Annotated in this window: 87 protein-coding genes and 5 pseudogenes (2 of these 92 only partly in view); 45 read left to right on the top strand and 47 right to left on the bottom strand. The window is 71.2% G+C overall.

Annotated elements, in window-relative coordinates; all coding sequences use genetic code 11:
* From ACK1X7_RS38050 to ACK1X7_RS38030, 5 genes are all read left to right on the top strand, one after another.
* Positions 1–195, top strand: partial view of an aldehyde dehydrogenase family protein gene (locus tag ACK1X7_RS38050; RefSeq protein WP_413116340.1) — the end only. It extends 1,275 nt beyond the left edge of the window; 195 of the gene's 1,470 nt are visible here — the last part of the coding sequence; the start codon falls outside the window, past its left edge; the stop codon is at positions 193–195.
* Positions 192–1,742, top strand: coding sequence for an APC family permease (locus ACK1X7_RS38045; RefSeq protein ID WP_385140529.1), 1,551 nt, complete (start codon positions 192–194; stop codon positions 1,740–1,742). Before ACK1X7_RS38050 ends, ACK1X7_RS38045 begins: the two co-directional genes overlap by 4 nt.
* Before the next feature lie 29 nt (positions 1,743–1,771).
* A complete protein-coding gene (locus ACK1X7_RS38040; RefSeq protein ID WP_413116339.1) occupies positions 1,772–3,316 on the top strand; it encodes a GMC family oxidoreductase in 1,545 nt (514 codons plus the stop codon).
* A gap of 184 nt (positions 3,317–3,500) precedes the next feature.
* Positions 3,501–7,190: a S8 family serine peptidase gene (locus ACK1X7_RS38035; RefSeq protein ID WP_413116338.1), complete on the top strand. Its 3,690-nt coding sequence runs from the start codon at positions 3,501–3,503 to the stop codon at positions 7,188–7,190.
* Between the two features lie 86 nt (positions 7,191–7,276).
* A complete protein-coding gene (locus tag ACK1X7_RS38030) occupies positions 7,277–8,296 on the top strand; it encodes a helix-turn-helix transcriptional regulator (protein ID WP_385140539.1) in 1,020 nt (339 codons plus the stop codon).
* A 58-nt stretch (positions 8,297–8,354) separates the two neighbouring features.
* Here the strand turns inward: ACK1X7_RS38030 and ACK1X7_RS38025 are convergent, their stop codons facing one another.
* Positions 8,355–9,149 carry an IclR family transcriptional regulator gene (locus ACK1X7_RS38025; protein ID WP_390794477.1) on the bottom strand — a complete coding sequence of 265 codons (795 nt, stop codon included), beginning with the start codon at positions 9,147–9,149 and terminating at the stop codon, positions 8,355–8,357.
* Positions 9,150–9,318: 169 nt separating this feature from the next.
* On the opposite strand from ACK1X7_RS38025, the gene ACK1X7_RS38020 reads away from it, so the two are divergent.
* The 3 genes from ACK1X7_RS38020 to ACK1X7_RS38010 all read left to right on the top strand — a co-directional run bounded on the left by ACK1X7_RS38020 (position 9,319) and on the right by ACK1X7_RS38010 (position 12,761).
* Positions 9,319–11,244 carry a GDSL-type esterase/lipase family protein gene (locus ACK1X7_RS38020; RefSeq protein ID WP_413116337.1) on the top strand — a complete coding sequence of 642 codons (1,926 nt, stop codon included), beginning with the start codon at positions 9,319–9,321 and terminating at the stop codon, positions 11,242–11,244.
* The gene (locus ACK1X7_RS38015) at positions 11,241–11,699 is read left to right on the top strand and encodes a cytidine deaminase family protein (protein ID WP_385140547.1); all 459 of its coding nucleotides are present in this window, start codon (positions 11,241–11,243) and stop codon (positions 11,697–11,699) included. Before ACK1X7_RS38020 ends, ACK1X7_RS38015 begins: the two co-directional genes overlap by 4 nt.
* Positions 11,700–11,795: 96 nt before the next feature.
* Positions 11,796–12,761 (top strand): LLM class F420-dependent oxidoreductase, encoded by a 966-nt coding sequence (locus ACK1X7_RS38010; protein ID WP_385140550.1) that lies wholly within the window; start codon positions 11,796–11,798, stop codon positions 12,759–12,761.
* Here ACK1X7_RS38010 and ACK1X7_RS38005 read toward each other — a convergent pair.
* Positions 12,748–13,662, bottom strand: coding sequence for a LysR family transcriptional regulator (locus ACK1X7_RS38005; protein ID WP_385140553.1), 915 nt, complete (start codon positions 13,660–13,662; stop codon positions 12,748–12,750). The genes ACK1X7_RS38010 and ACK1X7_RS38005 overlap by 14 nt on opposite strands.
* Before the next feature lie 520 nt (positions 13,663–14,182).
* Here ACK1X7_RS38005 and sfnG point away from each other — a divergent pair.
* The 4 genes from sfnG to ACK1X7_RS37985 all read left to right on the top strand — a co-directional run bounded on the left by sfnG (position 14,183) and on the right by ACK1X7_RS37985 (position 18,331).
* The gene (sfnG, locus tag ACK1X7_RS38000; protein WP_413116336.1) at positions 14,183–15,292 is read left to right on the top strand and encodes a dimethylsulfone monooxygenase SfnG; all 1,110 of its coding nucleotides are present in this window, start codon (positions 14,183–14,185) and stop codon (positions 15,290–15,292) included.
* 91 nt (positions 15,293–15,383) lie between these two features.
* Positions 15,384–15,938, top strand: coding sequence for an NADPH-dependent FMN reductase (ssuE, locus tag ACK1X7_RS37995; protein WP_059144288.1), 555 nt, complete (start codon positions 15,384–15,386; stop codon positions 15,936–15,938).
* A 2-nt stretch (positions 15,939–15,940) separates the two neighbouring features.
* Complete coding sequence (locus ACK1X7_RS37990) at positions 15,941–17,140, top strand: SfnB family sulfur acquisition oxidoreductase (RefSeq protein ID WP_385140559.1); 1,200 nt, start codon at positions 15,941–15,943, stop codon at positions 17,138–17,140.
* Between the two features lie 30 nt (positions 17,141–17,170).
* The gene (locus ACK1X7_RS37985; protein ID WP_413116335.1) at positions 17,171–18,331 is read left to right on the top strand and encodes an LLM class flavin-dependent oxidoreductase; all 1,161 of its coding nucleotides are present in this window, start codon (positions 17,171–17,173) and stop codon (positions 18,329–18,331) included.
* 18 nt (positions 18,332–18,349) lie between these two features.
* Here ACK1X7_RS37985 and ACK1X7_RS37980 read toward each other — a convergent pair whose 3' ends face one another.
* Positions 18,350–19,279 carry an NmrA family NAD(P)-binding protein gene (locus tag ACK1X7_RS37980; protein ID WP_413116334.1) on the bottom strand — a complete coding sequence of 310 codons (930 nt, stop codon included), beginning with the start codon at positions 19,277–19,279 and terminating at the stop codon, positions 18,350–18,352.
* 87 nt (positions 19,280–19,366) lie between these two features.
* Between ACK1X7_RS37980 and ACK1X7_RS37975 the strand changes: the two genes are divergently transcribed.
* On the top strand, positions 19,367–19,720 hold the full coding sequence (locus ACK1X7_RS37975) for a winged helix-turn-helix transcriptional regulator (protein ID WP_385140565.1): 354 nt from the start codon (positions 19,367–19,369) through the stop codon (positions 19,718–19,720).
* 44 nt (positions 19,721–19,764) lie between these two features.
* On the opposite strand, the gene ACK1X7_RS37970 is transcribed toward ACK1X7_RS37975, so the two are convergent.
* Positions 19,765–21,264, bottom strand: a complete 1,500-nt coding sequence (locus ACK1X7_RS37970; RefSeq protein WP_385140568.1) for a sensor histidine kinase — start codon at positions 21,262–21,264, stop codon at positions 19,765–19,767.
* Positions 21,251–21,931 carry a response regulator transcription factor gene (locus ACK1X7_RS37965; RefSeq protein WP_390794480.1) on the bottom strand — a complete coding sequence of 227 codons (681 nt, stop codon included), beginning with the start codon at positions 21,929–21,931 and terminating at the stop codon, positions 21,251–21,253. The genes ACK1X7_RS37970 and ACK1X7_RS37965 overlap by 14 nt, the downstream gene beginning before the upstream one ends.
* A 236-nt stretch (positions 21,932–22,167) precedes the next feature.
* Here ACK1X7_RS37965 and ACK1X7_RS37960 point away from each other — a divergent pair, with 236 nt between their 5' ends.
* The gene (locus tag ACK1X7_RS37960; protein ID WP_385140574.1) at positions 22,168–23,559 is read left to right on the top strand and encodes a hypothetical protein; all 1,392 of its coding nucleotides are present in this window, start codon (positions 22,168–22,170) and stop codon (positions 23,557–23,559) included.
* A 15-nt stretch (positions 23,560–23,574) separates the two neighbouring features.
* Here the strand turns inward: ACK1X7_RS37960 and ACK1X7_RS37955 are convergent, their stop codons facing one another.
* Together ACK1X7_RS37955 and ACK1X7_RS37950 are read right to left on the bottom strand one after the other, a co-directional pair.
* The gene (locus ACK1X7_RS37955; protein WP_385140577.1) at positions 23,575–24,129 is read right to left on the bottom strand and encodes a hypothetical protein; all 555 of its coding nucleotides are present in this window, start codon (positions 24,127–24,129) and stop codon (positions 23,575–23,577) included.
* Positions 24,126–25,319 (bottom strand): helix-turn-helix domain-containing protein, encoded by a 1,194-nt coding sequence (locus tag ACK1X7_RS37950; RefSeq protein ID WP_398158675.1) that lies wholly within the window; start codon positions 25,317–25,319, stop codon positions 24,126–24,128. Before ACK1X7_RS37950 ends, ACK1X7_RS37955 begins: the two co-directional genes overlap by 4 nt.
* A 295-nt stretch (positions 25,320–25,614) precedes the next feature.
* Here ACK1X7_RS37950 and ACK1X7_RS37945 point away from each other — a divergent pair, with 295 nt between their 5' ends.
* Entirely contained in the window at positions 25,615–26,001 is a 387-nt protein-coding gene (locus tag ACK1X7_RS37945; protein ID WP_385140583.1) for a DUF6234 family protein, read from the top strand.
* Between the two features lie 163 nt (positions 26,002–26,164).
* On the opposite strand, the gene ACK1X7_RS37940 is transcribed toward ACK1X7_RS37945, so the two are convergent.
* The 7 genes from ACK1X7_RS37940 to ACK1X7_RS37910 form a co-directional block, all read right to left on the bottom strand.
* Complete coding sequence (locus ACK1X7_RS37940; protein WP_413116333.1) at positions 26,165–28,489, bottom strand: glycosyl hydrolase family 95 catalytic domain-containing protein; 2,325 nt, start codon at positions 28,487–28,489, stop codon at positions 26,165–26,167.
* A 183-nt stretch (positions 28,490–28,672) separates the two neighbouring features.
* Positions 28,673–29,530, bottom strand: a complete 858-nt coding sequence (locus ACK1X7_RS37935) for an ABC transporter ATP-binding protein (protein WP_390794484.1) — start codon at positions 29,528–29,530, stop codon at positions 28,673–28,675.
* On the bottom strand, positions 29,527–30,558 hold the full coding sequence (locus tag ACK1X7_RS37930; RefSeq protein ID WP_413116332.1) for an ABC transporter ATP-binding protein: 1,032 nt from the start codon (positions 30,556–30,558) through the stop codon (positions 29,527–29,529). Before ACK1X7_RS37930 ends, ACK1X7_RS37935 begins: the two co-directional genes overlap by 4 nt.
* A 6-nt stretch (positions 30,559–30,564) precedes the next feature.
* Positions 30,565–31,416, bottom strand: a complete 852-nt coding sequence (locus ACK1X7_RS37925) for an ABC transporter permease (RefSeq protein ID WP_385140594.1) — start codon at positions 31,414–31,416, stop codon at positions 30,565–30,567.
* A complete protein-coding gene (locus tag ACK1X7_RS37920; protein WP_413116331.1) occupies positions 31,413–32,387 on the bottom strand; it encodes an ABC transporter permease in 975 nt (324 codons plus the stop codon). The genes ACK1X7_RS37925 and ACK1X7_RS37920 overlap by 4 nt, the downstream gene beginning before the upstream one ends.
* Before the next feature lie 4 nt (positions 32,388–32,391).
* Positions 32,392–34,041: an ABC transporter substrate-binding protein gene (locus ACK1X7_RS37915; protein WP_413116330.1), complete on the bottom strand. Its 1,650-nt coding sequence runs from the start codon at positions 34,039–34,041 to the stop codon at positions 32,392–32,394.
* A 35-nt stretch (positions 34,042–34,076) separates the two neighbouring features.
* Positions 34,077–35,249 carry a C45 family autoproteolytic acyltransferase/hydolase gene (locus tag ACK1X7_RS37910; RefSeq protein ID WP_385140600.1) on the bottom strand — a complete coding sequence of 391 codons (1,173 nt, stop codon included), beginning with the start codon at positions 35,247–35,249 and terminating at the stop codon, positions 34,077–34,079.
* 121 nt (positions 35,250–35,370) lie between these two features.
* On the opposite strand from ACK1X7_RS37910, the gene ACK1X7_RS37905 reads away from it, so the two are divergent.
* From ACK1X7_RS37905 to ACK1X7_RS37860, 10 genes are all read left to right on the top strand, one after another.
* Positions 35,371–36,276: a MurR/RpiR family transcriptional regulator gene (locus ACK1X7_RS37905; protein ID WP_385140603.1), complete on the top strand. Its 906-nt coding sequence runs from the start codon at positions 35,371–35,373 to the stop codon at positions 36,274–36,276.
* Positions 36,277–36,651: 375 nt separating this feature from the next.
* Positions 36,652–37,065, top strand: a complete 414-nt coding sequence (locus ACK1X7_RS37900; protein ID WP_385140606.1) for an SAV_915 family protein — start codon at positions 36,652–36,654, stop codon at positions 37,063–37,065.
* A gap of 11 nt (positions 37,066–37,076) precedes the next feature.
* A complete protein-coding gene (gene lysA / locus ACK1X7_RS37895) occupies positions 37,077–38,435 on the top strand; it encodes a diaminopimelate decarboxylase (RefSeq protein WP_413116329.1) in 1,359 nt (452 codons plus the stop codon).
* Between the two features lie 529 nt (positions 38,436–38,964).
* Positions 38,965–39,111, top strand: coding sequence for a hypothetical protein (locus ACK1X7_RS37890; protein ID WP_385149051.1), 147 nt, complete (start codon positions 38,965–38,967; stop codon positions 39,109–39,111).
* Positions 39,108–39,197 carry a K(+)-transporting ATPase subunit F gene (gene kdpF / locus ACK1X7_RS37885; RefSeq protein ID WP_385149054.1) on the top strand — a complete coding sequence of 30 codons (90 nt, stop codon included), beginning with the start codon at positions 39,108–39,110 and terminating at the stop codon, positions 39,195–39,197. The genes ACK1X7_RS37890 and kdpF overlap by 4 nt, the downstream gene beginning before the upstream one ends.
* On the top strand, positions 39,197–40,861 hold the full coding sequence (kdpA, locus tag ACK1X7_RS37880; RefSeq protein ID WP_385149057.1) for a potassium-transporting ATPase subunit KdpA: 1,665 nt from the start codon (positions 39,197–39,199) through the stop codon (positions 40,859–40,861). Before kdpF ends, kdpA begins: the two co-directional genes overlap by 1 nt.
* Positions 40,861–42,930: a potassium-transporting ATPase subunit KdpB gene (gene kdpB / locus ACK1X7_RS37875; RefSeq protein WP_413116328.1), complete on the top strand. Its 2,070-nt coding sequence runs from the start codon at positions 40,861–40,863 to the stop codon at positions 42,928–42,930. The genes kdpA and kdpB overlap by 1 nt, the downstream gene beginning before the upstream one ends.
* A 65-nt stretch (positions 42,931–42,995) precedes the next feature.
* Positions 42,996–43,625 (top strand): potassium-transporting ATPase subunit KdpC, encoded by a 630-nt coding sequence (kdpC, locus tag ACK1X7_RS37870; protein WP_390794488.1) that lies wholly within the window; start codon positions 42,996–42,998, stop codon positions 43,623–43,625.
* A gap of 70 nt (positions 43,626–43,695) precedes the next feature.
* The gene (locus ACK1X7_RS37865) at positions 43,696–44,295 is read left to right on the top strand and encodes a TetR/AcrR family transcriptional regulator (protein ID WP_385149066.1); all 600 of its coding nucleotides are present in this window, start codon (positions 43,696–43,698) and stop codon (positions 44,293–44,295) included.
* Between the two features lie 192 nt (positions 44,296–44,487).
* Positions 44,488–45,252 carry an SDR family NAD(P)-dependent oxidoreductase gene (locus tag ACK1X7_RS37860; RefSeq protein ID WP_385149069.1) on the top strand — a complete coding sequence of 255 codons (765 nt, stop codon included), beginning with the start codon at positions 44,488–44,490 and terminating at the stop codon, positions 45,250–45,252.
* Between the two features lie 138 nt (positions 45,253–45,390).
* Here the strand turns inward: ACK1X7_RS37860 and ACK1X7_RS37855 are convergent, their stop codons facing one another.
* The 7 genes from ACK1X7_RS37855 to ACK1X7_RS37825 form a co-directional block, all read right to left on the bottom strand.
* Complete coding sequence (locus ACK1X7_RS37855; RefSeq protein WP_390794490.1) at positions 45,391–46,191, bottom strand: HD domain-containing protein; 801 nt, start codon at positions 46,189–46,191, stop codon at positions 45,391–45,393.
* A gap of 56 nt (positions 46,192–46,247) precedes the next feature.
* The gene (locus tag ACK1X7_RS37850) at positions 46,248–47,198 is read right to left on the bottom strand and encodes a DNA-3-methyladenine glycosylase I (RefSeq protein ID WP_413116327.1); all 951 of its coding nucleotides are present in this window, start codon (positions 47,196–47,198) and stop codon (positions 46,248–46,250) included.
* Positions 47,195–48,655, bottom strand: a complete 1,461-nt coding sequence (gene zwf, locus ACK1X7_RS37845) for a glucose-6-phosphate dehydrogenase (protein WP_390794492.1) — start codon at positions 48,653–48,655, stop codon at positions 47,195–47,197. The genes ACK1X7_RS37850 and zwf overlap by 4 nt, the downstream gene beginning before the upstream one ends.
* Positions 48,652–49,686: a phosphogluconate dehydrogenase (NAD(+)-dependent, decarboxylating) gene (gene gnd / locus ACK1X7_RS37840; RefSeq protein ID WP_385149083.1), complete on the bottom strand. Its 1,035-nt coding sequence runs from the start codon at positions 49,684–49,686 to the stop codon at positions 48,652–48,654. Before gnd ends, zwf begins: the two co-directional genes overlap by 4 nt.
* A gap of 27 nt (positions 49,687–49,713) precedes the next feature.
* Positions 49,714–51,762: a transketolase gene (gene tkt, locus ACK1X7_RS37835; RefSeq protein ID WP_398158666.1), complete on the bottom strand. Its 2,049-nt coding sequence runs from the start codon at positions 51,760–51,762 to the stop codon at positions 49,714–49,716.
* Positions 51,763–51,992: 230 nt separating this feature from the next.
* Complete coding sequence (locus ACK1X7_RS37830) at positions 51,993–52,754, bottom strand: FAD-dependent oxidoreductase (RefSeq protein ID WP_385149089.1); 762 nt, start codon at positions 52,752–52,754, stop codon at positions 51,993–51,995.
* Between the two features lie 184 nt (positions 52,755–52,938).
* Positions 52,939–53,184 (bottom strand): FAD-dependent oxidoreductase, encoded by a 246-nt coding sequence (locus tag ACK1X7_RS37825; protein ID WP_413116326.1) that lies wholly within the window; start codon positions 53,182–53,184, stop codon positions 52,939–52,941.
* A gap of 92 nt (positions 53,185–53,276) precedes the next feature.
* Here ACK1X7_RS37825 and ACK1X7_RS37820 point away from each other — a divergent pair, with 92 nt between their 5' ends.
* A complete protein-coding gene (locus tag ACK1X7_RS37820; RefSeq protein ID WP_385149092.1) occupies positions 53,277–53,951 on the top strand; it encodes an HAD family hydrolase in 675 nt (224 codons plus the stop codon).
* 54 nt (positions 53,952–54,005) lie between these two features.
* Here ACK1X7_RS37820 and ACK1X7_RS37815 read toward each other — a convergent pair whose 3' ends face one another.
* Entirely contained in the window at positions 54,006–54,416 is a 411-nt protein-coding gene (locus tag ACK1X7_RS37815) for a winged helix-turn-helix transcriptional regulator (RefSeq protein ID WP_385149095.1), read from the bottom strand.
* A gap of 183 nt (positions 54,417–54,599) precedes the next feature.
* Between ACK1X7_RS37815 and ACK1X7_RS37810 the strand changes: the two genes are divergently transcribed.
* Together ACK1X7_RS37810 and ACK1X7_RS37805 are read left to right on the top strand one after the other, a co-directional pair.
* On the top strand, positions 54,600–55,460 hold the full coding sequence (locus ACK1X7_RS37810; RefSeq protein WP_390794495.1) for an SDR family oxidoreductase: 861 nt from the start codon (positions 54,600–54,602) through the stop codon (positions 55,458–55,460).
* 389 nt (positions 55,461–55,849) lie between these two features.
* Positions 55,850–57,352 (top strand): sensor histidine kinase, encoded by a 1,503-nt coding sequence (locus tag ACK1X7_RS37805; RefSeq protein ID WP_413116325.1) that lies wholly within the window; start codon positions 55,850–55,852, stop codon positions 57,350–57,352.
* A 42-nt stretch (positions 57,353–57,394) separates the two neighbouring features.
* Here the strand turns inward: ACK1X7_RS37805 and ACK1X7_RS37800 are convergent, their stop codons facing one another.
* Together ACK1X7_RS37800 and ACK1X7_RS37795 are read right to left on the bottom strand one after the other, a co-directional pair.
* Positions 57,395–58,162, bottom strand: coding sequence for an alpha/beta fold hydrolase (locus ACK1X7_RS37800; protein ID WP_385149103.1), 768 nt, complete (start codon positions 58,160–58,162; stop codon positions 57,395–57,397).
* A gap of 59 nt (positions 58,163–58,221) precedes the next feature.
* Positions 58,222–59,103 carry a helix-turn-helix domain-containing protein gene (locus ACK1X7_RS37795; RefSeq protein WP_413116324.1) on the bottom strand — a complete coding sequence of 294 codons (882 nt, stop codon included), beginning with the start codon at positions 59,101–59,103 and terminating at the stop codon, positions 58,222–58,224.
* Between the two features lie 38 nt (positions 59,104–59,141).
* On the opposite strand from ACK1X7_RS37795, the gene ACK1X7_RS37790 reads away from it, so the two are divergent.
* Positions 59,142–60,227 (top strand): LacI family DNA-binding transcriptional regulator, encoded by a 1,086-nt coding sequence (locus ACK1X7_RS37790; protein ID WP_398158663.1) that lies wholly within the window; start codon positions 59,142–59,144, stop codon positions 60,225–60,227.
* A 22-nt stretch (positions 60,228–60,249) separates the two neighbouring features.
* On the opposite strand, the gene ACK1X7_RS37785 is transcribed toward ACK1X7_RS37790, so the two are convergent.
* The gene (locus ACK1X7_RS37785) at positions 60,250–61,131 is read right to left on the bottom strand and encodes a LysR family transcriptional regulator (RefSeq protein WP_413116323.1); all 882 of its coding nucleotides are present in this window, start codon (positions 61,129–61,131) and stop codon (positions 60,250–60,252) included.
* Between the two features lie 191 nt (positions 61,132–61,322).
* Between ACK1X7_RS37785 and ACK1X7_RS37780 the strand changes: the two genes are divergently transcribed.
* Together ACK1X7_RS37780 and ACK1X7_RS37775 are read left to right on the top strand one after the other, a co-directional pair.
* A complete protein-coding gene (locus ACK1X7_RS37780) occupies positions 61,323–62,180 on the top strand; it encodes an EamA family transporter (RefSeq protein ID WP_385149118.1) in 858 nt (285 codons plus the stop codon).
* Entirely contained in the window at positions 62,177–62,809 is a 633-nt protein-coding gene (locus tag ACK1X7_RS37775; protein ID WP_413116322.1) for an NAD(P)-dependent oxidoreductase, read from the top strand. The genes ACK1X7_RS37780 and ACK1X7_RS37775 overlap by 4 nt, the downstream gene beginning before the upstream one ends.
* A gap of 208 nt (positions 62,810–63,017) precedes the next feature.
* On the opposite strand, the gene ACK1X7_RS37770 is transcribed toward ACK1X7_RS37775, so the two are convergent.
* Positions 63,018–64,910 carry an amidohydrolase gene (locus ACK1X7_RS37770; protein ID WP_413116321.1) on the bottom strand — a complete coding sequence of 631 codons (1,893 nt, stop codon included), beginning with the start codon at positions 64,908–64,910 and terminating at the stop codon, positions 63,018–63,020.
* 158 nt (positions 64,911–65,068) lie between these two features.
* Positions 65,069–65,767 carry an SDR family NAD(P)-dependent oxidoreductase gene (locus tag ACK1X7_RS37765; RefSeq protein WP_385144675.1) on the bottom strand — a complete coding sequence of 233 codons (699 nt, stop codon included), beginning with the start codon at positions 65,765–65,767 and terminating at the stop codon, positions 65,069–65,071.
* A 114-nt stretch (positions 65,768–65,881) separates the two neighbouring features.
* Here ACK1X7_RS37765 and ACK1X7_RS37760 point away from each other — a divergent pair, with 114 nt between their 5' ends.
* Complete coding sequence (locus ACK1X7_RS37760; RefSeq protein ID WP_385144673.1) at positions 65,882–66,748, top strand: helix-turn-helix transcriptional regulator; 867 nt, start codon at positions 65,882–65,884, stop codon at positions 66,746–66,748.
* A 37-nt stretch (positions 66,749–66,785) separates the two neighbouring features.
* Here the strand turns inward: ACK1X7_RS37760 and ACK1X7_RS37755 are convergent, their stop codons facing one another.
* From ACK1X7_RS37755 to ACK1X7_RS37740, 4 genes are all read right to left on the bottom strand, one after another.
* The gene (locus tag ACK1X7_RS37755) at positions 66,786–67,346 is read right to left on the bottom strand and encodes a GNAT family N-acetyltransferase (RefSeq protein ID WP_385111856.1); all 561 of its coding nucleotides are present in this window, start codon (positions 67,344–67,346) and stop codon (positions 66,786–66,788) included.
* Between the two features lie 13 nt (positions 67,347–67,359).
* Positions 67,360–68,196, bottom strand: coding sequence for a MerR family transcriptional regulator (locus tag ACK1X7_RS37750; protein ID WP_385144671.1), 837 nt, complete (start codon positions 68,194–68,196; stop codon positions 67,360–67,362).
* Between the two features lie 32 nt (positions 68,197–68,228).
* Positions 68,229–69,035 (bottom strand): alpha/beta fold hydrolase, encoded by an 807-nt coding sequence (locus ACK1X7_RS37745; protein ID WP_390794502.1) that lies wholly within the window; start codon positions 69,033–69,035, stop codon positions 68,229–68,231.
* A gap of 66 nt (positions 69,036–69,101) precedes the next feature.
* Positions 69,102–71,354, bottom strand: coding sequence for a protein kinase domain-containing protein (locus ACK1X7_RS37740; protein ID WP_413116320.1), 2,253 nt, complete (start codon positions 71,352–71,354; stop codon positions 69,102–69,104).
* 220 nt (positions 71,355–71,574) lie between these two features.
* On the opposite strand from ACK1X7_RS37740, the gene ACK1X7_RS37735 reads away from it, so the two are divergent.
* Positions 71,575–72,597: a Ppx/GppA phosphatase family protein gene (locus ACK1X7_RS37735; RefSeq protein ID WP_413116319.1), complete on the top strand. Its 1,023-nt coding sequence runs from the start codon at positions 71,575–71,577 to the stop codon at positions 72,595–72,597.
* A gap of 169 nt (positions 72,598–72,766) precedes the next feature.
* Positions 72,767–73,690, top strand: coding sequence for a DMT family transporter (locus ACK1X7_RS37730; protein WP_390794504.1), 924 nt, complete (start codon positions 72,767–72,769; stop codon positions 73,688–73,690).
* Between the two features lie 135 nt (positions 73,691–73,825).
* Here ACK1X7_RS37730 and ACK1X7_RS37725 read toward each other — a convergent pair.
* Positions 73,826–74,554, bottom strand: a pseudogene (locus ACK1X7_RS37725) (ATP-binding protein); the annotation flags it as partial.
* Positions 74,491–74,658 (bottom strand): annotated as a pseudogene (locus ACK1X7_RS37720) (hypothetical protein); the annotation flags it as partial. The pseudogenes ACK1X7_RS37720 and ACK1X7_RS37725, both read right to left, overlap by 64 nt.
* On the opposite strand from ACK1X7_RS37720, the pseudogene ACK1X7_RS37715 reads away from it, so the two are divergent.
* Positions 74,588–74,746 (top strand): annotated as a pseudogene (locus tag ACK1X7_RS37715) (response regulator transcription factor); the annotation flags it as partial. The pseudogenes ACK1X7_RS37720 and ACK1X7_RS37715 sit on opposite strands and share 71 nt — an antisense overlap.
* A 63-nt stretch (positions 74,747–74,809) precedes the next feature.
* Here ACK1X7_RS37715 and ACK1X7_RS37710 read toward each other — a convergent pair.
* The 3 genes from ACK1X7_RS37710 to ACK1X7_RS37700 form a co-directional block, all read right to left on the bottom strand.
* A complete protein-coding gene (locus ACK1X7_RS37710; protein WP_413116318.1) occupies positions 74,810–75,439 on the bottom strand; it encodes a protein kinase domain-containing protein in 630 nt (209 codons plus the stop codon).
* 140 nt (positions 75,440–75,579) lie between these two features.
* Positions 75,580–75,786 (bottom strand): hypothetical protein, encoded by a 207-nt coding sequence (locus tag ACK1X7_RS37705; protein ID WP_385144659.1) that lies wholly within the window; start codon positions 75,784–75,786, stop codon positions 75,580–75,582.
* 150 nt (positions 75,787–75,936) lie between these two features.
* Positions 75,937–76,347: a hypothetical protein gene (locus ACK1X7_RS37700; protein ID WP_390794506.1), complete on the bottom strand. Its 411-nt coding sequence runs from the start codon at positions 76,345–76,347 to the stop codon at positions 75,937–75,939.
* A 588-nt stretch (positions 76,348–76,935) separates the two neighbouring features.
* Between ACK1X7_RS37700 and ACK1X7_RS37695 the strand changes: the two genes are divergently transcribed.
* From ACK1X7_RS37695 to ACK1X7_RS37680, 4 genes and pseudogenes are all read left to right on the top strand, one after another.
* Complete coding sequence (locus tag ACK1X7_RS37695) at positions 76,936–78,276, top strand: tetratricopeptide repeat protein (protein ID WP_398158657.1); 1,341 nt, start codon at positions 76,936–76,938, stop codon at positions 78,274–78,276.
* A 152-nt stretch (positions 78,277–78,428) separates the two neighbouring features.
* Positions 78,429–78,947 carry a glycoside hydrolase family 97 N-terminal domain-containing protein gene (locus ACK1X7_RS37690; RefSeq protein ID WP_413116317.1) on the top strand — a complete coding sequence of 173 codons (519 nt, stop codon included), beginning with the start codon at positions 78,429–78,431 and terminating at the stop codon, positions 78,945–78,947.
* Between the two features lie 21 nt (positions 78,948–78,968).
* Positions 78,969–79,139, top strand: a pseudogene (locus ACK1X7_RS37685) (glycoside hydrolase family 97 catalytic domain-containing protein); the annotation flags it as partial.
* Positions 79,140–79,158: 19 nt separating this feature from the next.
* Positions 79,159–79,551 (top strand): glycoside hydrolase family 97 C-terminal domain-containing protein, encoded by a 393-nt coding sequence (locus tag ACK1X7_RS37680; RefSeq protein WP_390794509.1) that lies wholly within the window; start codon positions 79,159–79,161, stop codon positions 79,549–79,551.
* A gap of 50 nt (positions 79,552–79,601) precedes the next feature.
* On the opposite strand, the gene ACK1X7_RS37675 is transcribed toward ACK1X7_RS37680, so the two are convergent.
* Complete coding sequence (locus ACK1X7_RS37675) at positions 79,602–80,537, bottom strand: alpha/beta fold hydrolase (protein ID WP_385144649.1); 936 nt, start codon at positions 80,535–80,537, stop codon at positions 79,602–79,604.
* Between the two features lie 107 nt (positions 80,538–80,644).
* On the opposite strand from ACK1X7_RS37675, the gene ACK1X7_RS37670 reads away from it, so the two are divergent.
* Positions 80,645–81,247: a TetR/AcrR family transcriptional regulator gene (locus ACK1X7_RS37670; RefSeq protein ID WP_385144647.1), complete on the top strand. Its 603-nt coding sequence runs from the start codon at positions 80,645–80,647 to the stop codon at positions 81,245–81,247.
* A gap of 249 nt (positions 81,248–81,496) precedes the next feature.
* On the opposite strand, the gene ACK1X7_RS37665 is transcribed toward ACK1X7_RS37670, so the two are convergent.
* From ACK1X7_RS37665 to gcvPA, 5 genes are all read right to left on the bottom strand, one after another.
* Entirely contained in the window at positions 81,497–82,138 is a 642-nt protein-coding gene (locus ACK1X7_RS37665) for a GntR family transcriptional regulator (protein WP_385144645.1), read from the bottom strand.
* Between the two features lie 49 nt (positions 82,139–82,187).
* Positions 82,188–82,934, bottom strand: a complete 747-nt coding sequence (locus tag ACK1X7_RS37660) for an SDR family NAD(P)-dependent oxidoreductase (protein ID WP_361500852.1) — start codon at positions 82,932–82,934, stop codon at positions 82,188–82,190.
* 91 nt (positions 82,935–83,025) lie between these two features.
* Positions 83,026–84,216, bottom strand: coding sequence for an ATP-NAD kinase family protein (locus tag ACK1X7_RS37655; RefSeq protein ID WP_385144643.1), 1,191 nt, complete (start codon positions 84,214–84,216; stop codon positions 83,026–83,028).
* On the bottom strand, positions 84,213–85,805 hold the full coding sequence (gene gcvPB, locus ACK1X7_RS37650; RefSeq protein WP_398158654.1) for an aminomethyl-transferring glycine dehydrogenase subunit GcvPB: 1,593 nt from the start codon (positions 85,803–85,805) through the stop codon (positions 84,213–84,215). Before gcvPB ends, ACK1X7_RS37655 begins: the two co-directional genes overlap by 4 nt.
* Positions 85,802–87,181: an aminomethyl-transferring glycine dehydrogenase subunit GcvPA gene (gene gcvPA, locus ACK1X7_RS37645; RefSeq protein ID WP_413116316.1), complete on the bottom strand. Its 1,380-nt coding sequence runs from the start codon at positions 87,179–87,181 to the stop codon at positions 85,802–85,804. Before gcvPA ends, gcvPB begins: the two co-directional genes overlap by 4 nt.
* Positions 87,182–87,326: 145 nt before the next feature.
* Here gcvPA and ACK1X7_RS37640 point away from each other — a divergent pair, with 145 nt between their 5' ends.
* The 5 genes from ACK1X7_RS37640 to ACK1X7_RS37620 are packed head-to-tail and all read left to right on the top strand — an operon-like array spanning position 87,327 to position 94,749.
* On the top strand, positions 87,327–88,673 hold the full coding sequence (locus ACK1X7_RS37640) for an ABC transporter substrate-binding protein (RefSeq protein WP_385144637.1): 1,347 nt from the start codon (positions 87,327–87,329) through the stop codon (positions 88,671–88,673).
* A gap of 4 nt (positions 88,674–88,677) precedes the next feature.
* Positions 88,678–89,628: a carbohydrate ABC transporter permease gene (locus ACK1X7_RS37635; RefSeq protein ID WP_413116315.1), complete on the top strand. Its 951-nt coding sequence runs from the start codon at positions 88,678–88,680 to the stop codon at positions 89,626–89,628.
* Positions 89,625–90,482 (top strand): carbohydrate ABC transporter permease, encoded by an 858-nt coding sequence (locus ACK1X7_RS37630; RefSeq protein ID WP_385144632.1) that lies wholly within the window; start codon positions 89,625–89,627, stop codon positions 90,480–90,482. Before ACK1X7_RS37635 ends, ACK1X7_RS37630 begins: the two co-directional genes overlap by 4 nt.
* Positions 90,479–92,542, top strand: a complete 2,064-nt coding sequence (locus ACK1X7_RS37625; protein ID WP_413116314.1) for a beta-galactosidase — start codon at positions 90,479–90,481, stop codon at positions 92,540–92,542. The genes ACK1X7_RS37630 and ACK1X7_RS37625 overlap by 4 nt, the downstream gene beginning before the upstream one ends.
* Positions 92,539–94,749, top strand: coding sequence for an MGH1-like glycoside hydrolase domain-containing protein (locus ACK1X7_RS37620; RefSeq protein WP_385144628.1), 2,211 nt, complete (start codon positions 92,539–92,541; stop codon positions 94,747–94,749). The genes ACK1X7_RS37625 and ACK1X7_RS37620 overlap by 4 nt, the downstream gene beginning before the upstream one ends.
* Before the next feature lie 95 nt (positions 94,750–94,844).
* Here ACK1X7_RS37620 and ACK1X7_RS37615 read toward each other — a convergent pair whose 3' ends face one another.
* From ACK1X7_RS37615 to ACK1X7_RS37595, 5 genes and pseudogenes are all read right to left on the bottom strand, one after another.
* Positions 94,845–95,381, bottom strand: a complete 537-nt coding sequence (locus ACK1X7_RS37615) for a carbonic anhydrase (protein WP_385144626.1) — start codon at positions 95,379–95,381, stop codon at positions 94,845–94,847.
* 185 nt (positions 95,382–95,566) lie between these two features.
* Entirely contained in the window at positions 95,567–100,858 is a 5,292-nt protein-coding gene (locus ACK1X7_RS37610; protein ID WP_413116313.1) for a type I polyketide synthase, read from the bottom strand.
* Positions 100,858–106,191 (bottom strand): annotated as a pseudogene (locus ACK1X7_RS37605) (SDR family NAD(P)-dependent oxidoreductase); the annotation flags it as partial. The pseudogene ACK1X7_RS37605 and the gene ACK1X7_RS37610, both read right to left, overlap by 1 nt.
* A gap of 69 nt (positions 106,192–106,260) precedes the next feature.
* Positions 106,261–112,767, bottom strand: a complete 6,507-nt coding sequence (locus ACK1X7_RS37600) for an SDR family NAD(P)-dependent oxidoreductase (RefSeq protein ID WP_413116312.1) — start codon at positions 112,765–112,767, stop codon at positions 106,261–106,263.
* Positions 112,764–115,343, bottom strand: the end of a protein-coding gene (locus ACK1X7_RS37595) for a type I polyketide synthase (protein WP_413116942.1). It continues 14,304 nt past the right edge of the window; the window shows 2,580 of its 16,884 coding nt (coding positions 14,305–16,884); its start codon lies off the right edge, out of view; the stop codon is at positions 112,764–112,766. The genes ACK1X7_RS37600 and ACK1X7_RS37595 overlap by 4 nt, the downstream gene beginning before the upstream one ends.

Below are 115,343 nucleotides of genomic sequence, written 5' to 3'. Positions count from 1 at the left end.
CGGGTGGCGTCCCGGCTGCGGGCCGGGACCGTATGGATCAACGACTTCCATCCGTATGTCCCGCAGGCCGAGTGGGGCGGGATGAAGCAGTCGGGTATCGGCCGTGAGCTGGGCCCGTCGGGGCTGCATGAGTACCAGGAGCTCAAGCACATCTGGCGCAACACCGCGCCCCGTCCGCAGCGGTGGTTCGAATGACGGCGAGCGAGTCCGCCGAACCACCGCCGAAGCCCCGGCCGGAGGACGGTTCGCATGACGACGACTCGCTCGCCGAACTCGGCTACCGCCCGGAACTCAAGCGCACCCTGGGCAACTTCCACACCTTCGCCGCCGGGATCAGCTACATCTCCATCCTGACCGGCACCTTCCAGCTCTTCTACTTCGGTGTCGCGCACGGCGGCCCGGCGTACTGGTGGTCGTGGCCGATGGTGTTCTGCGGGCAGTTGATGGTGGCGCTGAGCTTCGCCGAGCTGGCCGGCCGCTATCCGGTGGCCGGTTCGGTCTACAACTGGTCCAAGCTGCTGGGCGGTCCGCATGTGGGCTGGCTGGGCGGCTGGATGATGATGACGGCCTCGATGGTGTCGCTGGCGGCCGTGGCGCTCGCGTACCAGGTGACGCTGCCGCAGATCTCCTCGTTGTTCCAGTTCATCGGCGACGGCTCGACGGGGACCGAGCGCGCGGCCAACGCGGTGCTGCTCGGCAGTGTGCTGATCCTGTTCACCATGATGGTCAACGGCTTCGGGGTGAAGCTGATGGCCAGGATCAACTCCGCGGGCGTGGCCATCGAGCTGATCGCCACGGTGGTGCTGATCCTGCTGCTGGCCGCGAACGTCGCCCGCGGCCCGTCCGTGGTGGTGGACACCTTCGACCATGGCCAGGGTCAATCGCTGGGCTATCTGGGCGCGTTCCTCACCGCCTCGCTGGCCTCGGCGTATGTGATGTACGGCTTCGACACGGCGTCCTCGCTGGGCGAGGAGTCCGTGGACCCGGGCCGTAACGCGCCGCGGGCCATTCTGCGGGCGCTGGTGGCGTCGTTCGCCCTCGGCGGGCTCATTCTGCTCTTCGCGCTCATGGCGGTGCCCGACCTCCACGACAAGCGGCTGGCGGTGAACGGCCTTCAGTTCGTGGTGCTCTCCACGCTCGGCCACGGTGTGGGGCTGCTGGTGCTGTGGTGCGTGGTCATCGCGATCACCGTATGCGCGCTGGCCGTGCACACCGCCGCCATCCGGCTGATGTTCGCCATGGCCCGGGACAACAATCTGCCCGGCGGCTCCCGGCTGGCCCGGGTCCATCCGCGGTTCCAGACCCCGCTGCTGCCTGCGGTTCTGATCGGGCTGGTGGCCATCGCGATCCTGGTGCTCAACATCAACCAGCCGCAGATCTTCTCCGTGGTCACCAGCATCGCGATCATCATGATCTATTTCGCGTATCTGATGGTCACCCTGCCCATGCTGGTACGGCGGCTGAGGGGCCGATGGCGCCCGGCCGAGGGCCGCTTCTCGCTGGGGAAACTGGGGCTGCCGGTCAATGTGCTGGCCGTGCTGTGGGGCACCGCGATGACCGTCAACCTCGCCTGGCCCCGGGCCCAGGTGTACAACGCCACCGGACCACAGCACTGGTATCTGCGCTGGGGGGCGGTCCTGTTCGTCGGCGTGGTCGCACTGGGCGGCTTCACCTACTACTGGTTCGTCCAGCGGACCCGTACGGGTGTGCTCGCCGAACACGCGGCCGCCACCACCCCGTGACGACGTGAGGACGTGAGGAGGAGAGGCCCGTGGACCAGTTCGACTACGTGGTGGTGGGCGGCGGTACGGCCGGATCGGTCGTCGCGGCGCGGCTGTCCGAGGACCCCTCGGTGCACGTCTGCCTGCTGGAGGCGGGCCCGTCCGACGTCGGGGACGACAACATCCTGCGGCTGAACCGCTGGATGGGGCTGCTGGGCTCCGGCTACGACTGGGACTACCCGGTCGAACCGCAGGAGAAGGGCAACAGCTTTCTGCGCCACGCCCGCGCCAAGGTGCTCGGCGGCTGCTCCTCGCACAACTCCTGCATCGCCTTCTGGGCCCCCGCCGAGGACCTCGACGAATGGGCCGCCATGGGCCTGGACGGCTGGTCGGCCGCCGACTGCTTCCCGCTCTACCGGCGCCTGGAGGACAACGACGCGCCCGGCGACCACCACGGCCGCGGCGGCCCGGTCCGGATCCGCACCGTACCGCCCGAGGACCCGTGCGGCCGGGCGGTGCTGGCGGCCTGCGAGGAGGTGGGAATCCCGATCACCCCGTTCAACACCGGGACGACGGTGACGCGCGGCGCCAACTGGTTCCAGATCAACGCCCGCGAGGACGGCACCCGCTGCTCCGCCTCGGTCGCCTACCTCCACCCCGTCATGGACTCCCGGCCCAATCTGGAGGTCCGCACCGGGTTGCAGGCCAAACGGCTGGTCCTCGACGAGAACGTGCGCTGCACCGGCGTCGAGTACCTCTCCCCCGATCTGATCCACACCCTGCGGGTGCACGCCCGCCGCGAGGTCATCGTCTCCTGCGGCGCCATCGACACCCCGAAGCTGCTGATGCTCTCCGGTATCGGCCCGGCCGGACATCTGCGGGAGACGGGGGTGGAGGTGCTCGTGGACTCCCCCGGGGTCGGTGGCAACCTCCAGGACCACCCCGAGGGCGTCATCATGTGGAACGCCGAGCAACCCATGATCAACACCTCCACCCAGTGGTGGGAGATCGGCATCTTCGCCGCCACCGAGCCTGACCTGGACCGCCCGGACCTGATGTTCCACTACGGCGCGATGCCCTTCGATATGAACACCTACCGCCGTGGCTACCCCACCTCGGAGAACGCCTTCTGCCTCACCCCGAACGTCACCCGGGCCCGCTCCCGGGGCACCGTACGGCTGGCCACCCGCGACTTCCGCGACAAGGCGCGCGTGGACCCCCGCTACTTCACCGACCCCTACGACATCGGCATCATGACCCGCGGTCTGCTGCTCGCCCGCAAGATCGCCGCCCGGCCCGCGCTGGCCCTGTGGGCGGGCGCCGAGCTGACCCCCGGGCCCGATGCGCACGGCGAGGACGAGCTTGCCGCCTACATCCGCGAAACCCACAACACCGTCTACCACCCGGCGTGCACGGTGCGGATGGGCGCGCCCGACGACGCGGACGCCCCGCTCGATGCGCGGCTGAGGGTCAAGGGCGTGACGGGGCTGCGGGTCGCGGACGGCTCGGCGATGCCGTATCTCATCGCCGTCAATCCGTGCATCACGACGATGATGATCGGCGAGAAGTGCGCGGACATGATCAAGCAGACGTAACCGAACGGCAGCGCCACCCCCTGACCCCAGCGGACACTCCCCCAGCCCTCCGTCACCCCATGGCCGATCGGAGCATTGGCACTACCCGGCCACGGCATTCCCTTGAGCACGCCGGCCCACGGCGACCACTCTGATCGCACTTCCGGCACAACGGTCGGAATGCGATGAGGGAGGAAGCCAACCGATGCGAAGATCGCGCCGCCTTTTGGCCGCGGTGGGCGTCGCCGGTGTGCTCGGCGGCCTGGCCACCCCGGTGGCGAGCGGGCAGCCGTCCCAGCGGGGGGCCACGGGAACACCGGCCGCACCGGTCCGTACGCAACAGCACACGGTCACCCTGATCACCGGTGACACGGTCACCGTCACCACCGGCGCCGACGGCAGGTCCGCCGTGGACGTCGAACGAGGCCACGGCCGCGAGTCCGTGGACTTCGTGACGAACGAGAGCGACAAGGAGATCAGCGTCGTCCCGGTCGACGCGCTGAAGCTGCTCTCCGCGAACAAGCTCGACGCGGACCTGTTCAACATCACACAGCTCGTCAAACAGGGCTACGACGACAAGAAGACCGGCTCGCTCCCGGTCATCGCCACCTATCGCACCAAGGCCGCGCACCCGGCCCCCGAGGGCGCGCGCAAGACCTTCAGCCTGCCCAGCGTGGACGGCGCGGCGTTCAGCGCCAGGAAGGCCGACGCGGCGGGCTTCTGGGCCGGCATCAGCCATGACAAGGGGTTACGGAAGCTCTGGCTGGACCGGAAGGTCAAGGCGTCGCTCGACGTCAGCGTCCCGCAGATCGGCGCCCCGGAGATGTGGAAGGCCGGATACGACGGCAAGGGCGTGAAGGTCGCCGTGCTGGACACCGGCATCGACACCACGCATCCGGACGTCAAGGACGCCGTCGAGGACTCCAAGAGCTTCGTCCCGGACCAGACCGTGAAGGACGGCCACGGCCACGGCACCCATGTGGCCGACACCATCGCGGGCAGCGGCGCCGGATCCTCCGGGAAGTACAAGGGCGTGGCACCGGGCGCGAAGCTGCTGGTCGGCAAGGTGATGAACGACGCGGGCGAGGGCTACTCGTCGTGGATCATCGAGGGCATGGAGTGGGCCGCCGCCTCCGGTGCCAAGGTCGTCTCCATGTCGCTCGGCGGACCGGCGTCCGGCCCCTCTGACCCGCTGAGCGAGGCGGTCGACCAGTTGTCGGCGTCCTCCGGGGCGCTGTTCGTGATCGCGGCGGGCAACTCCGGACCGTTCGAAGGGACCCTGGAGACTCCCGGCATCGCCGACTCGGCCCTCACCGTCGGCGCCGTCGACAAGTCCGACAAGTGGGCCACCTTCTCCAGCCGTGGGCCGCGCTCCGGCGACTACGCGGTCAAGCCCGAGATCACCGCGCCGGGAGTGGGCATCACGGCGGCCCGCGCGGCCGGTACGTCCATGGGCACGCCGGTCGACGACCTCTACACCACGGCGAGCGGAACCTCGATGGCCACCCCGCATGTCGCGGGCGCGGCGGCGATCGTCGCGCAGGCCCACCCCGACTGGACCGGCTCGCAGCTCAAGGAGGCACTGGCCAGCACCGCCAGGACCAGTGCGGCGGACGGCCCCTTCACCCAGGGCGACGGCCGGGTCGACGTGCCGCGCGCGGCCACCCAGGGCGTCTTCGGGACCCCGACCCTCAGCTACGGCCAGTACGCGTACGACGCCGACAAGCCCGACCCCAGGATCATCAGATACACCAACGCCACCGCGAAGCCGGTGACGCTGAAGCTGGCGTCCTCGGTCGACGGCGACTCCCTCTCGCTCGGCTCCGACACCGTGACCGTGCCCGCGAACGGCGCGGTCAAGGTCCCGGTCACCGTCGACCCGGCCAAGGCGGGCAAGGGCCGCCATGCCGGGTTCATCACGGCGACCGGCGACGACGGCGCGGTCAAGGTGACCACGGCCGTCGCCTACGAGAAGGCGGAGAAGCTCTACGACCTCAAGGTCAAGCTGCTGGACCGGGAGGGCAACCAGGCGCCGAGCGGGCTCTACACCCTCCAGGAGCTCGGCGACGCGAGCCAGAACCAGTTCGGCTACCTGCTCGGCTCCGACTCCTTCCAGCTCCCGGCCGGCACGTACTCCCTCGCCACCTGGATCCCGGTGCTCGACAGCGGCAGGCACGAGGTCGCGACGAGCGTCGTGGGCGATCCGCAGATCGAGCTGACGGGCGACACCTCCCTCACCCTCGACGCCCGCAAGGCCGTCGAGATCAAGCCACGGACCAAGGAGAAGGACGTCGAATCCCAGGGCGTCACGACCTCCTGGCACCGGGAGCGCGAAGGCGGCAGTTCCTTCGGCCTGACGTACATCATGGGCAAGTGGAGGAAGCACATCTACGCGGCGCCGACCGAGAAGGTCACCGGCGGCCTCTTCGAGTTCTACAGCAGATGGCGGCTGGCGAAGACCCAGTTGACCGCGAGCGTCACCAGCCCCGAGCAGGTGACGCTGAACCCGGAATACGCGACTACGTACACCGGCTGGCCCGTCAAGATCGACGGTAAGCACAAGGTGCGGCTGGTGTCGGCCGGGGCCGGTACGCCCGAGGACTTCGAGGGCCTGGATGTGAAGGGCAAGGCCGTGCTGATGGGCCTGGCGCCCGACGGATGGCCGCAGGACGCCGTCGCCAACGCCACCAAGGCGGGCGCCGCGTACGCCATCGTGTACCGCAGGACGACGGCCGGCCAGTGGATCACCGCGGTCGACAGCGCGACGATCCCCGTCATGTCCGTGCCCGGCGAGGAGGGCGACCGGCTGCTCTCCCTGCTCACCGCGGACGGCGGCAAGGGCAAGGTGACCGTCGAACTCGGCGGCACCGCGGTCAGCCCGTTCGTGTACGACGTGCTGCTGCCGGAAACCGGCGCCATCGGCGAGGACCTCACGTACCCCGTCGACAGCCGCAACACCACCAAGGTCACGGCCCGCTACCACAGCGGGGTGAAGGGTGGGATCGGCGCCGAGGCCACCCACACCTACCGCCCCTACCAGCTCTTCTCGGTGGAGTCGGCGTACGACGTGCCGCTGGGAACGGAGCGCACCGAGTACTACACCGCCGACCCCGACACCCGCGTCTGGCGCACCGTCAAGCAGGACTTCGACAGCGGCGGCGGACGGCAGTGGTCGCCACTGGTGACATATCGGCCCGGGACCAAGCAGACGGTGAACTGGCTGGCGCCCGTGATCCGTCCGACGACCGCCGCCGAGTTCGGTGTCTCGGAGCGCGAGGGCGATGAACTCACCCTCGCCATCCCGGAGTTCGCCGACTCCGGCCCCGGCCACTACGGCTCCTCGGGCGGGGTCGCCCAGGGGTTCGACACGGTGCGGACGAACCTGTACGCGGACGGCAAGCCGGTCGGCGAGGCCCCGTACGGCTCCGGCACCTTCCAGGTGCCCGCCGGAAAGGCCGCGTACCGGCTGACGATCGACGCCCAGCGAAAGGCCGCCTGGTCGGCATACTCGACCAGGACCAGCACGCGATGGGACTTCGCCTCCGCGCACACCGCCCAGGCGACGGCCCTCCCCCTGCTCTCCATCGACTACGACCTCGGCGTGGACCTGCTCGGCCAGGCCAAGGCGGGGCGGAAGTTCGGCTTCGGCGTGACCCCTCGCCACCAGGAGGGCGCCGACGCGAAGTTCACCGGCGCGAAGGCATGGGTGTCCTACGACGACGGCACGACCTGGAAGAAGGTCGAGCTCACCCGCTCCGGCACGGGCTACCGGGCCACGGTCGGCCATCCCCCGCTCGGCGCCACCAACGGCTTCGTCAGCCTGCGCGTCCAGGCCGCCGACGCCGACGGCAATCGAATCGATCAAACGGTCATTCGCGCATATGGCCTGAAGTAGGCCGAAAGCCTTCCTTCGGCGGTAACAAACAACGTCTAGCGTGCCGTTGATCGAATCGTTTCATCGACGCGCTGGAGCCGCCGCCAGTGGACAGCAGAGCATCCGTATCCGCATCCGACGAGACCCCTGCCACGAGCCCGAGCCCCTGGGCCGCGGCAGGGGTCTCCGACTTCGACGAAGCGCTGTACCACGCGATCCTCCACCAGCCCGAGGCGGGCATCGCCGTCTGGTCACGGCTGATCGGCGCGTCCCCGGCCCGCGTCCGCCGCGCCTGCGCCCGACTGCTCCGCCTCGGCCTGATCCAGGCCCCCGACTCCACCGGGGGACTGCGGCCCGTGGACCCCCGTATCGCCGTACGGGCCCTCATCCGCAAGCGCGAGAGCGAATCCGACCTGCTCGCCGCCACCGCCGACGACATGGCCAAGATCTACGCCGCCGGGCTGCTGCGCGTCGAACCCTCCTCGCTCATCGAGGTGGTCTGCGGGGAAAGCGCCAACGCCGCACGGCTGGAGGAGCTGTACGCCCGCGCCGAACACGAGGTCTGCCTCTTCGACTCCCCGCCCTACCTCGCCCCGCTCACCCCGCAACTGGATCTCCAGAGCGAGGTGCTGCGCCGTGGGGTCGCCTACCGCACCCTGTACTCCATCACCTCGCTGGAATCCCCCGACCTGCTGGCCTACGCGGAGGGCATGGTCGCGCTCGGCGAACAGGCCCGTGTGCTGCCGACCGTCCCCATGAAGCTGCTGGTGGTCGACGGTCGCACCGCGATGCTGCCGCTGACCAGCTCGGACGTCGGTCTGGCCTACTCCGCGGTGATCGTGCGGCACTCCGCCCTCACCGACGCCCTCCAGACGCTCTTCGAGACCTTCTGGCAGCAGGGGACTCCGCTGAGCGGTACGCCGGACGACGGTGACGAGGAGCTGAGCGCGGTGGACCGCCGACTGGTCGGCCTGCTCGCGGCGGGCATGAAGGACGAGGCCATCGCCCGCCATCTCGGGGTGAGTCTGCGCACCCTGCGCCGCCGGGTCAGCGACCTCCAGCTCCGGCTGGCCGCCACCGGCCGTTTCCAGGCCGGAGTGCGCGCGGCCCACCGGGGCTGGGCCTGAAAGCCCACCGGGGCGGCTGGGCTTGAAAGCCCACCGGGGCTGGGCCTGAACGAGCCGTCTACGGGCGCCACTGCGGACTCGCGCCGGTCCCTCTCGGCACGACCGCCTCGATCTTCGCCCGGATCTCCCGCATCACCCCGACGATCCGCTCCTCCCGCCCCTCCGTCAGCCGGGCCGTCGGCACGGAGCAACTGATCGCGTCCACCGCCGGGACGTCGTACCGCAGGGCGAACCCGAAGCCCACGATGCCCACGACCCCCTCCTCCCGGTCGACCGCGTGGCCCCGCTCCCGCACCCGCGCCAGATCGGCGAGGAGCGCGGCGCGGGTGCGGTGGGTGTTGGGCGTCATCGGCGTCAACTCCTCACCGTTCAGCGGGAGTTCGCCGTCGATCCGCTCGGCGAGCAGCGCCTTCCCCAGGGCCCCCACATGGGCCGGAAGCCGCCGCCCGACCCGGCTGAACGGGCGGAGGTACTCATGCGACTCACGGGTGGCCAGATAGACGACATCGCCGCCGTCCAGCCGGGCGAGATGAATGGTCTCGCCCAGCGCGTCGGACGCCTCGTCCAGATACGGCCGCGCCGCCCGCACCCGTGGGTCGCTGTCCAGATAGCTGGTGCCGGTGAGCAGCGCGCGGATGCCGATCCCGTACAGCGAGCCGGTGACGTCGGTACGCACCCAGCCGCGGTCGATCAGGGTCTTGAGCAGGGCGTACATACTGCTGCGCGGGACCCCCAGCTCCTCGGCCAGCTCGCGCAGCCGGGCGGGCTGGTCGCCGCGCGCGGCAAGCAACTCCAGCAGTTCCACGGTGCGGCCCGCGGACTTCACCTCGCGCACCCCACCGGTTTCCGCCATGGCGCACATCGTAACCGTGGCCGCACACCTTGACGTTGAACCGATTCATCGCTTCCATCGTGAGGCGACCAAGCCTGGGAGCGCTCCCAGGCCCACTCCCGCACCCTCCCCCGAGAGGACCCCCATGCCATCGATTCCGCCCGTCTTACGCAGACTGCTTCTCCTTGTCATGACCGCGTCGCTTTGTGTGCTGGGGCTGAGCATCGGCACCACCGCACGGGCAGCGGCCCTGGGAAACGGCTCGGTGACCGACCCCAACATCGCCTACACCGGCCGCTGGGACCTCGGCTCCGCCACCGCCGCCGTCCCCAACTGGACCGGCGGCTACCTCCGGACGGCGTTCACCGGCACCACGGTGAAGATCAAGGCCCGAGATGCGGTGAACTTCTACGCCAGCGTCGACGGCGGCACCGATGTCTTCTACGCGGGTGTCAGGGGCACCGTGAACCTCACCCCGACGCCACTCCCTCAGGGCAACCACACCCTCCGCGTCTCCTACCGCTCCGGTGACACCGTCTTCCAGGGCCTGGTCCTCGACTCGGGCGCGGGCACGGTGGCCCCCCGCGTCCCGTCCGGGCTCATCGAGTTCGTGGGCGACTCCATCACCGCCGGTGCCCTCACGGACCGGCTCGCGCTGGACTCGTACGGCTGGAAGACCGGCGAACAGCTCGGCATGCGGCACACCCAGATCGCCCGCTCGGGCTACTGCCTGGTCGGCAAGGGCGGCTGTGTGGGCCTCGCCGCCCAGTTCTTCAAGACGGCTTCCACCGGCGACCAGAACTGGGACTTCTCCCGCTACCAGGCGAGCGCGGTGGTCATCAATCTCGGCACCAACGACATCGGGCACGGCGTCACGGGCACCGAGTTCCAGTCGGCGTACACCGCCCTCCTGCGCGACATCCGCGCGAAGTACCCGAACGCGGCCCTCTTCGCCGTCCAGACCCTCAAGAAGCGCTATCCGGCGGAGACCAGGGCGGCGGTGAGCGCGCGCAACGGCGCGGGGGACGCGAAGGTGTACTACGTCGACACCAGCGGCTGGCTCACCGACGGCACGGACTACGAGGATGGCAACGGCCACCCCAACGAGGCGGGCCACACCAAGTTCGCCAACCGTCTGGCCCCGGTCATCGCCGCGAAACTCGGCTCCGCACCCCTCAAGGCCGCCGCACCCGGGCGGCCGGGCGACCCCAACATCAGGTTCAGCGGCCGCTGGGACACCAAGAGCTCCACCACCGCCTACACCCCCTACTGGGCGGGCGCGTACTTCCGCACCGGCTTCACCGGCCGCACCGTCAAGCTCGAGCAGCGGGGTGCGATCGACCTGTGGGCCAGCATCGACGGCGGCCCGGCGACGTTCTACGACGAGGCCAAGGGCACGGTGAACCTCACCCCCACCCCGCTCGCCGCCGGAAACCACACCCTTCAGGTCAACTATCAGGTGATCGCGGGCAGTTATCACGGGGACGCGGTCTTCCAGGGCCTGACCCTCGACAGCGGCGCCACCACCTTCACCCCGTCCACCCCGAAGAAGCTGATCGAATTCGTCGGCGACTCCATCACCGTCGGCACCACCACCTCGCAGAACGCCCGCACCGCCTACGGCTGGCTCATCGGCGAACGGCTCGGCGCCGACCACACCCAGATCGCCCAGGGCGGCGCCGCGCTCGTCGACACCGCCGACGACCGGATGAGCCTGGAGCAGCAGTTCACCAAGCTGAACCCCAACGCCGCCACGCCCGACTGGGACTTCTCCCGCTACCAGGCGAGCGCCGTCGTCATCAACCTGGGCACCAATGACGTGGGGCGCGGGGTGAGCTCGGCGCGGTTCCAGACGTCGTACACCAGCCTGCTCCGTAAGGTCCGCACCGCCTACCCGAACGCCTGGATCTTCGCCCTGCGCACCTTCAGCGGCCGCTTCGGCACCGAGACCAAGGCCGCCGTCACCGCCTTCGGCGACGCGAAGTCGTCCTACGTCGACACCACCGGCTGGCTCGCCTCCGACGACCTCTCGGACTCGGTCCACCCCAACGACAAGGGCCACCGCACCATCACCGACCGCCTGGCCCCGGTCATCTCTGCCAAGCTCCAGGCATGACCACGCCTCATTCCGTCGACCATGACCTCATCCGGGCCGCGGCCCAGGTGGCGGCCGCGCGCGGCCGCGGCGACAACCACACCGTGGCGGCCGCGGCCCGCGACCGGGACGGGCGGATCATCACCGCGATGAACGCCTACCACTTCACCGGCGGCCCCTGCGCCGAGCTCGTCGTCATCGGCGCGGCGGCCGCCCAGGGCGCGTACGACCTGGTGACCATGGTGGCCGTGGGCGACCGCGACCGCGGGGTGATCCCTCCCTGCGGCCGCTGCCGCCAGGTGATGCTCGACTACTTCCCGGACCTGCGCGTCATCGTCGGCGCGGGCGGGCGCCCGCGCGCCGTGCCCGTCGCCGAGCTGCTCCCCGAGAGCTACCGCTGGCAGGACCACCAGGAGCACGACGACCAGCAGGGGCGCGACGACCGCCAGGAGCACGACGACCGGCCCGCGCCGTGACCGCGTCCCGCGTCTACCGCAGGTGAGCCGCCACGACCCACGGTGACCAGCCCGTTCGTCTCGTTTGGACGCCGGAGGGGGCGGTACTCGGGAGCCATGGTTCGATGGGGATACACGATGATGACCGAGCAGGCCGGACCACGTCAGCTCGTCGGCGACGTGGTCCGGGCCGAGCAGGTCGGGTTCGACTTCTCGGTGACCTCCGACCACTACTTCCCGTGGCTGGACTCACAGGGGCACGCCCCGTATGCCTGGAGCGTGCTGGGCGCCGCCGCGCAGGCCACGTCCTCGATCCCGCTGACGACGTATGTCACCTGCCCTACCGTGCGCTATCACCCGGCGGTGGTCGCGCAGAAGGCGGCGACGCTCCAGCTACTGTCCGAGGGGCGGTTCCGGCTGGGGCTCGGATCCGGTGAGAACCTGAACGAGCATGTGATCGGGCAGGGCTGGCCGTCGGCCGATGTGCGCCACGAGATGCTGGAAGAGGCGATCGAGATCATCCGGGCGCTGTTCGGCGGTGGCTATGTCACCCACCACGGCACCCACTACGACGTCGACTCGGCGAAGCTGTGGGATCTGCCGGACCAGCCGCCGCCCATCGGCGTGGCCGTCTCCGGGCCGCAGTCGTGCCGGCTGGCCGGGCGGCTGGCCGACATCCTGATCGCCACGGAGCCCAAGTCCGAGCTGGTGGGGGACTTCGAGCGCAACGGCGGTGGTGAGAAGCCCCGGATCGGCCAGATCCCGGTCTGCTACGACCCCGACCGGGACGCGGCGATCGCCCGCGCGCATGACCAGTTCCGCTGGTTCGGGAGCGGCTGGAAGGTCAACTCGGAGCTGCCGGGGCCCGCCTCCTTCGCGGGCGCCACCCAGTTCGTCCGGCCCGACGACGTGGCCGCGTCCATTCCGTGCGGCGATGACGTCGAGGAGTTCACGGAGCTGATCCGGCCCTTCGTCGACGCGGGCTTCACGGACGTCGCCCTCGTCCAGATCGGCGGTGACCATCAGCGGCCGTTCCTGGACTGGGCCGAGAAGCGGCTGCTGCCCGCGCTCAGGGAGCTGTAGGGGTCCCCGCGCGCCGTACGAAGAGCTGGTGCAGATCGCGTACGGCGCGCGGGACGGAGCCCGAGCGGCGGCGCTGGATCACCAGCAGCACCTCGGTGTCCTCGCCGTCCGCTAGCGGCCGGTGGGTGATCGTGCCACCGCGCTCCAGGGGGTCGCCGATGACGCTGAAGTCGGGGAGCACGGTGACGCCGAGCCCCTCGGCCACCATCAGCTTGCCCATCTCGGCGCCGTCGGTGGAGTACGAGAAGGACGGGGTGCGCCCGGCCAGCAGCCGGTGGATGAAGCGGTGCATGAGATAGCCGGAGCGCATCACGATCAGCGGTTCGCGCCCGTCCACCAGGTCCGCCGCGCTCACCGCCGGACGGGCGGCCAGCGGGCTGTCGGGGCGCAGACAGACCACCGGGCGGCCGCGCAGCAGCTCGGTGGTCTCGAGGTCGGGCGGGACGTCGTCCCCCCGGAGGTAGTTGACCAGGCCCAGGTCGACGCCGCCCTCCAGCAGCGCCCGGTGGATCTCGGTCTGCTGCGCGCCCACCACCTCGACCTGGGTCACCGGGTGGGTCGCGCGGAACTCCCGGACGGCCGGGATCAGCAGCGGGACCGTCGCGGTGTTGACCGTGCCCAGCCGGATCATCCGGCTGACCCGGTGCTGGTCACCGGCGGCGCCGCGCAGCCGGTCGACGGCCTCGATGACGGTGGCGATATGCGGCAGCAACTCCCGCCCCTCCGCGCTGATCGTGGCGCCGGAGCGCTTGCGCTCCAGCAGATCCACACCGAGTTCGCGTTCGAGATTGCGTACGGTCTCGCTGAGCGCCGGCTGGGACAGATGCAGTTCCTCGGCGGCGCGGCGGAGCGATCCGAGGCGGGTGACCGCGGCGATGTATTCGAGCTGTTCAATGCGCACACGGCGCACCCTGCCCGCCAGGTGCGCCCGCTTCAAGGGGATCCCTATCACGGTCTCATGAATACCGACTCACTCCCCGGCCCGCGTCCCGGGTAATCTCGAAGCGGGCGCCGCGGAATTCCGCGGCCCGGCCCATGCGTCCGGGATATGGAATGGCGCCCGGGCCTTCTTGACCGGCAGGACTTCTCCCTGGTTGGATCGGTGACATGAAGCGACAGGACCTCACGCGGCGACGCCATGTCGACCTCGCGCGTGTCTCCAGCGCGTCCTGTTGCTGTCCGGCTTGACCTGACGCCGGGTCCGAGCGAGCCCTGAGGGATCGCCTCCGCTTCGCTCCCCGCCGCCTCCCATGATCGGGAAAGGCTTTTAGCCGCCGCCACCGAGTTAAATGTGGCCGCGCTGCCCCGCCTTTGCGCTCATTCGCGCTGCCCGGTCTTTCCGCGCCCCGCCCCGGATGAATTCCGCTCGACGCCGGGGCGCCGATTCGTCATGCCCGTATTCGCTCCACCGGGAGTTCCCCATGCCCGCAGAACCCCTCCGTTTCGCCTATTGGGTGCCCAATGTCAGCGGCGGACTGGTCACCAGCACCATCGAGCAGCGCACCGACTGGGGCTACGACTACAACCGCGATCTGGCCGTGCTCGCCGAGAACAACGGCTTCGACTACGCCCTCAGCCAGGTCCGCTACATGGCCAGCTATGGCGCCGAGTACCAGCATGAGTCGACCAGTTTCAGCCTCGCGCTGCTGCTGGCCACCCAGCGGCTGAAGGTCATCGCCGCCGTCCACCCCGGGCTGTGGCATCCCGGCGTCCTGGCCAAGCTGGGCGCCACCGCCGATCATCTGTCCGACGGGCGGTTCGCGGTGAACGTCGTCAGCGGCTGGTTCAAGGGCGAGTTCACCGCGCTGGGCGAGCCCTGGCTGGAGCATGACGAGCGCTACCGCCGCTCCGAGGAGTTCATCCGGGCGCTGCGCGCGATCTGGACCGAGGACCACGCCGAACTGGCCGGGGACTTCTACCGGATCCGGGACTTCTCCCTCAAGCCCAAGCCGCTGAGCAGCCCGGGGCGCCCGCATCCGGAGATCTTCCAGGGTGGCAACTCCACCGCCGCCCGCGCCATGGCGGGCCGGGTCTCGGACTGGTACTTCAGCAACGGCAAGGACTTCGACGGCGTCACCGAGCAGATCGGCGACGTCCGCGCCGCCGCCGCCACCGTCGGCCGCCCCGCGCCCGGTTTCGGCCTCAACGCCTTCCTCATCGCCCGCGACACCGAGGCCGAGGCCCGCAAGACCCTCCGCGAGATCGTCGCCAAGGCCGACACCGAGGCCGTGGACGGCTTCCGCGGCGCCGTCCAGCAGGCGGGCCGGTCCACCGCCGACGGCAAGGGCATGTGGCAGGACTCATCCTTCGAGGACCTGGTCCAGTACAACGACGGCTTCCGTACGGGGCTGATCGGCACCCCCGAGCAGATCGCCGAGCGCATCGTCGCCTACAAGCGGCTCGGCGTGGACCTCTTCCTGCTGGGCTTCCTGCACTACCTGGAGGAGGTCGAGTACTTCGGCAAGCGGGTGCTGCCGCTGGTCCGCGAGCTGGAGGCGGAGCTGCCGGAGCCGGTGCCCGCGCTGTCCTGACCCCGCCGCCGTTCCCGCCGCCGATCCCACCGGCTCCCGATCCCACCGGCTCCCGATCCCACCGCCCCGACCGCATCACGAAGGGTTGCTCATGGCCACCGTCCTGTCCCTCTCCGGCTCCCCCTCCGCCACCTCCCGCACCGCCCGGCTGCTGCGCCACCTGGACGCCCGGCTGACCGCCCAGGGCCATCAGGTGGTGCCGCTCGACGTGCGCACCCTGCCCGCCGCCGCGCTGCTCGGCGCGGACTTCTCGCATCCGGCCATCGTCCGGGCCAAGGCGCTGGTCGAGCAGGCGGACGGGCTCGTCGTGGGCACACCGGTCTACAAGGCCGCCTACTCCGGGCTGCTGAAGTCCCTGCTGGATCTGCTGCCGCAGTACGCGCTCGCGGGCAAGACCGTGCTGCCGCTGGCCACCGGTGGCACCACCGCCCATGTGCTGGCCATCGACTACGCGCTGCGGCCGGTGCTCTCCTCCATGGGCGCGGCCCATATCGTCCAGGGCTGGTTCACCCTGGACAAGGACATCACGGTGGAGCCGGACGGCGGGGTGAGCGTGGCGGCCGGGGCCGCCGAGGCGCTGGAGCAGGTCGTCGACCAGTTCTCGGCGGCGCTCGGCCACACCACCGTCCTGGCCGCGGCGAGCTGACCGTGTCGTCCCTGCCCGAGCCCGCCCATGTCATCGCCGATGACACCGAGGCGCTGAAGGTGGCCGCGGCGCTGGCCGAGGAGTTCCGTACCGGCGCCGCCGAGCGCGACGCACGGCGCAGGCTGCCACGTGCCGAACTGGACCGGCTGTCCGCGTCCGGGCTGCCGGCGATCACCGTCCCGGCGGAGTACGGCGGCGCGGATGTGTCGGCCGTGACCCTCGCCGAGGTGTTCCGGCTGCTCGCCGCCGCCGACGCCAGCCTCGCCCAGATCCCGCAGAGCCACTTCTCGTATATCAATGTGCTGCGCCGTCAGGGCACCAAGGCACAACAGGCGTTCTTCTTCGGCGAGGTGCTGGCGGGGAAGCGGTTCGGCAACGCCCAGTCGGAGGCGGGCACCCGGCACCTCCAGGACATCCGCACCCGCCTCGCCCCGGCCGCCGACGGCTCGTACACCCTGACCGGTGTCAAGCACTACTCCACCGGTGCGCTGTTCGCCGACTGGATCCCGGTGCTGGCCCGGGCGGCGGACGACGAACTGCATGTGGCCTATGTGCCACGGGACGCGCCCGGTCTGACCGTCGTGGACGACTGGGACGGCATGGGCCAGCGGACGACCGCGAGCGGCACCGTCCGGCTGGCGGCCGTGCCCGTCCCGGCAGACCGGGTCGTACCGCACCATCTCACCTTTCGCGGTCCCCAACTGCACGGCGCCAGCGCGCAGTTGCTGCACGCGGCCATCGACGCGGGGATCGCCTCGGGGGCGCTGGCGGAGGCGGTGACCTTCGTCCGTACCAAGAGCCGTCCCTGGTTCGAGAGCGGCTTCGAGACCGCCGCCGAGGATCCGCTGCTCATTCAGCGCTTCGGTGAGCTGGCCCTCCAGGTCCGGGGCGCCGAGGCCCTGCTGTCCGCCGCCGCCCGGGCGGTGGACGCCGCCCGTGGCCACCTCGACGAGGACACCGCGGCCGAGGCGTCGATCGCGGTGGCCGCGGCGAAGGTGGCGGCGGCCAACGCGGCCGTGGAGACCGGCAGTTCGCTGTTCGAGGTGTCCGGCACCCGCTCGGCCCTGGACGCCCTGGGCCTGCACCGCCACTGGCGGGACGCCCGTACGCACACCCTGCACGACCCGGCCCGCTGGAAGGTCCAGCACATCGGCCGCTATGTGCTGAACGGCACGAAGCCACCCCGCCACGGCCTCCTGTAGCACCTGCTCACCCTTGATCGGAGTCGCGCCATGTCCCTCACCTTCCACTGGTTCCTGCCCACCAACGGCGACAGCCGCCATGTCGTCGGCGGTGGCCATGGCACCCCCGTCACCTCGGCCGGAGGGGACCGCCCGCCGTCCGTCGGCTATCTCACCCAGATCGCCCGCGCCGCCGAACACCTCGGCTTCGAAGGCGCTCTCACCCCGACCGGCGCCTGGTGCGAGGACGCCTGGCTGACCACCGCGATGGTCAGCCAGCACACCGAGCGGCTGAAGTTCCTGGTGGCCTTCCGGCCCGGCTTCCTCTCGCCCACCTTCGCCGCCCAGATGGCCTCCACCTACCAGCGGCAGACCGGCGGCCGGTTGATGCTCAACGTGGTCACCGGCGGCGAGAGCCATGAGCAGCGCGCCTACGGCGACTTCCTCGACAAGGACGCCCGCTACGCCCGCACCGGCGAGTTCCTGGGCATCGTCCGCGACCTGTGGGACGGCAAGACCGTCGATGCCACCGGTGAACACCTCCAGGTCGAGGGCGCCAAGCTGGCCCGGCTCCCCGATCCGCTCCCGCAGGTGTACTTCGGCGGCTCCTCCCCCGCCGCGGGCCAGGTCGCCGCCCGCCATTCGGATGTCTACCTCACCTGGGGCGAACCCCCCGCCGAGGTCGCCAAGAAGATCGCCTGGATCCGCTCCCTCGCCGCCGAACAGGGCCGTACGATCCGCTTCGGCATCCGGCTGCATGTCATCACCCGCGACACCGCCGAGCAGGCATGGGCCGAGGCCGGCCGACTGCTCGACGGGTTCGACCCGGAGACCGTGCGCTCCATCCAGGCCGGGCTCGGCCGCAGCGAGTCCGAGGGCCAGCAGCGCATGCTCGCCCTGCACGGCGGCAGTCTGGACAACCTCGAGATCTACCCCAACCTCTGGGCCGGGGTGGGCCTGGTCCGCGGTGGCGCGGGCACGGCTCTGGTGGGCAGCCACGCCGAGGTCGCCGAGCGGATCGCCGAATACCACCGCCTCGGGATCGACGAGTTCATCCTGTCCGGCTATCCGCATCTGGAGGAGGCGTACTGGTTCGGCGAGGGCGTCCTGCCCCTGCTGCGGCGGCAGGGCCTGTGGTCCCACCCCTTCCACTCCCCCGCCACCGCCGAACAGCCCACCGCCCAGGTCCCGTTCGCGGCGGCGGGGAGCTGACGGCGTAAGGCTCGGTGGTCAGGCTCCCATCCACCCGGTGCGGCGCAGCCAGTCCTCGAAGGTCATCAAGTCGGGGTGCAGGCGGCGCAGCAGGGTGATGTCCCGGTCGCGGGTGTAAAGGTCTCGGTCGGCGAAGAACTGGAACATCGCCACGTAGTCGTGTCCGAAGTCAGGGACGGCAGCGCGCAGGTCGTCGTGCGGCATCGGGACGTACGTGCTGGGGACGCCTGTCACCTGTGCGAAGGTGGCGGCGATCTCGTCGCCGGTGAGGCTGTCGCCGATCACCGCCAGGTCGCGGGCGCCCCAGCCCTGCCAGTTGTCGAACATGTGGCCGACGAACCAGCCGATGTCGTCGAGGGCGATGAGCGGGTAGCCGGCAGCGCCGAGGGGGAGCCTGAAGACCAGGCCACCCCGACCATCCGGTCGGGGAGTGAGGCGGTAACGCAGATTCTCGAAGTACGGCGCCGTGGTGAGCACCGACACGTGGTTCGTGTACCAGCCATCGGCCTCCTGGCGGAGCATCTCCTCCGACCGCATCAGGCCGATGTGGGCAGCCACGGCGGCCTTGCTGTCGAAGTGCGGGACGGGATTGCCGGTCAGGGTCACCGCGCTGTCCAACGAGGACCAGATGAACCGCTCCACGCCCGCTCGCGCCGCGGCGGCCAGCAGATCCAGCCCTTGCCGGTACTCGCCCACGGCGCTGCCCGTCGCGAAGAAGTCGGTGTTGGCGAACACGCGATCGGCGTTCCCGACCAGAGTGTCGACGGCCGCCGGGTCGAAGCGGACCAGTTCCACGCGGCCGGGCGCGGAAGCGGCGAGTTCGACGGCGTGGGCGGACTCCGGGTCGCGGGTGGGGACGGTGATGGCAGCGTCCGTGGTGCTGAGCAGCCGTTGGATCACATGTCGGCCCATGGCCCCGGTGCCGCCGACGACGAGGATGTGGGTCATGGCTTCCTTCCCTCGGTAGTTCCTGCCGGGGACGCTAGTAAGGCGCCAGGTACCTCCTGGTTCCTGGTGGCGGGCTATCGTCGGGGCGTGTATGAGTACCCCGGCAGCGACTTCCTCGCCGACTGCCCGGCCCGGTTGGCGATCGAGATCATCGCCGACAAGTGGGCCGTGGTCGTGCTGTTCGCGTTGAGCCGGCAACCCTGCCGGCATGGCGAACTGGTCGACCTGATCGGCGGGATCTCGCGGAAGGTGCTGACCCAGACGCTGCGGCGGTTGCAGGGGTACGGACTGGTCGACCGCCACGCCGGGGACGGGAAGGTCGTATACGTGCTGACCGACCTCGGCCGGACGCTGGTGAAGCCGATCGCCGTGTTGACCGAGTGGGCCCACGTACACGGCGGGGGCGTGGTGGAGTTCCAGGAGTCCCAGTCGGACTGCTGACTTCGGCGATCGTCTGGTCCGAAGGGCTACCGCGGTGAGGCGCGTCATTTCTCGGCTGGGGCGAGGGCTCGGGGAAGGCGTAGCTGGAAGCATGCTCCGAGGGTTCGGGGGGTGAGGGTGAGGGTGCCTCGATGGCGGTGGGCCAGGTCGCGGGCGATGGCGAGGCCCAGGCCGGTGCCGCCGTGGTCGCGGGAGCGGGCGTCGTCGAGCCGGACGAAGCGTTCGAAGATGCGTTCGGCGTCCTCGGTGGGCACGCCCGGTCCGTCGTCGTGCACCGTGAGGACGACCCAGGCGTCCTGGTTTCGGATGGTGATCTGGATGCGGTGTGCCGCGTGGCGGGCCGCGTTGTCGATGAGATTGCGCAGCAGCCGTTCGTATTCGCCGAGGTTTCCGTGGGCGTGTGCGGGGGCGGTGCTGTCGCAGGTGAGGGTCAACGGTCGTTCGGTGAGGGGGTATTGCTCGGTCATCCGGGAGGCGAGGGCTGTCAGGTCGACGGTTTCGGGGCCGGCTGTGGGGGTGCGGGTGTCGAGGCGGGCGAGGAGCAGCAGGTCTTCGGCGAGGGCCTGGAGGCGGCGGGTCTGCCGTGCGGCGGTGGTGGCCGCGGCGGGCCAGTCGGTGCGTTCCGGGTAGGCGAGCGCGACTTCCAGGCTGGCCAGCAGTGTGGTGAGGGGGCTGCGCAGTTCGTGGGCGGCGTCCGCGACGAAGCGGCGTTGCTGGGCGGCGGCGTTGTCGAGGCGCTGGAGGGTGGTGTTGATGGTGGTGGCCAGGGCGGTGATCTCGTGTCCCGTGGCGGGGACGGTGACGCGTTCGCGGGGGTCGTTCGCGGTGACCGAGGCGGTGAGGACGCGGATGGCCTCGACCGGCCGCAGCGCGATGCGGACGGTGAAGTAGGCGATGGCGGCGATCAGCACAAGGCCGACGAGCCCGGCCCGCAGCAGCAGGTCGTCGGTGGTCCTGGTGATCGCCTCGGCTGTGTCCGGAAGTACCACCACATAGGCCCGCAGCGTGGCGTCGGCGGTGACGCCCAGAGCGGCGGCCTTGTCGCTTCCCAGCTCACCGGCCCAGATGTCGTGGTACAAGACCAAGTAGGTCTTGCCGGCCAAGTCGTACCCGTGCACGGGGTTGTAGTCGCGGCGCTCCGGTATGCGCAGGGGCCACCTCGTATAGCCCCCGAGGTCACTGTCATCCTTTGGTGTCGGGGCGGAGAGCGCGGGTGGAGCGGGCAGCACATGGCGGCCGCGGGGATCGAAGTCCTGCATGGCTCCGCCGGAGGCGACAGCGGTGCGCCGGCCGGTCGCGACGACCTCGTACGGCGCGGCGCTTGCGGGACCGGGAACCGAACCATCCCTCAGCCGATCCACGAGAGCGGCGAGATTCCGCTCGGCACGGTTTTCGGCGATGGTCATGCTCTCGCGGTAGACCTCCTGGTGCACCCACCAGCCGGTGCCGACCAGGATGACGGCGGCGGCCGTTGCGGCGGCCAGGGCCGCGCGGGCTCGTACCGAACGCGGCCACCAGCGGCGTCGCGGCTCAGTCGCGTTCACGGTCGTCCACCAGCCGGTAGCCGGTGCCCCGTACGGTCTGGAGGGACTGCCGGTGGAACGCGGCGTCCACCTTCTTGCGGAGGGCGCTGACGCGCGCCTCCACCAGGTTGGGATCCTCGGCTTCGTCGGGCCACGCGTGATAGAGCAGATCCGATTTGGACACCGCCTGGCCCGCCCGGCGGGCCAGCAGCTCCAGCACGGCGAACTCCCTGGGCGTGAGTTCCACCCGGGCCCCGGCCCGGTGGCAGACCCGGCCGGCGACATCCAACGAGAGGTCGCCCACGGCAAGGACGGGCGGGGCGACTGTGGCGGCTCGTCTGACCAGGGCCCGCAGCCGGGCGACGAGCACGACGTAGGAGAAGGGTTTGGCCAGGTAGTCATCGGCCCCCGTGTCCAGGGCCTCTGCCTGATCCCACTCCCCGTCCTTGGCGGTGAGTACCAGGATGGGGGTCGCGTTGCCCTCCCGGCGCAACTGGGCGCAGACCTTGTAGCCGTTGAGACCGGGCAGCATCAAGTCCAGTACGACAAGGGCGTATTCGCCGGTCCGGGCCATCCACAGTCCGTGTCGGCCATCATGGGCGAGGTCGACGCTGTAGCCCTCGGCAGTGAGACCGGTGTGCAGGGTGTGGGCAAGGTCCACCTCGTCTTCGACCACCAGGATGCGCATGTGGCGCAGCCTTGCACAGTGCCGGCCCGCCTTCCTGATCGGCCGGTCAGGTTGGATCAGCATCCGGTCAACGGGGTCCGGGCACGCTGGCGGAGCTTCTTCGCCACTGCCGAAAGGCCCTGCTGCTGATGTCCCTTGATGAACGTGCCCCCGCCGTGGCCAGGACGGTTTCCCCTCCCGTACCCGCCCGTCGACCATCACCGGGCCCGGCCAAAGCCGTTGTCATCATCGCGCCCTTGTCGCTGACCATCGCTCTAGGGCTCTGGGGTATCCGCAGGAAGAACACCATGTGGGGGGACGAGTCCGTCACCTATCAGCTCGCGCACCGCGATTTATCGCAGATATGGCTCACCGCCCAGCAGATCGATCTGGTCCATGCCCTCCACTACGCCGTGATGCATGAGATCTTCGGCCTCTTCGGCAGAGGGCTGCTGACGTTGCGGCTGCCGTCTGTGCTGGCAATGTCCGTGGCGGCGAGTTTAGTCGGGCTTCTGGGGCTACGCCTGGCGGGACCCCGTGCCGGGCTGCTGGCCGGGCTGGTGTTTCCGCTTCTTCCGCAGGTACAGAAGTACGCGCAGGAAGGCCGCTCGTATGCCATGGTCTGTGCCCTGGTCACCTGGGCCACCTATGCGCTCGTGGTCAGCGTCCCGCATCGCGCCCGGTGGCGGTGGGCGGTCTATGGCTCCACCATGCTGCTGGCCTGTCTGCTCCATGAGTTCGCGGTTCTCGCCCTGGTCGCACACGGCGTCACACTGGTCGTCTCCCGTGTTCCAGGACCGGCGCTGAGGGCGTGGTGTGTGACCGCCGCGGGCGTTGTGGCCGGGCTGTTGCCGCTGGCGATCTGTAGTGCGGGGCAGTCGGGGCAGGTGTCCTGGATCGGCGGACCGGTGCGGCTTCGCTATCTCCTGGTTGTGGCGGTCGTGGGCGTGGCGTGTGCCCGGGTGCCCCTGGGGGTGAGGGGGCCCGTGCGGCTTTCCGTGCTGGCTTTGCCGATTCTTGTGCTCCCGGGCCTTCTGCTGCTGATCGTCTCACTGGTCAAGCCCCTTTTCGTCGACCGGTATGTGCTCTACAGCAATATCGGAATCGCGTTGCTGCTGGGCGCCTGGATGGATTACTTCCACCGGCGGCAGCGGTCTTCCCGCAACGCGTGGGTCGCGGCGGTTGCCGTACTGGCCGCGCTCGTCCCGCCGAGCCTTTCGCTGAGGACGCCCCAGAGCCGGAGCAATGACGTCACCGCCATCGGCGCCGCCGTACGCAAGGAAGGCCGTCCCGGCGACGGACTGCTCTATCTCTCCGGCCAGCACCGGCTCTTGACCGCGGCCAACCCCGAGGACACCCGTTTCCTGACGGATCTCGCCCTGGCACAGGACGCCGTTTCGTCGAACACACTTGCAGGTGTGGAGCTTCCCGCCCAGGACATCGCGGCACGCATGCTGGAATTCGACCGGATCGTCGCGGTCCGCGGCCCGGCGGGTGCGCACTCGCCCACCAACCCTCAGGAGGAAGCGAAAACAAGCACCCTGCGGCGCTACTTCCACAAGTACGGAACAACCCATGTCAACGGGGCGCGAGTCACCGTCTATGTCCGAGACCACGACCCAGCTCGCCCGGAGCGAGCGGTGGGGTGATGAGGCGGCTGCCGGTCAGTGCCGCAGGTCCTCGGGGTACGGGGGGATGCCTCGCAGATAACGGCCCTGCTCCGTCATGGCGTGTAAAAGGCGGTGCCCTTCGTGCGCCACGACCAGTTCCTCGGCCACGGCCACCCGGACGATGTCCACGGTGTCCAGAACCGTGATCCCCTTGCGGCGGGCGAAGCGGCCGGCCTCGCCGTCGTCGGTGATCCAGACCGAGCCGGTGTATTCCGGCCGGTTCTGGATCAGCGTCAGGGTCTCGGCCTCGCCGAGGTGCTGGAGGGGGCGCGCCGGGTCACCGGCGAAGACCAACCGCCGTAAGCGGTCGACGAGTTGGGTCTCGTGCGGGTCGTCGATCTCGATCGGCCTGCCGAGCCAGCCGTCGGCGGCGACCGTGCGCAGCCGGGGCAGGTAGCGCGCCGAGCGGGTGGCCTCGTAGGCGACGGCCTGGGTCCAGCGGCCCCGGCTGTCGAGGACCTTTTCCAGCAGGCTCAGCCGGTCGACGGCCGCGAAGTTGCACAGAACCGTGTTGTCGGGGAACCACCAGGTGCGATGCGTGGCCGTCATGGCTGGAAGATCAGGTCGCCCTTCTCGGCGTCCGCGGCGGGAACGGTGGCCGCGGGCTGCTCGGGGTCCAGGGCGTCATGCAGGGCGTTCGGGTCCATGCCGAAGTAGGCCGCGAGCGGGCGCAGCGTGGTGTCACCCGCCAGATAGCCCTCGTAGAGGCCACGGGCGGGGGCCAGCGGGAGGCGTCTGGCCCGGGCCGCGGCGACGCGGTTCTCGTGGAGATCGGCTCGTTGGGCCAACAGATGGCAGACCTCGGTGGTCACACCGCGCAGCCGGTTCCGGTCATGGAAGGTGACCAGGCCGAGCTGGTGCAGGCGGGCGGCGAGCGCGCTCGGGGAGACCTTGAAACGGACGACCAGAGCGCGGAAGGCGTCATCGGACACCCCGGTGCCGGCCGACTCGGTGCCCACTTCGGCATGGATCTCCGCCTGCGGCATCAGGAAGTTCGCCGCGAAGACATTGGCACGGATCTCCGTGTGGTCCTTCTGCCTGCCGGGCGCCAGATGGGTCTCGGTGCGCATCTCCTGTGCGTCACGGGCCAGGATGTGGCCGAGTTCATGGGCCAGCGTGAAGCGCTGCCGGGTCCACACCCCGGTGCGCGCCAGCAGCACCAGCCGGAAGTGATCCGTCTGCCAGGCCGCCCCGTCGAGGCCCCGTGGGAGATCCGTCTGTGCCACGTCGATCCCGAAGTGCTCTTCGAGGGCGTGGGCGAGGTCGGAGGTCTCGCATGCGGCCACCGACGTCACTCCGCGAGCGGAGAGTGCCGTCAAGGCGTCCAGGGCCAGCGCTTCCCCCTGGTCGACATACTGCTCCAGGTCCGCCTTGGGACGGGGCAGGGAAGGCAGCGAGCGGGATCGGCCCATCAGGTCGAGCACGTCGTACGCGGTGGTGAACCGGTGGACCAGCTCCTTCAGGGCGAGACCGGAGTCGGGGTCGGAGTCGGCGAACGGACTGCTGGCGCGTGCCGCGAAGGCGGGACGCTGCGGCTCGCGACCGGTGAGCAGCCAGTCCACCGTGGTCTGGCCCAGCTCCGCGATGCGGGCCAGGTCGAGCGAGGTGAAACGACGCCTGCCGCTCAGCGACTTGGACAGCTTGTCGGGGGTGAGCCCGACGCCCTCCGCGAACGCGGCCTGCTGGAGGGAGACCGCGCTCATGACCTCGCGCACACGGTCGGTCACAGTCTCGTCCATAAGGGCAGGCTAACCCCGTCTTGCGAAAATCGCAACCAACGAGCCCACGGCGCACCCCTGCTCTTGTAAAGCGAAGGTCGTCGGCTCGAACCCGACCGTCGGCTCTCTACCTGAGCAGGGAAGAAGCCTCGGACGGTCTGCCGTCCGGGGCTTTCGACATCCAGAGGTGACACCAATGCCACCGGGGAAGCGTCGGAGCCCAGTTCGAGGGCATCTTTCGCGCCATCTGTGGCGAGAAAGGTCCTGAGTACAGGTACTCATGTGCCTCCCGTGCGGGTCGTGATGGGCTGGGCAGGTGGCTGAGCGAATCCCAAGCGGGTGCAGCGGGTGTGTCCTGGTCGGCGCTGAGCTGACGGCCCTGGTGTTGATCTTTCTCGCCTGGGGCGCTTCCTACTTCTCTTGGGATCCGCTGGACGTCGGAGACCCGATCAGTCCATACATCGCGAAGGCGGCTGTTGTGGCCGTGATCGCCGCCGTTGCGGCGATCGTGGCCGCTGTGCGCGGTGCATCGGGGGTGGCCTGGGGGCAGGGGGCAGTCGTGTGCCTCACCATCGTGGTCATGCTCGGGGCGAACTTGGTGGGCAGGAGAGTGGAGGAAGAGCACCGGCGCAGCGCGTGTTACGCGGGCTTAGCCGCGTCCTGGTGCGAGGACTACACCGTAAACGGCGCAGCCGCCCCCTGAGAGGCGTTGAAGAGCCCGCCATCGTCGATGGCGGGCTCTTGTGGTCGCTGGAAGCGGTCATCTGCGGTGGAGCCGCCGTAGCAAGGCGACGACCCAGGTCAGGGACGAGCTCAACAAGCACACGGCAGGGGTGCGCTCATGCCCTTGTGCGGGCCGGTGCGGCTCAGTCCGGCAGTCCCCACGGCTTGGCGTCGCCGACGGCCGGGACGTCCCGCGGGGCCGGGTCCGGGCGGTGGCCCCGGGGGGTGATGAGGGCCGTCGCGTCGCGGGCGAGGGGGATCTCGACGCGGCCGGGGCCGGTCGTGCGGTAGTGGAGGGGGCGGCCGCGGGAGTCGCGGACGTCGATCGGGCCGGGGATGCCGTGGTGCAGGACGAGCGGGGCACCGGCCTCGCTGTGGACGCGTATCCAGCGGGTGCGCCCGGCCGAGCGGTCGGCGTCCACGAGGAAGGCGCCCTGGGTGCGCAGGGACTGGACCGAGAGGTCGGGCCAGCGGCGGGAGACGGAGGGGAAGACCCGCAGGACGCCGTTGTGGCTCTGGACGGCCATCTCGAGGATCGACTGGGCCGCCGTCAGGGGGCTTTCGGTGGCGAGGTTGCCGCCCTCGACGTACATGGTGTTCGGAGTGATCCAGGCGTTCTTGATCAGGTTGCCGTCCGTGAGGAAGGTGAGGAAGTCCAGGGCCTCCTCGGGCCGTTCCATGCGCGAGGCCATGGAGGAGGCGACGGCGTAGCTGTAACCGGCCCACAGGCTGCGGTCCTTGACCCAGTGGTCGAAGGTGGTGCGCATGATGTCCCGGTCGGCCGGGCGGTCCCAGTCCAGCTCGTGCAGCGGGTAGAGCCAGAGCATATGGGAGAAGTGGCGGTGGGACTCGGTGAGCGGCTTGTCGGCGCCGATCATGATGCCGGTGGCATCGCGGGGGTAGGCCACGAGCCGGTCGAGGATCTCGTGCCAGCGCCGGGCGCGGGGGTGGTCGGTGCGGAGGATGCGCAGGCAGTCCAGGAGGGTGGCGCAGCCCCAGCGGAGCAGGGAGAGGTCGTAGGTGCAGTCCTCGGCGTCGGCCCACTCCGGTGAGCGGGTCAGCGGCAGATGCAGTTTGCCGTCGCCGCCCTCGTGGAGGAAGTGGTCGTAGAAGTTCACCGCCTTGACCAGGATCGGGAAGAGGACGTCGCGCACGATGCGGATGTCCATGGTGTGGCGGTAGCTGAGCCAGATGTTGTGCATGGCCCAGATGAGATTGCCGTTGTTGTCGGTCTTGGTGGCGGTGCCGGGGATGCCGACGGTCTTGTCGCCGGGGCGCAGCAGCCAGTCGGAGGGGTGGGCCAGCGCGTAGGTGTCGCCGTCCCGGTACTCCGGCGGGACGGACAGCGGCAGGTTCTTCTCGAACTCCTCGAAGGTGGAGGTGACGGAGTCGAGTTCGAGGTGGTTGGAGCCCTGGACCAGCCAGGTGGCGATCTGGACGTTGAGGTTCCACCAGACCGCGGTCCAACTGCCGCCGGTCTCCGGGTACCACGGCCCCCATTCGGACATCGAGGGCCCGTCGGCGCGGGTGGCGCAGGCGACCTTGTAGAGCTGGATCCAGTAGAAGCTCTGTAGCCGCTTGTCGGGTACGGAGACCAGGCTGTGCTGGTAGAAGCGGTGCCACCAGGCGCGGTGGGAGCGCACCAGCTCGTCGGGGTCGGTGGCCAGCGTCCGGGCCACCTCGGCGACGGCCAGTCGGGTGGTGTGCGACAGGTCCTCGGGGTGGCGGTAGACGATATGGGCGGCCAGCAGCCTGCCGGTGCCCACGCGCCGTTCCCGCCAGGCGGTGGTCCAGCCGCCGCCCGCGATCAGCGGCTGCTCGACGTAGTGGGTGGCGCCCGTGGAGCCGGTGCGGGGGTCGGGGTTGCCGGTGTAGTCGGCGGGCTTGTCCTTGGTGCGGGGCGAGGCCGCGGGCAGCCAGGTGAACGACCAGGCCGCGGCCTCCTCACCGGCGCTGGGCCGGGTGGAGATCAGCAGCGCGCCACGGGTGTTGTGCACCAGCATCGTGAAGCGGACGCTGCCCCGGGTGGTGGTGATGGTGCCGCGCAGCTCGGCGTCCCAGAGGTCGAGCGTCCAGTCGACACCGGTCACCTCTCCGGCGAGGGTGAGGTCGAAGTGGCCGATGGGCAGGCGGGAGAAGCCGTAGGGGGCGCGCCACTGGGGGCGCTGGTCCTGTACCTGGGTGTGGCTGAGCATGACCTTCACGGAGTTGGGGGTCTCGCCCTTGTACACCACCGCGCCGAGCAGGCCGTTGGCCAGGAAGGGGCCGTCCTTCCAGTCGCCCGGCATCCGCCGCCACCGCGGGGCGGCGGCCCTGGCCATGCGTTCGGGCAGGGCCGCCGCTCCGCCGGACACCTGGGGAGCGGCCCAGGCGGTGCCCGATCCGGCCAGCCAGCCTCCGGCGCCGACCGCGGCGGCCGTGCCGATCACACCTCTGCGAGAGATCCCGTCCCCTGTTGGCGCGGTCACGTATGTGCCTCCCATATCCGGTGATGAACTACCGGAATGGTGCAGTGCACTTGGGCACCTGGGAATACCTCCGACGTATAGAAATTCAACGTGCTACGTATTCGCAGGTGAGACGGGCCCAGCTCTCCACATTGGGGCACCGAGGGCCGGAGTGAGCCGATGTCTCGCCATCGGCGGTCGCGGTCATAGCTCGGCGAGTTCCGCCCGCAGCCGTACCGTCTCCGCCGGATCCCAGCCGTCATGCGGCACCGACGACAGCAGCAGCCGGGTGTACGGGTCCGCCGGGGTGTCCAGCACCCGGGCCGTCGGACCCGTCTCGACCGCGCGGCCGCGCCGCATCACCAGCGTGTCGTCCGTGATGTGCCGTACGACGGCCAGGTCATGGCTGACGAACACCAGGGCCACGCCGGTCTCCCGGCGGATGTCGGCGAGCAGCCGGAGGATCTGCGCCTGGATGGACACGTCCAGCGCCGCCACCGATTCGTCCAGGACCAGCACCTCCGGTTCCACGGCGAGCGCGCGGGCGATGGCCAGCCGCTGGCGCTGTCCGCCCGACAGGCCCCGCGGTCGGGCGTCGCCCTCCCGCTTGCCCAGGCCCACCTGGTCGAGCAGCTCGGTGATCCGGTCGGTGGCGGCCTGCCCCTCGTACCGGCCGTGCAGCCGCAGCGCGGTACGCAGGCACTGACGCGCGGTCAGCCGTGGGTCGAGCGATACATACGGGTCCTGGAAGACGATCTGGATCTCGCGGGCGCGGCCCAGCCGGGCCGCCCTGCGCGCGCCCGGTCCGAGCGGCATCGCGCCGCCTCGCCGCCCGGGCGTGCGCTCCCGTCCGTTCACCGTGATCGTCCCCGCGTCGGGGCGCACCAGGTCCACCAGGATCCGGGCCACCGTGGTCTTGCCGGAGCCGGACTCCCCGACGATGCCCAGCGAGCCGCCGGCCGGTACGGAGAACGAGACATCGTCCACGGCCGTCGTCCGGCCACCGCCCGGGAGCGCATAGCTCTTGCGCAGCCCCTCTACGACGAGTGCGGGCTCGGTCATGCGCTGCTCCTCGATACGAGTTCCAGTCGGCGACAGGCGGCGGAGCCACCGTCCGCGAAGCCGCCCTCCTCCGGTCCGTCGCCACCGCCGTCGCCGCCGCCGAACGGGACCGCCACCGGCGCCCAGCTCTCGCACTCCGCCTCGGCCCGTGCGCAGCGCGGGAGGAAGGGGCAGCCGGTGAAGGCGTCGGACAGGGACGGCGGGCGGCCGGGGATGGGGCGCGGTTCGCGGTCGTCCTCCAGGGTGGGCGAGCACTCCAGCAGGCCGCGGGTGTAGGGATGCCTGGGGTCGGCGAACAGCCCGTGGGCGGGCTGGTGTTCCACCACGCGACCCGCGTACATCACATACACGCGGTCGCAGTAGGCCGCCGCGAGCGGCAGATCGTGGGTGATCAAGAGCGTGCCGAGGCCGCTGCCGTCCTGCCGCCGCTCCTCCTGGATGCCCCGCAGCAGGGCCAGGACCTCCGCCTGGGTGGTCGCGTCCAGCGCGCTGGTCGCCTCGTCGGCGAGGAGGAGGTCGGGGCCGGTGGACAGGGCGGCGGCGATCACGACCCGTTGCAGCATGCCGCCGGACAGCTCATGCGGGCGCTGCCGCATCCGGCGCTCGGGGTCGGGCAGGCCCACCGAGGCCAGCAGCTCGATCGCCTTCGTCACCGCCGCGCGGCGGGACAGGCCCAGGACCCGGGTGAGCGGGTCGGTGAGGAAGTCCCCGATCCGGCGGACCGGGTTCATCGCCGAGCGCGGGTCCTGGAAGATCATGGAGACGGTGCGGGAGCGGTGCCGGCGCAGTTGGGCCGGGTCCATGGCAAGGACGTCCTCGCCGTCGACCCGTACGGAGCCGGAGGTCCGCGCCCCGTCGGGGAGCATGCGCAGCACCGCCCGGGCCGTCGTGGACTTGCCGGAGCCGGACTCGCCGACCAGGCCGACCACTTCGCCCCTGCCGACCCTCAGCGACACCTCGGCGAGCAGGGGCCGGGCGGCGGCGCCTTCGGGCAGCCGGATGGTGAGATCCTCGATGTCCAGCAGCATGGCCGCCTACCTCCCCTTGCCCAGCCGGTCCGAGACCCGGACCCCGACGATGTTGAAGGCCACCACGACGGCGGCGATGGCCGCGCCGGGTACGAGGGCCGGCAGCAGCGCCTCCTGCACCACGGCGTCCTGCCCCTCCTGCACCATCAGCCCCCAGTCGATCGAGGGCGATCCGGCGCCGAAGCCCAGATAGCTGAGGGTGGCCAGGCTCATCAGCCCCTCGCCGAAGAGCACCACGAGATAGCCGACGAGCGCACCGGCCAGATTGGGCACGAGATGGCGTACGCAGATCCGGGTCCCGCTCATGCCCTGGACCCGGTAGGCGTCGATATACGGCTGGGACCGCTCGGCGAGGGCGAGACTGCGGGTGTAGCGCGCGATGGTGGGCGCGTAGGCGAGTCCCAGGGCGACGATCGACGTGGTGAGGCCGTCGCCGAAGACCGCGATCACCAGGACGACGAAGAGCAGGCCCGGGAAGGCGTACATCACATCGGTCACCCGCGAGAGCAGGGTGTCCACCCAGCCGCCGCGCCACGCCGCGACCGTGCCGATGGTGACGCCGAGCAGCGCGGCCAGCGCGAGCAGGGCCAGGGGTGCCAGCAGGCTGGACCGGGCGCCGTACAGGACGCGGGAGAGCAGGTCCTGTCCGGAGGCGTCGGTGCCCAGCGGATGGTCGGAGGTGGTCCCCGCGAGCGAGGCGGACAGGTCGACCGCGTCGGGCGCGTGCGGGGCGATCAGGGGAGCGCACACCGCCGCCACCACGACCAGGGCGAGGAAACCGCCCGCGATCATCACTTGTATCGGCCGTCGGGTCCGTACCCGCACCGGGATCAGGGCCCCGGCGGTCACCGTCGTCATGCGGTCTTTCCTTCCGGTTTGCGTCCCGGCGTCCCGCCCGGCGCGACCCGGGGGTCGATCAGCGGATGGACCAGGTCGACCATGGTGGTCACCACGACATAGCCGATGACCATCAGCAGCAGCACCGCCTGGGTGACCGGGAAGTCGTGGGTGGTGATGGCGCTCACCAGCAGTGAGCCGACGCCGCTGAGGCCGAAGGCGGTCTCGACCACCACCGTTCCGGCGAGCATGCCCGCCATGACGAGCCCGCACATGGTGACGATCGGGCCGAGCGCGTTGCGCAGCACATGGCGGACGACGATCTGGCGCTCCGTCTGCCCGGAGGCGCGGGCGGCCTCCACATGGTCGGAGGCGTACGCCTCGGCCATCGCCTGCCGGGTGACCCGGCTGATCACGGCGAGTGCGCTGAGGGCCAGCGCGAAGGCGGGCAGCGTCAGATGGTGCAGCCGGCCGGTGAGCCCCTCGCCCTGGCCGGTCACCGGGAACCAGCCGAGCCGTACCCCGAACAGGGAGACCAGCGCGATGGCCGCGACGAAGGCGGGGACGGAGGCGGCGAGCGTGGTGCCGCCGACGACCGCCGAGTCCACCCAGCCGCGGCGCAGCGCCGCCAGCACCCCGGAGCCGACGCCCAGCACCACGAAGAACACCGTGGCGTAGGCGACGAGTTCCAGGGTGGTCGGCAGCCGGGCGCCGATCAGGTCGGCCACATGGTCCCGGTACTGGAACGACCGGCCCAGGTCGCCCTGGAGGCCGTCCCACAGCCACCGGCCGTACTGGACGACGAGGGGATCGTCGAGGTGGTGCTCCGCGCGGACCGCCGCGAGCTTCTCCGGGGTGAGTTCCTGTCTGCTGCCGGAGAGTAGGACGGCGGGGTCCCCGGGGGCCGCGTAGACGGCGGCGAAGATGACGAACGAGGCGGCGAGCAGCGTGGCGAGCAGGCCGGCGATCCGCCGCGGCAGTCCGCGGATCATGGTGTCAGCCCTTCTTCGTGCCGAGGTCGGCGGCCCACGGGTAGTACATCGACACCATGGAGGCCGGCGGGCCGGTGTACTTGTCGCCGAGCACCATCACCGAGGGCACCTGCACCAGCGGGATCCACACCGCGTCGTCGGTGAACTTCCTCTGCGCGTCGATGACGAGCTTCGCGCGCTCGCCGTCGTCGATGGTCTGCTGGGCCTTGCCGACGAGGGCGTCATAGCCCTTGTCCGAGTAGCCGAGCCAGTTGTTGGCGTTGCCGGTGATGCCGTTGTCGTAGAAGCCCGCCGGGTCGGCCTTGGAGATGTACCAGTCGACCGGGATCAGGTCGAAGCCGTCGCGGGACTTCGGGTCGGAGAAGAACTCGTCGTAGCGGCTCGAGGCGATCGTCTTGACGGTCACCTTCAGCCCGATCTTCTGGGCCGCGCCGCGCACCGCGTTGGTGATGACGGTCTGGCTCTCGCTGCCGTCGCTGGAGACGATGATCGGCTCGCCGGGCGCCCCGGCCTGCTCGACCAGCTTCTTGGCCCGCGCGATGTCGTCCGGCGAGGGCGAGGCGGTGTAGGCGCCGTCGTGCTCCAGCTCCTTCTGCGCCTTCTGGAAGGCGGCCTTCTCATAGCCCCACGCCCCGGGGCCCACGGGGGTGGCCCAGGGCTCGGCGAGGCCGTTGAAGCCGGACTTGGCGATGCCCTTGCGGTCCATGGCCAGCGACAGCGCCTTGCGCAGCTTGGCGTCCTTCAGCGCACCGCTCTTGGTGGGGCTGAGCGACCAGGCGGTGGTGCTCTGGCCGTAGTAGGCGCGGATGCCCTTCTTCTTGGACAGGACGGCGGCGGGGCCGGTGGCCGTGAGATAGGCGCCGTCGGCGGCGCCCGTGGAGATCGAGTTGACCAGTGCGCTGCCGGAGGCCCAGCGGAAGACGACCTCCTTCGTCAACGGGCGGATGCCCTTGTCCCAGTAGTGCGCGTAGCGCTCGATGGTGAGGGCGGAGCCGGAGTTCCAGCTCTTCAGCCGGTACGGTCCGGTGCAGGCGTCGGGGTGGCCGGGGGTGCCGAAGTCGTCGCCCTGCTTCTCGACCGCCTCGCGTTCCATGATGATCCCGGCGTCACCGGCCAGGGCCTTGGTGAACAGGGCGCTCGGCTTCTTGAAGGTGATGGTGACCTCGGACGGGCCGGTCTTGGTGATCGTGTCGACGTCCTCGTACTCGTCCGACTCGTTCATCTCCGGCCGGGCGTGCCGCTTGAGGCTCCACACCACGTCGTCGGCGGTCATCTTGGCGCCGTCGTGGAAGGTGACGTCGTCGCGGAGGGTGAGGACGAGCTTCTTGTCGCCGGTGTACTCGGCCTTCTTCGCCAGCCGTGGTGTGGTGGTCATGTCGGGGCGGAGCAGGAGCAGCCGCTCGCAGATGTTGGCCATCACGGTGCGGGTGCTGCTGCCGCCCTGGGCGTCCATGTCCAGGGAGGCGGGCTCCTGTTCCACGAGCCAGTTCACCGTGGTGGCCGCGCCGGTGGCCTTGGTCGTGGTGTCGGTGAGCTTGAGCTTGGCGGGATCCACGGTCGCGCCGCCGGACCCGGAGGTGGCGCCGGAGCACCCGGCGGTGAACAGCAGGGCTCCCGCGAGGCCGACTGCGGTGGTACAGAGCTTGGTTCTCATGGCAGGCTCTCTGGTCGTTCGGACGTGAAGACGCGTCAGTTGGGGGCGTGCGGACCGTCGTAGAGGTTCCAGGGCAGATGCTGGTACTCGTGATCGCAGGGGGTGCCCGGGGTCACGTGGTAGTCGCCGGTGGTCAGGTCCACGCAGGAGGACAGCAGCGTCGTCCACCACTTGACCTCGGGCTGCCGGGTGTCGGGGTGGGTGCAGAGCCCCTCGGGGTGGCCGAGGTGGTCGGACATGGCCTGGCGGATCAGCTTGCGGGACTCGTCCGGCGCGGTGGCCTCGCGGAGCCGGCGCAGACCGGCCTCGGCCCGGGGCACCCGGATCAGCGAATCGGAGGACTCGGGGCGGTAGCGGGCGGCGAGCTGGACGGGGACGGTGGTCTGGTAGTGGTTGCCGTGGACGAGCAGTCCCTCGGTGGGATACATCCAGCCGTGTGCGCCCGGCGTGGTCTCCAGGTCGAGGGCGAAGCCTTCGCGGCAGGTCAGCAGGGCGTTGCTGGCGATGTGGCCGCGGGTGCGGCACAGCACGTCGACCGCCTCGCTGATGGACTCGCTGTCCAGGACCCGGCGGCGGATCACGGTCTGGGGCAGCCCGATGGCGTCGTCGAAGCGGCCACCGAGACCGTTGGCGTTGAGGGCGACGCCCGCGGAGTTGGCGCCCTGGCGGCCGATCTGCCCGGCCTCCACCTGCATGATCACGGTGGGGTGCGGGGGCTGGACGATCCGGAGCATCATGACGGTGTCCGCGACACCCGCCCGCCAGTCCCAGTTCTGGCCGCAGTAGACGTGGCCGTCGCCGCTCGCCTCCCCCAGTACGGCGAAGGAGGTGCAGCCGTCGGTCACCTCCCGGTCCTCGGTGACATCCGCCGGGGCGTCCGCCCGGGCGCGCATCCGGGCGAAGGTCTGGTCGTAGATGATCTCGCCGCGGGCGTTCAGCGCCAGCACGTCCAGGAGCCCGACCCCCGCCCCGTCGGCGATCCCGCTCATCTCCTCGACGAGTTCGGGGGCGTATGCGCGCACCGGCTCCAGCCAGCGCTCGGCGCGCGCGGTGACCTGGTCCCAGGTCAGCCCCGACGATTCGCCGAACGCCTGCTCGTAGTAGGCGAGCGCCGCGCCGATTCTTCCGCGCGCCGCCTCGCCGTACTGGCGGCCGCGCTCGGCCGGCGGGCCGGAGATCTCGACGATGGGGAGGGGGGCGGCTGTCATGGCACTCCTGTGTTCTGAGGCCCGGACCCACGAGGGGCTGTAATGTTTGTTTCAGAAATCAGCGTTCTTGGAACGATGAGCCCAGATAGTAATGTCCGTCACAGGGAAGTCAATAGCTGTAATGAGCGAACCGAAAGATCCAACCGGGGCGACACGGCTGGCCGCCGCGGTCCGGGATATGTGGGGTGAGCTGTCCGCTTCCGAGCGGGTGGTGGCCCAGTACCTGGTGAGCGCCCCACCGGAGAATCTGCTCTTCGCGAGCGCACAGGAGCTGGGCGCGGCCAGCGGCACCAGCAACGCCACCGTCGTCCGCGCCCTTCAGCGCCTGGGCTATGCCGGCCTGCCCGCGCTCAAGCGGGAGCTGGCCGCCGGTTTCACCTCCGCGACCGCCCCCGAGGAGCGACTCAAGCAGCGCATCGCCCGCGTCGGCCGCCATGACCTGGACCAGGTCAAGGACCGGGTCTTCGACGAGGCCGCGGAGCGTCTGGACCAGTGCCGCCGCCTGCTGGAGACGGATGTGCTCAAGCAAGCGGTGCAAATGCTCGCGGACGCGCGCGAGGTGGTCGCCTACGGTGTCGGCGCCTCGGAACTCGCCGCCCGGCATCTGGTGCTGAAGCTGCGCCGGGCCGGCCGCCGGGCACGCTTCGTCGGCGCCACCGGCTTCACCATGGCCGACGAACTGCTGGGCCTCGGCCGCGGGGACGCGGTGGTGATCCTGCATCCCGGCCGTCGGCTGCGGGAGTTCACCGTGCTCACCGACCGGGCGCGGGCCGTCGGCGCGGGCGTCGTACTGGTCACCGACGTCCCCACCGGCCCCCTGGCCACCCACGCCGATGTGGTGATCAGCGCCCCGCACACACCCACCGGCATCACCGCCGAATCGCTGGCGGGCATCGTCGTCATGGACACCCTCGTACTGGCCCTCGCCTCGCTGGACGAACCCCGGGCCGTCGAAGCCTCCCATCAACTCACCGTGTTGCGCGGCCAGTTGATCGACGGAGCCGAGCCCAGGCCACGCAAGAGCTGACCGCCCGGGCCGGACCCCGCGGCCCTCGAGGACCGAAAGGACGCCATGCACCGCGAACCGCCGTCCGGCCGGCCGGGCGGGGCCCGCTGCGCCGTCATGCCCAGCTTCGACGTGGACGGCCCCACCCTGTGGCTCGACGACCGCGCCACCGGGGCCATGACGAGGCGGAGGGGCGGGGCCACGGCCGCGTGCACGGGAGGCACGGCCGCGTGCACGGGGGGGGCCGCCGACAGCGTCGCGTCAAGACTTCCCGTCCTCGCGTCAGCGTCGCGTCAGGGACCGCCTCCCTCCACAAGGCGCGGGACTTACCGTCCTGTCCGGGCCCCGGTCCGCCGTCCGGTCCAGGGCCTTCCCCGCTCCCCCTGGAGGCACGTCATGACCAACCATCTGTACGGAGACGACCCCGAGCCCGACGAACCCGTCCCGGCCGGACGCCTGCTGTACGTCCCCGTCCGGCCGGGGCCCGCCGGCTGCGCAGTGCGCATCTTCCGTACCGCCCATGGCGGCCGTACCGCCGTTGGCTTCTCCACCCGACAGCGGCTGACCGCCGTCCTCGGCACCCGGCAGCCGTGGATCCGGCTCGGCGAACCGGCGCTGCGCGCCCTCACCGAGCCGCTCGGCGCCACCTCGCTCACCGTGGACCCGCGGCTCGCGGTCCGCGAGGTCGCGCGGCCGGTGCCGGAGCGCCGCGACGACACCACGCCCGCCCGGCGCCCGCGGACGCTCGGTGCCCTGCGGGTGGCGGGGGCCGCGGCCCTCGTCGGGTTCCTCGGCGTATGGCTCGGTTGAGGGAGGACGCCATGGTCACGCCACTGATCGCCGGCACCGGGCCCCGTCCGCCCCACACCCCGCCGCCCCTCGACGGCGCGCTGTCCGTCTGGCCCGCCTCGACCACCCCGCTCGCCCACGGGGACCTGGCCGTCGGCGGAGTGCCGCTCACCGAGGTCGCGGACCGCTTCGGCACCCCCGTGTACCTCCTCGACGAGGGCGAGGTCCGGGCCCGCTGCCGCGCCTACCACGACGCCTTCCCCGAGGCCGCCGTCCTCTACGCCGCCAAGGCGTTCCTGTGCCGCGCCATGGCGCACTGGGTGGAGGAGGAGGGCATGGGTCTGGACGTGTGCTCGGCCGGCGAGCTGGAGCTCGCGGTCACCACCGGTTTCCCGGCCGAGCACATCGTGCTGCACGGCAACGCCAAGAGCCCGTACGACCTCCAGGCCGCCCTGCGCTTCGGGGTCGGGCGCATCGTCATCGACAGCCCCTCGGAGATCGCCCGGCTGGCCGTCGCGGTGCCCGAGGGCAGCCGCCAGAAGGTGATGGTCCGGGTCGCCCCGGGCATCGCCGCGGGCGGCCACGCCAAGATCCGTACCGGCACCGACGACCAGAAGTTCGGCCTGTCGCTGGCCGATGGCTCGGCACACCACGCCATCGCCCGGATCCTGGACCAGCCACATCTGGAACTGGCCGGCCTCCACTGCCATCTGGGCTCCCAGATCACCTCCGCCAAGCCCTATCTGGCGGCCGTACGGCGCATGGTCGGCCTGCTGGCCCGGGTCCGCGACCAGCACGGGATCACCCTCCCCGAGCTGGATCTGGGCGGCGGCTACGGCATCGCCTACCGCCCCGGCGAGCCCGCCCTGGACATCGCCGCGCTCGGGCCCCGGGTGCGCGCCGAACTGGCCGACAGTTGCGCCGCGGCCGGACTGCCCGTGCCCCGGCTGATCATCGAACCCGGCCGCGCGGTCGTAGGACCGGCCGGGATCGCGCTGTACCGGGTCCTGGCCGTCAAGCGCACCGGGCACCGCACCTTCGTCGCGGTGGACGGCGGGATGAGCGACAACCCCCGCCCGGCGCTGTACGGGGTGCGCTACGCGCCCCGGCTCGTGGGCCGCACCAGCACGGCGCCGCTCGCCACCGCCACCGTGGCCGGACGCCACTGCGAGGCCGGGGACGTACTGGCGGGCGAGGCGGAGCTGCCCGGCGACATCCGCCCCGGCGACCTGCTCGCGGTGCCGGTGGCGGGCGCGTACCACCTGTCCATGGCCTCCGGCTACAACCTGGTCGGCCGCCCGCCGGTGGTCGCCGTGGCCGACGGGAGGGCGCGGCTGCTGGTACGCCGCGAGTCGCTGGACGACATCCGCGGCCGCGACGTCGGGCTGTAGTCACAGGGGGGCGGTGACCGCGCGGAGCGGCCACCGCCCACACACACCAAGGCCCCGCGGGGGCGGTGGCGGATTCCAGGGATCGCCGCCCCGCGGGGCCTTGGCATGCGGCGGAGAGAGCGGGGAGGGCGGAAGGCGGTGCCTCCCACGGGAACCGTCGCGCACTCAGGTAACGGTGCCGTGCACCGTGTACGCGCCGGCCCGCGGTGTCAGCGGCGACGGTGCTGGTCATCGCGCTGATACCCATACACCGCTGAGCGGCCGTTCCGCGGCTCTCTCCGCCGCCGGACCTCAACCTCGCACGGCGCGGAGGGGCGATTCATGGGCCTTGTCGCCACCCTGACGCCATGCCCTCGGGGATTGACGCGGCCCTGATGGCCCCGCGCGGCCGACGGCGGGAGAACGTCGGGACGGCGGCGCCCGACGACCGGGTTCCGATACCGCCGTTCACTCCATCGGCCCGATTTGCGCCAAAACACCGTCGACATCGTCGGGCGGGGCGTCGGGGTCGCGCTAACAAGGGGCGTCGGTGGCCGAGGTGATACGCGGTCACGGCGGCCCTTACGACCCGACCCACCGGGGAGTTGTCCGCATGTCAGATGTGGTGTTCATCGTCCTGACCATCGCCGTGTTCGCCGTCATCGGCGCGGTCGCGAAGGGGGCGGGCCGGCTGTGAGCGCCGACAACCTCGTGGGGCTGATCGTGGCCGGGGCCCTGCTCGGCTATCTGGTGCTGGCCCTGATCTTCCCGGAGAGGTTCTAGTGAGCGGCACCCTCGCGGGCTGGCTCCAGGTGCTGGCACTGGTGGCGGCCCTGGCCCTCTCCTACCGGCCGCTGGGCGACTACATCGCCCGCGTCCTCACCGCGCCCCGGCATCTGCGCGCCGAGCGGCTGGTCCACCGGCTGGCGGGGGTGGACGGGGACGCCGATCAGGGGTGGAGCGCCTATCTGCGCGGGGTGCTCGCGTTCTCCGCGGTCTCGGTGCTCTTCCTGTACGGATTCCTGCGGCTCCAGAACCATCTGCTGCTGTCGCTCGGCAGACCGCCGATGCCTCCGGCCCAGTCCTTCAACACCGCCGCCTCCTTCGTCACCAACACCAACTGGCAGTCGTACTCCGGCGAGGCGGCCCTGGGGCATCTGGTGCAGATGGCCGGGCTCGCGGTGCAGAACTTCGTCTCGGCGGCGGTGGGCATCGCCGTCGTCGCCGCCCTGATCCGCGGCTTCACCCGTAAGGAGACCGACCGGGTCGGCAACTTCTGGGTGGATCTGACGCGGATCGTGCTGCGGGTCCTGCTCCCCCTCGCGTTCGTCTTCGCGATCGTGCTGGCGGCGGGCGGTGTGATCCAGAACTTCCACGGCGCCGAATCCATCCCGGCCATCGCCGGGGGCCACCAGAGCGTCACCGGGGGCCCGGTGGCCTCGCAGGAGGTCATCAAGGAGCTGGGCACCAACGGCGGCGGCTTCTACAACGCCAACTCCGCCCACCCCTTCGAGAACCCCAACGCCTTCACCAACTGGCTGGAGATCTACCTCCTGCTGGTGATCTCCGCCGCGCTGCCGCGCACCTTCGGCCGGATGACCGGGGACAACCGCCAGGGCTACGCGATCGTGGCGGTCATGGCGCTGATCTGGGCCGTCTCGGTCGCCGTCGTCACCGTCACCGAGCTGCACAGCGTCAGCAGCCAGGCGGGCCACGCCGCGGGCGGTATGACGGAGGGCAAGGAACAGCGATTCGGCATCTGGGCCTCGGCCCTCTTCGCCGCCTCCACCACCCTCACCTCCACCGGCGCGGTCGACTCCGCCCACGACTCGTACGCGCCGTTCGGCGGCGGGATGACGATCTTCAACATGATGCTGGGCGAGATCGCGCCCGGCGGCACCGGATCCGGCCTCTACGGCATCCTCGTCCTGGCGGTCATCGCGGTGTTCGTGGCCGGGCTCATGGTGGGACGTACGCCCGAGTATCTGGGCAAGAAGCTGCGCGGGCGGGAGATGAAGTTCGCCTCCCTCTACATCCTGACCACCCCCGCGGTCGTGCTGGTCGGTGCGGGCCTGGCGATGGCGCTGCCCGGTGAGCGCGCGGGGATGCTCAACCCCGGGCCGCACGGCTTCTCCGAGGTGCTGTACGCCTTCACCTCGGCCGCCAACAACAACGGCTCCGCCTTCGCCGGACTCGGCGTCGACACCGTCTGGTACAACACCGCACTCGGCCTCGTCGTGCTCTTCGGCCGCTTCCTGCCGATGGTGTTCGTGCTGGCGCTGGCCGGGTCGCTCGCCGGGCAGGCCCCGGTGCCGGTCACGGCCGGGACGCTGCCCACCCACCGGCCGCAGTTCGTCGGTCTGCTGACCGCCGTGGTCCTCATCGTCGTCGGCCTCACCTACTTCCCCGCTCTCTCGCTGGGACCGCTCGCGGAAGGGCTCCAGTAGTGTCCTCACCGTCCCGCCCCGTCTCCGGCGGTCTGCTCGACCCGAAACAGCTCCTCGCCTCCCTCCCCGACGCCGCCAGGAAGCTGGACCCGCGGGGCATGGTCAGAAGCCCGGTGATGTTCGTGGTGGAGGTCGGCGCGCTGCTCACCACCGCGCTGGCCTGCCGGAGTCCCAGCGTGTTCGCCTGGGTCATCACCGTATGGCTCTGGCTGACCGTCCTCTTCGCCACGCTGTCGGAGGCCGTCGCCGAGGGGCGGGGCAAGGCCCAGGCGGAGACGCTGCGGCGGACGAAGACCGCCACGGTCGCCCGCCGGCTCGTGGACTGGCGGCCGGGGGCGACGGATGCGGCGGAGGAGGAGGCACCGGCCGCGGAACTGCGGCTGGGCGACCATGTGCTGGTCGAGGCGGGGCAGCTCATCCCCGGGGACGGGGACGTGGTCGAGGGCGTCGCCTCGGTCGACGAGTCGGCGATCACCGGCGAGTCGGCGCCGGTCATCCGCGAGTCCGGCGGCGACCGTTCGGCGGTCACCGGCGGTACGAAGGTGCTGTCGGACCGGATCGTCGTGAAGATCACCTCCAAGCCCGGCGAGACCTTCATCGACCGGATGATCGCGCTGGTGGAGGGCGCGGCGCGGCAGAAGACGCCGAACGAGATCGCGCTGAACATCCTGCTCGCCTCGCTCACCATCATCTTCCTGCTCGCCGTGGTCACCCTTCAGCCGTTCGCGATCTACGCCCGGGCCGAGCAGTCCATCGTGGTCCTGGTCGCGCTGGTGGTCGCGCTCATCCCCACCACCATCGGCGCGCTGCTGTCCGCGATCGGCATCGCCGGTATGGACCGCCTCGTCCAGCGCAATGTCCTCGCCCTGTCCGGCCGCGCCGTCGAGGCCGCGGGGGACGTCAACAGCCTGCTGCTGGACAAGACCGGCACCGTCACGTTCGGCAACCGGCAGGCCGCCGAGTTCCTGCCGGTGGGCGGGACGGCGGTCGAAGAGCTGGCGGACGCCGCCCAGTTGTCGTCGCTGGCCGATGAGACGCCGGAGGGCCGTTCGGTCGTGGTCCTGGCGAAGGAGACGTCCGGGCTGCGGGCGCGGGACGAGGGTGAGCTGGGCGAGGCCCGGTTCGTGCCCTTCACCGCCCAGACCCGGATGAGCGGGGTGGACATCGGCGGCCGTCAGGTGCGCAAGGGCGCCGCCTCGGCCGTCGCCGGCTGGGTGGCCGGGCACGGTGGCCGGTCCGGCGCCGATGTCCAGGCGGTCGTGGACCGGATCTCGCAGGAGGGCGGCACCCCGCTGGTGGTGGCCGAACGTGCCGACGGCGCGGCCGCCCGGGTGCTCGGCGTCATCCACCTCAAGGACGTGGTGAAGCACGGGATGCGGGAGCGGTTCGATGAGCTGCGGCGGATGGGCATCCGCACGATCATGATCACCGGCGACAATCCGCTGACCGCGCGGGCCATCGCGGAGGAGGCCGGGGTGGACGACTTCCTGGCGGAGGCCGCGCCCGAGGACAAGATGGCGCTCATCCGGCGGGAGCAGGCGGGCGGCAAGCTGGTGGCGATGACCGGCGACGGCACCAACGACGCCCCGGCGCTGGCGCAGGCGGACGTCGGGGTGGCCATGAACACCGGTACGTCGGCCGCCAAGGAGGCCGGGAACATGGTCGACCTGGACTCCGACCCCACCAAGCTCATCGAGATCGTGGAGATCGGCAAGCAACTGCTCATCACACGTGGCGCGTTGACCACCTTCTCCATCGCCAACGACGTGGCGAAGTACTTCGCCATCATCCCCGCGATGTTCACCGTGGTCTATCCGGGCCTGGAGAAGCTCAACGTCATGCGGCTGCACAGCCCGACGTCGGCCATCGCCTCCGCGATCATCTTCAACGCGCTGATCATCGTCGCGCTGATCCCGCTCGCCCTGCGCGGTGTCCGCTACCGGCCCTCCTCGGCGGCGGACCTGCTCGGCCGCAACATCGGGGTCTACGGCCTCGGTGGGCTCGTGCTGCCCTTCCTCGGCATCAAACTCATCGACCTGGTCATCCAGTTCATCCCCGGACTCCGCTGACCGACTGCCCGCCAGGACGACCCGTCAGGACAACCAGTCAGGACGACCCGGAAGAAGGCACCGCCATGACCCGCTCGCTTCCCACCGCGGTCCGTACCCACCTGTCCGCCCTGCGGATCCTGCTCGTGCTCACCGTCGTCACCGGCGTCCTCTACCCGCTCGCCGTCACCGGAGTGGCCCAGGGCGCCTTCCCGCACGAGGCCAACGGCTCACGGATCACCCGGCACGGCACGGTCATGGGCTCCAGCCTGATCGGCCAGAACTTCGCCCTCCCCAAGGCACACCCGGGGAATCCCAAGGAGACGCTCAGGCCCGATCCCGCCTGGTTCCAGCCCCGCCCGTCCGCCGGCGGCTACGACCCCCTGGCCACCGGCGCCTCCAACCTCGGCCCCAACAACCCGGTCCTGGTGCGGTCGGTCGAGGCGCGGCGGGCCGCGATCGCGAGGTTCGACGGTGTCGCCCCCAGGGACGTCCCGGCCGACGCGGTCACCGCCTCCGGCTCCGGCCTCGATCCGCATATCTCCCCGGCGTACGCCTATGAACAGGTGAACCGGGTCGCCAAGACCCGCGGTCTGCGACCGTCGACCGTGCACGCGCTGGTCACCGCCCACGTCGAGGACCGCGTACTCGGCTTCCTGGGCGAGCGGCGGGTGAACGTCGTCCAGCTCAATGCCGCGCTGGCCGACCACGGATGAGGCGCCCGGCCCCTGACCAGGAACCTCGCTCAGTAGACTGGACCAGTCAGTCCAGTCGAGAGGGGACGTCATGCGCAAGGAGCTGACGGCAAAGGGGAAGGCCACCCGGAACCGGATCATCGAGGGCGCGGCCGCGGTGCTGCGCGAGAAGGACGTGTCGATCGCCACCCTCGATGACGTCATGGCTCGCACCCACACCAGCAAGAGCCAGTTGTTCCACTACTTCCCCACCGGGAAGGACGAGCTGCTGCTGGCGGTCGCGTACCACGAGGCCGACCAGGTCCTCGCGGACCAGCAGCCCTATCTCGGGTGCCTGGACTCCTGGGAGGCGTGGCAGCGGTGGCGCGATGTGGTGGTCGAGCGCTACGAGGAGCAGGGCGAGGAGTGTCCGCTGGGCTCGCTGGTCCTGCATCTCGGCCGCTCCACCCCGGGCGCCCGGGATGTGGTGGTGGCATTGATGCGCCAGTGGCAGGGGAGCCTGGCCACCGGTATCCGGGCCCTCCAGACGGCCGGACACCTGCCCGCCGATCTGGACGTCGAGCACCGCGCGGCCGCCCTGCTGGCGGGCATCCAGGGCGGCGTGGCGATTCTCCAGTCGACCGGCCGGGCCGAGCATCTGCGGGCCGCGCTCGATCAGGGCATCGGGGATCTGCGGCGCGCCGCGGCCTGACCGGGGTGGCGGCGGGCGGGCGGGTCGCCCCGGCCCGCGACGAATGGACTTGCAAGTCCATTTTTTTCTTCGCACAGTGGCATGGCCCCCGGGCGGATCCGGGCGGTGCCCGCGCGTACGACCCGACCGAGATCGAGGTCGTGTCCCGCGGGACATCGATGGTGCGGGTAACGAGCGTGGCAGGAGCGCGTGATGAGTGGACGGCTGAAGGACAAGAGGGCGCTGGTAACCGGTGCGACCAGCAACATCGGACGGGCGATCGCGGAGCTGTTCGCCGCCGAGGGCGCACACGTGATCGTGTCCGGGCGCAGCGCCGAGCGGGGCGCGGAGGTCGTCGGCGCCATTCGCGCGCGGGGCGGCCGGGCCGACTTCGTACAGGCGGATCTGGACGGAAGCGCGGAGGCGTCCCGCGCCCTGGCCGAGGCGGCGACGTCCGCCTTGGGCGGGGGCATCGACGTCCTGGTCAACAACGCCGGTGTCTACCCCGGTGACAGCACCGCGGACACCGATGAGCAGACCTTCGACCGCGTCTACGCGGTGAATGTGAAGGCGCCGTTCCTCCTGACCGCCGCGGTCGCCCCGGCCATGGCCGAGGCCGGTGGCGGGGCGATCATCAATCTGGGGTCCTGGGTCGCCCGGCTGGGCATCCCCGTCGGCGCGCTCTACAGCTCCTCCAAGGGCGCGATGGAGACCCTGACGCGCGCCTGGGCCGCCGAGTTCGGCCCGCGCGGGGTGCGGGTGAACGCGATCTCTCCCGGAGTGGTCCACACCCCCGTACCCGGCGAGGTGCACCCGGGCGACGTCATGATGAACGGCACCCCGGCCGGGGGCATCGGAAGTCCGCAGGCCATCGCGCACGCCGCGGTCTATCTCGCCGGTGACGAGGCCGCGTTCGTCCACGGCATCGTGCTGGACGTCGACGGCGGTCGCACCACGGCGGCCGTCATCGCGGCGTAGCGGCCGAACGGTCGCGGCACGGCGTACGCCTACGACCCGACCCTCATCCGGCCGGTGGACCGGACCCATGGGGCGCCGCGCCAACCTCGCGCGGCGCCCTCGCCCGCCGTCCGGTGGCGCCGTACCGGGACGGCTCCATCACTCCGTGAAGGGCGCGGCGAGCACCAGATCCTCCACGGTGGGCACCGCGAAATCGGGGATATGACGGCGGCCGACCTCGGCGAAGGGGTGCATCAGCTCCGCCATGGGCTTGGTGCGGCACAGCGAGATCATCTTGTCGACCGCGTCCTTCTTGAAGCCCTTCCTGGGGAAGGTGGTGAGCACGTCCTGAAGAGCGTCGGACGGGATCTGCTTCAGGTCGTTTCCGGCGAAATCCATACCGGAGCCCACGGAGATCATGGCGATCTCCGGCCTCTTCCGCGTCGCGATGCCGACGCTGGTGTGCAGGGCGATCGCGTCCCAGACCACTTCCGCTCGTTCGGCGGGCATATACCGTTGCGTCAGGAACTTCCGCGCGGCATCGGCGCCGTCGACCTCGAAGCGCTCGGTCGGGGTCTGGAACGCCTCCATCAGTCCGAGGTCATGCAAAACCGCGGCGAGGAATACGAGTTCCCGGTCATAGGCGACGCCGCGCCGGTCGAATATCAGAGAGGCGAAGAGATACGTCCGCAGGGAATGATTGAAGATTGTCTCGGAGCACACGCCTTGTGCGTAGGTCGCGGCTTCCCGGGCGAGTCTGCTATCGGGGATGCGGACTCCGGCCACGGTCGAGGGCAGGGTGCCCGCTGCCGACTTCGCCCCCGTGGTGCGTGCGGCGGCAGGCGTGGCGGATGCCGCGGTGGTGAGCGCGGATATCGCTCCCACCGCGGCGATACCGGCGCCGTGTTGCAGCACCGTGCGCCGGGCGAAATTCTTTGTGCTCTTGTTCCCGTCGGTCATGTGAGGAGCTTTCTCGTCAGCGGTTGATGCCAAGAGCCTATGAATGCCCCGACGAGTCAAACAGCGGCGAGAATGCCAAACAGCTCCCGATTCTCGCCACCCGAGACACGCCTCGGCGAGGTGGGTCCCGGTCCTCCGGAGACAACCGTCGAACCAGCGGGCGCGGCGATCGCCTGGAGCGGCACATCGGACAGCGGGAAACCGGGCGTCCCGAACACAAAGCTGCCGAAGAAGGTCAGGTAGACGCCGCTGGACATCTGAAGCAGCGGGTTGAAGTCCCTGATCGGGTCGAGCCCGCCAGGCAGGCGCGGCCGCCTCGGCGCAGCATGGCCAGGGGGTAGCTCCGTATAGACGAGGCTGTCCGGTCCACCGAACTTCTCGATCACGATGCGAGACCCCCATTTCACCGTAGCCCCGCGGATGGCCGCTCGCGATCGGACGGGCCTCCAGCCCGACTTCGCGGGACAGCCGTCGACATGGTCGTCGACGACCCCCACCGCCTGGAGATAGGCGTAGACGATCGTGGTGCCGACGAAGGTGAACCCGCGGCGCTTGAGGTCCTTGGCGATGCGGTCGGAGAGGTCTGTGCTGCTCGGAAGCGGATCGCCGGGCGACGGGTGGTTCACGATGGGGGTGCCCTTCACCCAGTCCCACAGGTAGGTGTCGAAAGAGCCGAAGGCTTCCTGGATGCCGAGGAAGGCGCGGGCGTTCTTCACTGTCGAGGCGATCTTCAGCCGGTTGCGGATGATGCCGTCGTTCGCGAGCAGCTCGTCCAGCCGTGACCGGCCGTAGGAGGCGATGATCTCGGGGTCGAATCCGTCGAGGGCGCGGCGGTAGTTCTCGCGCTTGTTGAGCACGGTCGACCAGGACAGCCCCGCCTGGGCCCCTTCCAGGAGGAGCATTTCGAACAAGTGCCGATCGTCGTGGGCGGGGCGGCCCCACTCCGCGTCGTGGTAGGCCGCCATCGCGTCAGAGCTCAGCGCCCATGCGCAGCGTCGGTCGGTCATGTGCCGGTTCCGGTTCCGGGGAACATCTGGACGGCTTCCGGCAGATGCCACGGGTGTGGTGCGATCAGGTCGGTGATGGCCGGTTCCGGGCCCCATGAGCCGGGGGCGTACGGCTGGACCGGCGGTGGGTTCTCGAGGAGGGGCGTGGACGCCCGCCAGATGTGTTCGATGCCGTCGGACCGGGTGAACAGCGACTGGTCGCCCAGCATGGCGTCCAGGATCAGGCGTTCATAGCCTTCGAGTCCGTTCTCCTCGCAGAAGGAGCCGGCGTAGCCGAAGGACATCGTCGCCGGTTCGAGCCGCATGGCGGGGCCGGGCTCCTTGGCGAGGAAGGCGGCGGCGATCCACCCGGGGTCCCCGAAGTCGATCACGATCTTGTTGCCGCGGTCCTGCCGCTGAGCGGCGAGGTCGGTGGCGAACATCCGCAGTGGCGGTTCGCGCAGTCCGAGGGTGATCACCTGGCGGCGCTGGGCGAGGTTCTTGCCGGAGCGCAGATGGAACGGGACTCCGGCCCACCGCCAGTTGTCCACCTCCATTCGCAGCGCGGTAAAGGTCTCGGTCGACGAGTCGGGGGCGACCCCCGGTTCGTCGCGGTAGCCCTCGTACTGGCCGCGCACGGCATGCGCGGGTTCGATGGGGCGCAGCGCCTCGAAGACCTTGTCCTTCTCGTCGCGCAACGGCTGGGCGGCGAGCGAGACCGGTGGGTCCATCGCCACGATGCCGAGCACCTGGATCAGATGCGTGACGATCATGTCGCGGAAGGCCCCGGTGCCTTCGTAGAAGTGGGCACGGCCTTCGAGGCCGAGCGTCTCGGGCACATCGATCTGCACATAGCTGATGTGGTCCCGGTTCCAGATGGGTTCGAACATCCCGTTGGCGAAGCGGAGGGCGAGGATGTTGTCCACCGACTCCTTGCCGAGGAAGTGATCGATGCGGAAGACCCGGGTTTCGTCGAACACGGTGTGGATCGTCTCGTTGAGCGCCTGTGCCGACGCGAGATCGGTGCCGAAGGGCTTCTCCACGATCACCTTCGCGTCCTTTGCCAGGTCCGTGTCGCCGAGCAGGCCGATGATGGACGCGAACGCCGAGGGCGGAATGGCCAGGTGGAACAGTCGGCGTGACGGCCCGCCGAGGGAGTCCTCCGCGGCCCGTACGGCGGCGAGCAGCGGGCCCGGGTCCTGCGGGTCGGCGGCGCCGAAGGACAGCGACTCCTCGAAGGTCTTCCACACCGGCCCGGTCGGCTTGGACCGTCCGAAGGTGGCGACCGCGTCATGTGCCAGGGTGCGGAACGCGTCGTCGCTCATGGCGGAACGGGCCGGTGTCGAGCCCACGATGCGGTAGTTGTCGGGCAGGAGGCCCGCCGTGGCGAGGTGGAACAGCCCGGGCAGGAGTTTGCGCTTGGCGAGGTCCCCCGTGGCGCCGAAGAGCACGATCACATGGTCGTCCGGGCCGCTCATCGCCCACTCCGCTTCTCGGCGTGTCCGCCGAACTCGCTGCGCATGGCGGACAGCACCCGGTCGGCGAACTCGCCGAGACCCCGGGACGCGAACCGGTCGGTGAGCGCCGTGGTGATCACGGCGGCGGGTACGCCCTCGTCGACCGCGGCCCGTACCGTCCATCGCCCTTCACCGGAGTCCGAGACGCGCCCGGTGAACTCGTCCAGCTTCGGTGACCGGGCCAGCGCGTCCGCGGTGAGGTCGACAAGCCAGGAGCCCACGACCGAGCCGCGCCGCCACACCTCGGCGACCTCGCCGACGTCGATCTCGTACTGGTACGCCTCCGGCTCGCGCAGCGGGGTGGTCTCCGCGTCCGCGGAGCGCTTGCGCAGCCCGGCGTCCGCGTGCTCGATGATGCTGAGCCCCTCGGCGATCGCGGCCATCATTCCGTACTCGACCCCGTTGTGGACCATCTTCACGAAGTGGCCGGCCCCGCTCGGACCGCAGTGCAGATAGCCTTCCGGCGCCGACCCGTTGGCGTGTCTGCTCGGTGTCGGCTCGGCGGTGCCGGTGCCGGGCGCGATGGTCCGGAAGATGGGGTCGAGCCGGGTCACGGGCTCCTGCTCGCCGCCGATCATGAGGCAGTAGCCGCGCTCAAGTCCCCATACACCGCCCGATGTTCCGCAGTCCAGATAGTGCAGCCGGTGCGGCGCGAGCTGGGCCGCGCGGGTGATGTCGTCGCGGTAGTAGGAGTTGCCACCGTCGATGACCGCGTCGTCCGGGTCGAGGAGGTCGGTGAGCTGATCGAGGGTGGACTGTACGACGGCGGCGGGCAGCATCAGCCAGACGGCCCGTGGCCGCTCCAGCTTCGCCACCAGATCGCCGAGTGAGCGGGCGGCGACGGCGCCCTCGCCCTCCAGCTCCCTGACCGCGCTCTCGTTGACGTCATAGACCACACAGTGGTGGCCGTCGCGCGTCAGCCGGCGTACGAGGTTCGCACCCATCCGGCCGAGCCCGATCATGCCGAGCTGCATGGGGGTGTCGGTAGCCATGTGCTCTCCTGTCACGTCATGGCCCGCTCAGCCCGGAGCCACCAGCTCGCGCGCCACCTGCGCGACGCGCTCCGGGGTGAATCCGAACTTCGTGAGCAGTTGTTTGAGGGGTGCGGAGGCGCCGAAGGTGTGCATTCCGACGATGGCCCCGCCGGGGCCGACATACCGGTCCCAGCCGAAGGTGGAGCCCTCTTCCACCGCGACCCTCCGGGTCACCGCGGGTGGCAGCACCCGGTCGCGGTACTCCCTCGGCTGACGGTCGAACAGCTCCCAGCACGGCATGCTCACCACTCGGGAGGCGATGCCCTCGGCGGTGAGCTCCTCGTGCGCGGCCAGGGCGAGCGCCACCTCGGAGCCGGTGGCGAGCAGGATCACCTCGGGCTCGCCCCGGTCCGTGTCCGCCAGCACATAGGCACCCCACGCGACACCACTGGCCGCCGCGAGCCGATCGCGGTCCAGGGTGGGCAGGGGCTGGCGGGAGAGGACCAGCGCGGCCGGCTCCCGGCGGAGGGCGGCGACCACCCGCCAGGTCTCGACGACCTCGTTCGCGTCGGCCGGGCGGAAGACCAGCAGCCCGGGCGTGGCGCGCAGCCCCGCGAGCTGCTCGACGGGCTGGTGGGTGGGGCCGTCCTCGCCGACCCCGATGGAGTCGTGGGTGAAGATGTGCACGGTGGGGATCTCCATCAGCGCGGAGAGGCGGATGGCCGCCTTGGCGTAGTCGGAGAAGATCAGGAATCCGGACCAGTACGGGCGGAGCTTGGTCAGCGCCATTCCGTTGGCGACGGCGGCGGACGCGTGTTCCCGGACACCGAAGTGCAGATTGCGCCCGGACCGGACCCCGGGCTGGAAGTCGCCCGTTCCCCCGAAGGTCAGCCGGGTCTTGGTCGACGGCGTCAGGTCGGCGGACCCGCCGAGGACCCAGGGCACCGCCTTGGCCACCGCGTTCAGCACCTGACCCGAAGAATCGCGGCTGGCCAGGCCCTTCGGATCGGCCGGGAAGGTGGGCAGCGCGGTGTCCCAGCCGTCCGGGAGCTCACGGCGCTGGATGCGCTCCAGCTCGTCGGCGAAATCGGGGTACGCACCGCGATAGGCGTCGAACATCTTCTCCCAGTCGGTGCGCAGTTCGGCGCCGCGGGCGCCGATGCCCCGGGCGAACCAGTCGGGCACACCGTCGGGTACGTGGAAGTCGGCGTCCGGCGGAAGGCCGAGGACGCGCTTGGTGGCTCTGACCCCCTCCGGCCCGAACGGCGCTCCATGTGCCTTCGGTGAGTCCTCGACCGGTGAGCCGTAGCCGATGTGGCTGTGGACGAGGATCAGGGTCGGGCGGGCTGCCTCGGCATGGAAGGTGTGGAAGGCGCGGCTGATCCGGTCGAGGTCGTTGGCGTCGGCGACGGTGGTCACGTTCCAGCCGTAGGCCAGGAAGCGGGCGGCGACGTCCTCGGTGAAGGTGATGTCGGTGTGGCCCTCGATGGTGACCCGGTTGGAGTCGTAGATCCAGCACAGGTTGGACAGCCGCAGGTGTCCGGCCAGCGACGCCGCCTCGGAGGAGACGCCCTCCATCATGCAGCCGTCCCCGGCGAGCGCGTACACATCGAAGCCGAAGAGCGGGAAGTCCGGGCGGTTGAACCGCGCCGCCAGCCAGCGGCCGGCGATCGCCATGCCCACGGAGGTGGCGACTCCCTGACCGAGCGGGCCGGTGGTGGTCTCGACGCCGCTCGTCCACCGGTACTCGGGGTGGCCGGGGCAGCGCGAGTCGAGCTGCCGGAAGGACTTGAGATCGTCGAGGGTCACCGCCGGACGGCCCAGTACCTCGTACTCGGGGTCGACCGTGCGCACGCCGGTCAGATGGAGGAGCGACCAGAGCAGGGCGGAGGCGTGGCCCTCGGAGAGCACGAAACGGTCACGGTTCGGCCAGATCGGATCGGCGGGGTCGAAGCGAAGGAACCGCTGCCACAGGGTGTACGCGAGGGGCGCCATCCCCATCGGCGTGCCGGGGTGCCCCGAATTCGCCTTCTGCACCGCGTCCATGCACAGTCCGCGGATCGTGTTCACCGACAGCGTGTCCAGGTCGGTCATGGCCGCCCTCCGTGCGCTCGATGGATGTCTGCGCGCTCGATGGCTGTCTGCGCTTGTGCACTGCGTCCACGGGCCTGGCCATAAGGGCCGGAGCCGAGCGGCGGCCGTGCGATGGGGCGGGTCCGGTTGGGGAGGGACCGCCGTGCCAGACACGATGGTGGGGCGTTCGGCCGAGTGTGGGCCATCTCGTGTGCCCACTGCCACCAGCCTAGGCTCGCCCGTATCCACCCTCAACTTCGGCCGCCGGGGCTCGCGGGTGTCCGCAGGCGGGTCCGGAGACGTGTCGCGAGGACGTCGTTGAAGGCTTCGGTGGAGCTGGGGTGGGTGTAGACGGCGTTGCGGAGCTCATGCGCCCTGATGCCGTGCCGCATGGCGAGCGCGACGGTGTTGATCATCTCCTGCGCGTCCACGCTGAGCAGGGCGGCGCCCAGGATCTCGTCGGTCTCGGCGTCGAGCACGAACTTCATCATCCCGCGGGTGTCCTCGACGATGTACGCACGCGGCATCGCCGCGATCTCGGCGACCGGCCGGCTCGCGATCCTCACCTGGTGCCCCGCGGCCCGGGCCTGTTTCTCGGTGAGCCCGACGGAGGCCAGCGGCGGGGTGATGAAGACGGTGTGCGGGATGGCGACCCGGTCGTCGGTGGAGCGCTTGCCCTCGCCGAGAAGCTGGTCGAGGACGATACGGCTGTCGTCGAGGGAGACATAGGTGAACTCCGGCCCGCCGTTGACGTCTCCGAGGGCGAAGATATGCGGCCTGCTGGTGCGCAGATGCTCATCGACCTCGACCGCCCCGCGCTCGGTGACGCGCACACCGGCGGCCTCCAGCGCCAGATCGCCGATGACCGGTGCGCGGCCGGTGGCGGCCAGGACCGCGTCGGCCTCCACCGTGTGCGGTCGGCCGTCCTTTTCGTAGACGACGGTCGCCGAGCTTTCGCCGTCCCGGACTTCCGTGGTGTGCGCACCGGTGACGATCTCGATGCCCTCGTCCAATCAGGATCGTCTCGGCGATGATCGTCAGGGGTCCGTCGGCGCATTCGACCCGCACGGTGTGCGGATCGGTGAACGCCGCGGCTCCGGTGAGCACCGTGACGGTGTCCAGGCCGTCCAACGCGTCGTAGTTCTCGCCGCGGAACAACTTGGTCAGCGCCTGTACCTCGGTGACGGAGCGCTCGTATCACTCCTGTGGCACGTCCTGCGGGCGGCGTTTGTGGGAGTGGTGGACCAGTGCCTTGCTCGGCACACAGCCGACGTTCGGGCAGGTGCCGCCGTACATCTTCGCCGACCGCTCGACCATCACCACGCGCCGGCCGAGCTTGCCCAGCGTCGCGGCCACCGTCTTGCCGCCCTTGCCAAAACCATCTCCAGGCGGAATCTCCTCGCCATGGAGCTGGAATCGGTTCGGGGGCGCTAGCTCCGTCATGTCAACCGCACCACCAACGCCGCGGCGACGCAACTGGCCGCCCCCGGCGCCATCACGCACCCTGGAGACAGGCGGAGCCGGAGGAGAATGCCATGGCCGGACCGATAGCAGCGCTCTTCGACATCGACGAAACGCTGGTGCACACCGGAGGCTCGGGAAAACGGAGTTGGGCCTGGGCGTTCGACCGGCTGCACGGTGTGGCCGCCGATATCGGGGACCACACCTCGGCCGGGGAGACCGATCCACAGGTCGGCCGGAAAACCTTCCGGGCCGTGCTCGGCCGCGAGCCCAGTCACGATGAGATGGCCCGCCTCTACGCCGCGTATCTCTGGCATCTGTCGGAGGACATCCGGGTGTCGGAGGGGTATCGCGTCCTGGACGGCGTCGAGGACACCCTGCGGCGGATCACGGACGCGGGGATCATCCTCGGGCTGATCTCCGGCGCGATGGAGGGCGCGGCCAGGATCAAGATGGAACCGGGCCGACTGGGCCGCTATTTCGTCTTCGGCGCCTACGGTTCGGACTCCCCGGACCGGGCGGAGATCACCCGGCTGGCGATGGCCAAGGCCGCCCGGCTGCACGGACACGATCTGGCCCGCTCCGACGTCTACGTGATCGGGGACACCCCTCGCGACATCGAGGCCGCGCGCGCGGCGAACGCGACCGCGGTCGGGGTCGCCAGCGGCCACTACACCGCCGAGGAGCTACGGGCCGCCGAGGCCGACCACGTACTCACCTCGCTGACCGAACCGTTCCCCCACATCTGAGCCGGGAACGAGCGGGCCGACCGCCGGCCCTCGCCCCGGCTCAGCCGCCCCGGCTCAGCCGCCTCGGCCTTCCGACTCGGGCGAGGCTTCTTTGCCCTGGTCGTAGGCGGCCCGCGCCTCCAGGACCTCGTTCATGTGAAGCATCGACCAGTCCGTCAGCGCCAGCAGCGGCCCGCGCAGGGTCACGCCCAGTTCGGTGAGCTCGTACTCGACCCGGGGCGGGATCTCGGGATGGACGGTCCGGCGGACCAGACCGTCCCGCTCCAGGGCGCGCAGCGTCTGCGTGAGCATCTTCTCGCTCACCCCGTCCAGCCTTCTGCGCAGCGCCGTGTACCGCTTGGCGCCGGAATTCGCCAGTTCGCCGAGGACGAGCACGGTCCACTTGTCGCCGATGCGGTCGAGGACGTCACGGGACGGACAGCCTCCGGCGTACGGATCCCAGTCGGTGCGCGGTGCATTCGCCATGCCCGTGTTCTCCTCAGCCTCGTTCACCGGCCTCGTCCGGCTTCTCCGACACGCCAGCCTACTCGATGCTCTCTTTTGGAGAGTTACCCAACCAAAAAGTGGTCACTTCCCAATGGGGAGTCTCTCGGATGTACTTCCGAGGGGCGTTCAAGCCCCTCGGAACTACGTACCAGGAGTAGAGACATGTCCATCGCCGTTACCGGAGCCACCGGCCAGCTCGGCCGACTCGTCGTGGCGGACCTGCTGCGCCGCGGAGTGGCGCCGCACGACATCATCGCCACCGGGCGGAACACCGACCGGCTGGCCGATCTGGCCGAGCGGGGCGTCCAGGTGCGGCAGGCCGACTTCGCCGACTCCGCGGGCCTCGCCGAGGCGTTCAAGGGTGCGCGGAAGGTCCTGCTGGTGTCGACGACGACCGTCGGCGAGCGGTTCGACAACCACACCCGTGCCATCGACGCGGCCAAGCGGGCCGGTGCCGGACTGATCGCCTACACCAGCACGCTCAACGCACACTCCGCGAACATGATCCTGGCCGACGCCCATGCGAAGACGGAGCGGTATCTGCGCGACAGCGGCGTGGCCTGGGTCGTGCTGCGCAACGGCTGGTACCTGGACAACTACACGTCCCAGATCCCGGTCTATCTGGAGACCGGAGCCGTGCCCGGCAGTGCCGGTACCGGCCGGGTCAGCGCCGCCGCGCGACGCGACTACGCGGAAGCCGCGGCCACCGTCCTGACCTCCGAGGGCCACGCCGGCTCCGTGTACGAACTGGGCGGGGACACCGCCTTCACCCTCGCGGAGCTGGCCGCCGCGCTGTCCACCGCCTCGGGCCAGAGGGTCGTCTACAACGACCTCCCCGCCGAGCGGTACCGCGGTGCGCTGCTCGACGCCGGGCTGCCCGCCGAACTGGCCGAGGTCCTCGCCGACTCGGACCTCGGGCTGGGGCGCGGCGAGCTCTTCACCGTCTCCTCGGATCTGCGCCGGCTGATCGGCCGGCCCACCACCACCCTGGCCGACGCGCTCACCGAGGCTCTCGGCTCCTGACGTCCCGGCTCCGGTACGACGCCTGGCCACACGTCGTACCGGACCACGCAAGGGACACGAGGCGCTGGTGCTGCGTCTGCTGCCCGAGCACGGCCCGCTGACACGCGGTCAGTTGGGGACGCCGTGCGGGCTGTCCCGCACCACCGTGTACGACGTCGCCGGAGCGCTCATGGTCTCCGGCCCCGTCGTCCGGCGGTCCGCTCGGTATGGAGACACGGGTCATGACGATGATTTGATCGGTCTCCTCGGACGGACTCGTTCGGACGCCGCGAGACAGGGGTGAGCATGGCGGGCAGGGACGGGCGAGTGCCCAGGGTGGACGACGACGCGGCGGTACGGCGGTGGCCGCGGCACACGGACGGCGAGCGTCTGCCTGCCGGGGAGGCACCGTGAAGCTGTCCACCCGTATCGCCCTCGCGGTCGGCCTGAGCGTGCCCCTGCTGGTGCTGGCCTCCGGCTGGCTGCTGCTGCATCTGGTCACCGATGATCTGCGGGCGCGCCAGGACTCCCAGTTGCGCGCCCGCGCGACGGTCCTGGCCAAGAACGCCAAGGCGTACCTGGAGGTGGCCGGGGCCGACCGCCCGGTCATGGAGCAGGCGCGGCAGCGGCGGCTGGTCAACTCCGCGCGGGACGTGGGCGTCCGGCTGACCGCGCCCGGGGCCCCCGGGGGCACGGTCACGGCCGGTCCGCAGCCCGATCCGTTCCCCTCGCTGCCCCGCAGCGCGCCGAAGCCGGTCACCGTGGCCTCGGGCGACACGGACTGGCTGGCCCTGTCACTGCGGGTCGGTGCCGCGAAGAAGGGCAACGCGCCGCCGAATCTGTGGCTGTTCTCGCCGGACACCGCCGAGGAGGAGCTGGCGCTGGTGCGCCGGCGGGTGGTGCTCGGGGCGCTGCTGGCCGCGCCGCTGGCCGGGGCCACCACCTGGGCCATCGCCACCCGGGCGGTCCTGCCGCTGCGGCGGTTGCAGCGGCGTACCAGCGGCCTGGACCCCAGGACCAGCGCCACGCGCCTGGAGCACGCCCCGACCCGGATCGCCGAGGTCGACGACCTCGCGTACACCGTGCAGACGGTGCTCGCCCGCTACGACGAGCAGGTCCAACGCACCGGGGAGGCGCTGGCCACCGCCCGCGCGTTCGCCGCGAACGCGTCCCATGAGCTGCGCACCCCGCTGATGAGCATGCGCACCAACATCGACATCCTCACCGACCACCCCGGCCTGGATCCCGGCGACCGGGCGGAGGTGCTGGAGGACCTGGGGCGCGAGCACGCCCGGCTGCTCGGGCTGCTGGTGATGCTCAGGGCACTCGCGCAGGGCGATCTGGTCGAGGCGGACGCGTTCGCGTCGCTGGACCTGGCGGAGCTGGTGGACGCGTCGGTCTCCGATCTGCGGCGCACCCACGCGGGCGCCGAGGTGTCCGTAGACAGCACCACGGGGCTGCTGGTGCACGGCTGGGAGGAGGGGCTGCGCTCGGCGGTGGACAATCTGCTGACCAACGCCTGGACCCATGGCCGCGCCGCCGACGGTACGGCCCGTATCGAGGTCACCCTGCGCGCGTCCCGCGACCCGCGTGAGCCGGTCGCGGTGCTCACGGTGGACGACCACGGCCCCGGCATCCCTCCCGAGCGCCGCGAGGAGGTCTTCCAGCGGTTCCGGCGGGGCCCGGACAGCCCCGGCTCGGGCCTCGGCCTGACCCTGGTCGCCCAGCAGATCGACCTGCACCGGGGACGGATCGCCGTACTGGACCGGCCCGACGGGCGGCCCGGCACCCGCTTCGAGGTACGGCTGCCGGCCACCGATGTCCGGGACGTGGAGAGCACTCTGCTGCTCCTGCGCCGCGACTGGCTGACCGGCCGCCATCAGCTCGCACCCACCTCCGAAACCCAGATGTGAGCCGCCGGGACACCGGGCGCGGTCCCGGTCGGGGCCGCGGGGCTACTCACCCTTCATGACGTTCACGACCAGGTCGCAGAAGGCCGCGGGCTGTTCCAGCGGTGCGAGATGTCCCGCGCCCGGAATGACCACCACGCCATCCGCGCCCAGCTCATGCGCCAGGCTCTCGCCGCCCTCGAAGAAGTCGGGCATGTCGCGCTCGCCGACGCCCACCACGGCCGGGACGCCGAGGGTGCGCAGCGCGGCCGGGTCCTCGTCCAGCGGGTCCGCCACCTGGGCCGCTTCGCCATGGGTGAGCTGGGACCGCAACTGGTCGCGCAGCATGCGGGTCGCGTGCGCCCGCGCTTCGCGGGGTGCGTCCGCCGCCGTCCAGGCGTCGACCCCGGCCCGTACGGCGGCGTCGATGTCACCGGCGTCCAGTGCCGCTCTCTCGCTGTCCCAGGCCCGCCGCAGACGAGGGGAAGCTGGTTGGTCATGGGGGCGGTAGCCCACCAGGACCAGGCCCGCCACCCGGCCGGGTGCCGTGACAGCCACCTGGAGCGCCACCAGCGCGCCGAGCGAGTTCCCGGCCAGTACGAAGCGGTCGACCCCGAGGTGGTCGAGCGTGGCGAGGACGTCCGCCCAGGGTGCGACCACGCGCCCGTCGGGCACGAGCGCCGCACCGTGGCCGGGCAGGTCCAGGGCGATGGCCCGCACGCCGGCCTCGGCGAGCAGCGGAAGGTGCGCCCGCCACATGGTGCGGTCCGTGGGCCGGGCATGGAGCAGGACGACGGCGTGCCCGTGGCCCGCCTCGTCGAAGGGCAGCAGCATGGATCGGTCTTTCGTCGGTGAAGGTGCTCAAGGGGAGGTGGACTTGGCGGGCGTGGCCGTCATCCGGCGTCGGTGAGTTCGGTGCTCTGCCCGGCGGAGGTGGCGCTCTGCTCGGCGGAGGCGGCGCTCTGCTCGGCGAGCCGGCCCAGCAGGATCAGGCCATCGCCGCTGGTGCTGCCGGGCTCCGCGCTGTAGACGGACAGATGCTGGCCCGGGGCGCTGGTGACGGCCAGCGCTTCGAAGTGCAGATGGAGTTCACCGACCCGCGGGTGCCGGAAGTGCTTGTCCTCGTGGGTGCGCGGGCGGACCTCGTAGCGCGCCCACAAGGTGGCGAACGCGGGGCTGCGCACGCTCAGTTCGCCGACGACGCGTTCGATGCGCTCATCGCCCGGGAACCGCGACGAGGACGCCCGCAGATTGCTCACCGCGGTCCGTGCCGCCTTCTCCCAGTCGCCGTAGAACTCCTGGGCGAAGGGATCGAGGAAGATCATCCGCAGCAGGTTGTCGTAGCGGGCGAAACCGCGGTACAGCTCCCGCGCCATCGCGTTCGCGGCGAGGACGTCCTGGGCCGCGCCGACGACGAAGGCGGGCACGTCGTGCATGCCGTCCATCAGCCGCCGCAGCTCGGGACTGACGGTCGCCGTCGATGACCCGGACGGCCCGAGGACGGGCAGGCCGAGCCGGAACAGATGCGCCGCCGCCGCGTCGTCGAGCCTCAGCGCCCGCGCGATGGCCTGGAGCACCTGCTCGGACGGGTGCCGCTCACGGCCCTGCTCGAGCCTGATGTAGTAGTCCGTGCTCACCCCGGCGAGCAGCGCCACCTCATCGCGCCGCAGACCGGGAACCCGGCGGGAGGGGTCGTCGGGGAATCCCACGTCGGGCGGCGCGGTCATGGCACGGCGGGCGCGCAGATAGTCACCGAGTTTGTTCTCGCTCTCCACGACGGCCAGGCTAATCAGGACCAGGGAGCCGCGGGTGGGTGCGCCGCACCCACCCGGAGGTCGGCGGCTGCCTGCGCCGGGGGCGGTCGGGGGTGGCGCGGGAGCGTATTCTGCCGGGCGTGTCCAAGGTGACGATCGCGGAGGTGGCACGGGCGGCGGAGGTGTCGACCGCGACGGTGTCCAACGTGCTCAACGGCACGGGCCGGGTCTCGGAGCCGACGCGGGCCCGGGTGAAGGCGGTGGCCGGTGCGCTCGGCTACGGCCCGGCGGGCGGCGGCGGGCGCACCCTGGGGCTCGCGGTGACCGCTCATGGTGAGAGTGCGTGGGACTTCGCGAGCGTGCCGTACTTCGCCCGGGCCATCAGCGCGGCCACCATCGCCGCCCATCGGCATGGCTACGCGCTGATGGCGATGCCCTCGGGGCCCGCCGAGCACATGTGGCGCACCCTGCCGGCCGCCGGGGTGGTACTGGTGGACAGTCCGCCCAGCGACCCCGTGGTGCGGCTGCTGCGCGCCCGCGGCCTGCCGTTGGTGTTCGACGGCCGTCCCGGCGAGCTGCGGGCGCGGGAGACCTGGGTCGACACCGACCACGAGGCCATGACCCGCCGTGTCCTGGAACATCTGGCCGGGCAGGGCGCGGAGCGGATCGCGCTGATCGCCGGGCCCACCCAGGAGTACTACACCCGCGCGAGCGTGACGGCCTACCGGCGGTGGTGCTCGGGCACCGGGATGCGGCCGTGCGTGGTCCCGTTCGCCGAGGACGGCTCCGAGGAACCGCTGCTGGACGCCCTGCTGACCGGGGACGGCGGGCGGAGCAGGCCGGACGCGGTGTTCGCCCTGTACGACCCCTGTGGCCGCCAGGTCCTGGAGGCGGCCACGCGGTGCGGTCTCGCGGTGCCGGACGACCTGATGGTGGTGTGCAGCAGCGAGGACCCGGCCTACGGGCGCACCGACCCGCCCGTGTCCACGGTGTCGCTGGCCCCGGAGCAGGCCGGTGCGGCGGCCGTCGACGCGCTGGTGAGCCTGGTGGAGAACCCGCCGCACACCCCGCCGCCCGTGGTGATCGAGACCCGTCTGGAGGTCCGGTCCTCCTCGATGCGCCGGTCCCGCCGGGACGCGTCATGACCGATGCGCCGCGCCACGCGGGTCAGCCGTGCGCTGCCGGGATGTCGAGCGCGGCGAGGAAGGCGGTCGCCGCCGGGGTGCGGCTGAACCGGCTCCAGACGACGTACTCGACACGGGCCGGGGCGTCGGCCACCTCGATGGTGACGACACCGGCGAGATGGGGCACGTAGGCGGCGGGCACCATGGCCACGCCGAGGCCCGGCCGGACGAGCCGGGCGATGAAGTCCGCGCTGGTCACTTCGAAGCCGACGACACGGCCCAGCCCGGCGGCCTCGAAGGCCAGGTCGGACTGGGCGCGTCCGGCCGTCCCGGCCGGAAGGTCCACGAACACCTCGGAGGAGAGCCGGCGCAGGTCGACCTCCGATTCCCCGGCGATCGGATGGTCCGGCGCGACCACGGCGACGAGCCGGTCCCGCGCGAGTTCATGGGTGGCGACGCCTTGGGGGCGCGCCGTAGTGGGCAGCCCGAGGAACGCCACGTCGATGGCGCCTTCCTTGACCTGCTCGACGAGGTCGTCGCTCGCGGCCACCCGCAGCCTGATGCGCACCTGCGGGTACCGCTCGCGGAAGTCACGCAGCGCGCCGGGGATATCGACCGCGGTGACGGTGGAGATCACGCCCACGGCCAGCCGTCCGCGCACCTCTCCGACGGCCGCGGCGACCTCGGCGGCCGCGCGCTCTGCGGCGTCCAGACACTGCCTGGCGGCCGGGAGGAACGCCTCACCGGCCGGTGTCAGCCGCACCCGGCGGCTGGTGCGCTCGAAGAGTCTGGCGCCCAGTTCCCGCTCCAGGCGGGCGACTTGATGGCTGAGGGCGGACTGGACGACCAGACATCGTTCGGCGGCCCGGGTGAAGCTGTTGGTCTCGGCGACGGCGACGACGTAACGCATCTGCTGAAGCTCCATGGATCCATCGTGAATGAAGATGGATGGGGTGAAAAACATGTATTGGACTCATTGATTGCCGCTCGATGAGACTGCGGGACATGACACGTCACACCACACGGGCGGTCTCCGGCGGAGCCGGCGGAATCCGCCACGGAAATCTCCGCCACGGAAATCTGCCACGCACCGCCCTGACCGCGCTCGCTCCCTCGGTGTGGGGCACGACCTATGTCGTCACCACCGAGCTTCTCCCCCACGGCCACCCACTGTTCGCGGGACTCCTGCGCGCGTTGCCCGCCGGGCTGATCGCGCTCGCGGTCACCCGCACCCTGCCGCGCGGAGCCTGGTGGGGGAAGGCCGCGGCGCTCGGCGTGCTGAACATCGGGCTGTTCCTGCCGCTGCTGTTCATCGCGGCCCAGCGCCTGCCGGGAGGCGTCGCCGCGACCCTGGCGGCGGCCCAGCCGCTCGTCGTCGCCGTCCTGGCCGTCACCGTGCTCCATGAGCGGCTGTCCGCCCGGCGGCTGGTGTGGGCCGTGGCGGGCGTCGTCGGCGTCGGCCTGGTGGTGATCGGGCCGGACGCGGCACTCGACACCGCCGGAATCGTGGCGGGCCTGGCCGGCGCGGCCACGATGGCACTCGGCGTGACGCTCACCAAGCGCTGGGGGCGCCCCGCCGACGTCGGTCCCGCCACTTTCGCCGGCTGGCAACTCACCGCGGGAGGGCTGTTTCTGCTGCCGCTCGCCTTCCTCGTCGAGGGATCGCCGCCCGCGATCGACCCGGCCGCCGCCCTCGGCTACCTGTGGCTGGGGCTGGTCGGCGGTCTGATCACCTACGCCCTGTGGTTCCAGGGCATCACCGCCCTGCCCGTCTCCTCGGTCGCGGTTCTCGCCCTGCTCTCGCCGCTGGTCGCCGCCGTTCTCGGCGCCGTCCTGCTCGGCCAGACACTCGGCCCGATCCAACTCGTGGGCTTCGCGCTCTCACTGGCCGCGATCGTCGCGGGACAGCTTCCGCCGCGCACCCGCTCGCACGACTCCGTTTCCACCCCCACCCCGGAAGGGACACCTCGATGAAGATCGCCGTCGTCGGAGCCGCGGGCATGGTCGGCTCACGCGTCGTCACCGAAGCCACGAGCCGGGGCCATGACCTCGTCGCGGTGTTCCGCGACAAGCCGCCCACCACCCTGCCGCCCGGGGCGACCGCCGCCGAGGGCGACGCGAACGACCCCGGCCGGATGAACCGGGTGTTCGCCGGAACCGACGCGATCGTGGCCGCCACCCGCCCCGCCCCCGGCCATGAACACACCGCCGTCACGACCACGACGGCGCTGCTCACCGCGGCCGCGACAGCCGGGACGCGCATACTCGTCGTCGGCGGCGCGGCACCCCTGCGGATCCCGGGACGCCCCGACCGGCTGGTGATCGACAGTCCGGAGTATGTGCCACCGGAGTTCCGCGCCATCGCCGCCGCCAGCGCCGCCCAACTGGACGCCTGCCGGGCGCATCCGGCCGACTGGGTCTATCTCAGCCCGCCCGCCGTCCTCGAACCCGGAGAGCGCACCGGAACCTACCGACGCGGCACCACGACCCTCATCACCGGCGCCGACGGCGCGTCCCTCATCTCGGCCGAGGATCTCGCCGTGGCCGTCCTCGACGAGCTCGAGAGCCCGAGCGAGGACGAACACTTCACCGTCGGCTACTAAGGGGGCCCGGCCCCGGGCCCCCACCGGGGCTCCGCCCCGGACCCAGCTCCTCAAACGCCGGAGGGGCTGGATTGCGTCCCCCGGGGTCCGGGGCGGAGCCCCAGTTGAGGGAAGGGGCGGGGAGGGGAATAGCCCGCCGCAGGCATCACGATCCGCCGGACACCCCCTGGGCCCGGCGAGGCAGGCGGTATGCCAGGTGGCCAGGCCGTCAGCTCTGGCAGCCGCAGGCGGCATGGCGGCCGTGCACGGAGGCGAGGGAGGCGGGCCGGGCCCCGAACGAGGTGGCGGAGGTCCGCGCGTCCGGCTGATCCGCGTCCCAGATCCGCCTGCCGCCCGCCAGTGTCAGCCGCACCTTCGTACCGGTGATGTCCTTGACCGGCACCCGGGTCACATCCCGGTCCAGCACGATCACATCGGCGGCCCGGCCCGGGGTGAGCACACCGGTCTCACCGTCGATGCGGAGCTGATGGGCCGAGCCCGCCGTGTGCATGCGCAGGCTGGTGGTCCGGCTGATGCTCTCCCGCTCCGGGTACAGCGCCCCGTCGTCGCCCTTCCGGTCGATGGCGGTGCGGATCTGGTTGAAGGAGTCGAGCGGGTCCACCGGCCAGTCCGATCCCCCGGACAGCGCCGCGCCGTGCCGCTCCAGGCTGCGTGCCGGATACATCAGCCGGTGGCGCTCCGGGCCGATGTAGGGCAGGAGGGAATCCACCGTCCACACATCGCGAATCGCCCACTGCAACTGCATGCAGGCGACCACGCCCAGCGGCGCGAAGCGCCGGAAGTCGTCCGGGTGCACGATCTGGAGATGGGCGATGGTGTGCCGGTTGCCACGGCGGCCGTTGGCCCGTATCGCCGCCTCGTAGCCGTCCAGCGCGGTGCGCACCGCGCGGTCACCGATGGCGTGCGCGTGCATCTGCCAGCCGGCCCGGTCCAGTACGGCCGACAGGCGCCCGTACTCGGTGGAGCTGACGTACAGGTCGCCGCGGTTGTCGGTGGGCTTGCCGTGGCCGTCGAGGTACGGCTCCAGCAGTGCGGCGGACTGCGCGGGGTACTCGATCACTCCGTCGAGGAAGACCTTCGCGGTCCCGAAGCACAGGCCCGGCACCTCCGCGTACTTCTTTCGCTGCTCCTCGACGTAGGCCAGCGCGGCCTTCGGGTCACGGATGAGGTCGAGGTCCAGGCGCAGCGCCGGGATGACCCGCTGGAGCAGCCGGCCCGAGTCGGCCAGGCCCGCATAGGTGCCGAGTCCTTCGGCCTCGGTGGCCGCGTCCATGTACGTGGTGATGCCGCTGGACGCCGCGTGGCGGAGGGCCTTCGCCTCGGCGGCGAGCAGCTTGTCCTTGTCCGGCGGCGGAATCACCCCCTCGGCGATGTCCTGCGCGGTGTCCTTCAGCAGTCCGGACGGCGCTCCGGCCGAGTCGTGGACGATGCGGCCACCGGCCGGGTCCGGGGTACTCGACGTGATCTTCGCCAGCTCCAGGGCGCGCTTGTTGACCCAGGTGTTGTGGGCGTCCGAGCCCCTGAGCGCGATCGGCCGGTGGGTCGGCAGCGCGTCCAGGATGCGGTGGTGGGTCTCGGTCCCGGCGGGCAGGCCGACCGGGTTCCAGTCCTCCACCACCAGCCAGCCGTCCGGCTCCTGGTCCTTGCTCGCGTTCAGGAACTCGGTGAGCTTCGCCTGGAGTGCGGCAACGGTGTACGTCTCATCGCCGAGCGAGGGGTTGAGGGAGCGCGACCCGGCGTCCAGGCAGTGTGCGTGCGCATCGATGATCCCCGCCATGACGGTGCCACCGCGGGCGTCGACGAAGTCCGTGTCCCTGCCGGCCAGCCGCCGCACCAGGGCCGCCGGGCCGACCGCGAGGATCTTCCCGTCCCTCCCCACGGCGATGGCCTCCTGCTGCGGCACATGCGGCAGACCGGTCAGCACCCGCCCACCGTGGATGATCGTCGCGGCCGAACGACGGGATCCCGACGAGCCACGGGATCCGGACGAGCCACGGCCGGAGGCCGCGAACGCCTCGGAGCCGCCCAGCCCGAGGGCACCCGCGACACCCGCCGCGCCCGCGGCCGACAGAAAACGACGGCGGGCCAGGTCAAAGCCCATGCTCACTCCCTGAGTGTGATGAGGTAATGACGCGCCAGCCTCGGTGATTAAACACGTAAGCACCAGCCGCCCGACACTGCGGATATGGCCTGTGAGCGGGGGCATCAACAACGAATTCCGTCGTCGCCCGGCCGGTCGGGCACACGGTTACGGCTGTTTCAGGACCAGGCGATCTCGCCGTGGCGGGAGACGAGGCGGCCGGTGCCGGCGCCGGGCCCCTCGGTGGCCAGGGCGACGATCGCGTCCGTGCCCTCGGTGACGGTCTGGGGCCCGCTGTGACCGTTGAGGTCGGTCGCGGTGTATCCGGGGTCGGCGGCGTTGACCCGGATGCCCGTGAGCCCCTTGGCGTACTGCGTGGTCAGCATCGTCAGCGCCGCCTTGGATGAGGCGTACAGCGGCACGACGACGCGCGACTCGGCCCGGGCGGGGTCATGGGTGAGGGCGAGGGAGCCCATACCGCTGCTGACGTTGACGATCGCAGGATCGTCCGAGCGGCGCAGCAGCGGCAGGAACGCGGTGGTGGTGCGGATGACGCCGATGACGTTGACGTCGAGGACGGCGAGGGCGTCGGCGGCGGTGAGATCGCCGGGGTCGCCGGCCGGGCCGTGCACACCGGCGTTGTTGATCAGAACGTCGATCCTTCCCTCGTGGGCGGCGACGTTCGCGGCCGCGGCGGCCACGGACGCGTCGTCGGTCACGTCGATGGGGACGTGGCGTGCGCCGAGCGCGGCGGCGGCCTCCTCGCCCCGCTCCCGGTCGCGGGCTCCGACCAGCACGGTGTGGCCACACTCGATCAGACGGCGGGCGGTCTCACGGCCGAGACCCTTGTTGGCTCCGGTGATGAAGGTGATCGTCATGCGTTCGATGCTGGTCCCGGCGAAGGCGGCGGACCAGGGAGACTTCGACGGTAGGAAGACCGGTACCACCCTCGCACCGACCCGTACGGCCGGGGATGGAGGAGGATGGCGAGCATGCCGACGACTCCCGGAACCGGACTGGGCGCGATGATCCGCACCTGGCGGGACCGGCTGCCTCCGTCGGCCGCCGGGCTGCCGGTGGCCCGCGGGCGCCGGGCGGCCGGGCTGCGGCGCGAGGAACTGGCCGAGCTGGCCGGGGTGTCGGTCGACTACGTCGTACGCCTGGAGCAGGGGCGGGCCATGACACCCTCGGCGTCGGTGGTGGCGTCCTTGGCGCGCGCCCTTCAGTTGTCCACCGCCGAGCGGGATCACCTGTACCGGCTGGCCCGGCTCGTCCCGCCGGTGGTCGGCGCGATCTCCGACCATCTTCCGCCCGGTGTGCAACGGGTGCTCGTCCGGCTCGGGGACGTGGCGGTCGCCGTGTTCGCGGCGGACTGGCAACTGGTGTGGTGGAACCATGGGTGGGCCGCCCTCCTGGGCGACCCCTCCGCCTCGCCGCCACGGCTGCGCAACTTCGCTCGCGACAGATTCCCGGTGGCCACCGGTCCCGCCCACCTCGCGCGGTGGCCGGTGACCGAGGCGGACCCCGCCGCCACCGACGCCGCCGTTGTCTCCGACCTGCGCCGCGCCACCGGCCGCTTCCCCCAGGACAGCCGCTTGGCCGCGCTGATCCGCGAACTGAACGCGGGCAACCGGAGGTTCGCCGAGCTATGGGCGGCCGGAGAGGTGGCCGCGCATCTCGAGGACCACAAGACGATCGACCACCCGTCGGTGGGCCCGGTCACGGTGGACTGCGACACCCTGACCGACGGCGACTCCGAACTCAAGATCGTCATCATGACCGCCGTGCCCGGCAGCGAGGACGAGACCAAGCTCCGGCTCACCACCGTCGCCGGCCCACCGGCCACCACGCACGGCTGATCCGGCCTACGCGTCGATCGGCCGACCGCGGGTGCGGCTATCGGCGTTGCTCCCAGGCGGCCCGGGTGAGTTCGTACTCGACTTCGCCGTGCTCGGATCCCTCGATCGCGTCCGGCCAGTCCCCGGTGAAGTTCCGGAGGAACGACAGGCCCGCCTTCTCCATCACCCGCCGCGAGCGGGTGTTCACCGCCATGGTGTCCGCGGTGACCCGCTCCACCCCGAGGTCCGTAAAGCCCTTGTCGATCAGGGCCCGCGCTCCTTCCGAGGCGTAACCCTTGCCCCAGGCGGCCTTGTTCAGCCGGTAGCCGAGTTCCACCACGGCGGGGCTGTGGTCGTCCAGGGGGCGGAACTCGAACCAGCCCAGGAAGGTGCCGGTGGCCTTCTCCTCGGCGGCCCAGTAGCCGCGGGTGCCGAAGCAGGGGTGGTCGTGGAGAAGGCGCGGCAGGATCCGGGCGTGGAGCGTCTCGCGGCTCGTCGGCTTGCCGCCGGTGAGGAAGCGCATGACGTCGGGGTCGTTGTCCAGCGCGAAGAGGTGGTCGGCGTCGGCCTCGGTGAGCGGGCGCAGCACGAGCCGTTCGGTCTCCAGGAAGACATGCATCCCGCGATCCTCATCATCGGCGCCCGAGCCCGCCACCGGATATTCGTGGCGGGCCGCCTGCTGCCCCACCGCGGTCGCGGGTCACGGCCACGCGCTCGAGCTTGGTCCAGCCGGTCCAGCCCCGCTGCTTCAGCAGCTCGATCAGCCGACGGGCCGATGGCATGGTGTCGAAGGCGAGGGTGTCCATCACCTTGGCGAGCGGTGGGGCGATGTCGGCATCGTCGATGTAGTCCTCGCCCCGTTCTTCGGCCATCTGCGTGAGGTAGGCGGCCAGTTGGTCGGCCAGTTCGACCAGCCGTGGGTCGTCGTCCGTGCGGTCGAGTGCCTGGCCCAGGGTGAGGTAGAAGGCGATGAACCGCGGGTCGGCGATCTGCTCCCGCTTGCGTGCCATCCACTCCGGGACCCGCTCGGGGGCGTGCGCGGCCAGCGGGATCCAGCCGTCGCGTTCGACCTGGACGATCCGCTCGTCGACCCCGAGGGCCCGCAGCCGGTCGAGGAACTCGACCACCTCCGGGGGCAGCGCCAGGCTGTCCCCGGAGGTGAGGCGGGCGACGCGCTCGCGGTGCCGCTGCCGCTCCCGGATCTCCGCCCGTAGCCGCTTGTCGATGTCCGCGACCGCCGCGGCGAACTCCTCCTCGTCGGCCCGTAGCAAGTCCCGTACGCGCGCCAGCGGTACGCCGGCCTCGGCGAGGATCCGGATCCTGATCAGCTCGACGACGGCGTCGGCGCCGTACCTCCGATAGCCGGAGTGGTCCCGCTCCGGCTCCGGCAGCAGCCCCTTGGCGTGGTAATGCCGCACCGCGCGCACCGTCACTCCGGCGTACGACGCCAGCTCGCCGATGGTCAGCATCGGTCCCAGTCTCCTCGGAGTCGCTCGCGAAGTCAGCCTGTCGGACGAGGGGGTGTGCTTCGGATGATCTCCGCGATCTCGGGGGTGTTGGTGAAGACCAGCCGGTGGTCGGCGTCGAGCCAGGACGTGGAGATATGCGAACGCTCGCGGACCAGGCGATCGATACCGGCACGCCAGAGCCGGTTGTGCCGCGGCGCACGCCCTTCCGTGCTGTCGCCGGCGATCGACGTCGACATGATCATGCGGATGGGGCAGTCGATCTTCCGGTACCGGTCGAGGATTCCGGACCGCACCACATCCATCTCGAGCTGGAGGTCGAGGACGTCCTGGGCGGTGAGCAACACCTGCCGCGCGCTGCCCTTGGCCCGCTCGATCTCCCGCCGGGTCGCCGGATCCTCCGCCATGGCTCGGAAGTCCACGAGATCGGCCTCGGTGATGAACGGTTCGGGCAGCGGGTTCGCCCCGTCGATGAGGACGAGCCCGGCCACGGCGTCAGGACACTCGGCCGTGTAGTACACGGCCAGGTCCGCGCCCAGCGAGTAGCCCACGAGCACGGGCGGCGAGGGCAGGTCGAGGCGTTCCAGTTCCGCCAGCACGGCGAAGAGATCGCTCAGGAACGCGTCGAAGGAATACCGGTCGGCGGCCGAGGCGAGGCCATGGCCCCTGAGGTCGAAGGTCACCACGTCGTGGTCGCGTCGGAGGAGTTCGGTCAGCTCGTGCAGATCGGCCTGGGTGGAGTTGAGGCCGGGGCACAGGACAAGTGGCTGTCCCCGGCCACCGCGGGACACCGGGATGGTGACGCCGTCGTGGTGGACTGTGAAGTGGCGCGTCGTCGTCATACCGCCCATGCTGCGAGGTTGCCCCTGCGTCAGGGTCAACCGCCGCGGCGACTCTCACCGCGCGCTCTATTCGGGGTTCTTCCACAGGTACACCTTGTGGTGCTTGGTGTCGTTGCCCGCGATGAGGCGGCCGTCCGGGCTGAAGGCCACGTCCCGGACCGTGCTCTCCGGCCCCTGCGCGCCGGTCAGCAGGATGGCGCGTGGTTTGCGGGTGGCCACGTTCCACAGCAACAGCCCTTGTCCGGCGGGGGCGGCGAGCGTCTTGCCGTCCGGGCTGAACGCCAGGTGGTCGACCTTCGTCTGGTAGGAGTCGCCGAGGGTGGCGCGCTGACGGCCGGTCTTCGCATCCCACAGCCGCACCTTGTCGTCGTAGCTGCCGGTGGCGATCGTCTTGCCGTCCGGACTGAACGCCAGGCTCAGGACTCCTTGCGCGGGGGAGATGGTGAGCCGTGGATCGTCCTGGCCGTAGGGTTCCGGATCGCGATGTGCCACGTCCCACAGCCGCACCGAGTGTTTCGGGGTGAGGTTGCTGTCGGAGTCGTCGCTCGCGGAGGCCAACGTCCGGCCGTCCGGGCTGAAGGCCACGCCCGTGACTTTGGCCTCCTGGTCGTAGTAGGCGAGTTTGTCGTCCTTGTGGTCGTTGGTGTCGAACAGGAACACCGAACCGGTCTGACTGCCGGTGGCGAACAGCTTGCCGTCCGGGCTGAAGGCCACCTTTTCGCCGCCATCGGCTGTGGTGCCGAGGAAGCGAACCTGCCGGTGCTTGGCCACGTCCCACATGGTCACCCAACCGGTCATATTGGTGGCCGCGAGGAGCTTGCCGTCGGGGCCGAACGTCACACTGCGGCCCCCGAACCCGTCATTCCCCACGCTGTCGCGTTGGATGAAGGTGGCGCGTGGCTTGCGGTCGGCGACATTCCACAGTCGCACCTTGCCGTCGTCGCTGTTCGTGGCGAGCGTCTTGCCATCCGGGCTGAACGCCATGCCTTCGGTGTCCCTGGACTGCCCGGTGGGCCCTATAGCGGCCGTCGGCTCGAACGAGCGATAGGGGTAGCTGGGGCCCCGGTCGGGGGAAGAGCCGGGGAGGTAGACGGCGATCAGGACGACGGCGAGGATGAGGATCCCGACTCCGCCGAGCAGCACGGGCAGCCCCGGCGCGGGCGTGGTGAGCGGGTCCGGGACCGGCGGGTTCGGCGAGGTGTCCGCGCTCGGTGGGGTCGCGGGACCGCCGAGGGCGGCGCCCCGTGCCGGGTCGTGCGCGGCCGGGGCGGACGGCGGCGGTACGGGGGCGGCGGGCCCGGACCCGCGCGGCGACGGTGAGGTGCGTGTCTCGGCGTCGGGCAGGCCGGGGGCGCCCGGCGGGCCGGGTGTCCGGCGCTCGGGCCCTGCCGGGGACACCACGGTGGGTGGGTGGGCGTCGGCGATGCCCGTCGTCTCACCCGGGAGGCACCGCTCGATGACCTCGGCGAGGGTCGGCCGCCGCTCCGGGTCCTTCTCCAGGCATCCGGCGGCGATGGCCCGGAGGGGCTCGGGGCAGCCGTCGAGGTCGGGAGCCTGTTCCAGGATGCGGTAGACCACGCCGTGGTCGGTGCCGCCGCCGAAGGCGAGCCGTCCGGTGGCGGCGAAGTGGGCGACGACTCCGAGGGCGAACACATCACCGGCTTCGGTGACGCTCTGCCCCCTGATGTATTCGGGCGCCATGTAGGCGGGCGTTCCGGTGCGCATTCCGGTGGCGGTCACCGTGGTGACGTCCGCGGCCCGGGCGATACCGAAGTCGATGACCTTGGGACCCTCGGCGGTGAGGATGATGTTGGAGGGTTTCAGGTCACGGTGGATCACATCGGCGGCGTGGATGGACTGAAGGGCCTCCGCCACCCTGGCGATCAGCCCCAGCGCCGCATCGGCCGCCAACGGCCCGCTCTCGGCGACCGCGTATTGGAGGGACGGCCCGGGCACGTAGGCCGTGGCCAGCCAGGGCTCATCGGCCCGCAGATCCGCGTCCACGACCGGCACGGTGTACAGCCCCTGGACCCGCCGGGCCGCCGCCACCTCCTGCTCGAAGCGCTTACGGAACGTCGCGTCGCCCGCGTATTCGCGGTGTACGACCTTGACCGCCACCGCGCTGCCGGCCGGCGTACGCCCCAGGTAGACGCGGCCCATCCCGCCCGCGCCCAAAATCGCCTCGAGCCGGTACGGACCGGCCTGGGCAGGATCAGCCTGCCCCAGTGGGCTGTGGGGTGGCGGAGCTGTCGGCCACCCCGGTTGTCCCCCCGGGTCAACGGGCGGTATCGCCGGTCGACCGTGCTCCGATCGGGACATGCTCCCCGTCACCCCGTCTCTCACCGTTCGAGCGAGCGACAGCGTAAACGACCCCACCACCCCGTAACAGCTCTCCCCCTCTTGAGCACGCACACCGCGGCCCGGTGCGGGTACTCGCCGCTGATGGTGTTCCGGACACCGCCGGGCCGTCCAGGTGTTCTCCAGGTGAAGTGCGATCAACGGAGGTCTGAACCTGCGGTGAGTGGGGCACTCAGGGCATATGCGCTGTGGAGTGATCGACATCGGATCCCGTACGGTCCACCTCATGATCGCCGACCTGGGTCCGGGCAGGCCCCCGGAGCCGGTGACATCGTGGAAACAGCCGGTCCGCGTGGCCGAGGCGACCGACCGCCAGGGGGTGATCCGGCCTGACACGATCCGGTCCCTGGTCCGCGCCGTCACGGCGAGTGCCGCGGCCGCTCTCGCCCACCATGTCGACCGGCTGATCCCCTTCGTCACATCGGCGGTGCGGGACGCGACCAACCGGGACGCCGTGCTCGGCGAGATCGAGGCCGCCACCGGGATCCGCGTGGGGTTCATGACCGGCGAGGAGGAGGCACGGCTGACGTTCAGGGCGGCGCGCGGCTGGCTCGGCTGGTCGGCGGGGCGGATCCTGCTCCTCGACATCGGCGGTGGCTCGCTGGAAATCGCCTGTGGCAGCGGCAGATACCCCGACCTCGCCGTCTCCCTGCCCCTGGGCGCCGACCGGCTCACCCGCCACCATCTGCCCGATGCCACACCGGTGAAGAAGCGGGACGTCAGTGCGCTGCGCCGGCATGTACGCTCCGTGCTCGGCCAGTGCACGGCCGAACTGCGCGCCCAGCCGGCGCCCCTCTCCTGCGTCGCCACCTCCCGGACCTTCACACAACTGGCCCGCCTCGCCGGAAAGCCACAGCCCCGCAATGGCCTGCCCGCGCTCCACAGTCTCAGCCGGAAGGACCTGGGGCCCTGGGTGCCCCAACTCGCGGCCAAAACGGACGAGCAGCGAGCGAGGCTGCGCGGCATCTCAGCCTCCAGGGCGCATCAGTCCCTCGCCGGTGCGATCGTCGCGGAGGCCGTCATGGAGGTCATGGCGGTGGAACGGCTCACCACCTGCCCCTGGGGCCTGCGCGAGGGCGTCCTCCTCGACCACGTCTCCGGCCTCGAAGGCGAGCCCCCCGCTCCCCCGGCACTCACCTCGCTCCCGGCCCTCGCCGACCACCGGCGGCTCCAGGGCATCGGGGCGGTGGCGGCCGACGCATGAGAACGGGAGGCCGCGGCACCGCCCGGACCGGCTTCCGATGGCCTCCGCCCGCAATCGGCGGAGGCCATCGCCGCGCCCGAGCTGTGTAGCCTGGCGGAAGGGCCCGGGGAGCGCACCAGGAGAACCAGGAGAACCAGGAGAGAAGAACGCGAGCCCGGGAGTGGTGCCCATGGTGACGACGACGATCGTGCTGTCCGTCGTGTTCGCCCTGCTCGCGGCCGTCAGCAATGCGCTCGGGACGGTGTTGCAGCGCCGCGCCGCGCTCATTGTTCCCGCGTCGCGATCATTGCGCCTCGGGCTGATCCGCGACCTGCTGCACACTCCGGTCTGGTTCGGCGGGATGCTCGGCGTTGTCTTCGCCGCCCTTTTTCAGGCCCTCGCGCTGGCCACCGGATCGCTCGCCACCGTCCAGCCCATCTTCATTCTCGAACTTCCGCTGGCCCTGGTGATCGGCGGGCTGGTCTTCCGTGTCGGTGTGTCGCGCAAGGCATGGATCTGCGTGGCCTGCATCGTCGGTGGGCTGGCGCTGGTGCTCTTCTCGCTGGCCCCCACCGGAGGGCGCGATCAGGTGCCCGGGATCTGGTGGGTGCCGGCGCTCGCGGTCACCGGAGGGATCGGCGCCGCCCTCGTTCTGGCCGGTCTGCGGCGCCCCGCCGGTCTGATGCGAGCGGCCTCGCTGGCGGCAGCGGCGGCCATCGGAAACGCCGTCACCGCGGCGCTGGTCAAGTCGGCCATGAACATTCTCTCCGATCAGGGCGCGGTCGCCTTCTTCACCGCGTGGCAGACGTACAGCTTCGCGGCCGTCGGCGCGTTTTCCCTGTTCCTGCTGGGGGTCGCCATGCAAGGGGGCCCGCTGATCGGCTCGCAACCCGCCTTGACGCTCGGCGATGCCACGGTGAGCTTCTTTCTCGGTGTGACGCTCTACGGCGAGCAGCCGCGCGCCGGATTCTGGCTCGTGCCGGCACTGCTGGGACTGAGTGTGCTGCTGTACGGAATTTTCGGGCTGTCCCATACGCGTTGCCTCGCCCAGTGTGTCGACCGGAGCAGGGATGAACTCGGTGGCCTCGGGGAGCCTGCCGCTGCTCGCGGGTGATGCCACCGGTGGACGCGGGTGAGGTCGCCGGTAGGATCGTGAATACGGCGAAGTCGGTCCTCCCGGACAAAATGAGCGTCGTGGCGTCGGACCTCTACGAGCTGAGCTGTTGGAGGGCCGCTGTGCGAGGGGCTGCTCGGTCCAGACGGTCTTGCCCTGCCCGTTGTAGCGAATGCCCCAGTTCTGGGCGAGTTGGGCGCAGATGAACAGGCCGCGGCCGCCCTCGTCGACGATCCCGGCGTGCCGTAGCCGGGGGGCGGTGGGGCTGGAGTCGTGGACCTCGCAGGTGAGGTTGCGATCCTTGATGAGGCGCAGGCGCACGGGTGGCGCCCCGTAGCGCAGGGCGTTGGTGACCAGTTCGCTGACGATCTGTTCCGTGGCGTAGGTGGTGTCCTCGTCCACGCCCCAGGTGGCGAGTTGGGACCGGGCGTGCCGGCGCGCGATCGCCGGGGCGGTGGGGTCGTCGTCCAGGGGCCAGGTGGCGGTGGCTTCGGCGGGGAAGGCGTGGGTGCGGGCGAGGAGAAGGATGGCATCGCCCGAGAGGGCGTCGCCGCGCAGCCGGTAGAGGACGTCGTCGCACAGGTCCTGGAGGGGCCGGTCGGCGTCGGCGAGTACCTGCCGGAGCAGTGGCGGGCCGCCGGTGCCGTCCTCGGACCGGTGGGCGGCCGACAGCGCGGCCGTGTAGAGGGCGAGGAGATCCCCGTCGGCGACGGTGACGGTGGTGGTGGCGAACGGGGGGCCGCGCCCGCCGTCAGGTCGACTACGCGGGGGGTCTCGTCGGGTCCGGCGAGCATGGGCGGCGGATGTCCTGCGGAGGCGATGGCGCAGGTGCGGGAGAACGGGTCGTACATCACGCACAGGCATGTCGCGCTGAGGGACTGCCTGTTCAGCGGGTCGGCCCAGGGCCTGTCCAACGCGGAGATCTGCGCCAGGCTCGTCGTCAGCCAGGCCACCGCGAAAACGCACATCAACCGGATCTTCGCCAAGACCGGCGCCACCGACCGCGCCCAGGCGGTGGGCTACGCCTACCGGAACGACCTGGTGGATGGCGGCTGAACCACGACGCTCCAGTGGAGCATGGCGCCGAGTGCGCTCACGGTCCGCCGTGCGATCAAGAGCTCAGCGCCCGTTGCTCAGTTCCTTACAGACTTCGGCGCTGTTCGGCCGGTCGGCCGGATCGGGGCTGAGCATGGCTTCGATGAGCTTGCCGAGCACCCCGTGCACGTTCACCGGTCGGTGTGGTCCATCCACGATGGCTTGCCGTTGGTCCTTGCGGCCGGCGTCGTCGGGATACGCGACGTGGCGCAGCCCGGTCGCGCTGATGAAGAGCGAGGCGCCGAGGGCGTAGACGTCCGCTGCCAGGGTCGGAGTGGCCGTACCGGTCTCCAGTACGCTCCGGGAGATCTCGGGGCTCTCGTAGTGGACGAGACAGCCCCGATAGCTGAAGTCGTACGCGGCGGGGATGGCGCCGCCTTGGGCCAGTGCGAGATCAATGAGCGCCGTTCCCTCATGGCTGATGATCAGGTGCGCGGGTTGGATGTCCCCGTGCGCCCATCCCGTGGCGTGCAACGCGGCTACGGCTTCCGCACACGACAGCGCTTCACCCAGGTCGGGCTCTGGCCAGGCCCCTTTGGCGCGGTGCGGCTGCCAAAGGTCGTACAGGCTGTTGCCCCGGTGCCAGGGCTGGACGTTCCAGGTGCCGTGTTCCCAGTCGCCATAACTGACGTGATTCCGGTTGAGGTGCTGCAAGATTGCGCCCTCACGGCCGGGGGCCAGGGCAGTCCACTCCTGGGCCTCCCATTCACTTGTTGCTTTGATGGGATAGCCGAGCTTGACGGCAAACCGGCCGTGCCGCGTCTCGACATCCCAGACCGTTGATCCGCGCCGATTCAGTACGAGCCGCCGCCAGCGTCTCCGAGACGCTGGTGGGGATCCCGTACGGCGCTGCGTCGGCCATGAATTCCGGTCCTCTCCAAGAGCGCGGCCCGCTCCGGGGTCTGCCCGTTGTGGGTGACGACGAAGTGAGCGAGGCTGCTGAACAGCTCTTCGCCGATCAATGACCGGCCGGTCTTCTGGTCGTTCAGTACTGCTGTCATTGCTGTGTTCCCTCCCTGGTCGGAGTGGGCTCGGCACTTGCTGACCCGCCCCGATCGCTAGCCCTTCCTGTTGCGAACGATCGGGGCGGGGCCTCACCCACCCACCAGACGGGAACCAACACCGTCCGGCGGGTGGAGCTATAGAACGTGTCAGGGCAGATCGTCGACGGAGTTGGGATGCGGCCGCACTTCCTCCGGGAACTTGACGTTCTTGGAGTCAGTCATCCACTCCTGTCCGCCCTTCTCGGGGCGGAGGAACGCGACGAGCGGGCCCGGCATCTGGTGGCCGAAGGTGAGTTCCTTGACATCACAGATGGCTTGGAGAATGCCCACATGCCCCGTGGCAGCGTCGTAAGCCTCCTCGCCCGGCTGAGGCCCGTTGTACGGCGTCGGCTCATTCACCCGATCCCCCCTCAGCGAGCACCGGACGGGGGGCATCTTGTGGCCGTCCGGATGGTGCCGGATCTTCAGTTCGAGATCGGCGGCCAGCCGATAGTCACCGGCTTCCATGGCCTTCGCCTTGTTGTGCTTCAGGCGGGTGCACGTGGCACACAAGGTCATCGGGTCCGCCCTCCGCGCCCAAGGTGCTTGTCGATCTTCTTCTTGAGGGTCTCCGCACGCTGGTCCAACTCCTTCTGAGTTGGGGGCTTGGGCGCGCCTTGCTGCGCCTCCTGCGATTGCGCCGGAGGCTCGATCGCGCTCACCGCGAGACTCTCAGCGCTCGCTGCCGCTCGTACCGGAGCACGTACAACGGCACGGGATCGGTGTCCCAAGCGATCGGGAAGCGGTCACCGGCCGGGATACGCGGTAGCTGAAGCGTGGGTGAATCCGCGTCACCGGCAGGCACACAGGTCGGAACGGATACGGGCACGGCGACGCGTGCCGGGGTGTGCTGTAACGCATTGGTTGTCCGATGGCGCCCAGGGACGGGGAATAACCTTCGCCCCCACCGTTCCATGGATCGGGCGATACGCTCTCTCACGTTGACGCTCCCTACGCAGCGTTGACCATGCCCCCGGGCCGGTCGCACGGTCGCGGGGGTCCTGCTCGCTCTAGGCAACCGCGCCACTACGCATCGCGGTACCGTGACAAGAGCGGCAGCTTTTAAATGCTTTAAGCACCCGCCTTTGCTGAGGAGATGAGCGCGGAGTGAGCCAACGGGAGCCGAACGAGGGCCTGGAGCGGCTGTTCCGAGAGACCGGGTGGACACTGCGGCAGTTCGTCCAGGAGGTCAACCGCATCGGCACCGAACGCGGAACGCCCCAGAAGTACCGGGAACCATCCGCTCATCAGTGGTTTAGGGGGCACATGCCGAAAGAGGCTGTTCGGCCGCTGATCTTGGAGGCGTTCGCCCGGAAACTGGGCCGCCCGATCACCCATGCTCAGGCGGGGTTCGCGTTGCCCGCAGACGAGTCGAACGCACGCCCGGGTACCGTGGAGGCGTTGATCGACTTGGGGAGGCAGGACATGGACCCCTCACGGCGCAGCGTCCTTGGCGCGAGCCTCTTCTCTGTCGCGCTAACGGTGCCTAATTGGCCGGACGTCGTGGGTCGCATGGAAGCGGTTCAGACGGGGCGGGTGCAGCGCATAGGGATGCCTGACGTCCATACGGTTGTGGCCATGACCGAACGGATCTCAGAGCTTGATGATCAGTTCGGCGGCCGACATGCGCGCCCCATGGCCGCGGCGTTCCTCGTCAATACGGTGACTCCATACCTCCGGGCCGACGCCACGGAAGCGGTCCGTAAAGCGATGATGTCCGCAGCGTCCGACCTGTGCTATCTCACCGGATACATGGCCGTGGACGAGGGAATTCACGGGCTGGCTCAGCAGTACTATTTGAAAGCCTTGGCATTAGCTGGAGCCTCGGAGGATCACCTAACTTACTGCACCACGCTGCGAGGAATGAGCGTTCAGGCAGTCGACCTGGGACATGGCAGGGCCGCAATGCGGCTCGCCGATGCCGCCGCTGCCGCGTCCCCCAAGGCCGGACCCAGAATGCGGGCATTTCTTGCCGGTCAACAGGCGCACGCTTCGGCACAGATTGGCGAGAAGACCAAGGCTCTCATGTACCTTCGGGAAGCCGAAACTGCCATGGACAAGGCCGAGTCCCAGCAGAAGGCATTTGGATCGTACGATCCGGCGGCCTTGAATTATCACACCAGCCAGGTTCGCTACGAACTTGGTGACGTGACTGGCGCGATCGAAGCAATGAAGCAGTCAGACCGATTGAGGTATGACGTCTATCGGCGCGCCCGCGTCCGGCACCGCGCCATGCTGGCCGAGCGACAAATCGCAGTAGGGCATCTGGAAGCGGCATGCGCTACCTGGCACAGCGCACTCGACGATTACCCGCTGGTCCAATCAGGGAGGGCTGATCAGCGAATGCAGAGCATGCTCCGACTGATCAAACCGCACCTGAAGAATCATGCCGCCCGCGACCTGAACGACCGCGCACGCATGGTCATGCCTGCCTCGCTGCCGGCCTGAGGCACGCACATCCGGTTCGCGGCGGTGGCTCGGGGAAGGGTGACGACGGCACTGTCGTCATCGCACCCCGCGCCCATGGAACAAGTCCCCGCATCCGACAGGACGTATCCCGTCTGTTGTGCACGACCCGGTCAGCCTTGATGGAGGGTGAAGTGGTCAGCAAGCCAGGCCGTCGTACGGTTCTCGGCGCCACCGCCGGCGCCGCACTCACCGGGGCGTTCAGCGCCCCCGCCAGGGCCGCCTCGTTCGCCGGGACGTCCGGCCACGTCACGGTCGACTCGCCGAATGGCCGGTTGCGGGTCACCGTTCTGACGGCGAGCGGGGATCTTCGGTATCAGGTCGTGCGTGATGGCCGGGTGCTGGTCGCGTCTTCTGGGCTCGGGCTCGACCTGGACGGGCGGCCGTCGCTGACCAGCGGGCTGGTGGTGGAATCCGTCAAGCGCAGGACGATCAAGGAGTCGTGGCGTCCGGTGTGGGGTCCCGACGCGCTCGTCCGCAACCATGCCAGGGAGTGCGTGGTGCGGACCGTGCAGTCGGCGAGTGGGATACGGCTGGACCTGGTCGTCCGGGCCTTCGACGACGGTGTCGGATTCCGTTACCACCTGCCGGCGCAGACCGGACTGGACACCTATACGGTCACCGCCACCTCGTCGTGCACGAGGCGGCGCTGATCGACTATCCGAGTATGACCCATGGGGAAGCTGGGAAATCCGCCGGAGCAGGCCACCATCCTGCCGTTCCCCCGGTTCATGGGCGGTCCGGCCGACTACACCCCCGGCGTGCTCAACGTGACCTGGGACCCGGCGGGGCTCGGTACCCGCGTACAGATGACATCGGCCACGCAACTCGCGCTGTACTCCCTGTTTCTTCAGCCCGCTCCAGATGCTGGCCGACACCCCGGAGAACTACCGCTCCCACCCGGGCTTCGCCTATCTGAAGGACATCCCGGCCAGTTGGGAAGAGACCCGGTTCCTGGACTGCGTGATCGGCGACTACACGGTCGCCGCCCGCCGGAAGGGCCACACCTGGTATCTCGGCGCGATCACCGACGAGCAGGACCGGACGCTGCGGGTGCCGCTGCGGTTCCTGGGACCGGGCCGGTACCGGGCCGAGATCTACCGCGACGCCGCGGACACCAGTTGGCACGACAACCCGCTGCCGATCGATGTCCGGACCACAACGGTGCGATCGTCCACGGTGCTCACACTGCGACTCGTCGCGGGCGGCGGCACCGCGATCCGATTGCGCCCCGCGCAGTCTTTCACGGCACCGTGACTGTAGCCGCGGCCCGACTTCGGCTTCGCTCGTGACCCGCGGGACGGTCCTCAGCGCGATGTCGGCAGGCCGAGGTCGGCGGCGTTCATGAAGTCGAGTATCTTCCGGTTGGTCAGCTCCGCGTGGTCGATCTGCGGGCCGTGGCCGGTCCGGGAGATGATCTCGGCCCGTGCGCCGGGGATCAGCCGGGGCACGCGTTCGACCTGCCGGTCGGGGTGCACCAGGAGGCTGCGCCTGCCGAGCACCAGGTACAACGGCGTGCGGACGGCTCCCAGTTCGGCGTCGGTGAGGGGGTGCGGCACGGGTCGGCGGATGCGGTAGGCGCGGACGCCGGTGCGGATCATGGTGCGCAGTTCCGGGACGACGAGGACGGGTTGTTCCAGCCAGGACGCGAGCCGTGGCCGCAGCGCCTTGGGAGCGAAGGTCGCGAACAGGCTGGCGAAGATCCACACGAAGAAGCGCAGTCCCACCTTCTCCAGGCCCCCGGGGTCGAGCAGCGTGACCGAGGCGAGGCGTTCCGGCGCGCGGTATGCCTGGTTCAGGACGAGCCAGCCGCCGTACGACGAGCCGAGGAGGTGCACACGGTCGAGCCCGAGCCCGGCGAGGGTCTCGTCCAGCCACTGCGCGGCGCGCTCGGGCTCGTGGATGGGCGCGCGCTGCACGCTGCGGCCCGGGTCGCCCGGGGTGTCGATGGCGTAGACGGGCCGTTCGGCGCTGAGGGCGGGCGTGTTCGGGTACCACATGGCGGAGCAGGAGCCGGCTCCGTGGACGAGGACGAGGGGGGTGCGCCGGCGGGCGGCCGGGTCCTCGGGGTCGTAGCGGTAGACGTGCGTGGTCCCGAAGGAGGTCTCCACGTCCTCCTCCCAGGACGCGGGCGCGCCCAGCGCGTAGACCGCGTCGCAGGCCGCGAAGTAGCGCGCACGCCACTCGTCGCTGACGAAGCGGCCGACATCGGACTGGGAACGGGCTGTTGTGGGCTCGGGCACGGCCACCTCCTGGGCAGTCGGTCTTTGTGATACGAACGTACCACAAAGATGGTACGGCTGTATCATCAAAAATCGGAGACCCGATCCGAGGAGCGGAGAGTCGAACCATGCCCAAGCGCGTGGATCACGCAGAGCGACGCACCGAGATCGCGCAGGGCCTCGTCCGGGCCGCCGGACGACAAGGGCTGCACGCTGTGGGTATGCGGGACGTGGCGGCCGAGGCGGGCGTCTCACTGCGGCTGGTGCAGTACTACTTCGAGTCCAAGGAGAAGCTGCTCCTCTTCGGACTGCGGCATCTGGCCGACAGGTTCGGGGAACGGGTGACCGCCCAGGTCCACGCCGCCGGCGACAACCCCGGGCCACGGGCGGTGATCGAGGCACTGCTGACGGCGGCCCTACCTGTCGACGAGGAGAGCCGCCTGTTCCATCACCTCTACACCTCGTACGCCGTGCTGTCGGTCACCGACGAGGCCCTCGCGGCCCAGCCCTTCATCAAGGATCCCGACACTGCCGAGATCACCCTCACCGGTCTGCTGCGGCAGGCGGCGGACGCCGGACTGCTCCGGGCCGGCACGGACACCCATGCAGAAGCGGTCGGCTTGCTGGCCATGTCCGCGGGGCTCGGCACCAGCGTCCTGGTGGGCCAGCGCGACGCCGAGTCCGCCACGGCCGTCCTCCACTACCACCTGGACCGGATCTTCCGGCCCTGAAGCACGGACGCCGCCGCCCCGGGGCCAGGACATCCGCGAGGAGACGTTGGCGGATGGCTGTGAAGTGGCCTCCACCCGACACCCACGGCTGATCGGTGCCCTCCGCGACGATCGGCAGCTCCCGCTCCAGCCAGGCGCCGGTCCCGTGCCGACGGGCAGGGCACGGGCTCGGGGCCCCAACTCCCGGCGGGGCACCCGTGGACGACCTGGGGTTGTTCAGGCTGACGACAGGCCGCCCCGGGTAAGCCCTCAGTCCTTGAAGTGCTCCAGGATCCGGTGCATCCCGCTGTTCCAGTTCTCCTTGAGCGCCGCCACGGCCGCGTCGATGTCGCCGCGCTGTAGGCACTCCGCGATCCGCTCGTGCTCCACGGCGGAGCGCTCCAGGGTGTCCGTGTCGCCGAGGGCCACCCGCTCGTAGCGGTGCATCGTCACCTTCATCGAGGTGATCAGCTTCATCAGCCGGTCGTTGGTGCAGCCCGACAGGAGCAGGTCGTGCCAGGCGTCGTCGTAACGCTCTATGACGTCGTGCGGCGCCTGCGGCGCGGAGAAGGCCCGTGCCTCCTCGAGGAGACGGGGAGCCGTCGCCCGCAGCAGCTCCGGATCGCTGGACTCCAGGGCCAGTGTCTCCAGCGCGGCCACGATCGCGGTCAGATCACGGAACTCCTGCGCGCTCAGCGGCGTGAACCGGAAGCCCTTGCCACGGTCGCTGGTGATGACGCCCTCGCGCTCGAGCGTGATCAGTGCCTCGCGCAGCGGAGTACGGCTGACTCCGAGCTCGGTGGCGAGCTGTCCCTCGTTGATCGGCTCGTTGGTCGCGATGGTGCCGCGCCCGAGGCGCTTGATCAGTTCCTCCTTGACCTGTTCGCGCAGCGGGCGGTTTTCGATTGGCATGTGGGGGAGCCCTCCTCTTCCGTCCGGTCGATTATCCGTTACCGGCGAGTCACGCGGTACCGGCTCCGTCGACCGGGATGATCGCCCCGCTCGTGAACGACGACGCGTCGGACGCGAGGAAGGCCACGGTCTGTGCGATGTCCCTCGGCTGCCCGATCCGGCCGAGGGGCCGGTCGGCGGCGTCGGCGTAGAACGCGTCGGAACTCTCGCCGAGCTGCCGGGCCTCCTCGGCGAGCATGCCGGTGGCCGTGTCGCCGGGGCACACGCAGTTGACGCGGATGTTGTCGGGGCCGTGGTCGATGGCCATGGCGCGGGTCATATTGACGACGGCGCTTTTGGAGGCGCAGTACGAGACGGCGCGGCGGCCACCCGAAATTCCCCATCCGGAGCCGGTGTTGATGATCGAGCCGCCGCCCTGCGCGGCCATGCCCGGTATCACCAGGCGGCTCATCAGCATGATGGAGCGGACGTTCACGGCCATCACCAGGTCCCAGTCGTCCTCGGTGATCTCGCAGACGGTGGAGCGGCGGATGATGCCGGCGTTGTTGAACAGCACGTCGGCGTCGCCGAAGTACTCCCGCGCGGCGGCGGCCACGGCCTCGCAGTCCTCGCGTCGCGAGACGTCGCAGCGGACGAAGACGCCGCCGGTGTCCTTGGCGGTCTGCTCGCCGCCGTCCGTGTCGATGTCGGCGATGACGACGCGGGCGCCGAGTTCGGCGAGGACATGAGCGGTGGCCCGGCCGATACCGGTGGCTCCGCCGGTGACGATGGCACGTTTGCCGTTGAGAGTGATCATGAGGGGTTCCTTTACCGGGTAGGGGGCGCGGTCCAGGCGCTCGGACGGTCAGGCGGTCAGGCAGCTCAGGGGGTCAGGCGGTTCGGGCGGTTCAGGTGGTCAGGCGGTACAGCGACGTTCGGCGGCGGCCGGTGATGACGGGCAGATGGCCCGCCAGTTCGGCATCCAGCGCCTCGTCGCCCGTGTCGAGGAGGAGAGGGCGGCCGCCCAAGGACGCCAGCTTCTGTTCGGTGCACAGCACGAGCAGCCGCTCCCGGCCGCCCGCCGCGCGCAGGACACGCGGCGAGATCTGCTGGTTGCCGCGGCCGAGGAGAAAGCCCTGGCCGCCGATGGGAGAGAGGGCGATCCAGCACGGACCCGCCGCGAGGAGGGCGTCCTCTCCCCCGTCGCGCAGAACGACCTCCGCGGGGTGACCGGGCCGCAGCGCGAGCACGTCGACGCCGGTGAGGGAGACATCGGCCCCCAGCGCGGCGGCGACGGCGCGGGTGGTACCGCCGGGGCCGAGTGCCAGCAGTCCGTCGCCGACACGCTCGGCGACCTCGGCCGCGATGCCGCCGACCGCCTCCGGCGCACCGGCCGTGCTGCCGGTCTTGCGCTGCTGGACGCGCACGGGCACGTCGGGCACGGGGAGCCAGCCGTAGAGGCGGGAGGCGACGCGTCCGGCGCGCAGTTCATCCTCGTCCCGGTCCATCACTTCGGCGTCGCGCAGGCGTACGGAGCCGGAGCGGGCGAGCCACGCGGCGGCGACCTGGCCCGCCGCGCGCGGGCTGACGCCGAACACGGCCGAGTGCATCTTGACGCCGGTCGGCACCCCGAGTACCGGGCAGTGCACCCCGTCGAGCGCGGTGAGCACGTCCCGGGCGGTACCGTCGCCACCGGCCAGAAGCAGCAGGTCGACTCCCTCGGCGACGACGGCGCGCACGGCGGCGAGGGTGTCCTCGGCCGAGGTCTCGTCCCCGGCCCCCGGGGCGTACACGACCCGCGCCGTCAGCCCGGCGGCGGCGACGGAGTCGGCCCCCATGGCTCCGGCGGCGGTGACGACTTCCGGTTCCGCGACCGCGCCACCCAGCGCACCGGCACCAGCACCAGCCCCGGCACCGACGCCCGATCCCGCCCGCAGTTCACGCAGCTCACGCAGTGCCGCGGCCGCCCGTTCCCCCGCCAGGGGCCTCGCGCCCAGGGCGAGGGCGCGGTGGCGGCGCTCCCGGCCGTCGGTGCCGCCCAGGCCCACCCGGCCGCCGAGTCCGGCGACCGGGTTGACCACCAGGCCGATCCTGGTCAACGGGTGGCCTCACCAAGGATCTTGCGGCGGTAGGCGCGCCAGGAGACCGCCCAGGTGGCCGGGTCGTCCAGGGTCTCCGGGCGGATCCGGTGGATGGTCGAACGGTGCGGGGCCGTGCGGACCGTCTCCGGCGACTCGTACGCCTCGCGGGCGATCTCGGTGAGGATCGCCGCGTACTCGTCGAGGTCGGCGCGGGTGTACGACTCGGTCGGTTCGAGCGTCATCGGCTCGGGGACGAGGTACGGGTGGTGGCTCGTCCAGTAGTGGGTGCCGAAGTCCGCGGCGCGCAGCCCGATGTCCTCGGAGTGCAGCCCGGTGTCCTCGTGCAGCTTCTGCCAGCTATAGCGGACCTGTTCGACGCGCGGCCGCCCCTGGGCGTACGGCACCGAGACCCCCGGGATCCGCCGGATCTTGTGGAGCAGGTAGTTGTTGTTGAGGACGGCGGTCTCCGCGGCGGAGCGCAGTCCCTCCGCGCCGAGCGACATGATCCATGCGTATGCGCGCACGAGGTTCGGCACCACCCCGTAGAACGGCCGCATCTTTCCGATGGACTCGGGCCGGTCGTCGTCCAGACGATAGCGCTCGCCGTCGAACTCGACGGTGGGGCGGGGCAGATACGGTGCCAGCTCCTCCGTCACCGCGCACGCCCCGGCCGCCGGTCCGCCGCAGGCGTGCGGTGTCGAGAACGTCTTGTGCAGATTGAAGTGGCACAGGTCGAACCCGGCCTCGCGGGCGCGGGTGATGCCGAGGATGCCGTTGGCGTTGGCCTGGTCGTACGAGCACAGGCCGCCCGCCTCGTGCACGATCCGTACGAACTCCTCGATGCGCGGGTTGTAGATGCCCGTGTCCTCGGGGTTGGTGATCAGCAGCGCGGCCGTGCGCGGTCCGACCGCGGCCTTGAGCGCCTCGATGTCCGGGTAGCCGTCCGCGTCCGGGTGGAGAGTGATGACCTTGAATCCGGCCGTCTTCGCGCAGGCCGCGTTGGACGGGTGGGAGAAGATCGTCGTGATGACCTCGTCGCGCTGCGCCAGCTCGCCGCGCGCGGCGAAGTACGCGCGGATCATGGCCACGTTGGTGTAGATCGCGGCCGAACCGGCCGCCGGCTGGAGGGAGACCCGGTCCATGCCGGAGATCTCCTTCAGGAGCAGTTCCAGGCTGTGGATGATGCCGAGGACGCCCTGGACGGTGTCCTCGTCCTGGAGCGGATGCAGCGCGGCGATGCGCGGGTCACGGACGAACTGGTCGTTGACCTTGGGGCTGTACTTCATGGTGCAGGTGCCCTGGCCGACGTCGATGTTGAGGTCGGCGCCCAGGTTCTCCTGCGACAGACGCAGATAGTGGCGCAGTACCTGCTGCTGTGACATCTCGGGCAGGGCGGGCGGCTCGGCGCGGCGCAGCGCCGGGGGAATCTCCACCGGGGCGATGGCAGGGTCCGGCGCCGGGACAAGGACACCGCGTTCGCCCGGCGAACCGAGCTCGAAGATCAGCTTCTCGTCCCAGGACGCCTGCTGGAAGCGGCGCAGACGCGGCTTGGGCGCGATCCGCGCGTCCTCGGGCGAGACGGGTGCGGGGGCGTGGTGGGCGGTCACTTGACGATCTCCTCGAGGGCGGCGGCGAGCCGGTCGATGTCGGCCTTGGAGTGGACTTCGGTGACGCAGAAGGCGGCCTCGTGCTCGCCGGTGGGCACGGAGCCGTAGATGCCGCGCTCCTTGAGGTCGGCCCGGATCTCGGCGGCGGTCCTGCCGCCGGTGTAGCGCACGGTGAAGTCGGCGAAGTGCAGGGCGTCGCCGTACGGGACCTCGACGCCGGGCACCTGGGCCAGGCGCTGCCGGGCGTACGCGGTGTGGGCGAGGATCGTGTCGCCGATCTCGCGCATGCCCTGCGGTCCCATCAGGGCGAGATAGACACCGGCGCCGATGCCGTGCAGCGCGGCCGCCGTGCCGACCCACTCCTTGCCCTCCTCGCGCAGGGCGAAGGAGGTCCGCTCGTGTGCCACGTCGCCGAAGCCGTACTCGCCCTCGACCGAGGTGGGCGCGAGCCCGAACAGGCGCGAGGGGTACTCGGCGACCAGCCGCTCCTCGTCGCGGGTGGCGATGAAGCCGGCGTTGCCGCCGCCGAAGCTCTGGTGGATGCCGAGCGGCTGGATGTCGCCGCAGGCGATGTCCGCGCCGTACGCGGAGGGGGGTGCGAGCACGCCGAGGGTGAGCGGATTGCAGCCGACGACGTACAAGGCGCCCGCGCCGTGGGCGAGTTCGGCGAGCCGCGGCAGTGACGAGTCGACGATGCCGAGGGCCGAGGGGGCGTCCGCGTAGACGGCCGCGGTGTCACCGGCGGCCAGCTCCCGGTGCAGCGCGTCGAGGTCGGCGGAGCCCGTCTCGGGGTCGACCGGGACCACGGTGATGTCATGGTCGGGACGGACGTAGTCCCGTAGGCGGGACAGCTTGTCCGCGTCGATCGCGGTGGCGACGAGCACGCGGCGGCGCCCGGTGACGCGGCCCGCCATGCGCAGGGCGGTCCCGGTGGCCTGGAAGCCGTCGTACACCGGGACGTTGACGACCTCGACGTCGAGCAGCTCGGCCATCATCGACTGGTACTCCCACAGCGCCTGGAAGCGGCCGTGGTCCTCATACGGCTCGCCCGCGTACGCGGTGAGGAACTCGCTGCGGTTGACCACCTCGTCCACGACCGCGGGCACATGGTGCGGGTAGCAGCCCGAGCCGAGGAAGCTGAGGACCTGCCGTGTCGAAGTGTTGCGGGCGAGCAGTTCCTCCATATGCCGGGTGAGTTCGGCTTCCGAACGCAGCGGAGCCGGCAGGTCGAGGGGGCGGTGCAGCCGGATCCCGGCCGGGATGTCGGCGTAGAAGTCCTCGATGCTCGCCGCACCGATCTCGTCGAGCATCGCCTGCCGCACTGACGGCACGGAGTTCGGGATGTAGGGGTGGACAAAGTTCTCGGACGACGTCATGCCGTGCCTTTCGCGTAGGCAAGCAGCTTGGCCCGGCCGGGGGCGGCCGGCTTCAAAAGTCTTTGCTTGTACACCTCTTGACGGCGGACTCCGTCATTCAGTGTTCTGAATACAGCATTATGCATTCAGGCACCAGGAGGCAAGAGTGTCAACGAGACCCACCCGGCGGGCCGTTCTGGCCACGGGCCTCGCGGCCACGGCGTCATCCCTGCTCAGCGGCTGTGCCATGGGTGGCGTGGGCGGCGGCGGACGGGCTCCCGAGATCGACGGGAAAGCGGACGACAAGGGAGGAAAGGTCAGCGGCAGGATCACCGTCTGGTCGTGGGATGTGGCCGCCAAGGCCATGAAGCGCCTCGCCGGCGACTTCGAAAAGCGCCACCCCGGTACCACCGTCGACGTCGTCGACATCGGCTACGACAACGCCTACGACAAGATCACCATTGGGCTGCGCGGGGGCACGGGCCTCGCGGACGTCCTCACGGTCGAGGGCACCCACATGCCACGCTACATAGGCAACTTCCCGGCCGGCTTCTACGACCTGATGAGCCTCGGCGGTCGCTACGGCGGCGACTTCGAGCGCGCGGCATGGCACACGGTCACCGGCCCCGGCGGCAAGCTGTTCGCCCTGCCCTGGGACATCGGCCCCTGCGCTCTCTACTACCGCACCGACCACTTCCGCGCCGCGGGTGTCGACCCCCGCTCCCTGCTCACCTGGGACGACTACGTCAAGGCCGGCATCCGCATCAAGAAGGCCACCGGCCACAAGCTGATCATCCAGGACCCCGCGGACAAGGACGCCGGGATCTTCCCGATGCTGCTGCAACAGCAGGGCCAGTCCTACTTCAAGGGCGGCCGCGTCGCCGTCGACACCCCGGCCGCTGTCAAGGCCCTGACCTTGATGAAGGCCCTCGGCGACGAGGGCCTGGTGGCCTACGAGAGGGGCTGGGACGGACTGGTCACCGGCACCAAGGAGGGCAAGGCCGCAACGACGCCCACCGCCGCCTGGTGGACGGGCACCCTCACCTCCGAAATGCCCGAGCTGAAGGGCAGGTTCGGGGTGGTCCCGCTGCCCGGCTTCACCGCCGGCTCCATCCGCACCTCCAACATCGGCGGATCCACCCTCGCTGTGCCCGCACAGAGCAAGAATCCGCGGCTGGCCTGGGCCTTCATCGAGTTCCTGCTCACCCGCAAGGACAACCAGATCTCCATGCTCAAACGCGAAGGTCTCTTCCCCGCCTATCTGCCCGCGCTCGACGACCCCTATCTGAGCGAAAGGCAGGACTACTTCGGCGGTCAGCGCACCCTCGATGTCTTCGCCCGCCTCGCCCGCAACATCCCTCCGGTCGAGTACGACAAGGACGACGCCAAGGCCGCGGACATCATGATCTCCGCCGTCACCGGCGTGATGCTGCACGGCCGGGACCCGCGCCGCGCCCTGGGCTCGGCCGCCGGGCAACTCGCCAGGGCCACCGGCCGCAAGAGGGCGGAGTAGCGCGATGGCCGCCCCCACCGCCCCCACCGCCCCCACCGCCCTCGACCGGGGCGCCGCCCCGGTACGCGAACCCTCCGCGGCCCGCGGCGGACGACGGCGCCCGCGCCTGGCCGCCTGGATCTTCGCGGGCCCCGCGGCCGCCCTCTTCGCCCTCTTCTTCGCCTATCCGCTGGGTGCCAGCCTGCTCCAGAGCTTCACCTCCGAGGACGCGGGCACCACCCGCTGGGTCGGGCTCGACCAGTACCAGCGGATGTTCGACGACCCGGCGTTCCTGAAGTCGCTGTTCAACACCGGCGTCATCCTCGCCATACAGGTCCCGGTGATGATCGGCCTCGGACTGGCCCTCGCCGTCCTGCTCAACCAGTCATGGCTCCGCTTCCGCGGCACCTGGCGCGCGGTCTACTTCCTGCCCGCCGTCACCACCCTCGTCGCGTACGCCGTCGTCTTCCAGGTCCTGCTCAAGACGGACGGCGGCCTGGTGAACCAGATCCTCGGCGCGCTCGGCGCCGGCCCGGTCGACTGGCTCAACAGCCCCACCTGGGCCCGCGTCTCCCTCATCGTGTCCCTCACCTGGCGCTGGACCGGATACAACGCCGTCATCCTGCTCGCCGGACTCCAGGCGATCGGCAAGGAACAGTACGAGGCCGCCTCGATCGACGGCGCCGGGACGGTGACCACCTACCTCCGGGTGATCCTGCCGCAACTGCGGCCCGTGGTGCTCTTCTGCGTCATCACCTCCACCATCGGCACCCTCCAGCTCTTCGACGAGAACTACGTCCTCACCCGCGGCGGCCCCGACGACGCGACCCTCACCCCCGTCGTCTACCTCTACAAGGTCGGCTTCCAGCAGCTCGACTTCGGCTACGCCGCCGCGATCGCCTGGGTCGTCGTCGCGCTCATCGCCGCGATCTCCGCCCTCCAGTACCTGGTGTTCGGAAGGGAGCGCCGCCGGTGACCCCCCTTACCCCCGCCCCGGCACGGGTCCATCCGGCCCGCCGCGCCGGCCGCCTGCTGGTACGGCTGCTGCTCGCCCTCGGAGCCGTGGTCAGCCTGGTGCCGTTCTTGTGGATGGCGATCGCCGCCACGCACTCCACACCGGAACTCTTCCGCTCGCCGCCGCCGTTCCTGCCCGGCGGGCGGCTGCTCGACAATCTCATACGCCTCCAGGACACCATCGGATTCGGCCGGGTGCTCCTCAACAGCGTCGGGATCGCCGTCGTGCACACGGCGCTCAGCTCGCTGATCTCCGCGATGTGCGGCTACGGGCTCGCCAAGTACCGTTTCCGCGGCCGCGGTCTGCTGCTCGGCGCGGTGCTGATGACGATGATGATCCCGTTCCAGGTGCTGCTGGTGCCGCTGTTCCAGATGATGGCGAGCGTCGGCTGGATCGACTCCTACCAGGCCGTGATCCTGCCGTTCCTGGCGAACTCGTTCGGCATCCTGCTGATGCGACAGGGCTTCGTCGACTTCCCCGACGAACTCCTCGAATCGGCCCGCGTCGACGGCTCCGGGGAACTGCGCACCTTCTACCAGGTCGTGCTGCCGTGTGTGCGCCCCCAACTGGGCGCCCTGGTGATCTTCACCTTCATGACCCAGTGGAACAGCTTCATCTGGCCGCTGCTCATGCTCAACACCGAGGACAAATACACCGTGCCCGTCGCACTCAACACCCTCACCGGTCTCTCCCGGGTCGACTACTCGGGACTGATGCTCGGCTCGCTGCTCGCGACGCTGCCGCTCATGGCACTCTTCCTGCTCTTCCAGCGGCAGTTCGTGGCCGGGCTGCTCGGCGGGGCGGTGAAGGGATGAGCCGCCCCGGCCGGACCCGTCTCACCCGGGTCCCCGGCCTGCTGTACGGCGGTGACTACAACCCCGAGCAGTGGCCCGAGGAGGTCTGGGCCGAGGACGCCAGGCTGATGCGGGAGGCCGGGGTCACCATGGTGACCGTCGGCGTGTTCTCCTGGGCCCGGCTCCAGCCGGGCCCGCACACCTGGGACTTCGCCTGGTTCGACCGGCTCCTGGACCTGCTGCACGCCCATGGCGTCGCCGTCGACCTGGCCACCGCCACCGCCTCACCGCCCGCGTGGCTGGTCCGCGCCCACCCGGCGATCCTGCCCGTCACCGCGGACGGCGTACGCCTCGAATTCGGCTCGCGCCAGCACTACTGTCCGTCCTCGCTCCAGTACCGGGCCGCCGCACTGCGGCTGACGCGCGCCCTCGCCGAGCGGTACGCGAACCATCCCGCCCTCGCCCTGTGGCATATCCACAACGAGTACGGCGACCACGTCACGGAGTGTTTCTGCCCCCGCTCGGCCGCCCACTTCAGGGCCTGGCTCGGCGAGCGCTACGGCACCATCGACGCCCTCAACCACGCCTGGGGAACGGCCTTCTGGTCGCAGCGCTACACCACGTACGACGAGATCGAACCGCCGCGCACCGCGCCCGGACCGGTCAACCCGACCCAGCTTCTGGACTGGCGGCGGTTCTGCTCCGACGCGCTCCTGGCCCTGCACCGCGCCGAACGCGAGATTCTGGCGGAAATGGGCCCGGACACTCCCGCGACGACCAACTTCATGTCGATGTTCAAGGCGCTCGACTACTGGAAGTGGGCGCAGGCCGAGGACTTCGTCTCCGACGACGCCTACCCGGACCCCGCCGACCCGCACGCCCACATCACCGCGTCCCTCAACTACGACCTGATGCGCTCCCTCAACGGCGGTACCCCCTGGCTGCTCCTCGAACAGGCCCCCTCGGCGGTGAGCTGGCGCCCCGTGAACGTCCCCAAGAAACCGGGCCTCCAGCGGCTGTGGTCGCTCCAGGCCCTGGCCCGCGGCGCCGACGGCATCATGTACTTCCAATGGCGGGCCTCCCGCGCCGGAGCGGAGAAGTACCACAGCGCCCTGCTGCCGCACCGCGGCACCGCCTCGCGCGGCTGGCGCGAGACGGTGCGCTTCGGCGCCGAACTTGCCCGCCTCGGCGACATCGCGGGCAGCCGGCTCACCGCCGACGTCGCGATCGTCCTGGACTGGGACTCCTGGTGGGCGCTGGAGGGCGACGACCACCCCTCGGCCCGGATGCGCTGGCCCGAGCTGCTGCGTCCCTGGTACACGGCTCTCCACGCCCGCTCCATCACGATCACCTTCGTCCCGCCGGATGCCGCCCTCGACGGCTACCGGGCCGTCCTCGCGCCCAACCTGCACCTTCTGCGCCCGGAGCACGCCCGCCGGATCGCCGACTACGTGCGCGGCGGCGGCCACCTCGTCTGCGGACCGTTCAGTGGCGTCGTCGACGGACACGACCACATCCACGACGGAGGAGCGCCCGGTCCGCTGCGGGAGGTACTGGGCCTGTCGGTGGACGAGTTCTGGCCGGTCCCCGACGGGGAGACGGTCACCCTGGCCTCCGGAGCCGAGGCCACGCTGTGGACCGAGTGGATCGTGACCGAGGGCGCCGAGACCGCCGACGCGTACACCTCGGGCCCGCTCGCCGGCCGGCCCGCCGTCACCCGGCACCCGTACGGCTCCGGAACCGCCTGGTATGTGAGCTGCCACCTCGGCGAGGACATCGGCGACATACTCGACCGGGCCCTGACCGCGGCGGGTGTACGGCCCGTCCTGGACGCCCCCGAAGGCGTGGAGGTGACGGTCCGCGCCGGTGCGCGGGACACCTATCTCTTCCTCCTCAACCACGGCGACCGCCCGGCACGGACCCCGCTGACCGGCGCGTACGCCGCAGGTGGCACCGATCTGCTCACCGGAGAGGCCGTTCACGGCCACATCACTCTCGAACCGCTCGGCGCCGCGGTCATCCGCGTCGCCGCCGCCCCCGGCTCCCCTGCCCCCGACTCCCCCGGAGGAACTGACCAGTGACCGGACACCGGCCCCTGTACGCCCTGACGGCGCTCCTGCTCGCCGCGGGCGCGCTCGCCGCCCCGCAGGCCGCCTCGCACGCCGTCTCCACCGCGGACCGTCCGCGGCCGCCGTCCCGCTACGCGGACGTCCTCGATCTGCACGGCACCCCGACCGCCGCCCTGCCCGGCGACGACAAGGACAACAACCCCGTCACCGTCTTCGCCGACCGCGGCGCCTGGCATGCCTACGCCCTGCCCGAGAAGGGCGACCGCGCCGCGTACGGAGGCTTCACCGGGCCGCTCTACATAGCCCAGGAATACCCGTGGTGGCTCAGCACCTCCTTCAGCCGCATCCGCCTCAGTGAGGGCGGGCACACCCTGGACCTCGCCGCGGGCGGCACACCCCGGTTCACCTCGCTGCCCGGGCTGCTGCGCCAGTCCTACGACCTCGGACGCGGCTTGCGCCTCACGCTGGAGCTGCGGTTCGCCACCGACCGCAGCGCACTCGTACGAGCCGAGTTGCGCAACACCGGTACGGCGGCGCGCACCCTGCACGCCGGCTGGACCGGCAGCCTGCTGCGCCCCGAGGACGCGCCGATGCGCGACGCGCCCTCGCTCACCGCCACACCCACCGGCGTCGGCGTCGACTTCGCAAGAGTCCGCAAGGAGTGGGACTACCTCACGGACGGCACCGAACGCTTCGAGATCACCCACAAGGAACCCGTCCGCACCACCCTCGACGGCGACACCTACCGGACGGCGGCCACGGCCCCGGTGACCCTCGCCCCCGGGCGCTCCCACAGCTTCGACTGGACCGAGTCCTACACCTTCACCGCCGCCGAACGCACCCGCGAGGCGCACCGGGCGCGGCAGGTCCTCGCCGCCCCCTCGGCCGAGGCCGCCGCCGCCGACGAGCGCTGGCGGCGCTATGTCCGCGACGTGACCCGCGGGGTGCCGGCGGACCGGCGGCGGATGGCCGTGAAGTCGCTGGAGACACTCGTCACCAACCGGCGCGGTGCGGCCGGGGAGATCAAGCACGACGGCATCACACCGTCGATCTCGTACAAGTGGTTCACCGGCGGCCTCTGGGCCTGGGACACCTGGAAGCAGGCGGTCGGCACCGCCCGCTTCGACCCCCGGCTCGCCCAGTCCCAGATCCGCTCCATGTTCGACTGGCAGATCCGGCCGGACTCCCGGACCCGGCCGCAGGACGCCGGAATGATCCCGGACGCCATCTTCTACAACGACCCCGCGCGCGGCGGCGGCAACTGGAACGAGCGCAACTCCAAGCCCCCGCTGGCCGCCTGGGCCGTATGGGAGGTCTACCGCCGGAGCGGCGACACGGCCTTCCTGCGCGAGATGTACCCGAAACTCGCCGCCTACCAGGACTGGTGGTACCGCAACCGGGACCACGACCACAACGGCCTCGCCGAGTACGGCGCCACCGTCGACCCCGCCAACGACTCGCCCGAACAGCGGCGCCAGGCCGCGGCCTGGGAGAGCGGCATGGACAACGCGCCCCGCTACGACGCCGCGCTCGGCACCTCCGTCGTCGCCAACCGGGCGCCGGACGGCACCCTCCTCGGCTACTCCCTGAACCAGGAGTCCGTCGACCTGAACGCGTATCTCGCCGCGGACCAGGGCTACTTGGCACGCATCGCGGCCGTCGTGGGGCACGGCCGCGACGCCCGGCGGTGGCAGGAGAAGTCGGCCGCCACCCACGCCCTGGTACGGAAGACGATGTACGACCCGGCCGACGGCTGGTTCCACGACACCGCGCTCGGCACCGGGAAGCCGCTCACCGCACGCGGGCGCGGCATCGAGGGCGCCATCCCGCTGTGGACCGGCACGGCGTCCGCCGCGCAGGCCCGGACGGTGCGCGCCCGGCTGACGGACCCCGGCGAGTTCGCGACCGGGGTGCCGTTCCCCACGGTCGCCAAGAGCTCCCCGTACTTCTCGCCGACCGCGTACTGGCGCGGCCCCGTCTGGCTCGACCAGGCGTACTTCGCCCTCGGCGGGCTGCGCCGCTACGGCTACGGCAAGGACGCCGATGCCCTCACCGACCGGCTCCTCGCGCATGCCTCCGGGCTCTCCGGCAACGGTCCGATCATGGAGAACTACGACCCGGTCACCGGCGCGCCGCTCAACTCGCCCCACTTCAGTTGGTCGGCGGCGTTGCTGCTGCCGATGCTGACCGGAGACGAGACCCCGGCCGGGGGCAAGTAACCCGCCGCCAACGCGGTTCTCACCGTCGGCGGGGGCCGCCGCGTCCAGCGGCGGCCTCCGCTGGACCTACGGAGGGCCGCTGCTGCCGCGACCACTCACTGGACGACCGTGGTGACCTCCCCCGTGGCGAGATCGTAGGCGTAGCCGCCGACCGCGATGTCGCCGATGCCCGGCGCGAGCTCGGGCGCCGAGCGCAGCTTGGCGACGTCCTCCTGGACCGTTTCGGACGGCTCCAGGACGGCCATCTTCAAGGAGGTCTGCTCGTCCCAGCCGCCGCGTGCGGCGTAGCCGGCGCGCAGGTCGTCGTCGGCGAGCAGTCCCGAGCCGCAGTCGGTGTGGTGGATGACGGCGATCTCGAACCAGTCCGCGTCGGGGGTCTTGTTCTCGTGCAGGTGCACGATCCAGGCGAGGTCCTTGATGACCGCGGGGGTCACGCGGCCGCCGACGTTGCGCGCGACGATCGCTTCCCCGAGCCGGACGCCGAGGACGGCCGCGGGCTCCACGCGCGGGTCGATGCAGGTGATCAGGTACATCTGCCCGAACGGGACGAAGGGAATCCCGGGGACGTCCCCCTGGGCGCCGGAGGCCGCGAAAGCGCGGTTGCGCTCCAGGTACGGGGTGATGTTCGGCATGGCTGGTCCCTTCAAGATCAAGAAACCTTGGCGGAGGGCGAGCACCCCGTTTCCCCTCCACCTCCAGCATGACACGGCTGCGCGGACCACGCCCCCGCTCTCCGTCCAGATCCGCGTGCGCTGCCGTGGCCGCATGGTCCGGAGCGCGCTCGACGCTCCCGTTCCGCTCCGTCGCGCCTGACTTCTCATGGCCGGTCGGGCAGTGCGAACTTGCTGTCGATGAGATCGAGTACCTCCTGCGCCGACGCATCGGCGAGGTCCAGACCGGACGCCGGGCGTTGCCCCAGGTCCGACAGGAGACGGCGCAGACGGCTGCCGACCTGCGCCGTGGTCTCGTCGTCCGGTGCCAGAGTGGGCATCAGGGACTCCAGGCGGTCCAGCGCCTCCAGGACCGGCTGACCGGGGGTCGGGGGTTCGGTCAGCGAGTCGAGATGCGCGGCGAGTTCGGCCGCGGTGGGCTGGTCGAAGACCAGTGTCGGCGAAAGCCGCAGCCCGGTCGCGGCGTTCAGCCGGTTGCGCAGGTCGATCGCCATCAGCGAGTCGAAGCCCAGGTCGCTGAAGGCCCGTTCGGCGCTCACCGACTCCGGCTCGGGATGCCCCAGCACCGCGGCCGCGTGAGAGCGCACCACGTCCAGCAGCGCGCGCCGGCGCTCCTCCTGCGACAGCCCGGTCAGCCGGTGCAGCACGTTTTGCGGTTCGGACGTACGGTGCGCTGCCCGCCGGACGACCAGCTCGCGCATCAGCGGGGGCACGGTTCCGGCGGCGGCCAGGTCGAAACGTGCCGGCACCAGCAGTACGTCGTCCCTGCTGAGCGCGGCGTCAAACAGCGCGAGCCCCTCCTGCGGCGACAGGGCCGCGGCGCCCGCCCTGGCCAGTCTGGTCCGGTCGGTCTCGCTCATCGCGGCGGTCATCCCGGCGGCACCGCCCCACGGGCCCCATGCCAGTGACTGGCCCGGCAGGCCCTGCGCCCGGCGGCGCGCCGCCAGGCCGTCGAGCACCGCGTTCGCCGCGGCGTAGGCGCCCTGGCCGGGGCTGCCCAGGATCCCGGCCGCCGAGGAGAACATCACGAAGAAGGACACGGGCTGGTCCTCGGTCAGCTCGTGCAGGGCCAGCGCGGCGGTCGACTTGGAGCGCATCACCCGCTCGACGCGCTGCGGGGTCAGCGACTCGATCACCGCGTCGTCGAGTACGCCCGCCGCGTGGATCACACCGCCGACACGGATCCCGGCCAGCGCCTGGGCCAGGGCGTCACGGTCCGAGACGTCCACGGCGGCCACCCGCGCCCCCAGTTCGGCGGCCAGGTCCGCGGCTCCCTCGGCGGCCATTCCGCGGCGGCTGAGCAGCAGAAGGTTCCGGACACCGCATGCGGTCGCCAGGTGGCGGGCCACAAGAGCGCCGAGTCCGCCCGTGCCGCCGGTGATCACCACCGTCGTGTCCGGGTCCGCCAGGGGTTCGGGCGGGGTGAGCGGTGCGGCGGCCGCGGCCCGGACCAGCCTCGGTGCCAGCATCCGGCCCGCGCGGACCGCGATCTGGGTCTCACCGGCGGCAGCCGCGGCGAGAAGCGCCGTGTCGTCGTGCGTGCCGTCGGTGTCCACGAGCAGGAAACGGCCGGGGTGTTCGGACTGCGCCGAGCGCACCAGGCCCCACACTCCCGCGCCCGCCAGATCGGTGACGTCCTCGCCCGGGGTCACCGCCACCGCCGCGCCGGTCATGATCACCAGCCGCTCGTGCGCGGGCCGATCGCCGGCCAGCCACTCCTTGAGCAGCCCCAGCACCCGGCCGGCCTCGGCCGGCTCCGGGCCCCCGCCGCAACGGCGTACGACGAGAGCGACGCCGTAGGTGCCGCCGGAGGTCGTCGCCGGGCGCCAGTCGAGCGTGCACATCGCCTGGTCCACCAGCGGTACGGCGGTCAGCGCGCCGGGCGCCACGGGCCGTACGGCCAGCGACTCGACGCGGACGACCGGGCTGCCCGTCTCATCGCTCGCCTCCAGGGTCAGCGCGTCCTGGCCCGCACGGGCCAGCCGCACGCGCAGCACCGAGGAGCCGGTGGCGTGCACCGAGACCCCGCTCCACGCGAACGGCAGCCCGCCCCGGTCGCCGGCCGCCCGCAGGAACACCGACGCGTGCAGGGCCACGTCCAGGAGGGCGGGGTGCAGGCTGTGTGAAGCGCCGTCGTCGACGCTCACCTCGGCGTACACGGCGTCGTCCGTCCGCCATGCCGAGCGCAGCCCCTGGAAGGCCGGGCCGTAGTCGTAACCCTGCTCGTACAGGCTCTCGTAGGTGCCGGCGAGGGGAATCTCGGTGGCGCCCGGGGGCGGCCAGTGGGCCGGGCCCGGGTTCGGTGGGGTTTCCCGGGCCGACAGGGCGCCTGTGGCGTGGCAGGTCCAGTCGGACCGCCCGGAGGTGCGGGCGTACACCAACACCTGGCGGGCGCCCTGCGCATCGGCCGGGTCCAGGACGACCTGGAGGTCGACCTCGCCTTCCTCGGGCACGGGCAACGGCGCCCGGACGGTCAGCTCCGCCAGCACCGGGCAGCCGGCCAGCGCCCCGGCCGTGACCGCGAGGTCCACGAAGCCGGCACCGGGGAACAGGACCACGCCGCCGAAGGCGTGATCGGCCAGCCACGGCTGGGCGTGCCGGTCCAGCCGGCCGGTCACCACCAGCCGGCCGGAGTCCGGTGACTCGACCATGTGGTGCAGGATGCCGTGGTCGAGAGCGTCGGCGGTGCGGTGCGTGTGCCGGTCGCGTACGGCCGCGGCGGGCCAGTACCGCTTGGACTGGAAGGCGTACGTGGGCAGTGGTACGCGGCGTCCGGCACCGGCCAGCCAGGCCGGCCAGTCCACCGTCGCTCCCTGCACGTACAGGCTGCTCAGCGCGGTGAGCAACGCCGTCGGCTCGGCGAGGCGCTTGCGCAGTACGGGCACCCATGGCACGGCCGACCGCGCCATGGGCGCAAGGACGGCGTCGGGCCCGATCTCCACGCAGCGTGCGACCCCCTGGGTGGTGAGGCTGTCCACGCAGTCGCCGAATCTGACCGTGTCACGGATGTTCGCGGTCCAGTAGTCGGGTGAGCACAGCTCGGCCGCCGTCACGGGTGTGCCGGTGACGGCGGACACGAACGGGATGGCCGGCGGGGCGAAGGCCACTGTCCGCGCCACGGCCCGGAACTGGGTGAGCATTCCGGCGACCAGGGGCGAATGGAAGGCGTGGCTCACCGCCAGGCGTGTCGTGCGGATGCCGTCGGCGGCCAGTCGGGCGGCGGCCGCGAGGACGGGTTCCTCGGGGCCGGAGAGGACCACGGCCTCCGGTCCGTTCACCGCGGCGAGGGCGACCTGCTCGTTCAGGAAGGGCAGCACCGCCGATTCCCCGGCCGCCACCGACACCATCGCCCCGCCGGCGGGCAGCGTCTGCATCAGCCGGGCCCTGGCGGCGACCAGCCGGGCGGCGTCGGGCAGGGACAGCACCCCGGCTGTGTGCGCGGCGGCGACTTCGCCGACGGAGTGGCCGAGGACGACGTCCGGCCGTACTCCCAGGGACCGCAGCAGCGCGGTCAGCGCCGTCTCCACGGCGAACAGTCCGGTCTGGGCGAACTCGGTCTGCTCCAGCAGATCCGGGGTGTCGCCCCAGATCACCTCGCGCAGCGGACGGGACAGATACCGGTCCAGTTCGGCGCTCACCTCGTCGAACGCCGCGGCGAACACCGGGAAGGTCTCGTACAGTTCCCGGCCCATGCCCAGCCGCTGCGAGCCCTGGCCGGTGAAGGCGAACGCCGTGGGCCCGTCGGACGCGGCCGCCGCGACGCTCGTACCCGGGGCGGTGTCGCCCGCGGCGAGCGCGGCGAGGCCGGACAGCAGTTCCGCGCGGTCCTCGCCGGTCACCACCGCGCGGTGGTTGAGCACGGAGCGGGTGGTGCTGAGGGAGCGGGCCACGTCGACGGGACGCAGGCCGAGGCCGTCGCCGTCCCCGAGGTACGACAGGAGGCGGCCGGCCTGTGCGCGCAGGGCCTGTGGGGTGTGCCCGGACAGCGGCCAGGGGACGGCCGCGGGATGGGCGTCTGACGATGCGTCCGGTCCGGCCCCGGACCCGGGCCCGGCCTCCGGCTCCTCGACGATGACATGGGCATTGGTGCCACTCACACCGAACCCGGAGACCCCTGCCCGCCGCGGCCGCCCGCCCCGGGGCCAGTCCCTGGCCTCGGTCAGCAGTTCCACGGCTCCCGCCGACCAGTCGACCAGGTGGCTCGGCCGGTCGACGTGCAGGGTGGTGGGCAGCACTCCGTGCCGCATCGCCAGCACCATCTTGATCACCCCGGCCACACCCGCGGCGGCCTGCGCGTGACCGATGTTGGACTTGACCGAGCCCAGGAGCAACGGCCGGTCACGGCCCTGGCCATAGGTCGCCAGCAGCGCCTGTGCCTCGATGGGATCACCGAGCCGCGTGCCCGTGCCATGGGCCTCCACGGCGTCCACCTCGGACGGTTCCAGCCCGGCGTCGGCCAGGGCCTGCTGGATGACCCGCTGCTGGGAAGGGCCGTTGGGCGCGGAGAAGCCGCTGCTCGCACCGTCCTGGTTGACCGCGCTGCCGCGTACCACCGCGAGCACGGGGTGCCGGTTGCGGCGCGCGTCCGAGAGCCGTTCGACCAGGAGGAGGCCGACGCCTTCGGACCACCCCGTGCCGTCCGCCGCGTCGGCGAACGACTTGCACCGGCCGTCCGCCGCCAAGCCTCGCTGTCGGCTGAACTCGATGAACGGCCGGGGGTCGGCCATGACCGTCACGCCGCCGGCCAGGGCGAGCGTGCACTCCTCGCGCCGCAGGGCCTGGCAGGCCAGGTGCAGGGCCACCAGCGACGACGAGCAGGCGGTGTCGATGGTGACGGCGGGCCCTTCCAGGCCCAGTTCGTAGGCGATCCGGCCGGACGCCACGCTGCCGGCGTTCGCGCTTCCCACGTGGCCCTCGAAATCCTGGGCCGACTGCTCGAGGAGGGCGCCGTAGTCGTGGTACATCACACCCGCGAACACGCCGGTCCGGCTGCCGCGTACCGCTGCGGGATCGATACCGGCATCTTCGAATGCCTCCCACGCGGTCTCCAGCAGCAACCGCTGCTGCGGATCCATCGCCAGCGCCTCGCGCGGCGAGATCCCGAAGAACTCGGCGTCGAACAGGTCGGCGTCGTGCAGGAACCCGCCTTCCCGTGCGTACGACGCGCCGCGGTGGTCCGGGTCCGGGTGGTAGAGGCGGGTGAGGTCCCACCCGCGATTGACCGGGAAGCCGGAGACGGCGTCCTCGCCGCCCGCGAGGAGTCGCCACATCTGCTCCGGGGTGCGCACACCGCCCGGATAGCGGCATGCCATCCCGACGATCGCCACCGGCTCCCGCCCGGCGGACTCCGCCGCGCGCAGCCGCTCCCGGCTCTCGTGCAGCTCGGCCGTCACCCATTTCAGGTGATCGAGGAGGGTGTCTTCGTTCATCGCGCCCATTACCTGCCGAACTCTTTCTGGATGAAGGCGAGGACCTCGTCCGCCGACGCCGACTGCAACTTCGCCGTGACCGTGCTCCGGTCCGGCTCCCTCTCCGGCTCCCCGCCGGGCTCCTCCGTCTTGTGCGCCCCGTGCGCGAGGCCGTCCCATGTCGCCATCAGTTCACGCAGCCGGCCGGTGATCCGCGCGTATCCGTCCTCGCCCGGTGAGCATGCGGACAGCAGCCCCTCCAGCCGGTCCACTTCGCTCAGGACGGCGAGCGCCGCGGCCGGCCCGCCCGGATCGTCGCCGCCGCGGCCGCGCCGTAGTTCCGTCGCGACATGGCGGCCCAGGGCGGTGGGGGTCGGGTAGTCGAAGACCAGGGTGGCGGGCAGCCGCAGGCCCGTGGCGGTGTTCAGCCGGTTCCGCAGCTCGACCGCCGTCAGGGAGTCGAAACCCATGTCCACCAGGCCCTGTTCGGTGTCCACTCGCTCGGGGCCCGGGAATCCGAGGACCGCGGCCACCTGCGTGCGGACCGCTGTGATCACCCTCCGGTCCTGTTCGTCCGCGGAGAGCGGGGCGAGCTGCTCCAGCAACCCGACCGTCGCCGCCTCGCGCGGGGTCCGCCGCGAGGCCAACCCGCTCAGCACAGCGGGCACATGATCCCCCAGCGCCGAGGTGTCCAGCCGCATGGCCACGACCACCGCCTCGTCCGCCGTCACCGCCGCGTCGAAGGACGACAGGGCGTCCTCCGTGGGCAGTGCGGCGATCCCCGACCGCGTCAGCCGCGCACGGTCCGCCGCCTTCATACCCCGCGTCATCCCGCTGAGTTCCTCCCACGGGCCCCATGCCACGGAGGTCGCCGGCAGTCCCGAGGCGCGCCGGTGCTGTGCCAGGGCGTCCACGTAGGCGTTCGCCGCCGCGTAGTTGGCCTGGCCGGCCGAGCCCAGCGTTCCCGCCGCCGACGAGAACAGCACGAAGGCGTCCAGGTCCCCGGTCAGCTCGTGCAGATGCCGCGCGCCGTCCGCCTTGGCCCGCAGCACCGTGTCCACCTGCCCCGGCGACAACGACGACACCACGCCGTCGTCGACCACACCGGCGGCGTGTATCACGCCGGTCAGCGGACGGTCGGCCGGGACCGACGCGAGAACCCCTGCCAGTGCCGCACGATCGCCCACGTCACACGCGAAGACCGAGACCTCGGCGCCGAGGTCGGACAGGTCGGAGAGGTCGGGGGCGCCCGCCGGCCCGCCCCGGCTCACCAGCAGCAGATGACGTACCCCGTGTGCCGTGACCAGGTGGCGCGCCACCGCCTTGCCCAGCACACCGGTCCCACCGGTGATGAGTACCGTGCCGCCGGGGCGGAAGGGTGAAGGGCCCGGTTCGGACTGTCTCACCCGCTCCAGCCTCGGCACCGACGCCCTGCCGACGCGGACGGCCATCTGGGGCTCGGCGCTGGACAGGATCGCGGGCAGCGCGCGCAGTGACGCGTCCTGGCCGTCCAAGTCCACCAGGACGATACGGCCCGGGTGCTCCAACTGTGCCGAGCGCAGCATGCCCCACACCGCCGCGCCGGCCGGGTCCGTGGCGTCCGGTCCCACGGCCTCCCGGGTCACCACCACCAGGCGCGACGCCGCCGGCCGGTCTTCGGCCAGCCATGCCTGTGTCAGCCGCAGCACCCGGTCGAGCCGGGCGCGGACGTCCGGGCCGCCGGCCGCGCAGGACACCACCAGGTCGGACACCGAGCTGTCGGCCGAGGCGAGCTCGGCGACCTGTGGGGCGCCGAGCGCGTCCGCGAGACCCAGCTCGTCCGGGCCGAGCACCACGCGTGTTCCCGCGAGCGCCCCGCCGGTCGCCGGTGTGTTCTCCCAGCTCACCCGGAACAGCGTCTCCTTGGCGCGGGCCGCCTGAAGCCGGCCCGCCGACACGGGCCGCAGGGCCAGGGTGCCGATCGAGAGCACTGCCGCCCCGGACTCGTCCGCCGCGGACACGGTGAACTCCTGCGGGCCCACGGGCGAGAGGCGAACCCGCAAAGACGTCGCCCGTACGGCGTGCAGGCGCACTCCCCGCCATGAGAAGGGCAGCCGTGTGCCGTCGTCGGCGAGGGTCAGCCCGGCCGCGTGCAGGGCGGCGTCCAGCAGCGCGGGATGCATCCCGTACCGGCCGGCCTCCGCGGTCACCTCGTCGGGCAGGGCCACCTCGGCGAGGACGTCGTCGCCGTGCCGCCACACCGCCCGCACGCCCTGGAACGTCCTGCCGTAGGCGAGACCGGCCGTGCGCAGGCGTTCGTAGAGTTCGGACACGTCGGCCGGTTCGGCGTCCTTCGGCGGCCACTCGGCCAGGGCGGGTTCTGGTTCCGGCCGGTCCTCGGCGAAGGCGCCACTGGCGTGCCGTGTCCATTCGCTCGCTCCGACGGGGCGTGAGTGGATGACGAACGCGCCGTCGTCGACGGTCACTTGCAGTTCCACCCGCCTTTGCCGCGGCAGCACGAGCGGCACTTCGAGCGTGAGATCCTCCACTCCGTCGCCACCCGTGCGGTCGGCCGCGTGCAGCGCGAACTCCACCATGGCGGCTCCCGGCAGTACAACGCTGCCGAGCACCTGGTGGTCGGCGAGCCACGGATGGGTGGCGGTGGAGAGCCGTCCGGTGAACACCGCGCCGCCGCTCCCGGCGAGTTCGACCGACGTCTCCAGCAGCGGATGCTCGGCGGAGGAGCGGCCGAGGCCGGCGGGCAGCCAGTACCGTTCGTGCTGGAAGGCGTAGGTGGGAAGGTCGACGCGCCGGGCGCCGGCCCCGGCGAAGAAGCCCGGCCAGTCCACGTCGACGCCGCGGACGTGCAGTCGCGCCAGTGCCGTCAGCGCGGTCTCCGGTTCCGGACGGTCCTTCCGCAGGAGCGGGATCGTCGCGGCGCCGTCGGCCGTCGCCGTCAGCACGGCGTCGGGCCCGAGTTCGAGGAACGTCGTCACGCCCCGCGACTCCAAGGTGCGCAGCCCGTCGGCGAAGCGCACCGTCTCACGCACGTGCCGTACCCAGTGGTCGGCCGTGAACTCCGTTACCAGCTCGCCGGTTTCGTTGGACACGACCGGGATCTGCGGGGAGCCGTACGACAGCGCCCGGGCCACCCGGCGGAATTCGTCGAGCATGGGTTCCATCAGGGGCGAGTGGAACGCATGGCTCACCGGTAGCCGCCGCGTCCGCCGGAACCGCGAGGCGATGGCGAGTACGGCTTCCTCGTCGCCCGAAATCACCACCGACGAGCGGCCGTTCACCGCCGCGATCGACACGCGCTCGGTCAGCAGCGGCGCGACGTCGGCCTCCGGGGCGACGATCGCGACCATCGCCCCGCCGGCCGGCAGTGCCTGCATCAGCCGCCCGCGTGCCGCGACCAGCGCGGCAGCGTCGTCCAGCGACATCGCTCCGGACACATGGGCCGCCACCAGTTCGCCGATCGAGTGCCCGGCCAGGGCGTGGGGGCGCAGACCCCACGACCGCGCCAGCCGGAACAGCGCGACCTCCACCGCGAACAGCGACGCCTGGGTGCAGACGGTCTGATCCAGCAGAGCGGCGTCCGACATCGCCTCCCGCAGCGGCCGCTCCAGATACCGGTCGAACCGGGCGCACACCTCGGCGAACGCGGACTCGAACACCGGGAACCTCGCCGCCAGCTCCCGGCCCATACCGACCCGCTGGGAGCCCTGGCCGGAGAAGAGGAACGCCAGCTTTCCGCTCCTGGCCACGCCCCGCACCACACCGGCCGCCGTGTCGTCACCGGACTCCAGAGCCGTCAGCCCGCGCAGGAACCCGTCCCGGTCCCCGGCGACCACGGCGGCGCGATGCTCGAACGCCGAGCGGGTCGCGACCAGCGACGCCCCGACATCGTTCAGAGTGAGGTGTGGCCGGGCCGCGACCGACTCGCGCAGCCGCGATGCCTGCGCGCTCAGCGCCGCTTCGCTCTTCGCGGAGAGCACCCAGGGCAGCACCGGTGCCGGGGCGCCGGCCGGAGCGGATTCCGCTGGCTCGACGGCCTCGAGCGCCTCCGCGGCCTCCAGAATGACATGCCCGTTCGTCCCGCTGATCCCGAACGACGACACGCCCGCCCGCCGCGGTCGGCCCGTGTCCGGCCACGGCTGCGCCTCGCTGAGCACCCTCACCTTTCCGGCCGACCAGTCCACGTTCCTCGACGGCTCGTCCGCGTGCAGCGTCCTGGGCGCCACGCCCTCGCGCAGCGCCATGACCATCTTGATCACACCGGCGATCCCCGCCGCGGCCTGGGTGTGGCCGATGTTGGACTTGATCGAGCCGAGCAGCAGTGGCCGGTCCCGGTTCTGTCCGTAGGTGGCGAGCAGCGCCTGTGCCTCGATCGGGTCCCCGAGTGCCGTACCCGTGCCGTGTGCCTCCACCACGTCGACCTGCGCGGCCGACAGTCCGGCGTTGGCGAGGGCCTGTCCGATCACCCGCTGCTGCGAAGGGCCGTTCGGCGCCGTCAGTCCGCTGCTCGCACCGTCCTGGTTGACCGCGCTGCCGCGCACCACGGCAAGCACCGGATGTCCCTCGCGGCGCGCCACGGACAACCGCTCGACCAGCAGCACACCCACACCCTCGGCGAACCCGGCCCCGTCCCCGGCGGCCGAGAACGCCTTGCACCGGCCGTCGGGGGCGAGACCGCCCAGTCGGCCGAACTCGGCGAACACGACCGGTGAGGCCATCACGGTCACCCCGGCGACCACGGCGAGCGAGCACTCGTCCCGGCGCAGCGCGTGGCTCGCCAGGTGCAGTGCGGTCAGCGAGGACGAGCAGGCCGTGTCGACGGTCACCGCCTGCCCCTCGAAGCCGAAGGCGAAGGCCACCCGGCCGGACAGCACGGCCGAGGACGCCCCGGTGAGCAGATATCCGTCGGCGCCTGCCGGGGCCTGACCGTTCGTCGGGAGGTAGTCCTGGCTGCCGCTGCCGACGAAGACGCCGACCGGGGCGCCGCGCAGCGACTCGGGGTCGATTCCGGCCCGTTCGAGGACCTCCCACGTGGTCTCCAGCATGAGCCGCTGCTGCGGATCCATGGCCAGCGCCTCTCGGGGGCTGATGCCGAAGAACTCCGCGTCGAACCGGTCGGCGCCCCGCAGGAATCCACCGACGGGCGGCCGCATACGCGGGTCAGCCGCTTCGTCGGGATCCCAGCCCCGGTCCGTCGGGAACGGCGTGATCGCGTCCTCGCCCCGCTCGACCAGGCGCCAGAGGTCCTCGGGCGAGACCACGCCGCCGGGGTAGCGGCAGGCCATGGCGACGATCGCGATCGGTTCCCGGTCCCGGTCCTCCAGCTCGCGCACCCGCTGCCGTGCCTGTCGGGCGTCGGCGATCGACCGCTTGAGGTACTGGCGGAGCTTCTCATCGTTCGACATGTGGAGCTTCTCGTCGTTCGCCATGCGGCGTCACCCTCCGGCCTGGTCGTCGACCATGTGGAACAGTTCGTCGTCGGTCGCCGAGTCGAGGTCGCTCCCGTCCACGGGCGGGGCGCTGTTCTCGGCCGACAGGAGGGCTCTCAGCCGCGCCATCACCTGGGCGCGGGCCGCGGCGTCGGAAGGGAGCCCGGCCAGGGTGCTCTCCAGTCCGTGGAGCGCGGCGAGCACGTCCCGCGCGTCGGCGTGGCCGTCCGGGACGAGTTGTGCGTGCAGGAACTCGCCGAGTGCGAACGCGCTCGGGTGGTCGAACACGAGGGTCGCGGGCAGCCGCAGGCCGGTCGCCGCCTTGAGCCGGTTGCGCAGTTCGACCCCGGTGAGCGAGTCGAAACCCAGCTCCTGGAAGCCGCGCCGGGCCGCGATCTCGTCCGGCCCGGCGAAGCCGAGCACCGCCGCCGCGTGGCCGCGCACCAGGTCCACCAGCGTCTGATGCCGTTCGCCGGGCGGCAGCCGGAGCAGGCGTCGGGTCAGCGAGTCCGGATCGCCCGCGCTCCGTACGGCTCGCCGGGACGGCGCTCCCAGGACGCCCTGGAGCATCGGGAGCCGGCTGCCGCGCAGTGCGGTTGTGTCGAGTCTGACCGGTGCCGTCACCGGTTCGCCGGTGCCCAGCGCGGCGTCGAACAGGGCGAGACCTTCCTCGGTGGACAGTCCCAGCACTCCGCGCTGGGCCTTGCGCCGCAGTTCGGCGGCGCCCAGGTGGCCCGTCAGGCCGCTGCGCTCGCTCCACAGACCCCAGGCGAGCGACACCGCCGGCAGCCCGTGCGCGGTCCGGTGGTGGGCGAGCGCGTCCAGGAAGGTGTTGGCGGCCGCGTAGTTCCCCTGTCCCGGCGCGCCGAGCAATCCGGCGGCGGAGGAGAACAGGGCGAAGAACGCCAGGTCCGCGCCCCGGGTCAGCTCGTGCAGATGGCGCGCGGCGTCGATCTTCGGACGGGTCACCGTGTCGAGCCGGTGCGGTGTCAGCGACTCGACCACACCGTCGTCGAGGGCTCCCGCGGTGTGCACGACCGCGGTGAGCGGGTGCTCGGCCGGCACGGTCGCCAGGACGTCCGCGAGGGCGGCGCGGTCGGTGACGTCGCACGCGGTCACGGCCACGTCCGCGCCCAGCTCCGTCAGTTCGGTCGCCAGGTCGTCCGCTCCGGGAGCCCGCATGCCCTGCCGGCTGACCAGCATCAGCCGCCGTGCGCCGTGTCCGGTGACGAGGTGGCGGGCCATCGCGCGGCCGAGCGTTCCGGTGCCGCCCGTGACGAGCACGGTGCCCTGGGGGTCGAGCGCGGCGGGGACCGTGAACACGATCTTGCCGATGTGCCGCGCCTGGCTCATGTGCCGGTACGCCTCGGGTGCCCTGCGGATGTCATAGGTGGTCAGCGGCAGGTGTCGGAGGGCTTTTTGCTCGAACAGCTCCACGATCTCGGCGAGCATCTGCCCGATCCGTTCCGGGCCCGCGTCCAGCAGGTCGAACGCGCGGTACGTCACGCCCGGATGCGCGGCGGCCACGTCGGCAGGGGTCCGGACGTCGGTCTTGCCCATGTCCAGGAACCGGCCGCCGCGCGGCAGCAGCCGCAGTGACGCGTCCATGAGGTCCCGGACCAGCGAGTTGAGTACGACGTCCACGCCCGCGCCCTCGGTGACTTCGCGGAACCGCGCCTCGAAGCCGGTCGTACGGGAGGAGGCGATGTGCCGCTCGGGCAGCCCGGAGGAGCGCAGCACGTCCCACTTCGTGGGGCCGGCGGTGCCGAACACCTCGGCGCCGAGGTGCCTGGCCAGTTGGACCGCCGCCATGCCCACACCGCCGGCTGCCGCGTGCACCAGGACGGACTGCCCCGGCCGCAGACCCGCCAGGTCGACCAGGCCGTAGTACGCCGTCAGGAAGGCGGCGGGCACGGACGCGGCCTGTACGAACGACCAGTCGTCCGGCATCACCGCGAGCGTGCGCCGATCGACCACCACGACCGGTCCGGCGCCCTCGGCCAGCAGTCCGAACACCCGGTCGCCGGGTCGCAGGTCGGTGATGCCGGGAGCGGTCTCCAGCACGATCCCGGCGCCCTCGGTGCCCATGACCGCCTCGCCGGGATACATGCCCAGGGTGATCAGCACGTCGCGGAAGTTGAGCCCGGCGGCGCGCAGGGCGATCCGGACGTGCCCGGCGGGCAGCGGCTCGCGTGCCCGCGGGTGGTCGACCAGGGCGAGGCCGCCGATCGTGCCGGTCCGCGCCGTCTCCAGGCGCCAGGTGCGTGAGTCCGACGGCGGTGTCAGGCGGTCGGCCGAGGCGGCGGGGACCAGCCGCGGGGCGAGCGGGACGCCGCCGCGGACGGCCACTTGCGGCTCACCGGAGCCCACCGCGTCGGCCAGCGCCCGGCCGCGGTCCGTCGCCGTGTCGTCCAGGTTCTCCGAGCCTTCTGCGTCTTCTGCCTCTTCTGGGTCTTCTACATCGATCAGGACGAACCGGTCCGGGTGTTCGGACTGCGCGGTTCGCAGCAGGCCCCACGTCGGCGCGGCGGCGAGGTCCGGCACGTCCTCTCCGGCGTACGTGGCGACGGCGCCGCGCGTCACCACCACGAGCCGCGACCCGCCCGACGCCTCGTCGCCGAGCCACCGCTGGGCGAGTTCGAGCGTCGCGCGCAGGGTTGTCCTCGTGTCGCCGTGGCGACCGTCGACCGGCACGACCACGACATCGGGTACGGCCTCCCCCAGCGCGTCCAGTCCGGGGCACATGTCCACCTGGACTCCCGCCGCTTCGAGTCCGGCGCGCAGGCCGAGCGTGTCGGGCCCGAGGATCGCGCACCGGCCGGTGTACGGCGGCCCGGCCGCGACAGGTGTCCACCGCACCTGGTACAGCGAGTCGCTCGCCCCGCGCAGTTGTCCGGCGGTGACCGCCCGCGTCACGAGCGACCGCGCCAACGCCACCGGCTGTCCGGCGTCGTCGGTCACCTCGACGACCGCCGAACCGCGGCCGTCGGGCGAGATCCGGGCGCGCACGCGGCCGGCGCCGACGGCGTGCAGGCTCACTCCGGCGAAGGAGAACGGCAGCCGGACCTGTCCCGGTCCGGTCCCGGCGGCGCCCGCGTCGAGCAGGTCGGGAAGCACGGCCTGGAGCACGGAGTCCAGCAGGACGGGGTGCAGCCCGAAGCCGCGGGGCTCGGCGTTCTCCGGCAGCTCCGCCTCGGCGAAAATCTCGTCACCGAGCCGCCACACGGCCCGCAGCCCCCGGAACGCGGGGCCGTAGCCCAGTCCGGCGTTGCCCAGCCGGTCGTAGAAGCCGTCCAGGTCCACCGGTGTGGCGCCGGTGGGCGGCCATTGCGTGACCGACGCAGCGGGCTCCGCCGGCTCGCTCGACGTCACGGCTCCGACCGCGTGCCGGGTCCAGCCGGTGCCCGGTGGTGCGTCCTCGGGGCGGCTGTGCACGCTCAGTGGCCGGTCGCCCGACTCGTCCGCGGCCCGCACCGACACCCTGATGTGGACACCGGCGGTCTCCGCGAGCATCAGCGGTTTCTCCAGGGTGAGTTCGCGGAGGTGACCGCAGCCGACCTCGTCCCCGGCACGGATGGCCATGTCGATGAGCGCGGTGCCGGGCACCAGTACCGAGCCGAACACGGTGTGGTCCGCCAGCCAGGGGTGGGAGCGCGTCGAGAGCCGTCCGGTGAGTACCACGCCGTCCGACTCCGGCAGTGCCAGCGCGGCGCCCAGCAGGGGGTGTCCGGTGGTGTCGAGCCCGTGGCCGGCCGCGTCGGCGGGTTCGGCGGTGTCCGCCAGCCAGTAGCGCTGTCGCTGGAAGGCGTAGGTGGGCAGGTCGGCATGGGGCCTGGGAGTGTCGCCGAACGCCCTGGTCCAGTCGATGCGGACGCCGGCGACATGGGCGTCGGCCAGTGAGGTGAGCAGCCGCCGCGGCCCGCCCTGGTCACGGCGGAGCGAGCCCACGGCGACGATCTCCACGCCCATGGCGTCCGCGGTGTCCTGCGTGCCGACGGTCAGCACGGGCTGCGCGCTCGACTCGACGAAGGCGGTGAACCCGTCGCCGATCAGTGCCCGGACCGCGGCCTCGAAGCGGACGACGTGCCGCAGGTTGCGGTACCAGTACTCGCCGTCCAGCGCGGTCGCGTCCAGCCGGGCCCCGTCCACCGTGGAGTAGAACGGGATGTCGCCCTCGCGCGGCGCGATGCCGGTGAGGCCGGCCTCGATCTCGGCCCGGATGTCGTCGACGTGCGCGGAGTGCGCGGCGAAGTCCACTCCGGCCAGTCGCCAGCGCAGTACGCCCAGGCGGGACAGTTCGCGTTCGAACTCGTGGAGGGCGTCGGCGTCGCCGGAGACCGCCACCGCGGCGGGGCCGTTCACCGCCGCGACCCACAGCCGGCCGTCCCACGGCCGCAGCAGGGCGCTCACCTCGGCGGCCGGTGCGACCACCGAGAGCATCCCGCCCCGGCCGCACAGTCGCCGCAGCGCCCTGCTGCGCGTCACGACCACCCGTGCCGCGTCGTTCAGCGACAGGGCTCCCGCCACACAGGCGGCCGCGATCTCGCCCTGGGAGTGCCCGACGACGGCCTCGGGCACGACGCCGTAGGAGCGCCATACCTCCGCCAGCGACACCATGATCGAGAACAGCACGGGCTGGACCACGTCCACCCGGTCCGTTCCGGGCGCGCCTTCGGCGCCGCGCACCACGTCGAGGACCGACCAGTCGACGTACTCGCCGACCGCTTCGGCGCACTGCGCCATCCGGGCGGCGAACGCCGGTTCCGTCGCCAGCAGTTCACGGGCCATTCCGGTCCACTGCGTGCCCTGGCCGGGGAAGACGAGGGCGACCCGGCCGGTCGCCGTCGCGGCGCCGCGCACCACGTGGGCCGTGGGCGTGCCCGTGCCCAGCGCGTCGAGCCCGCGCAGCAGTTCCTCGCGACCGTTCCCGACCACCACGGCACGGTGTTCGAGTACGGCACGAGTGGTGGCCAGGTTGTACCCGACGTCCGCGACCGGCACGTCCGGCGTGGCGCGCAGGAACCGCGCCAGCCGGACCGCCTGGCCCCGCAGCGCGTCCCGCGTCCTGCCGGACAGCACCCATGGCACCAGGTCGGGGGCGGTGGCGGGCGGTGCCTGCGCCGCTTCGGGCCCGGCCTCTTCGAGAATCACATGGGCGTTGGTACCGCTGACTCCGAAGGACGAGACCGCGGCCCGCCTCGGGCGTCCGTCGTCCCGCGCCCACGGCACGTGCTCGGTGAGCAGCGCGAGCTTCCCCGACCAGTCCACGTGCGGCGACGGGTCGTCCGCGTGCAGCGTCCTGGGCAGGATCCGGTGTCTGAGGGCCATCACCATCTTGATCACGCCCGCCGCGCCCGCGGCGGCCTGGGTGTGCCCGATGTTCGACTTGACCGACCCCACCCACAGCGGCCGCTCCCGCCCCCGGCAGTAGGTGGCCAGGAGTGCCCGTGCCTCGATGGGGTCGCCGAGCTGGGTTCCGGTGCCGTGCGCCTCCACGGCGTCCACGTCGGACGCGGCCAGCCGGGCGTCGGTCAGCGCCTGTCCGATGACCCGTTCCTGGGCCGGTCCGCTCGGTGCGGTGAGCCCGTTGGAGGCGCCGTCCTGGTTGACCGCGGAGCCACGGAGCAGCGCGAGGACGGGATGTCCGTTGCGGCGGGCGTCGGAGAGGCGTTCCAGCAGGAGCAGGCCGACGCCTTCGGCGGAGCCGAAACCGCCCGCGTCGGCGGCGAAGGAGCGGCACCGGCCGTCCCGCGACAGTCCGCGTTGCCGGCCGAAATCGACGAACATCTCGGGCGAGGCCATCACCACCACCCCGCCGGCCAGGGCCAGCGAGCACTCGCGGGAGCGCAGTGCGTGCGCCGCCCAGTGCAGTGCCACCAGGGACGACGAGCACGCGGTGTCCAGGGTGACCGCGGGGCCTTCCAGGCCGAAGGTGTACGCCACGCGGCCGGACGCGACGCTCGCGGTGTTCCCCGTCACCAGATGGCCCCGGAGTTCCTCGGGCACCTGCCGCAGACGGGACCGGTAGTCCTGGTAGGTGACACCGGTGAACACCGCGGTGTCGCTGCCGCGCAACGACACCGGGTCGATCCCGGCGCGTTCGAACGCCTCCCAGGAGGTCTCCAGGAGCAGCCGCTGCTGCGGGTCCATGGCCAGGGCCTCGCGGGGGGAGATGTCGAAGAGCGCGGCGTCGAAGTCGGCGGCGTCGTGCAGGAATCCGCCTTCGCGGACGTAGGTGGTGCCGGGGTGGTCGGGGTCCGGGTGGTACAGGGCGGACAGGTCCCAGCCGCGGTCGGCGGGGAAGGGCGAGATGCCCTCGTGTCCCGCGTGGACCAGTTCCCAGAGGTCTTCCGGGGAACGCACACCGCCCGGGTACCGGCAGCTCATCGCGACGATCGCGATCGGCTCCGGGTCCGGTGACTCCGCTTCGACCAGCCGTTGTCGGGTCCTGTGGAGATCCGCCGTGACCCTGCGGAGGTAGTCGCGGAGCCTTTCCTCGTTACTCGTGGTCATGACACTCCCAGGTCCTTGTCGATGAACGAGAACAGCTCGTCGTCCTCGGCCGTCCGCAGGGACTCGGCCGGGTCCGTGCCGTTCTCGCCGAAGTCGCCCCACTTCACGAGCAGGGAACGCAGCCTCGTGGTGAGGTGGGCGCGCTCGGCGGTGCTCGCCGACGAGAGCCGCTCCGTCAACCGGTCGAACTCGTCACCCGGTGCCCCGGCGCCGTCGGCGAACCGGCTCGCGAGGTACCCGGCCAGCGCGGTGGGCGACGGATGGTCGAACACCATGGTCGCCGGGAGCGTCAGACCGGTCGCGGCGCCGAGCCGGTTGCGCAGTTCGACTCCGGTGACCGAGTCGAGGCCGAGCTGCTGGAAGGCGCGGTCCGTCGCCACCTCTCCTCGTGCGTGCCCCAGTACGGCCGCGACGTGCGCACCGACCAGGTCCAGCAGCCGGCGGGCGCGGTCCTCCTCGGGCAGCGCGGCGAGCCGTTCGGCCAGGGACGTCTCGCCGGAGCCGGGTTCCGCCGCGACCGTCATCTCCGCCGTGATCTCGCGGGCCTCGGGCACTTCCCGCAGCAGCGGGCTGGGCCGCAGCGCGGTGAAGGCGACGTGGAAGCGCCGCCAGTCGACGTCGGCGACGGCCACGTACCTCTCGCCGGCCGCCAGGGCCCGGCCCAGTGCGGTGAGTGCCGATTCCGGCTCCATCTCCGGCAGCCCGTGCCGTCGCAGGGTTCCCGCGACCGCGCCACGGGCCATGCCGCCGCCGGCCCACGCTCCCCAGGCCACGGAGGTCGCGGGGAGACCGAGGTCCCCGCGGTGCCGGGCCAGCGCGTCCAGGAAGGCGTTGCCCGGCGCGTAGTTCCCCTGTCCGGGCAGCCCGATCGTGCCGCCGAGGGACGAGAACATGACGAACGCGGAGAGCCGGCGGTCCCGGGTGAGGTCGTGCAGGTTGAGCGCGCCGCCCATCTTGACCCGCAGCGAGCGGTCCAGTTGGTCCGGCGTGAGGGCGCCGACCGTGCCGTCGTCGAGCACGGCGGCCGTGTGCACCACCGCCGACAGGTCGGGCGCCGTGGCGAGCAGTTCGGCCAGGGCCGCGCGGTCGGACACGTCGCACGCGGCCAGGGTGACCCGGGCGCCGAGGCCGGTCAGCTCCGCCTCGAGTTCCGGCGCGCCCGGTGCGTCCGGGCCACGGCGACTCACCAGCAGGAGGTGTTCGGCTCCCTGACGGGCCAGCCAGCGGGCCACCTGCGCCCCGAGCGCTCCGGTGCCGCCGGTGACCAGCACCGTCCCTCGGGGGGACCACGGCGAGTCGCTGTCCGGAGCACGGCCGGCGCGCACCAGCCGGCGCACGAACACCCCGGAGGGGCGCACCGCCGCTTGGTCCTCGCCCGTCGTCGCGGCGAGCAGCGCGCACAGGTCCGCCCCGGCGCGGGCGTCCATCGTCTCGGGCAGGTCGACCAGTCCGCCCCAGCGGTCGGGATGCTCCACGCAGGCCACCAGGCCCAGCCCCCACACCAGCGCCTGCCGGGCGCTGGCGAGGGGTTCGCCGTCGCCCACCGCCACGGCGCCGCGCGTGGCGCACCACAGCGGAGCGGTCAGGCCCGCGTCGCCGAGCGCCTGCACCAGGGCGACCGTGCCGGTGAAACCGGCCGGGACGACGGGAGTCGGCCGTTCGTCCAGCGACAGCAGCGACAGCACACCGTCCACGGGGGAATCGGTGGCGTCCCGGAGCCGGGCGGCGAGTGCGTTGCGGCCGGTGCCGGCGGGGTCCACCTCGACCGGGACGACCCGTGCGCCCGCCGCGGTCAGCGCGTCCAGGCATCCGTCGGCCCATTCCCGCCGTACGCCGTGGAGCGGGACCACCACGAGCCAGGTGCCGGACAACGACGCCGACGGTGTCCCGGGCATCGGGCGCCAGGCGATCCGGTACCGCCACGAGTCCACGGCCGTCGCCTCGCGCCGAGTCCGCCGGTAGGTGGTCAGCACGGACATAACCGTGCGCAGCGCCTCCGGGTCGTGGTCCGCGTCCGGCGACAGCGTCCGGCCCAACTCGTCGACGTCGCCGCTGTCCACCGCCGTCCAGAACGCGTCGTCCGCCGGAGTCTCCTCGCCGCTCGGCAGCCAGTACCGCTGCCGTTGAAACGGATAGGTCGGCAGGTCCACCCGGCGCGTGGGCAACCCGGCGAAGACCTTGGACCAGTCCACGTCGACGCCACGCGCATACGCCTCGGCCAGCGCGGCGAGGAACCGGTCCTGGCCGCCGTCGTCCCTTCGCAGCGAGCCGATCACGGCCGTGTCGTTCGCGGTCGCCCGTATGGCCGCCGTGAGGACGGGGTGCGGGCTCATCTCGATGAACGCGCCGATGCCGGCCTCGGCGAGTTGGCGCACGACCTCGTCCAGGCGCACCGTCAGGCGCAGGTTGCGGTACCAGTACTCGGCGTCCATGACGGTGGTGTCGATCCGCTCGCCGGTGACCGTGGACTGGAGCGGAATCTCCGCCGGGCGCGGGGTGATCGGCGCGAGGTCGGTCAGCAACTGTTCGCGGACCTCTTCGACCTGCGCCGAGTGGGAGGCATAGTCCACCGCGAT

The organism is Streptomyces sp. CY-1, assembly GCF_047218265.1.
GTDB classification, from domain to species: domain Bacteria; phylum Actinomycetota; class Actinomycetes; order Streptomycetales; family Streptomycetaceae; genus Streptomyces; species Streptomyces niphimycinicus.
This window is presented reverse-complemented; position numbering and strand designations above follow the sequence as displayed.

Bases quoted from the DNA above. Each gene is read 5' to 3' on its own strand.
- ACK1X7_RS37820 (WP_385149092.1), top strand. From the start codon at position 53,277: ATGGCCGGACCGATAGCAGCGCTCTTCGACATCGACGAAACGCTGGTG.
- ACK1X7_RS37860 (WP_385149069.1), top strand. From the start codon at position 44,488: ATGAGTGGACGGCTGAAGGACAAGAGGGCGCTGGTAACCGGTGCGACC.
- ACK1X7_RS37825 (WP_413116326.1), bottom strand. From the start codon at position 53,184: ATGACGGAGCTAGCGCCCCCGAACCGATTCCAGCTCCATGGCGAGGAG.
- ACK1X7_RS38045 (WP_385140529.1), top strand. From the start codon at position 192: ATGACGGCGAGCGAGTCCGCCGAACCACCGCCGAAGCCCCGGCCGGAG.
- ACK1X7_RS37925 (WP_385140594.1), bottom strand. From the start codon at position 31,416: ATGACGACGGTGACCGCCGGGGCCCTGATCCCGGTGCGGGTACGGACC.
- ACK1X7_RS37865 (WP_385149066.1), top strand. From the start codon at position 43,696: ATGCGCAAGGAGCTGACGGCAAAGGGGAAGGCCACCCGGAACCGGATC.
- ACK1X7_RS38035 (WP_413116338.1), top strand. From the start codon at position 3,501: ATGCGAAGATCGCGCCGCCTTTTGGCCGCGGTGGGCGTCGCCGGTGTG.
- ACK1X7_RS37625 (WP_413116314.1), top strand. From the start codon at position 90,479: ATGAGCCGCCCCGGCCGGACCCGTCTCACCCGGGTCCCCGGCCTGCTG.
- ACK1X7_RS37680 (WP_390794509.1), top strand. From the start codon at position 79,159: ATGCTGGCCGACACCCCGGAGAACTACCGCTCCCACCCGGGCTTCGCC.
- ACK1X7_RS37965 (WP_390794480.1), bottom strand. From the start codon at position 21,931: ATGCGCATCCTGGTGGTCGAAGACGAGGTGGACCTTGCCCACACCCTG.
- ACK1X7_RS37770 (WP_413116321.1), bottom strand. From the start codon at position 64,910: ATGGGCTTTGACCTGGCCCGCCGTCGTTTTCTGTCGGCCGCGGGCGCG.
- ACK1X7_RS37705 (WP_385144659.1), bottom strand. From the start codon at position 75,786: ATGACAGCAGTACTGAACGACCAGAAGACCGGCCGGTCATTGATCGGC.
- ACK1X7_RS37600 (WP_413116312.1), bottom strand. From the start codon at position 112,767: ATGACCACGAGTAACGAGGAAAGGCTCCGCGACTACCTCCGCAGGGTC.
- ACK1X7_RS37700 (WP_390794506.1), bottom strand. From the start codon at position 76,347: ATGACCTTGTGTGCCACGTGCACCCGCCTGAAGCACAACAAGGCGAAG.
- ACK1X7_RS37850 (WP_413116327.1), bottom strand. From the start codon at position 47,198: ATGACCGACCGACGCTGCGCATGGGCGCTGAGCTCTGACGCGATGGCG.
- zwf (WP_390794492.1), bottom strand. From the start codon at position 48,655: ATGAGCGGCCCGGACGACCATGTGATCGTGCTCTTCGGCGCCACGGGG.
- lysA (WP_413116329.1), top strand. From the start codon at position 37,077: ATGGTCACGCCACTGATCGCCGGCACCGGGCCCCGTCCGCCCCACACC.
- ssuE (WP_059144288.1), top strand. From the start codon at position 15,384: ATGGCCACCGTCCTGTCCCTCTCCGGCTCCCCCTCCGCCACCTCCCGC.
- ACK1X7_RS37665 (WP_385144645.1), bottom strand. From the start codon at position 82,138: ATGCCAATCGAAAACCGCCCGCTGCGCGAACAGGTCAAGGAGGAACTG.
- ACK1X7_RS37750 (WP_385144671.1), bottom strand. From the start codon at position 68,196: ATGCTGACCATCGGCGAGCTGGCGTCGTACGCCGGAGTGACGGTGCGC.
- ACK1X7_RS37910 (WP_385140600.1), bottom strand. From the start codon at position 35,249: ATGACAGCCGCCCCCCTCCCCATCGTCGAGATCTCCGGCCCGCCGGCC.
- ACK1X7_RS37930 (WP_413116332.1), bottom strand. From the start codon at position 30,558: ATGCTGCTGGACATCGAGGATCTCACCATCCGGCTGCCCGAAGGCGCC.
- ACK1X7_RS37955 (WP_385140577.1), bottom strand. From the start codon at position 24,129: ATGACGGCCACGCATCGCACCTGGTGGTTCCCCGACAACACGGTTCTG.
- ACK1X7_RS37905 (WP_385140603.1), top strand. From the start codon at position 35,371: ATGAGCGAACCGAAAGATCCAACCGGGGCGACACGGCTGGCCGCCGCG.
- ACK1X7_RS37635 (WP_413116315.1), top strand. From the start codon at position 88,678: ATGGCCGCCCCCACCGCCCCCACCGCCCCCACCGCCCTCGACCGGGGC.
- ACK1X7_RS37745 (WP_390794502.1), bottom strand. From the start codon at position 69,035: ATGACGACGACGCGCCACTTCACAGTCCACCACGACGGCGTCACCATC.
- gnd (WP_385149083.1), bottom strand. From the start codon at position 49,686: ATGGCTACCGACACCCCCATGCAGCTCGGCATGATCGGGCTCGGCCGG.
- ACK1X7_RS37810 (WP_390794495.1), top strand. From the start codon at position 54,600: ATGTCCATCGCCGTTACCGGAGCCACCGGCCAGCTCGGCCGACTCGTC.
- ACK1X7_RS38025 (WP_390794477.1), bottom strand. From the start codon at position 9,149: ATGGCGGAAACCGGTGGGGTGCGCGAGGTGAAGTCCGCGGGCCGCACC.
- ACK1X7_RS37935 (WP_390794484.1), bottom strand. From the start codon at position 29,530: ATGACCGAGCCCGCACTCGTCGTAGAGGGGCTGCGCAAGAGCTATGCG.
- ACK1X7_RS37660 (WP_361500852.1), bottom strand. From the start codon at position 82,934: ATGATCACTCTCAACGGCAAACGTGCCATCGTCACCGGCGGAGCCACC.
- ACK1X7_RS38015 (WP_385140547.1), top strand. From the start codon at position 11,241: ATGACCACGCCTCATTCCGTCGACCATGACCTCATCCGGGCCGCGGCC.
- ACK1X7_RS37730 (WP_390794504.1), top strand. From the start codon at position 72,767: ATGGTGACGACGACGATCGTGCTGTCCGTCGTGTTCGCCCTGCTCGCG.
- ACK1X7_RS37775 (WP_413116322.1), top strand. From the start codon at position 62,177: ATGAAGATCGCCGTCGTCGGAGCCGCGGGCATGGTCGGCTCACGCGTC.
- ACK1X7_RS37900 (WP_385140606.1), top strand. From the start codon at position 36,652: ATGACCAACCATCTGTACGGAGACGACCCCGAGCCCGACGAACCCGTC.
- ACK1X7_RS37920 (WP_413116331.1), bottom strand. From the start codon at position 32,387: ATGATCCGCGGACTGCCGCGGCGGATCGCCGGCCTGCTCGCCACGCTG.
- ACK1X7_RS37610 (WP_413116313.1), bottom strand. From the start codon at position 100,858: ATGGGCGCGATGAACGAAGACACCCTCCTCGATCACCTGAAATGGGTG.
- ACK1X7_RS37915 (WP_413116330.1), bottom strand. From the start codon at position 34,041: ATGAGAACCAAGCTCTGTACCACCGCAGTCGGCCTCGCGGGAGCCCTG.
- ACK1X7_RS37980 (WP_413116334.1), bottom strand. From the start codon at position 19,279: ATGACCCACATCCTCGTCGTCGGCGGCACCGGGGCCATGGGCCGACAT.
- ACK1X7_RS37855 (WP_390794490.1), bottom strand. From the start codon at position 46,191: ATGACCGACGGGAACAAGAGCACAAAGAATTTCGCCCGGCGCACGGTG.
- ACK1X7_RS37985 (WP_413116335.1), top strand. From the start codon at position 17,171: ATGTCCCTCACCTTCCACTGGTTCCTGCCCACCAACGGCGACAGCCGC.
- ACK1X7_RS37740 (WP_413116320.1), bottom strand. From the start codon at position 71,354: ATGTCCCGATCGGAGCACGGTCGACCGGCGATACCGCCCGTTGACCCG.
- ACK1X7_RS37615 (WP_385144626.1), bottom strand. From the start codon at position 95,381: ATGCCGAACATCACCCCGTACCTGGAGCGCAACCGCGCTTTCGCGGCC.
- ACK1X7_RS37755 (WP_385111856.1), bottom strand. From the start codon at position 67,346: ATGCATGTCTTCCTGGAGACCGAACGGCTCGTGCTGCGCCCGCTCACC.
- ACK1X7_RS37785 (WP_413116323.1), bottom strand. From the start codon at position 61,131: ATGGAGCTTCAGCAGATGCGTTACGTCGTCGCCGTCGCCGAGACCAAC.
- kdpC (WP_390794488.1), top strand. From the start codon at position 42,996: ATGACCCGCTCGCTTCCCACCGCGGTCCGTACCCACCTGTCCGCCCTG.
- ACK1X7_RS37760 (WP_385144673.1), top strand. From the start codon at position 65,882: ATGCCGACGACTCCCGGAACCGGACTGGGCGCGATGATCCGCACCTGG.
- ACK1X7_RS37765 (WP_385144675.1), bottom strand. From the start codon at position 65,767: ATGACGATCACCTTCATCACCGGAGCCAACAAGGGTCTCGGCCGTGAG.
- ACK1X7_RS38020 (WP_413116337.1), top strand. From the start codon at position 9,319: ATGACCGCGTCGCTTTGTGTGCTGGGGCTGAGCATCGGCACCACCGCA.
- ACK1X7_RS37735 (WP_413116319.1), top strand. From the start codon at position 71,575: ATGCGCTGTGGAGTGATCGACATCGGATCCCGTACGGTCCACCTCATG.
- ACK1X7_RS38010 (WP_385140550.1), top strand. From the start codon at position 11,796: ATGGTTCGATGGGGATACACGATGATGACCGAGCAGGCCGGACCACGT.
- tkt (WP_398158666.1), bottom strand. From the start codon at position 51,762: ATGACCGACCTGGACACGCTGTCGGTGAACACGATCCGCGGACTGTGC.
- ACK1X7_RS37950 (WP_398158675.1), bottom strand. From the start codon at position 25,319: ATGGACGAGACTGTGACCGACCGTGTGCGCGAGGTCATGAGCGCGGTC.
- sfnG (WP_413116336.1), top strand. From the start codon at position 14,183: ATGCCCGCAGAACCCCTCCGTTTCGCCTATTGGGTGCCCAATGTCAGC.
- gcvPA (WP_413116316.1), bottom strand. From the start codon at position 87,181: ATGACGTCGTCCGAGAACTTTGTCCACCCCTACATCCCGAACTCCGTG.
- ACK1X7_RS37815 (WP_385149095.1), bottom strand. From the start codon at position 54,416: ATGGCGAATGCACCGCGCACCGACTGGGATCCGTACGCCGGAGGCTGT.
- ACK1X7_RS37670 (WP_385144647.1), top strand. From the start codon at position 80,645: ATGCCCAAGCGCGTGGATCACGCAGAGCGACGCACCGAGATCGCGCAG.
- ACK1X7_RS37800 (WP_385149103.1), bottom strand. From the start codon at position 58,162: ATGCTGCTGCCCTTCGACGAGGCGGGCCACGGGCACGCCGTCGTCCTG.